83 protein-coding genes and 6 tRNA genes (1 of these 89 running past the window's edge) are annotated in these 115343 nt (G+C 53.1%); 55 read left to right on the top strand and 34 right to left on the bottom strand.

The window, feature by feature from the left end; all coding sequences use genetic code 11:
• Nucleotides 1-15: 15 nt before the first annotated feature.
• Both AB1L42_RS13545 and AB1L42_RS13540 read right to left on the bottom strand, forming a co-directional pair.
• A complete protein-coding gene (locus AB1L42_RS13545) occupies nt 16-666 on the bottom strand; it encodes a nucleoside monophosphate kinase (protein WP_367056269.1) in 651 nt (216 codons plus the stop codon).
• Between the two features lie 119 nt (nt 667-785).
• A complete protein-coding gene (locus AB1L42_RS13540) occupies nt 786-1709 on the bottom strand; it encodes a hypothetical protein (protein ID WP_367056266.1) in 924 nt (307 codons plus the stop codon).
• Nucleotides 1710-2054: 345 nt separating this feature from the next.
• Here AB1L42_RS13540 and bioD point away from each other — a divergent pair, with 345 nt between their 5' ends.
• The 3 genes from bioD (at nt 2055) to AB1L42_RS13525 (ending at nt 4244) form a co-directional block, all read left to right on the top strand.
• Complete coding sequence (gene bioD / locus AB1L42_RS13535; protein WP_367056263.1) at nt 2055-2762, top strand: dethiobiotin synthase; 708 nt, start codon at nt 2055-2057, stop codon at nt 2760-2762.
• Between the two features lie 106 nt (nt 2763-2868).
• Nucleotides 2869-4047 carry a hypothetical protein gene (locus tag AB1L42_RS13530; protein WP_367056260.1) on the top strand — a complete coding sequence of 393 codons (1179 nt, stop codon included), beginning with the start codon at nt 2869-2871 and terminating at the stop codon, nt 4045-4047.
• A 111-nt stretch (nt 4048-4158) separates the two neighbouring features.
• Nucleotides 4159-4244, top strand: a tRNA-Leu gene (locus tag AB1L42_RS13525).
• 89 nt (nt 4245-4333) lie between these two features.
• Here the strand turns inward: AB1L42_RS13525 and AB1L42_RS13520 are convergent.
• Together AB1L42_RS13520 and AB1L42_RS13515 are read right to left on the bottom strand one after the other, a co-directional pair.
• On the bottom strand, nt 4334-5299 hold the full coding sequence (locus AB1L42_RS13520) for an HD domain-containing phosphohydrolase (protein ID WP_367056257.1): 966 nt from the start codon (nt 5297-5299) through the stop codon (nt 4334-4336).
• Nucleotides 5296-6363, bottom strand: a complete 1068-nt coding sequence (locus tag AB1L42_RS13515; protein WP_367056254.1) for an HD domain-containing phosphohydrolase — start codon at nt 6361-6363, stop codon at nt 5296-5298. The genes AB1L42_RS13520 and AB1L42_RS13515 overlap by 4 nt, the downstream gene beginning before the upstream one ends.
• 238 nt (nt 6364-6601) lie before the next feature.
• On the opposite strand from AB1L42_RS13515, the gene AB1L42_RS13510 reads away from it, so the two are divergent.
• From AB1L42_RS13510 to crcB, 4 genes are all read left to right on the top strand, one after another.
• Nucleotides 6602-7582, top strand: a complete 981-nt coding sequence (locus AB1L42_RS13510; protein ID WP_367056251.1) for an L-threonylcarbamoyladenylate synthase — start codon at nt 6602-6604, stop codon at nt 7580-7582.
• A 148-nt stretch (nt 7583-7730) separates the two neighbouring features.
• Complete coding sequence (locus AB1L42_RS13505) at nt 7731-9230, top strand: sulfatase-like hydrolase/transferase (RefSeq protein WP_367056248.1); 1500 nt, start codon at nt 7731-7733, stop codon at nt 9228-9230.
• Between the two features lie 199 nt (nt 9231-9429).
• Complete coding sequence (gene aroF / locus AB1L42_RS13500) at nt 9430-10467, top strand: 3-deoxy-7-phosphoheptulonate synthase (RefSeq protein WP_367056244.1); 1038 nt, start codon at nt 9430-9432, stop codon at nt 10465-10467.
• A gap of 138 nt (nt 10468-10605) precedes the next feature.
• Complete coding sequence (crcB, locus tag AB1L42_RS13495) at nt 10606-10989, top strand: fluoride efflux transporter CrcB (RefSeq protein WP_367056241.1); 384 nt, start codon at nt 10606-10608, stop codon at nt 10987-10989.
• Between the two features lie 18 nt (nt 10990-11007).
• On the opposite strand, the gene AB1L42_RS13490 is transcribed toward crcB, so the two are convergent.
• The 6 genes from AB1L42_RS13490 to AB1L42_RS13465 form a co-directional block, all read right to left on the bottom strand.
• A complete protein-coding gene (locus AB1L42_RS13490) occupies nt 11008-12402 on the bottom strand; it encodes a DUF1598 domain-containing protein (protein ID WP_367056238.1) in 1395 nt (464 codons plus the stop codon).
• A 179-nt stretch (nt 12403-12581) separates the two neighbouring features.
• The gene (locus AB1L42_RS13485) at nt 12582-14147 is read right to left on the bottom strand and encodes a TrkH family potassium uptake protein (RefSeq protein WP_367056235.1); all 1566 of its coding nucleotides are present in this window, start codon (nt 14145-14147) and stop codon (nt 12582-12584) included.
• Between the two features lie 159 nt (nt 14148-14306).
• Entirely contained in the window at nt 14307-14708 is a 402-nt protein-coding gene (locus tag AB1L42_RS13480) for a DUF5658 family protein (protein WP_367056232.1), read from the bottom strand.
• A gap of 123 nt (nt 14709-14831) precedes the next feature.
• A complete protein-coding gene (gene queC / locus AB1L42_RS13475) occupies nt 14832-15545 on the bottom strand; it encodes a 7-cyano-7-deazaguanine synthase QueC (protein ID WP_367056656.1) in 714 nt (237 codons plus the stop codon).
• Nucleotides 15542-16561 carry an SMP-30/gluconolactonase/LRE family protein gene (locus AB1L42_RS13470; RefSeq protein WP_367056229.1) on the bottom strand — a complete coding sequence of 340 codons (1020 nt, stop codon included), beginning with the start codon at nt 16559-16561 and terminating at the stop codon, nt 15542-15544. The genes queC and AB1L42_RS13470 overlap by 4 nt, the downstream gene beginning before the upstream one ends.
• Before the next feature lie 77 nt (nt 16562-16638).
• Nucleotides 16639-17634 carry an acryloyl-CoA reductase gene (locus AB1L42_RS13465; protein WP_367056226.1) on the bottom strand — a complete coding sequence of 332 codons (996 nt, stop codon included), beginning with the start codon at nt 17632-17634 and terminating at the stop codon, nt 16639-16641.
• A gap of 114 nt (nt 17635-17748) precedes the next feature.
• On the opposite strand from AB1L42_RS13465, the gene AB1L42_RS13460 reads away from it, so the two are divergent.
• Both AB1L42_RS13460 and AB1L42_RS13455 read left to right on the top strand, forming a co-directional pair.
• On the top strand, nt 17749-17967 hold the full coding sequence (locus AB1L42_RS13460) for a hypothetical protein (RefSeq protein WP_367056223.1): 219 nt from the start codon (nt 17749-17751) through the stop codon (nt 17965-17967).
• Nucleotides 17968-18051: 84 nt separating this feature from the next.
• On the top strand, nt 18052-19884 hold the full coding sequence (locus AB1L42_RS13455) for an SLC13 family permease (protein ID WP_367056220.1): 1833 nt from the start codon (nt 18052-18054) through the stop codon (nt 19882-19884).
• A 69-nt stretch (nt 19885-19953) separates the two neighbouring features.
• Here the strand turns inward: AB1L42_RS13455 and AB1L42_RS13450 are convergent, their stop codons facing one another.
• Entirely contained in the window at nt 19954-23694 is a 3741-nt protein-coding gene (locus AB1L42_RS13450; RefSeq protein ID WP_367056217.1) for a PVC-type heme-binding CxxCH protein, read from the bottom strand.
• 608 nt (nt 23695-24302) lie between these two features.
• On the opposite strand from AB1L42_RS13450, the gene csrA reads away from it, so the two are divergent.
• From csrA to AB1L42_RS13365, 17 genes are all read left to right on the top strand, one after another.
• Complete coding sequence (gene csrA, locus AB1L42_RS13445) at nt 24303-24509, top strand: carbon storage regulator CsrA (protein WP_146508873.1); 207 nt, start codon at nt 24303-24305, stop codon at nt 24507-24509.
• 102 nt (nt 24510-24611) lie between these two features.
• Nucleotides 24612-25754, top strand: coding sequence for an MraY family glycosyltransferase (locus AB1L42_RS13440; protein ID WP_367056213.1), 1143 nt, complete (start codon nt 24612-24614; stop codon nt 25752-25754).
• 10 nt (nt 25755-25764) lie between these two features.
• Complete coding sequence (locus AB1L42_RS13435) at nt 25765-26463, top strand: hypothetical protein (RefSeq protein ID WP_367056210.1); 699 nt, start codon at nt 25765-25767, stop codon at nt 26461-26463.
• Between the two features lie 298 nt (nt 26464-26761).
• Nucleotides 26762-28462, top strand: coding sequence for a GspE/PulE family protein (locus AB1L42_RS13430; protein ID WP_367056207.1), 1701 nt, complete (start codon nt 26762-26764; stop codon nt 28460-28462).
• 357 nt (nt 28463-28819) lie between these two features.
• Nucleotides 28820-29941 (top strand): type IV pilus twitching motility protein PilT, encoded by a 1122-nt coding sequence (locus AB1L42_RS13425; protein ID WP_367056204.1) that lies wholly within the window; start codon nt 28820-28822, stop codon nt 29939-29941.
• A 148-nt stretch (nt 29942-30089) separates the two neighbouring features.
• Nucleotides 30090-31808 (top strand): ATPase, T2SS/T4P/T4SS family, encoded by a 1719-nt coding sequence (locus AB1L42_RS13420; protein ID WP_367056200.1) that lies wholly within the window; start codon nt 30090-30092, stop codon nt 31806-31808.
• Between the two features lie 124 nt (nt 31809-31932).
• On the top strand, nt 31933-33174 hold the full coding sequence (locus tag AB1L42_RS13415; RefSeq protein ID WP_367056197.1) for a type II secretion system F family protein: 1242 nt from the start codon (nt 31933-31935) through the stop codon (nt 33172-33174).
• A gap of 191 nt (nt 33175-33365) precedes the next feature.
• Nucleotides 33366-34460, top strand: a complete 1095-nt coding sequence (locus tag AB1L42_RS13410) for a prepilin-type N-terminal cleavage/methylation domain-containing protein (RefSeq protein WP_367056194.1) — start codon at nt 33366-33368, stop codon at nt 34458-34460.
• Between the two features lie 62 nt (nt 34461-34522).
• Nucleotides 34523-35536 carry a prepilin-type N-terminal cleavage/methylation domain-containing protein gene (locus AB1L42_RS13405; RefSeq protein WP_367056191.1) on the top strand — a complete coding sequence of 338 codons (1014 nt, stop codon included), beginning with the start codon at nt 34523-34525 and terminating at the stop codon, nt 35534-35536.
• A gap of 7 nt (nt 35537-35543) precedes the next feature.
• A complete protein-coding gene (locus tag AB1L42_RS13400; RefSeq protein ID WP_367056188.1) occupies nt 35544-36788 on the top strand; it encodes a type II secretion system protein in 1245 nt (414 codons plus the stop codon).
• The gene (locus AB1L42_RS13395; protein ID WP_367056185.1) at nt 36785-38272 is read left to right on the top strand and encodes a hypothetical protein; all 1488 of its coding nucleotides are present in this window, start codon (nt 36785-36787) and stop codon (nt 38270-38272) included. The genes AB1L42_RS13400 and AB1L42_RS13395 overlap by 4 nt, the downstream gene beginning before the upstream one ends.
• 101 nt (nt 38273-38373) lie before the next feature.
• Nucleotides 38374-40155, top strand: coding sequence for a prepilin-type N-terminal cleavage/methylation domain-containing protein (locus AB1L42_RS13390; RefSeq protein WP_367056182.1), 1782 nt, complete (start codon nt 38374-38376; stop codon nt 40153-40155).
• A gap of 251 nt (nt 40156-40406) precedes the next feature.
• Nucleotides 40407-45536 (top strand): hypothetical protein, encoded by a 5130-nt coding sequence (locus AB1L42_RS13385; RefSeq protein WP_367056179.1) that lies wholly within the window; start codon nt 40407-40409, stop codon nt 45534-45536.
• Between the two features lie 622 nt (nt 45537-46158).
• The gene (locus AB1L42_RS13380) at nt 46159-47394 is read left to right on the top strand and encodes a DUF1559 domain-containing protein (protein WP_367056176.1); all 1236 of its coding nucleotides are present in this window, start codon (nt 46159-46161) and stop codon (nt 47392-47394) included.
• Nucleotides 47395-47705: 311 nt separating this feature from the next.
• Complete coding sequence (locus AB1L42_RS13375) at nt 47706-48749, top strand: PIN/TRAM domain-containing protein (RefSeq protein WP_146508897.1); 1044 nt, start codon at nt 47706-47708, stop codon at nt 48747-48749.
• Nucleotides 48749-50506, top strand: coding sequence for a prenyltransferase/squalene oxidase repeat-containing protein (locus AB1L42_RS13370; RefSeq protein ID WP_367056171.1), 1758 nt, complete (start codon nt 48749-48751; stop codon nt 50504-50506). The genes AB1L42_RS13375 and AB1L42_RS13370 overlap by 1 nt, the downstream gene beginning before the upstream one ends.
• Before the next feature lie 200 nt (nt 50507-50706).
• Nucleotides 50707-52584 carry a polyprenyl synthetase family protein gene (locus tag AB1L42_RS13365; RefSeq protein ID WP_367056168.1) on the top strand — a complete coding sequence of 626 codons (1878 nt, stop codon included), beginning with the start codon at nt 50707-50709 and terminating at the stop codon, nt 52582-52584.
• Between the two features lie 37 nt (nt 52585-52621).
• Here the strand turns inward: AB1L42_RS13365 and AB1L42_RS13360 are convergent, their stop codons facing one another.
• The 7 genes from AB1L42_RS13360 to AB1L42_RS13330 all read right to left on the bottom strand — a co-directional run bounded on the left by AB1L42_RS13360 (nt 52622) and on the right by AB1L42_RS13330 (nt 63242).
• The gene (locus AB1L42_RS13360) at nt 52622-54661 is read right to left on the bottom strand and encodes a PTS sugar transporter subunit IIA (protein WP_367056165.1); all 2040 of its coding nucleotides are present in this window, start codon (nt 54659-54661) and stop codon (nt 52622-52624) included.
• Between the two features lie 396 nt (nt 54662-55057).
• Nucleotides 55058-55420, bottom strand: coding sequence for a preQ(1) synthase (gene queF / locus AB1L42_RS13355; protein ID WP_367056162.1), 363 nt, complete (start codon nt 55418-55420; stop codon nt 55058-55060).
• Between the two features lie 99 nt (nt 55421-55519).
• The gene (locus AB1L42_RS13350) at nt 55520-57259 is read right to left on the bottom strand and encodes a hypothetical protein (RefSeq protein WP_367056159.1); all 1740 of its coding nucleotides are present in this window, start codon (nt 57257-57259) and stop codon (nt 55520-55522) included.
• Between the two features lie 40 nt (nt 57260-57299).
• On the bottom strand, nt 57300-57920 hold the full coding sequence (locus AB1L42_RS13345; RefSeq protein ID WP_367056156.1) for a sigma-70 family RNA polymerase sigma factor: 621 nt from the start codon (nt 57918-57920) through the stop codon (nt 57300-57302).
• A 91-nt stretch (nt 57921-58011) separates the two neighbouring features.
• Nucleotides 58012-59181 carry a serine/threonine-protein kinase gene (locus AB1L42_RS13340; protein WP_367056153.1) on the bottom strand — a complete coding sequence of 390 codons (1170 nt, stop codon included), beginning with the start codon at nt 59179-59181 and terminating at the stop codon, nt 58012-58014.
• 483 nt (nt 59182-59664) lie between these two features.
• Nucleotides 59665-60735, bottom strand: a complete 1071-nt coding sequence (locus AB1L42_RS13335) for a hypothetical protein (RefSeq protein WP_367056150.1) — start codon at nt 60733-60735, stop codon at nt 59665-59667.
• A complete protein-coding gene (locus tag AB1L42_RS13330) occupies nt 60732-63242 on the bottom strand; it encodes a hypothetical protein (protein WP_367056147.1) in 2511 nt (836 codons plus the stop codon). The genes AB1L42_RS13335 and AB1L42_RS13330 overlap by 4 nt, the downstream gene beginning before the upstream one ends.
• A 372-nt stretch (nt 63243-63614) precedes the next feature.
• Here AB1L42_RS13330 and AB1L42_RS13325 point away from each other — a divergent pair, with 372 nt between their 5' ends.
• A complete protein-coding gene (locus AB1L42_RS13325) occupies nt 63615-64247 on the top strand; it encodes an alpha/beta fold hydrolase (RefSeq protein ID WP_367056144.1) in 633 nt (210 codons plus the stop codon).
• A 74-nt stretch (nt 64248-64321) separates the two neighbouring features.
• Nucleotides 64322-65131, top strand: coding sequence for a rhomboid family intramembrane serine protease (locus AB1L42_RS13320; RefSeq protein WP_367056141.1), 810 nt, complete (start codon nt 64322-64324; stop codon nt 65129-65131).
• A gap of 151 nt (nt 65132-65282) precedes the next feature.
• Here AB1L42_RS13320 and AB1L42_RS13315 read toward each other — a convergent pair whose 3' ends face one another.
• From AB1L42_RS13315 to AB1L42_RS13300, 4 genes are all read right to left on the bottom strand, one after another.
• A complete protein-coding gene (locus AB1L42_RS13315; protein ID WP_367056138.1) occupies nt 65283-66326 on the bottom strand; it encodes a hypothetical protein in 1044 nt (347 codons plus the stop codon).
• Between the two features lie 255 nt (nt 66327-66581).
• Nucleotides 66582-67694 carry a DUF1559 domain-containing protein gene (locus tag AB1L42_RS13310; protein ID WP_367056135.1) on the bottom strand — a complete coding sequence of 371 codons (1113 nt, stop codon included), beginning with the start codon at nt 67692-67694 and terminating at the stop codon, nt 66582-66584.
• A gap of 553 nt (nt 67695-68247) precedes the next feature.
• Nucleotides 68248-68769: a hypothetical protein gene (locus AB1L42_RS13305; protein ID WP_367056132.1), complete on the bottom strand. Its 522-nt coding sequence runs from the start codon at nt 68767-68769 to the stop codon at nt 68248-68250.
• Between the two features lie 91 nt (nt 68770-68860).
• Complete coding sequence (locus tag AB1L42_RS13300) at nt 68861-69229, bottom strand: hypothetical protein (RefSeq protein WP_367056129.1); 369 nt, start codon at nt 69227-69229, stop codon at nt 68861-68863.
• A 132-nt stretch (nt 69230-69361) separates the two neighbouring features.
• Here AB1L42_RS13300 and AB1L42_RS13295 point away from each other — a divergent pair, with 132 nt between their 5' ends.
• A complete protein-coding gene (locus AB1L42_RS13295) occupies nt 69362-72811 on the top strand; it encodes an efflux RND transporter permease subunit (RefSeq protein WP_367056123.1) in 3450 nt (1149 codons plus the stop codon).
• Nucleotides 72801-73205 carry a gamma-glutamylcyclotransferase family protein gene (locus AB1L42_RS13290; protein ID WP_367056120.1) on the top strand — a complete coding sequence of 135 codons (405 nt, stop codon included), beginning with the start codon at nt 72801-72803 and terminating at the stop codon, nt 73203-73205. The genes AB1L42_RS13295 and AB1L42_RS13290 overlap by 11 nt, the downstream gene beginning before the upstream one ends.
• A 46-nt stretch (nt 73206-73251) precedes the next feature.
• Here AB1L42_RS13290 and AB1L42_RS13285 read toward each other — a convergent pair whose 3' ends face one another.
• From AB1L42_RS13285 to msrA, 4 genes are all read right to left on the bottom strand, one after another.
• Nucleotides 73252-73506: a DUF5989 family protein gene (locus AB1L42_RS13285; RefSeq protein WP_367056117.1), complete on the bottom strand. Its 255-nt coding sequence runs from the start codon at nt 73504-73506 to the stop codon at nt 73252-73254.
• A gap of 105 nt (nt 73507-73611) precedes the next feature.
• The gene (locus AB1L42_RS13280) at nt 73612-74028 is read right to left on the bottom strand and encodes an SxtJ family membrane protein (protein ID WP_367056114.1); all 417 of its coding nucleotides are present in this window, start codon (nt 74026-74028) and stop codon (nt 73612-73614) included.
• Nucleotides 74029-74040: 12 nt separating this feature from the next.
• Nucleotides 74041-75876, bottom strand: coding sequence for a carbamoyltransferase (locus AB1L42_RS13275; RefSeq protein ID WP_367056111.1), 1836 nt, complete (start codon nt 75874-75876; stop codon nt 74041-74043).
• A gap of 128 nt (nt 75877-76004) precedes the next feature.
• Nucleotides 76005-76532 (bottom strand): peptide-methionine (S)-S-oxide reductase MsrA, encoded by a 528-nt coding sequence (msrA, locus tag AB1L42_RS13270; RefSeq protein ID WP_367056108.1) that lies wholly within the window; start codon nt 76530-76532, stop codon nt 76005-76007.
• 121 nt (nt 76533-76653) lie between these two features.
• Here msrA and AB1L42_RS13265 point away from each other — a divergent pair, with 121 nt between their 5' ends.
• Complete coding sequence (locus AB1L42_RS13265) at nt 76654-78189, top strand: GTPase domain-containing protein (protein ID WP_367056105.1); 1536 nt, start codon at nt 76654-76656, stop codon at nt 78187-78189.
• A gap of 328 nt (nt 78190-78517) precedes the next feature.
• Entirely contained in the window at nt 78518-80611 is a 2094-nt protein-coding gene (locus tag AB1L42_RS13260; protein WP_367056102.1) for a carboxy terminal-processing peptidase, read from the top strand.
• Between the two features lie 179 nt (nt 80612-80790).
• On the opposite strand, the gene AB1L42_RS13255 is transcribed toward AB1L42_RS13260, so the two are convergent.
• Both AB1L42_RS13255 and odhB read right to left on the bottom strand, forming a co-directional pair.
• A complete protein-coding gene (locus AB1L42_RS13255; protein ID WP_367056099.1) occupies nt 80791-81564 on the bottom strand; it encodes an undecaprenyl-diphosphate phosphatase in 774 nt (257 codons plus the stop codon).
• Nucleotides 81565-82135: 571 nt separating this feature from the next.
• On the bottom strand, nt 82136-83335 hold the full coding sequence (gene odhB, locus AB1L42_RS13250) for a 2-oxoglutarate dehydrogenase complex dihydrolipoyllysine-residue succinyltransferase (protein WP_367056096.1): 1200 nt from the start codon (nt 83333-83335) through the stop codon (nt 82136-82138).
• A 324-nt stretch (nt 83336-83659) separates the two neighbouring features.
• Here odhB and AB1L42_RS13245 point away from each other — a divergent pair, with 324 nt between their 5' ends.
• From AB1L42_RS13245 to metF, 21 genes are all read left to right on the top strand, one after another.
• Nucleotides 83660-84925, top strand: a complete 1266-nt coding sequence (locus AB1L42_RS13245; protein ID WP_367056093.1) for an aminotransferase class I/II-fold pyridoxal phosphate-dependent enzyme — start codon at nt 83660-83662, stop codon at nt 84923-84925.
• Between the two features lie 49 nt (nt 84926-84974).
• A complete protein-coding gene (locus tag AB1L42_RS13240; protein ID WP_367056090.1) occupies nt 84975-85439 on the top strand; it encodes a VanZ family protein in 465 nt (154 codons plus the stop codon).
• 11 nt (nt 85440-85450) lie between these two features.
• A complete protein-coding gene (locus AB1L42_RS13235; RefSeq protein WP_367056087.1) occupies nt 85451-86401 on the top strand; it encodes a prenyltransferase/squalene oxidase repeat-containing protein in 951 nt (316 codons plus the stop codon).
• Between the two features lie 333 nt (nt 86402-86734).
• Nucleotides 86735-86806 (top strand) — tRNA-Thr (locus AB1L42_RS13230).
• 46 nt (nt 86807-86852) lie between these two features.
• A tRNA-Tyr gene (locus tag AB1L42_RS13225) sits at nt 86853-86934 on the top strand.
• 230 nt (nt 86935-87164) lie between these two features.
• A tRNA-Gly gene (locus AB1L42_RS13220) sits at nt 87165-87235 on the top strand.
• 50 nt (nt 87236-87285) lie between these two features.
• A tRNA-Thr gene (locus AB1L42_RS13215) sits at nt 87286-87358 on the top strand.
• Nucleotides 87359-87488: 130 nt separating this feature from the next.
• Nucleotides 87489-88685 (top strand): elongation factor Tu, encoded by a 1197-nt coding sequence (gene tuf / locus AB1L42_RS13210; RefSeq protein WP_367056084.1) that lies wholly within the window; start codon nt 87489-87491, stop codon nt 88683-88685.
• A gap of 79 nt (nt 88686-88764) precedes the next feature.
• The gene (rpmG, locus tag AB1L42_RS13205) at nt 88765-88920 is read left to right on the top strand and encodes a 50S ribosomal protein L33 (protein ID WP_146508951.1); all 156 of its coding nucleotides are present in this window, start codon (nt 88765-88767) and stop codon (nt 88918-88920) included.
• Nucleotides 88921-88928: 8 nt separating this feature from the next.
• Nucleotides 88929-89001: transfer RNA gene (locus tag AB1L42_RS13200), tRNA-Trp, on the top strand.
• A 252-nt stretch (nt 89002-89253) separates the two neighbouring features.
• Complete coding sequence (gene secE / locus AB1L42_RS13195) at nt 89254-89697, top strand: preprotein translocase subunit SecE (RefSeq protein ID WP_367056079.1); 444 nt, start codon at nt 89254-89256, stop codon at nt 89695-89697.
• 53 nt (nt 89698-89750) lie between these two features.
• Nucleotides 89751-90407, top strand: a complete 657-nt coding sequence (nusG, locus tag AB1L42_RS13190) for a transcription termination/antitermination protein NusG (protein ID WP_367056076.1) — start codon at nt 89751-89753, stop codon at nt 90405-90407.
• Nucleotides 90408-90514: 107 nt separating this feature from the next.
• Complete coding sequence (rplK, locus tag AB1L42_RS13185) at nt 90515-90940, top strand: 50S ribosomal protein L11 (RefSeq protein WP_367056073.1); 426 nt, start codon at nt 90515-90517, stop codon at nt 90938-90940.
• A gap of 184 nt (nt 90941-91124) precedes the next feature.
• Nucleotides 91125-91844 carry a 50S ribosomal protein L1 gene (rplA, locus tag AB1L42_RS13180; protein WP_367056070.1) on the top strand — a complete coding sequence of 240 codons (720 nt, stop codon included), beginning with the start codon at nt 91125-91127 and terminating at the stop codon, nt 91842-91844.
• Between the two features lie 70 nt (nt 91845-91914).
• A complete protein-coding gene (gene rplJ / locus AB1L42_RS13175) occupies nt 91915-92457 on the top strand; it encodes a 50S ribosomal protein L10 (RefSeq protein WP_367056067.1) in 543 nt (180 codons plus the stop codon).
• 177 nt (nt 92458-92634) lie between these two features.
• Nucleotides 92635-93060: a 50S ribosomal protein L7/L12 gene (gene rplL / locus AB1L42_RS13170; protein WP_367056064.1), complete on the top strand. Its 426-nt coding sequence runs from the start codon at nt 92635-92637 to the stop codon at nt 93058-93060.
• Between the two features lie 474 nt (nt 93061-93534).
• On the top strand, nt 93535-93702 hold the full coding sequence (locus tag AB1L42_RS13165) for a hypothetical protein (protein ID WP_367056061.1): 168 nt from the start codon (nt 93535-93537) through the stop codon (nt 93700-93702).
• A 56-nt stretch (nt 93703-93758) separates the two neighbouring features.
• The gene (rpoB, locus tag AB1L42_RS13160; RefSeq protein ID WP_367056058.1) at nt 93759-97466 is read left to right on the top strand and encodes a DNA-directed RNA polymerase subunit beta; all 3708 of its coding nucleotides are present in this window, start codon (nt 93759-93761) and stop codon (nt 97464-97466) included.
• An 83-nt stretch (nt 97467-97549) separates the two neighbouring features.
• Nucleotides 97550-101893, top strand: a complete 4344-nt coding sequence (rpoC, locus tag AB1L42_RS13155) for a DNA-directed RNA polymerase subunit beta' (protein ID WP_367056055.1) — start codon at nt 97550-97552, stop codon at nt 101891-101893.
• 239 nt (nt 101894-102132) lie between these two features.
• The gene (gene mqnC, locus AB1L42_RS13150) at nt 102133-103266 is read left to right on the top strand and encodes a cyclic dehypoxanthinyl futalosine synthase (protein ID WP_367056052.1); all 1134 of its coding nucleotides are present in this window, start codon (nt 102133-102135) and stop codon (nt 103264-103266) included.
• Between the two features lie 337 nt (nt 103267-103603).
• On the top strand, nt 103604-104482 hold the full coding sequence (gene metF, locus AB1L42_RS13145; protein ID WP_367056049.1) for a methylenetetrahydrofolate reductase [NAD(P)H]: 879 nt from the start codon (nt 103604-103606) through the stop codon (nt 104480-104482).
• 131 nt (nt 104483-104613) lie between these two features.
• Here the strand turns inward: metF and AB1L42_RS13140 are convergent, their stop codons facing one another.
• Both AB1L42_RS13140 and AB1L42_RS13135 read right to left on the bottom strand, forming a co-directional pair.
• A complete protein-coding gene (locus AB1L42_RS13140) occupies nt 104614-106275 on the bottom strand; it encodes an NAD+ synthase (protein WP_367056046.1) in 1662 nt (553 codons plus the stop codon).
• A 230-nt stretch (nt 106276-106505) separates the two neighbouring features.
• Nucleotides 106506-106685: a hemin uptake protein HemP gene (locus tag AB1L42_RS13135; protein ID WP_367056043.1), complete on the bottom strand. Its 180-nt coding sequence runs from the start codon at nt 106683-106685 to the stop codon at nt 106506-106508.
• A 186-nt stretch (nt 106686-106871) separates the two neighbouring features.
• Between AB1L42_RS13135 and AB1L42_RS13130 the strand changes: the two genes are divergently transcribed.
• A complete protein-coding gene (locus tag AB1L42_RS13130; RefSeq protein WP_367056040.1) occupies nt 106872-107882 on the top strand; it encodes a DUF1559 domain-containing protein in 1011 nt (336 codons plus the stop codon).
• Between the two features lie 222 nt (nt 107883-108104).
• Here AB1L42_RS13130 and AB1L42_RS13125 read toward each other — a convergent pair whose 3' ends face one another.
• The 3 genes from AB1L42_RS13125 to AB1L42_RS13115 form a co-directional block, all read right to left on the bottom strand.
• Nucleotides 108105-110711 carry a tetratricopeptide repeat protein gene (locus AB1L42_RS13125; protein ID WP_367056037.1) on the bottom strand — a complete coding sequence of 869 codons (2607 nt, stop codon included), beginning with the start codon at nt 110709-110711 and terminating at the stop codon, nt 108105-108107.
• A gap of 186 nt (nt 110712-110897) precedes the next feature.
• A complete protein-coding gene (locus AB1L42_RS13120) occupies nt 110898-111689 on the bottom strand; it encodes a 5'-methylthioadenosine nucleosidase (protein ID WP_367056034.1) in 792 nt (263 codons plus the stop codon).
• A complete protein-coding gene (locus AB1L42_RS13115) occupies nt 111667-112050 on the bottom strand; it encodes a hypothetical protein (RefSeq protein WP_367056031.1) in 384 nt (127 codons plus the stop codon). The genes AB1L42_RS13120 and AB1L42_RS13115 overlap by 23 nt, the downstream gene beginning before the upstream one ends.
• 238 nt (nt 112051-112288) lie before the next feature.
• Between AB1L42_RS13115 and AB1L42_RS13110 the strand changes: the two genes are divergently transcribed.
• The gene (locus AB1L42_RS13110) at nt 112289-113836 is read left to right on the top strand and encodes an altronate dehydratase family protein (RefSeq protein ID WP_367056028.1); all 1548 of its coding nucleotides are present in this window, start codon (nt 112289-112291) and stop codon (nt 113834-113836) included.
• Nucleotides 113837-114025: 189 nt separating this feature from the next.
• On the opposite strand, the gene ppdK is transcribed toward AB1L42_RS13110, so the two are convergent.
• Nucleotides 114026-115343, bottom strand: the 3' end of a protein-coding gene (ppdK, locus tag AB1L42_RS13105; protein ID WP_367056025.1) for a pyruvate, phosphate dikinase. Its footprint extends 1406 nt past the window's final position; only the last 1318 of its 2724 coding nucleotides appear in the window; its start codon lies off the right edge, out of view — the gene reads right to left on this strand; the stop codon is at nt 114026-114028.

The raw sequence follows: 115343 nt of genomic DNA, 5'->3' as shown, positions 1-115343 counted from the left end.
CGCTATCAGCGACGGTCACATCTGGCGTGGGAAACTCTCCTTGAGAATTGGAACGAGATGTTTCAGGCATTCGATCAAAATCTCTGCGTGAATTCCCGCGCAATCGACGTTTTTCACAACATCCTGATAGTGGTTCAGTACGGGAGCAGTTTCCCGGTGATAGACTTCAAAACGTTTGCGAGTCACCGATTCGCTCGCATCGTCGATCCGATTCTCGAGTACCGCTCGGCGTCGAATTCGGTCGATCATCGCTTCTTCGTCTTTGCAGTCAAAGTGAAGCAGTGCTTTGACATCGACGTATTCTTTGAGCATCTCACACTGCTGAACAGTTCGTGGCAAACCATCGAGTAGCAAGAGCTGATCACGTGGTCGAAATCGCTCAGCTGCTCTTTGAGCTTCCAGCCAGTTCAGAAAAATCCGAATCGTCAAGTCGTCAGGAGCAAGCTCTCCACGAGCACTGTATTCGCGAACGATTCGTCCCTCTTCTGACTTCGGGTCGAGTTTGCGAAAGATGACTCCACTGGAGAGATGAAAAAATCCGGGGACATTCGTCAGGATCTCACCTTGAGTTCCTTTTCCGGCTCCCGGGACTCCGAAGATCAAGGCTGCCGGGTAAGGGTAACCTCGTTTGCTTTTGGAGACCGGCTTTGCTTCAACAGATGACATTACAGCTTTCTTCTTGAGTTCGGCGACAGCTGCTGCACTGGCAACTGGGCATCACAATTTGAATGCGAGCGGCACACGCGAACACGTTACTCCATCAGGTTGGAGAATGCGATGAAGAATTATCGCTGCAGTCGACTTCGTCGATCAACCCACGGGTCATTGATCGATTTCAGTCTGTTGTCGAGGAATGTCAGGATCGGCGTATAAGCGATTTCGATGCGTTGTTGAAGAAGTCCAATTCCACTGTCCTTGAGTCGAGGATCGAGGAAAACGCCTCTTTCCTCATTGGCTTTGACAACGGAGAACGTATTGAAAATGGCTTTCGCGTTGCGGTAATTCGCTGAATCGTCCTGCCCAACGATCACCATCAGGGAGATGTCCATTCGTGGATTCTTCAGGAATCCAATCGCACGATTCGAATGTACTTTGCCAGCACTGGTCTTCGGCGAAATCAGAACGAGTGCTCGTACATCCTGTCCGCGCGGTGTTCGCTCCGCTGGAATTGCGTGGTCATCGAATGGCTTTTTCTTCCAGTCGTATTCGGCGAACCCAGCTGCGATGGGAGCACCCATTCCGCTGCCGATGAAACCCATTTTGTGCATGTTCAGTTTCTGTTCCTGATGCAGGGAGAAGATGAAATCCTTCACTGCTTCGAGGTCACCCAGAACCATGCGCTCGTAGTCCGCTGGGCGAATCGGCTCTTCACGACCTTCGATCACGCTCTCTCCAGTCTTCCGGAGATCAACGGTGATGACGGCATATCCGCGTTGCTGCAATTCGGCGGGCAGCGTTTTCGGAGCATTTCGAGGGCCAGCTCCCTTATCCCAGGCAATTCGGGTTTCTTCCAGATCTGGAACGATGACAACGACAGGGGCCTCTTTGGGAGGTCCTGCGTCGGGGTTCGCTGCGAAGTAAGTGATCTGGATTGGGAAACGGTCTCCGACTGCTTCGAGAGACACAGCCGTCGATCCGTCTTGGGCGCTGCAGATCCCATTGAAAGAGAGTCCAACGATGAGTGCCAGGGCCAACTTTGATCGCATCATGAGGTTGTGCTTTGTCTTGAGTTGGAAATTGAACTGAACGATTCGGTTGCGGCATTCCCGAGATGAGAACCAGCTTACATTCGTAACGAACATGGCTGATGCGTTGAATGCCTCACTTCAAGTCTAAATCTCCAAGCAAGATCGGTCAATTCGTTGATCGATTGATCGCGATGTACGCCCCAATCTGGACGTGTTGAACCCCTATCAGGCTTCTTATCGGAAACGTTGAACACTGTTCGACGGAAGTCATTTCCTCCAGCTTTCTTCAGCGGAAGAAAGCTCCAACTTTGATTCTTCCGCAGAATCGATCAGACTGATTGACCACACTACGGAAGGGAATCGGGGATGCATGGACTTTTGATTACTGGAACGGACACCGACGCGGGAAAAACGTACGTCTCGTGTGAGATCATCCGCCAGCTTCGTGAACTCGGACATCGAATCGGGGCGTATAAACCGGTCTGTTCGGGAGCGATGATCCGGGAAAATCAGTCGCCTGTCTGGGAGGATATCGAACAACTTGCATCAGCGATCGGAACCGAGTTCCACAAGGACTTGATCTGTCCTCAACGGTTTCGCGCAGCCCTGGCTCCACCGGTCGCAGCCCGGGATGAGGGAACAGAAGTCGATTCCGAGCGTCTTTATGCTGGCCTCCAGGAATGGTCGAATCTGGCGGAAGGTGTCGTTGTTGAAGGCGTGGGCGGATGGTTTTGCCCGATTTCCGAGACGGAAACAGTCGCTGACTTTGCGAAGCGATTGAAGTTTCCGGTGGTGCTGGTAATCGGACATAAGCTTGGCGCTATTAATCATGCGATCCTCACGATCGACGCGATCCAATCGTCAGGACTTGACCTGATTGGAATTGTCCTGAACGATATGAGCGGACAAAGTACGGTCCGTCTTTCTGATAACCAGGAACAAATCCTAAGATTTGCACCTGTTCCCGTCGTCGGAAACGTAGAGTTTCAAGGTCGCTTGGAGTGGCAACGTCCCACCAACTGGACCACCGCCGATTTATGGACAAGGATGACCGCCCAGCAAACCAACACTTGATGGAACTGGGAATTCACTGGCTGTAGGCGAACGGCCCTTTTACCTTCCTCGAATTCCTTCCCACGACGACGAACCTTGATCGTTTAGAGTAAAACTGGACTCTCGCATGTCATCACGAGACGAAACCCCGAACTTCGACTGGTTGGAATCGCATCAGGATACAATTGCTGACGAACCGACGAAGCCTTTCTCCGCAACAGAGGACTCTGAGTCCGCAGAGTCACAAGAAGTGGACGAAGCAGAAGTGTCGGCGCTCGCCGATGAGCAGGAAGCTGCTGTCGAGGACGTGTCTGAAGAGGACGCTTCCGACTCTGATGACTCGATTCATAACCCGTTGCCAGATCCAGAGTTCAACGTTTCAGACGGAACAACTCTGATCATGAAAGGCAAAACCGAATCTGAAGACGACACCGATCCTTCGATTCGGGAAATGTCGACCGCCGACCAGACAGTCGTTCTCGGGAGAGAAAGAGAAACCTTCGCCGATCCAGACGAGCCCAAAGCTGACATGAAACCAACTCCCAAGAAGGAATCGGTCGAGCCCAAGCCTGCTGCTGCTTCGACGAAATCAGACGTCGATTCATCATCCCGGCTGCCGATGATTCTCCTGATCAGCTATGCGAGCTTGATCACGATCATTGCACTCTTCCTGGCTCTGAACTCCGGTCGATCGCATCAGCTTGAGAGTCTGCCGGATGTCGCTCCGGAACCGATACAAGAACTCTCCTATGTCGCTCCCAAAGAACAACTTGCGCCAGGTCACACGTTGAGAATCGGAGAGCAACAACGTTTCGGGAATCTGCTGGTCGAACCGATTCGAGTCGTCGTTGAGCCAATCGAATTCACTCACTATTCCGGCGAAGAGTCGCGTACACGAGAACCCTCAAAACCGGTCATGAAACTCTTCCTGAAGTTCACGAATGTCTCCGACGACCAAGAAATCGCACCGTTCGACCGAAATCTGACGCTTCGCTGGGTCCGGAGTTCAGATCAGGGTGAGTACTCAAATTACTATCTCTTCAATACTCAGGCAGATGCGAACGCTCAGCCGGTCTCGACCTATCATCTCACCAGTTCGAGCGACTGGGACATGAAGGATCAGCAGCTCGGAAAAGTCCTGCAGCCCGGGGAATCATTCGTCACCTATCTCGCTTCGAGTGAGGATGGAATTGAAAGCTTGTCCGGTGAGGTCGCCTGGCGATTTCAGTTTCGGAAGGGATTTTCGCCTTCTGGATCAGGCGTGACGACGCTGGCGGATGTCGTCTTTGACTCGGACAGCGTGTAACACTCGTATCGGTTTCCCAACGTGAGCAGACGGTCGATTTTCCTCCCGTCAGAATTGGGATCTTCTTTGGGTTGCCGAGACACAGCTTCGTCAGTAAATTACCTCTCCCAAGCCCAAGTGGCGGAATTGGCAGACGCGCTAGGTTGAGGGCCTAGTGGGGATAATACCCCGTGGAGGTTCGAATCCTCTCTTGGGCACTAATCAAAAAAGGACTTCTCACCATCTCGTGAGAAGTCCTTTTTTCGTTTCGGTTTCTGCGTGTAATGCAGAGAGTTCGGCAGATGGCCTACACAGCTGAGGAAGGCTCAGCTGGTTGAAACACGACCATCTCATAGAGGCTCGAATCGAGCGAGACGGTCGTCGTGATTTCTTCGAGCGTGTTAACGACGGCCACATCGTGACTCGACTGGCAATCCTGTCGAATTTCTTCGATCGCTTCTTCTGGAGTCAGCGTGACCGAACTCAAATTCTGCTGAGTCAACTCGACGAATCTTCTGGTGATCCGCAGAATTCTGGCTCCGATCGGAACGTTGCCAGAATCTGCCTTTTCCCAATTGCTGGTCTGCAGCAACACGAGCGGGAAGGCGCCGTTGAGAGCTGAGCCAAGGGACTTCACGAGTTCCGTTCCATGGAAGGTGCTTTCGCTCGCTTCTCCGAGATCCTCGAGTCCACCCACTGCCTGTTTGATGACGCGTGAAGTGATTTCGATATTTGAGAGATTCATCAAGAGTGCCGCGACGCGAACGTCGTCGACTTCACGAGGAGACAATCGCATTCGAATCGCAACCTGCTCAGCCAGCCGATCGACTCGTTCAGAACGACTGTGAAGATCAGGATTGGCGCTCTGTAAATACCGAGAGAGGACTTCGACGACACCGACGTGTGCTTCGTGCAGTTCGAAAGCTCGTGCGTTCCGATCTTCGTTCAGTGTTCCAACCATGATCGCAGTCAGGCCGAGAACAGCTCCCCAGACGAGGACGCTCAAGCCGATTGTGAGCGGAGAATAGTCAAACGAGAATCGGTAGAGATCGAGAGTGATGACCAGCGTCGCAACGACGACTGACAACAATGAAAGAACTCCGGCTCGATACCGTCCCAAGAAGAATCCCGCCAGCACTACCGGCAGGAAGAATAAGTTGAGGACAACGACCTGTGACTGCTCAATTGAGAACAGGATCGCTCCCAGCCCGAGCACAGTCATCACCAGAAATATTTCAAGAAATCGCTCGTTGCTACGGTGCCCGGAAATCATTTGCTCGCCCTTATTGTCGAAGTAGTTTGTTCGCCATTTGTCTTCAAATTTTCATCGTCGGTAATCGATTGAGATGCTTGCGTTGCCGATTCAACGACCTGAGAAAGAAACTCTGCCTCAGCCGAAGAGAGTTGATCCGGACGGCTGCGATCGGCAAACCGGTCGGCGATGTCCTGGAACTGAGTTGTGATCGTCAAGAACGCTTGAACCACTTCGGGGTCGAATTGTTTCCCTGAGTTGTTGCAGATCATGCGAACGCACTCTTCGTGTGAATAAGCACGTTTGTAGATTCGTCGCGATGCGAGCGCATCGTAAACATCCGCAACTGCCACAATCCTCGCTGCCAACGGGATGTCTGTTTTCTGAATTCGGTTCGGGTAGCCTCGACCATTCCACCACTCATGGTGATTGAGGGCGATGTCCCTCGCCATCGCGAGGAAGTCGGAGTTGCCAAGCCGCCGTTCGATCTGGTGAATACACTCGCTGCCAATCTTGGCGTGAATCTGAATCTGCACGCGTTCCTCAGTCGTCAGCGGTCCCTGTTTGAACAGTAGAGAATCGGGAACACCAACCTTTCCGATGTCATGCAGGACTGAACTGATCCCGATCATGCGGATGAATTCGCCGTTCACCGTCGACTGGAATTTGGGGTTCTTTCGAAGCGCCGTTGCGAGCCGAACGGAGTACAGGCTGATTCGTTCAAGGTGTTGTCCCGTGTCGGGATCGCGAGACTCGGCGAGTTTGGCCAGCCCGAAAATAATGGCATCGCGCGTGCGAACCAGTTCGTTCATCGCGAGAAGCGTTTCTTCGTTCTTCTGTTGAAGCTGGTCATCAACAGGAATCAGAATACGGTTGACCACCAGCCAGTTGATTCCGAAGAAGACTCCCACCATCCAAATGAGGGTGGAGATCTTGAGCAAAGGAGACAGTGATTGTTCGGTCCCGTAGCGCAAGAGGGAGTCGAGAGCGGCGTTTTCCAGATTGTGGAGCACGACGACTCCGAACATCAAACCCAATGCCTGAGCAGCGGTTAAGGTGATGACGAGTCGTTTGACAGACAACATAACAAGCCCAATTTGAACCGATCGACACGGACATACAGAATCTATGTCGAGTCATGCTGACTGAGGTGAGATTCCGCAAGTTTGCGGAAGATTCGGCGATCGATTGCAACGTTTGTACGGCTTGATCATGGCTCCGAAAGTCAATCCTGATATGATTCCCCGCTTTACGAAAAATTCATGAGTCATCGGAAAATTCAGAAACGTCCCGCGGTGAGGCGAGTTCGGAGTCGCATTGAAAATGGAGACGCAGCGTTTGAGTCTGGAAGAGGCGGCGAAGTTTCTGAGCGAAGGCAAACTCGTCTCTTTCGGAACGGAAACGGTCTATGGGCTCGGAGCGAATGCCCTCGATTCCGTCGCTGTTGCGAAGATTTTCGAAGCCAAACAGCGCCCGACATTTGATCCGCTGATCGTGCATCTGGCCAACGCAGAAGACGCAGAGAAGTACGCTGCGGAAGTCCCTGAACGCGCTCGGAAATTGATGGATGCGTTCTGGCCCGGCCCGCTCACGCTGGTTGTTCCCAAGAAGCCCGTCATCCCCGACTTAGTCACTTCGGGACTTCCGCGAGTGGCATTGCGAGTACCTGATCATGCAGAGGCGCGAGAACTGATTAGTCAGGCGGATGTTCCATTGGCTGCTCCAAGTGCAAACCCATTTGGAGGCATTAGCCCAACGACAGCACAGCATGTTCTCGATGGTTTGGGAGGAGTCATCGACGGGGTTGTCGACTTTGGCCCCTGCCGAGTGGGAGTCGAATCGACCGTCGTTGGATTTGATGACGCTGGACATCCGATCGTGCTGAGACCGGGCGGCTTGACCGTCGAAGATTTGGAATCAGTCGTGGGAACTGTGCGATCAGTACAGTCGATGCTGCAGGACGACAATCTTCCCCAACTCGCCCCGGGAATGCTCAGCCGGCATTACGCTCCCAACAAGCCGTTGAGAATTGTCGAAAGTGTTTCAGAGTTTCGGGATGAAGCACGGGTCGGTGTGATCAGTTTAGAGCCCCTGCCCGATGCAAATGAATATGCTGTGTTGGAAGTGTTGTCGAGTTCGGGGAATCTGGTCGAAGCTGCTGCTACGTTCTTCTCGGCACTTCGAAGACTGGAAGCTTCCGAGCAGTGCGATCGGATTGTTTGTGCTGCATTTCCCGATCAAGGATTGGGGAAAGCATTAAACGATCGGCTTCGTCGGGCGGCGACGCCTCTCGTCGACTCATGAGTTTTCGCTCCTGTCAATTGGAGTGGCTCTGTTAACGTTTCTTCAGTTTTGGATTGCACTATCTCGCACGAGCAGACACCGCCTTTGATTTGATGAAACAGCACAAGTGAGTGCACAGGAAAGAGCAACTTGTTCTAGAAAGAATGTCGTGAATCGTCCCAATGTTCTTTTGATCACAACCGACCACTGGCCAGCCACGTTCCTGGGTTCTGCCGGACATCGATCGATTCAGACGCCGACTCTGGACGAGCTGGCCCGACAGGGAACACGATTCACGAATGCGTACAGCGAGTGTCCCATCTGCATTCCCGCTCGGCGGACACTTCTGACCGGGATGACTCCTCGGTCTCACGGGGATCGAACTTTTCAGACGACTTTGGAAATGCCGACGGCACCAACGCTCGCGCAGTCGTTTCGTGAGGCTGGGTATCAGTCATACGCCGTTGGCAAGCTCCATGTTCATCCTCAGCGGAATCGGATTGGCTTCGATGATGTCTTGCTGGCGGAGGAAGGCCGGCCACATGACGGAGTGATCGATGATTACGATCTCTATCTCGGCGATGAAGGATTCGTCGGCCAGCAGTTCGAACACGGGATGAGTAACAATCAGTACTTCACGAGAACGTGGCATCTTCCTGAACGTTGCCACGTCACGAATTGGACAGCCCGTTCGATGTCACGGATGATTCGCCGGCGAGATCCGACCCGGCCCGGATTCTGGTATCTCTCGTTCACTCATCCCCATCCGCCACTCGTTCCGCTTCAACACTATTGGGACATTTACCAACAGGTGAATCCGTCGATGCCTGAGTATGGGGAGTGGGCTCCAGCTGATTGGAATTTCCAAAGCGGCGAAGGCACTCCTGGTACAATTCATCGAGACTCATCGGTTCCGTGGCTATTAAGAACTGTCCACGACAAGTGGCGGATCAGGACAGCAGCGGAGTACAACGCAGCCATGCGGGCTGTCTTCGCGCTCTGTACGCACATTGACCATCAGATTCGGTTTGTCCTGGGGACGCTACGGGAAGAAGGCCTGCTCGACGACACGATTATCCTCTTCACTGCCGATCACGGAGACATGTTTGGTCAGCACGGTCTTTGGGGAAAGCGATTGTTCTACGAGGGCTCCGCGAATGTTCCCATGCTTCTTGTTTCACCGGTTTCGCGAACCGATGGCGCCTGCGAGAGCGTGGACTCGCGGCTTGTCGGGCTTCAAGATGTGATGCCGACGCTGCTGGAGATGTGTGGTATTGACGTTCCCGATTCGTGTGATGGACTTTCGATGAGGTCATCACAAGAACGCAATGTTCTCTACGGGGAGTGCAACGAGGGAGTAACAGCTACGCGAATGATTCGTCGCGATCAGTTCAAGCTCATCTATTACGCTGCCGGAAACGTCTTCCAACTCTTTGACCTCGACGCTGATCCCAACGAGACCGTCGACTTGTCACGATCCGCAAGTCACGCTGATATGCTCGCCGATTTGAAGAAGCGGCTTCGAGAGCAATTCTACGGCAACGATTCGGAGTGGCTGGACGCAAGAGGTGAGTGGGTTGGTCTCTCCAATGATCAGCCTCCTCCTCCGACGGACCGAGGATTGTTCCTGCAGCGAGGGACACACTGGCCACCCCCATTTCCTGGCTGATGGATCAGTCAATGCTGTTGCGAAAAATCTTGGAAGATTTTCTTGTGAGGCGAGGATGTCGCAAAGATAAGGTCGCTGTCCCGCGTTCCAAGAGCTACAATCCGTGATTCTCGACTTCGCTCCGTGCGAGCGAATCCGTTGTCTATTCCGCAACCACCAGGAGCGGAATCATTTGTTCAGGATGTGTGAAAGGTCTGTCGTGATCATTGTTCTCAAGCCCGACTATACCGACGAGCAGCTACAGCATATCTGCGAAAAAGTCGAAGAAATGGGCTTTCGGTACGAGTTGAGCCGAGGTGTTCAACGGACCGTGTTGGGTGTGATTGGTGAAGAGGAAGAACTGCGAAATGCTCCTCTGCAGGCAATCCCCGGTGTCGAAAATGTGTTGTCGGTGTTGAAGCCGTACAAGCTCGCAAGCCGCGAATTTCATCAGGAAGATTCGGTCTTTGAACTCGGTCACGGGGTCAAAGTCGGCGGGAAGTCGATGATTCTCATCGCTGGTCCCTGTGCAATTGAAGGTGAAGATATCCTGTTCGAGATCGGTCGAGCAGTAAAAGATTCCGGAGCCAACGTTCTGAGAGGCGGAGCATTCAAGCCACGTACCAGCCCATACAGCTTTCAGGGTCTGGGAGAAGACGGGTTGAAAATTCTGCGGACTGTGGGTGACGAGCTGCAAATGCCAGTCGTGACCGAGGTCATGGATCCGCGGCAGGTCGAGTTGGTTGTCGAGTATGCCGACATTCTGCAGCTCGGTGCCCGCAACATGCAGAACTTCAATCTTCTGAAAGAGATTGGCAGCACCGACAAACCTGTGCTGTTGAAACGTGGAATGAGTGCGACCGTTCAGGATCTACTCATGTCAGCCGAATACGTTCTGGCTCATGGCAACAAAAGAGTCATCCTCTGCGAACGCGGGATTCGAAGCTTTGATTCCTCGACACGAAATCTGCTCGATCTCTCGATGGTCCCCAATTCAAAGGGATGCTCGCATTTGCCGATCGTTGTCGACCCGAGCCACGCAACCGGTCGTCCGGACTTGATTCCAAGCATGGCACTGGCGGCCGTTGCAGCTGGGGCGGATGGAATTCATATCGAAGTTCACAGCTGTCCTGAGAAAGCAATGAGCGACGGTCCACAGGCACTCTTGCCGGGACAGTTCAATGAACTTGCAGAGCAGATTCGGTCTCTGGCATCGTTCTTCAAGAAAGAAGTTGCACCAACTCCGCAAGTTGTCTGAGCAGGTTTCTCTCGCATGACCACGGAGAAAAAAAACGAAGCGACCCAGCCAAGGTGAGTGCTCATTTCACTTCCCTTGACTGGTCATCGTTTTTTGATTTGAACCGATGCCGATTCCCACGGAAATTGGAGGACCAGCATGCAATGGTTGGCAGTTGCTTTGGGAGGGAGCCTTGGGGCGATGCTGCGATTCGCGCTGAGTCAATGGGTGGTCCGGCGTTTTCCTGTCGGAACACTTGTCGTTAACGTCGTCGGCTGCTTCTTGATTGGTCTATTGATTTCACTGGCTGTGAAAACGAAATGGCCCGGACCGACGATGCAGTGTTTTCTCATCGGGGGATTTCTGGGATCACTAACGACGTTTTCGACCTTCGCTTATCAAACGTTTGAGCTGTCAGCGGAAGAGAGCTTGAGCTGGGGAATGCTCAACCTGTTCTCGAATCTTGTTCTCGGCCTAGCTCTCGTCTGGTTGGGAATCGTCACGGGCGAAGCGATCGCTGCGACGTTTGAGTCGTCGAACTGAACTCTTTGAATAGATTTCTCAACGACCTTCTTGCGGGTTCCACCACCAGCTGCCTTCGGGAGCAGGAGACTGCGTTCCTGGTAAAGCGGAAACTCCTTCGTCGCGTACATCACGCGCAACTCGTCCAGCATCGATCGTAACGCCTCCAACAAGCCCGAGGAGGACGCCGCCCGCCTTCTTGGTCGTCGATCTCGATTCAACGAAACGTGGAGGGCTGTAGACTTCGAGCGGAAGTCGATCATCCTGCATCAGTGTGGGGAAGGCATCTTCCACGTTTCCCCGATCCCAATTCTGATCAATCAACGCTCCGGCGAGAGCCAGATCGTACAAGCTTTGAAGCTCTGCGAAGGCGGGTTGCCGGGCTGCGAGTTCTTCGAAGTGTTCGGTGAATTGTTGAGCGAAGCGCTCAGTAGACTTCCGCGTGACGGACGAGGCCGAACGGTCTCCTGTCGCATCCGAGATTTCTTCCTGTGCCATCAATTGGGCTCGTTGACCTTTGATTGCGAAAACAGTTTTCTCGGCGTTCGTTCCGATCGGTTCGTAGAGCGGCATGAACCACCATCGCTGCAAGCTGTTTCCCTGAGGGCGAAGTAGTGCGAGATGGCTGGAAATGCCCCGCACTCCTGAAGGATCCAATCCGAGGGCAATGCGTTTCATTCGCAAGTCCGCTTCAACGAGTGCGAGCGCAAAGTGAGAATCGTCGGGAACACCCCAGATAGAAACTTGCTGGTTCCCCAGAATCGTGGCCATCGTTCGAATGCGACGCTGGGCAGAAGCAGTGGAGGTCACACTCGAGTTGGCACGCACGAAGTTCTGAAGCTTTGACAGGTTCTCATTCGTCGGATCAATCGAAACGCCGATTTCATTTTGTCCAGAAACCGTTGAGCGAAGCGCCACGACAAAATCGTCCAACTTCATCGGAGGACGTCCGGTGGTGTTGCCCAGAATCTGTCCGTCCGGCCCCGGTCCGAAACCTTCTGCCGGGCCGACGATTCGAATGTCTTGTTGTTCTGGATCGATGACGACGTAGTCGATGCGCTGAAGACCAGCGAGATAGGCGATGGCAGGCGGAACTTCCGATTCGCTCGCAAGGCTGGAGCGTAGTGCCTCATCGAGTTGCTTCAACGAAAGAACTCTCGCTTCGTTCTGTTCGATTAAAGTGGGATCTCCAAGTTGCTCAGCGAAAGCGGATTGAAGGTCCTTGAGTTCAGACCTTGAGATTCTTCGCGTTGGAGACGTGCTGACGATTCCGTCAGCGTCGATCAGAATTCCGCCGACGTTCTGATTTCCGTTGTTCCCGTTGCCATTTCCATTTCCGTTCCCGCCGCCCGGCTGTTGTTGGGCCGGAAGGTTAAAAGGGCTGATGATCACGAGAATTGCACAGCAAAGCAGAAACTTGAGAGAGTGACGCATGGATCGTTGATTCCTTTTTGCGAACTCATCTCCCCAAGGGGGGATGCGGACCGTTCGTCGACGATTGGTTGATCATACCCGGCTCCCTATCAGAAACGCGAACGGATTCTCTTTCGCAACAGCTGGATCAACGAGAATTCCGAACTGTTAAAGCGGAGAGTCTCAATCGTCTGGGCAGACTACTGTTGCCGCCAGAAGCGGGGCGTCAGCAACACCAGAATGGCGAACAGTTCGAGCCTGCCCAGCAACATCAACATGGTCAGAAGCCACTTCCCCTGCTGCGAAAAATTCGAGAAGTTTTCCGTCGGTCCAATGACTCCCAGGCCGGGGCCGACGTTATTCAACGTGGCTGCGACAGCCGTTCCGCAGTCGAGAAGTTTCTCTGCAATTCCGTGTTCACCGTGCGTTTTCCAGAGATCGTCAGGTTCGATGGTAATCAGCAAAAGCCAGCTTCCCAGGAAAATGACCATCACCATACAAAAGTAAACGACGACGTCGTGGCGAATGCGTTCTTCGACGACGATCCCTCCGAGTCGAAGGGGGCGAACCACATTCGGTCGAAATGATTTTTCGATCTCGAGGATGAATATCTTGCCGAGCAGAACCCAGCGAATGACCTTGATTCCCCCTGCCGTCGAGCCAGCACAACCTCCCACGAACATCAGCAGGAACAGCAGACCCTTCGCGAATTCGCTCCAGTTGGAAAAGTCTTCCGTGCCGAATCCTGTTGTCGTGATGATCGAGACCGTGGCGAACAAGCTGTGCTGCAAAGCCACGAACAGATTTCTGTAGTAACCGTTCACCATCAGGCTGATTGTGAGCAGGATGGTGACCACCAGAATGATCATCAGGTACGCACGCAGCTCGGCGTCGCTCGTCAAATGCTTCAGCCGCTTCGTCCAGCTGTCTTTGTGGTGTCGGCGAAAGACCAGGTAGTAAAGCGAGAAGTTCACTCCCGCGAGCAACATGAAGATGATGATAATGAACTCAACCGGCCCTCCATTGTAGAAGCCTACGCTGGAGTTGTGAGTGCTGAATCCTCCGGTTGCCATGGTCCCGAACGTATGGCACAGCGATTCGTATAGAGAAACTCCGCACGACATCAGCAAGACAGTTTCGATTCCGCTGAAGACGACGTATATCGTCCACATCACAATGGCAGATTCCTGAACCCGCGGACGGACAGATTCGGTGATCGGGCCGGGGACTTCGCGTTTCAGCATCGCCTTCCCCCCTGCCCCCAACTGGCCGAGAATTGCGACGAAGAGGACGATAATTCCCATGCCGCCCAGCCAGTGAGTGAAGCATCGCCAGAACATGATGCAGCGGGGAATGACTTCGGGATCTTCAAGTTCGGTGAGAAGCGAGGCACCCGTCGTCGTAAATCCGGAAACCGACTCAAAGAACGCGTCGATAGGAGTCATTTTAACGCCGGGAGATCGCTCGCTTCCCGAGAATAGAAAGGGGAGCGCACCCAGGACTCCAGCGAGAATCCAACCCATGCCGACGGTGGCGAATGCTTCCTTCCTGAGGATTGAAGACTTGCTTTGATGTCCCCAGGCGTACAAAGCCCCGCTGATTGCGAGGCTGCAAAGCATTGCGAAGACGAGACCCCAGAATCCGCGTGCTTCGAACGTTTCCACTTGTCCCATGGCCGGGAATGCCCACGGCAGACTGAAGGCCATGGATGCCCCCACGAGCAATCCGAGCAGTCCGAGCATCCGTGCAACAATGGGCCAGTTCATACAAGTTCGTCGTTATAAAGTTGTGTGTGACCTGTCACGCAGTTGGTCGACACAAATGAATGCAGCGTAAGTGTCGAGATGAAAGATTGCGAGCGTTTCACGGAATCCACCGTCAGCGAACTGTCTGCCACGCAATCAGACATGACGTACGTGAAACTCTCAGGCTCCCGCCCGAAGGAAAATCGTGAGGCTGTAGACGACCACTCCGACAACAACGACTGTTCCGAAATTCAATAGCCAGCGGGCAGTGGCTGGCTTCTTCAGTGCGATGATCTGAGCGATGACACAGACGACAACGACCAGCGAAAGCTTGAAGTAAAGCATCCCCTGCACTGGCCCCCAATGATTTAGAAAGAACTCCGCAACGGGGTTCGACTCTCGAAACTTACCTGTGGAGAGAAGCAGGTAGGTCATCAGAAAATCGAGGACGTTCACCAGAATGAACATCGCGGTTTCAGCTTCGAGTGGAAGGTGACCGACGAGCAAATCTGACCATGATCGCTCTGTTTCGTGTTCGCCTACTTCCGAAACTGCGTCAGAGTTCTCGGAATCCTGGTTCATCGCTGTCCTGCTGTGATTGATCTGACGACTGTATTCTCAGCCCGAGTGGGCGTACTGATTATAAGATGCCTTGCCGCTGATTCCGAGGCGATGCACAGGAATTCAGGCAAGCATCAATATGGACTATTGGCTCTGATAGCGAATCGGATCGGTCAGCCCGGCTTCCTGAAATCCACGTTGTCGCAACTGGCACGAATCACAATGCCCGCAACTCACACCTTCCGGAGAAGGATCGTAGCAGCTGTGGGTCAGTGAATAGTCGACACCGAGTTCGATACCACGTTTGATGATTTGAGACTTTGTGAGGTGAATCAGCGGGCTGTGAATCTGAAACGTCCCCTCCCCGTCGACACCTGCTTTGGTGGCGAGATTGGCCGTCTTCTGAAACTGTTCGATGAACTCCGGCCGACAGTCGGGATATCCGCTGTAATCCACGGCATTGACGCCGATGAAGATGTCGAACGACTTCAAGACTTCGGACCATGCGAGTGCCAGCGAGAGAAACACTGTGTTACGAGCTGGCACATATGTAGACGGAATCCCTGCCGACATGCTTTCTTCATCGCGATCCTTGGGAACATCGATGTCGGCTGTCAGCGATGATCCGCCGAACTTTCTGAGGTCGATGGGAATCGTCACATGTTCGGCGACGCCCAGACGTTCACCGACGCGATGAGCTGCTTCGAGTTCGAAACGGTGACGCTGACCGTAATCGAATGAAAGTGCGTGACAGGTAAAGCCTTCGTTCTTCGCGATGGCGAGAGCTGTGGCTGAATCGAGTCCGCCGCTGAGCAAGACCACTGCAGGTCGTGGCTGTTGAGTGTTTGAGTTCATCAGTCTTGGTCGATCGTAGTCGTGGCAGGATGGAAACCGGTGGTGCCGGTGGAGACCCTGTAGAGTCCAGTTCCGACGGTGAGATAGAGCGATTTTCCGTCGTCGTTGATACCGAAACAGCAATTCGTGGGGAGTTCAGGTGTCGGAAGAAATTCCAGTTCTTCTCCAGTCGGCGAGAAGACCGCAATTCCGAATCGGTCCTCGCTACGGACTGCTGCAATCACATTCCCGTTTGCGTCGACGGTCATGCCATCGATGCCGGTTTGATCTCCGAAATCGCGAAGGACACGCCGATTCTTCACTGATCCATCCGGCAATAAATCAAACGCATTCAACGTCATTCGCTTCGGCGATTCAGGCTCTTGGTTATCAGACTGGCCCGTCGATCCATTGTCTGTTTCGGCAACGTAGAGGGTTTTCCCGTCGGGAGAGAGAACGACTCCGTTTGGTTTTGTGATCCCCGTTTTTAATCGTGTCAGTTGTTTTGTCTTCGGATCAAATCGGAAGACGTTCATGAGGTCGAGTTCGATCTTCTCCGGACCGATATAACGCGGATCGCTGAAGAAAATGGACCCGTCTGGATGAATGACGAGGTCGTTCGGGGAATTCAATCGCTTCCCGTTGAACTTCGAAACCAGTGGTTCAACTTTCCCGCCTTCTTGAATTCTACAAAGCGCGATTTTTCCTCCGTTGGCTCCGCAGCAGGCGATGAGCGAACCGGACCGGTCAAACATCAGCCCGTTGCTTTGCCCACTGTCCGAACAGAAGACGTCCGTCTTGCCTGTTTTCGGATCGAACCGCATGATCTTTCCGGGACGTTCTGTTCTCGCGATATCACTAAAATAAATCCGCCCGTCCGGTCCGACAGCGACTCCTTCGGTGAATTCACCGTCATTCCAGAGAAGCTCGAGTTCAGTATCTGGAGCGAAGACCGATCGCGTTTGTGAGGACTCGTTCTCAGCTGCCTGAGCAATGCTATTCCCACCGATCAGCACCAGAGAGAATCCAAAGCTGATCATTGACGCATATCCACATTTCATGGGCGGTTTCCTCGGAGAATCGTCTATCAGTTTTCAGTGAAGTCAGTCTTCGATGGTTACTTCGCAATCTGAACAACTCCCCGCCCGGAAAACTTCCCAGCGAGAATTTCATCGACAGCGTTCGGAAGGTCATCGAATGTCAGCGGGACTTTGAGTTGATCAAGATCATCCAACTTCCAGTCGCTGGCGAGTTTCTTCCAGATCTCCGCTCGCTGATCATCAGGACACCATGCGGAATCAATTCCGGCCAGCGTGACCCCTCGGAGGATGAATGGATAGACCGTCAACGGGAGTTCCGCGCCGCCTGTGACTCCGCAGCATGCGACACATCCGCGATGATGAGTTTTCTTGATGAGCGTCGCGAGTGTGTCTCCGCCGACCGTATCCACACCCGCTGCGAATTCCCCTTTCAGCAGAGGTCGTTTTTCCGCACTCAAAAGCTCGCGACCGGAGATTTCCTTTGCCCCCAGCGACTTCAACCAGTCGTGCTTTTCAGTTTTGCCTGTGACTGCATGCACATGGAATCCGAGTTTTGCCAGCAATGCGACGGAGAGGCTTCCGACTCCCCCAGTTGCTCCGGTGACCACGACGGGGCCCTGCTCCGGCAGGATTTTGTGATCGAGGATCGCGCTCACGCACTGAGCAGCTGTGAATCCCGCAGTCCCCAGAATCATGCTTTCTTCTGGCGTCATTCCGTCCGGAAGTGGGACAAGCCAGTCCCCAGGACAAATCAAGTTCTCCGACCATCCCCCCCAGCGCTCGACACCAAGCTCGTGACCGGTGGCAATGACAACATCACCGGCTTTGAATCGATCGTCTTGACTCTCGACAACGGTCCCGACCGAATCGATGCCCGGAACGTGGGGGAAGTTTTTCACAATGCCCGGATGCCCGGTTGCTGCCATCGCATCTTTGTAGTTGAGCGACGACAGACTCACTTCCAGCAGCACGTCTCCCGATTGGAGAGGGCCGATCTTTGTAGAAGTGACAGCTGCCTGAACGGATTCGTCTGTTCGATTGACGAGATAACAACTCGTCGTTCGCTCCTCCATGTTGTCTCCAATGGATCAGAATTTTCGCTGAGCGTGGCTAGACCCATGATAGTCACGAAGCGAGGATTTTTCACCGACCGCGACGAGGGAGAACGGTCTCGCTTGAGAGGTTGAATGGCATCGTGGCTGAATCAGAGCCAGCAACTGGCCCAGACATTGGGATTCACTGGTGTAATCCTCAATTTCGCAGGTTTCGAAATCTTAGGCGGGGTCGTTGGGTTTGACGTCCGTCAATTGATCGACTCAACTGTGCAGGAAACATCGAACAGAATCGATGCGAGTCTGTTACGCCCGAGCAAGTCGTTCGGGGGTGTCGACTCGCTGACACGTTGACTCGGGCATTGGCCGTGTTTGCTCGCAATTATCGATGCAAACTCAAACGACAGATGCTCAAGCATCACTCATGAGGAGTTCTTCTTGGATCCCCTGATCATTCTCGCCATTGGTATTGTCACAATCCTGGGTCTCATTCTGATCCTGAAAGTCAATGCGTTTCTCGCGTTGATCGTTTCAGCGATTGTCGTGAGTCTGCTTTCTCCGGGAGCGGTCGAAGACAAGATCTCTCGCGTTGCTGATTCGTTCGGAAGCGCAGCTGGGAATATTGCGATTGTGATTGGGCTGGCCGCCATCATTGGTGAGTGTATGATGGTCTCCGGGGCTGCCGATCGAATTGTACAGGCGTTTCTCGGCTGGCTAGGCGAGAAACGAGCGTCATGGGCGTTGATGGGAAGCGGATTCGTGCTTTCCGTTCCCGTCTTCTTCGATACGGTTTTTTACTTGCTGGTCCCGCTGGCACGTTCGCTGTTTCGCAGAACCAACAAGAATTATCTGCTCTATATTCTCGCGATTGCTGCCGGAGGAGCGATTACACACACCCTCGTGCCGCCGACTCCGGGGCCGCTCGTGATGGCGACGACCTTGGGAATCGACATTGGAACGATGATTCTCGTCGGGGCGATGGTGGCTTTGCCCGCTGCGATTGCGGGGTTGGCGATCTCTGCCTGGCTCAACAAAATGATCGAGATTCCGTTTCGTGATGACCGTGTCGTCGGAACCGAAGATGATGTGCCTGAAGTTCCGAAAACGACTCCGCCGCTGTGGTTGTCGTTGTTGCCAGTCATCCTGCCGGTCGCTCTGATCTCGGCGAATACCGCACTCGATACCTTGGCAAACGCGGAACATACTCCCCGCTTGCAAGTAGCGGATATCACCGACTGGTCAGCGTTTCAGTCCGCACTGGTCGGACCGGATGCCGCTCCGGCTGCTCAAAGGATTGCGAGCGTCTTGCCGGAAGACGTTAGAGAGATCTTCGAGGAACCAAACCTCGATGAGGAACAGAAGCAAAGCGTCGTCACCGCATTCAATGACGTGCTCGTTCAGAAAAGCCCGCTGCTTTACGACAATCATGCCTTCGATGAAGTGATCGACAAGAGTTGGAAAATCGACGAACAACTCAATGCAGACAAGATCTCCAAGGAGCGTGCTCTCGAGTTGGAACGTGAGTCGCTGGTCAGTGCTCTTTCGCAATCTGATCTCGACGCAATGAAAGTCCATGAGCGAGAGCGATTCAATCGACTGCTGCTGGAAGTGACGTTCCCGAAACTGATTCGTGCCCACGATTGGAATACTCCTCTGCGACAGGCAGCGAACGTTTCCAAGCTGTTCGGAAATGCGAACCTGGCTTTGCTGCTTTCGACCATCATTGCGATGTGGATTGTTTTCCGTCAGAAGAAGCCAACGCTGAAAGCGATGTCAGAAACGGTTGAGCTGGCACTGATGAGCGGCGGAACCATCATTCTAATCACCGCTGCCGGGGGAGCATTTGGAGCGATGCTTAAGGTGGCTGGCATCGGAGATGCGATTCGAGACATGTTCACCAGTGGCGAAGTCTCTTCCTCGTCGACCGGGATGGCGTTCCTGATTCTTGGTTATTCATTGGCTGCACTGCTGAAGGTGGCTCAAGGTTCGAGCACGACTGCGATGATCATCGGTTCTGGAATGTTGGCGTCGATGATCAGCGGCGTCGAACTTGGTTTTCATCCCGTTTACCTGGCGACGGCCATTGGAGCTGGTTCGCTGATGGGAAGCTGGATGAATGATTCCGGATTCTGGATCTTCACGAAAATGGGCCGCCTGACCGAATCGGAAAGCCTTCGCTCCTGGACTCCGATGCTAGCCGTTCTCAGTCTGGTGAGTTTCGGAACGACGATCCTGCTCTCGCAATTCCTTCCACTGCTTCCAACGGCATAAAAGAAAGACCTCCTCAATGATTGATTGAGGAGGTCCGTCTGTTGTGCTGATCGGAAAACGGCTTTGTGACTACTGCCGTTTTCCGTAGACGACCACTTGATTCAAGTGGAGAATCCCCTTCCCGTCTAATCCAATTTTGACGTATTGGCCGGTCGTTCCTGCAGGCAGATCGACGACGTAGTTTTCAGCTGGAGCTGATGACTCCCAAACTTGCTTCCAGTTCTCTCCATCGTCGGAAATCCAGACAGCCAGATCGCGTGCCCGCTCGTAGAATTGGGGATTGCGTCGATTCTGGATTTCGATGTGACGAATTTCAGAAGGTGCTGCGAGTCGAATTCCAATCGCGGGGTCCTTCGTCTCGTTGTTTGGCGAATGAAATGCGAATTCGCGGTTGTTCGAATCGACGGCACTCAGCACCAGGTGGGCATATTGTGACCAATGATCGGGGAAACCTTCGCCAAGCTGCAGGAGTGCATCCCGCGAGATCTCTTCGAAATCACCGTGTCGTCTGAGATCACCGACATCGGAGAGTCCGGTTTCGATCCAGCCATCTTCGCGGATTACGAAACCGGTTTGATCTGACAGAAACTCGATCAAGTCGAGGAATTCACCGGGGGCGATCGTTCTGACGAGACCTTCGGGCATCGAACTCGCTTTCATGTCACGACGCGCATCGATGTCGTCTTTGGCGATGACTTCCTGCTTCCCTTTGCCATCGTCTGTTGCAACTCCAAGGGTGAGGCTGTCATCGGTTTCCGCGAGGATGAATCCGTTGAGAACTTTTCCCTCGACGGTAGCAACCTGGACCGTCTCGTAACCTTTGGCAATCTTTTCGTTTGGATGAAGAATGTGAGTGATCAGCTCTTCGTGAGAGTAGCGAGCGCCGATTCCGTCCAGTCGCGGTCCGAACTGTTTGCCGAGATCGCCAATTTGATGGCAAGCGGAGCAGACCCGTTCGAAGACGACTCTTCCTTCATTGGCCTTTCCGCCACCAATGGATGCCAGCGACTGAATCGCACGTTGCTGGTCTCGCCGGGAAGCTTCTGAGTCCTGAGCTATTGCGAGTGGACGAATCGCTTTGCCGCCTGGAGTCGCTGCGAGAAGGAAGTCTTCAAAGTACTTTCTGGCAGCATCACTCGATTTGGCCAGTGGAGATTGCTCACCTTGAAGCGAGTCCGCAAACGGAGCGAGTGCTTGCAGCGTGTGTTCCAAGGTGTATTCGATCCAGTAATCAAGCGGCTGATCAACGACTTGCAGTGAAACGGCGAGGGCTTCTGGGGTTTGAACGAAGCTGAGTGCTCGAACGCCTTCCAGTCGCACGCGGGGATGAGGGTCACGAACAGCTGTTTCGAAGATCGCGAATGCGTTGTCGTAGCGAGCGATTTCGTTCGCCACTGCATGCACAACCGCCGAGCGAGCGTGGAAGTCGTCCGCTTTCATCAGTCGATCGACCAGTGCTGGGTCGAGTTGTCGAAAGCTTTCCTGAATCCAGAGTGCTTCGCAGAGCTCCTCTTCTGTTCGATCGTCTTTCAACCAGTCATTCAGCGCGTTGAGGACTTCCTGTTGATCGCGCGCCCGTAGTTCGCGGCGAGCACGATAGCGAGTGCGGAGCTCGTAGGCTTTCAACTGGTCCAGCAGTTCCGGGATGCTCGCATCACTTTGCAGAACTGGTTCGATCAACGGAGTGTCGGTATGAATAAGCCGATAGATCCGGCCATGTTCGTGATCTCGATTCGGGTCACGCTGGGAGTATTGCATGTGCCCGATCAGGGCGTTGCACCAGTCTCCAAACCAGAGTGCTCCATCCGGGCCGATCTGAGGATCAACTGGGCGGAAAAAGTTGTCGGTCGAATCGAGCAAGTCTTCGACGCGTTGTCCGTCATAGCCAGCTGTCCCCGCTTGATCGTGAAGCGTAAAGCGAGGCATTCCGTGCATGTTGATCACGCAGGCGTAGATAAACTGCCCCTGCACATCATCCGGAAAATGACGACTGAACAGAAACTCGTTCCCCACAGCTGGTCGCATTCCTTCGTTGTTGAAAACGGGTTGAAGCGTTCGACGTGACGAGACGGGATAGCCCGAGAGAGGACTGGTCCAGTGTTGTTGAGCGTTGGTTCCATCGCCGATGATACCCATTCCCCAGCGATCAAAGACCATGCACCATGGGTTGCCATAACCAGGGGTTCGGAAGTGGCGGAACCGCCAGCTTTGAGGGTCGAGGACGTAAGAACCGGACGGGCCTTTATTGCGAAACGGTCCCCAAGGAGTTTCCAGAGTTGTCGACATCGACACCCCCTCCTGCATATAGAGCAGTCCCCCGTGAGACCATTCCCAGGCACCCATGGCATGATGAGTATCGTCGGTCGCGATGCCGTCGAGAACTTGAGTCGCTTCATCGGCGACATCATCCCCGTCGGTATCTCGAAGAAAGAGAATGCGAGGCTCGTCGACGACGAGAACTCCATCTTCGTAAAACTCAAACCCGGTCGGGCAAATCAATTGATCGTAGAAGGTCTTGCAGACATCAGCCCGGCCATCGTTGTCTGTATCTTCCAGAATCAGAAGTTTGTCACCCGGGCGTGCTGAGCCGGGAAGCCACTGCGGATAATTGACCATGCAGGAAACCCACAAACGTCCCTTGCTGTCAAAGGCCATCTGGTTTGGGTTTGCCAGTTCTGGAAACTCTCGTTCGGATGCAAAGAGTTCGACTTCAAAACCTTCCGGAACACTCATCTGAGAAATGGATTCTTCAGGGGAGGGGTATTCGAGAGTCTTGGGCTCCCGCATTTTTCGAAACCCGTCGTCTCGAGTTCCGAACATCGTTTCCGGAATGAAGACCTCGCCGGTTTTGGAGTCATCAGGTTGGGGAGCGACGTTCTTGCCCGCGATCAAATCCCAGATGTATTGATCCCGAACTGCGACCATGTTGCGAATCTTCGCGTACTCTCCCGGAAACGTTTCGGTGTCCCAGGTTCTTCGGCCCCCGTACACATACCAGCCATTAAGCATGCGATAGTCTTGCAGGTGCAGCCATGACTTGTCGTTGACGACTTTTCGAAGCTGCTCGTATCCGGCCGAACCGATGTTGACGGGATCAGCTTCCGGAAAGAGTTGCTGATCGAGAGTCGTTGCGAGGAGTTGGTCTCCTTCATCGTTGTGATGAATCCCGTTGATTGTAAATTGTGCCCCGGGTTCCTGCCCGAATTCCTCGACGGTAGGAGTCAACAGATCGAGGAAGGGAGCGTCGATCTCCGCAGCGAGTTCCCGAACTGCGTCGCTATAGAGTTTCAGAACACGGTTGTTCTCATTGCCATCTGGAAGTAGCGGATTGTCGGTTGCTTCGAAGGCCATCGGGCTGACTAGGACGAAGCGGGCAGGGCGGTCCGGCTTCGAGTGCGTCTGTTTGGTTTGTTCGATCCAATTCCGATACTGGTCCTGGAATGCAGCGATGGCTTCCGGTGAGTCTCCAGAGAAGTGTTCGTTGAAGCCAAAGAAGCAGAAAAACAGCTCCGGTTCAAAGACCTCAATCGGCGTGTCAATTTTCGTGTAGTTATCGGGTCGCTGCTGAAGACCAACTTCATCGGCAGGCCAACCGAAGTTGCGAATGACCAGTTGTTTTTCAGGAAAACGCGTGTGAAGCATGGTCTCGAAGTGACCGAACAAATTCATTCGCTCGGCCAGTGAACCGCCCATGAAAGCGATTCGTTCGTTGTCCCGAAACTCAAAGTTCTCGGGCGTGGCAGCATCTATTTCTGCAGGGAGCAGACACATCGTCGTCAGCAGAAGAATGAAGACTTTCAAGGTGGGCATGTGGTGATCCTTGTGGGGCGATGGATGAGTCAATCGACCCAGTTCAGGGGGTAGGGGACAGGGAGTCCGCGTGATCGAATGCGCTCAATTGTGCGGGCGTTCTCGGACGGTCGATGACTGGCGGGTTGGCTGTTGCACATCGGCAGGCAATTTCTTCCCGCTTCCGCGAGAATCCCGTCAGTGATTGATCAGAAATGATGAATCAAACGCCGTCCGTTTTCAACGGATCGGGGATGACCCACCGGTCAAACCTTGAGCAGCTGAGGCTCGGTGAAGTTGGTCGGAGGCGAACAGATTCTGCACTGTCGGAAGGAGCAGTTTTTGGTCTCCGAAGACTCACAATCGATACAGTGAGGATGTTGGAAAGAAACGGAACCGGCACAATCGCTACATTCGGCAATCCCTTCTTGTCTTTGCCAGGCTCGCGACTTTCGCTGTCCTTTCGATTTCCCCTGCTTTCTCGTTGGTCGATCATTTCTGTATCACCCAACACCATTCGCTGCCATGCAGGTCAACACATGGCGGTGACAGGTATTCACACTCACCATCCTTTTACCTTACGGACACTGGCACTCAGTCCGGAAAGGTCCCAGCGAGGAGTCAGGAAGATGCTCGTTCTTTCACGCCACCGAGATGAAAGCATTATGATCGGCGATGATGTCGTCGTCACGATTGTGGACATTCGTGGGGACAAAGTCCGCCTTGGAATTCAGGCCCCCACCGAGATCCCTGTGCATCGACAGGAAGTTTATGAAGCCATTCAACGTGAGAAGAACCCGAACAGTCAAGCGACATCGGCAAAGTCGACAGCCTGACGGTCGTCGGTTTTCCGTTCACGATAGAGGCGTTGCCGTGTCCCCTCACGCGGCAACGCCTTTTCCCATTTCCCTCACTGAGACGGGCAGAGAAGTCTTGTCATGATCTGGTTCATTGTCGGATGTATCGCCCCGGCATTTTTGATTTCGTTTGTCGTAACCCGAATCGTGAAGCGCTATGCTGAAACGTGGGGTCTCGTTGATCAGCCCGCTGCTCGGAAGGTGCATGTCACGCCAACTCCTCTGGGAGGTGGAATCGCGATCTACTTTGGGTTTCTGATTCCCATTCTCGCTGCCCAGGTTTTCGCAGCTGCCGCGATTCAAGGCTTGGTTCCCAGCGACTGGGTTCCGGAACTTCTACGAACGCATTTTGAGGGAATTCAGTACCGGGCACCGCAGTTCTGGACGCTCATGGCGGGAGGAACTGTGCTGGCCTTGATGGGTCTGTACGACGATCAGTTCGGCCTCTCCTGGAAGGTTCGCCTCGTCGTGCAGTTTCTGGTTGCGGGGATGCTGGTGCTCACTGGAACTTCCGCCACGATTTTCGTCTCCGTTCCCTGGTTCGGGATGCTGGTGAGTGTGGTGTGGATTGTCGTTCTGATTAACTCGCTCAATTTCTTGGACAACATGGACGGCTTGAGTGCGGGAATCGGGCTGATTGCATCGCTGATGTTCGCTTCTGTGATGCTGAACGGAACAAGTGAACCGCGCTGGCTTGTCGGTGGAGCACTGCTTGTCTTGAGTGGTTCACTCGCGGGATTCCTGGTGTTCAACTGGCCGCCAGCGAGCATTTTTATGGGCGATGCGGGGAGCACATTCCTCGGAATGATGCTGGCCAGCCTGACGCTGCTCGGGACGTTCTACGACAGTGGTGTCTCACAAACCCATGTGATTCTGGCTCCGTTGTGCATCCTCGCGATCCCGCTGTACGACTTCACTTCCGTCATGCTGATTCGTCTCAGTCAGGGGCGAAGTCCGTTTCAACCGGACAAGAGCCATTTTTCTCACCGATTGACCGGGATTGGGCTGAGTCGGACGAATGCGGTTCTCACCGTGCATTTCGCAACGCTGACAACCGGGTTAGGGGCATTGTTGCTGTATCACGTTGATGGCTGGAGTGGGGCGATGCTGGTGATTGCTTTGGTGCTGTGTACGCTTGTCATTGTTTCTATTCTGGAAATGGCGGCGGGAAGAGCGAACAATCAGGAGAAGTCGAACCCGCCCGCTCCTTCTGAAACCAACTGACAAGACCGAAGTGAACTATTTTACCCATGCTGTTCCGTTCCTCGGCTCGGATCTTTACGTCGTTGGAACCTGCATTCCAGACATGCTGGCGGTCGTCGATCGTCGGGCTCGTCTTCGTCTCAAAGCAGTCGATCGCCGCATTGAAGACGTCGACCAATCTGTCGAAGGTGATTCAGAGCAGGAACTTCTGAACGGGATTCGACAACATCTGCTCGATGACCGCTGGTTTCACGGGACTGAAGGCTTTTACTCGGTGACTGCCCAACTGGGGGAAGGATTTCGAAGCGTCTTGCCGGACGGAGATTCCTGGAGATGCGGATTTCTGGGACATCTCGTCATGGAACTGCTTCTTGACGATGTCTTGATTCAGCTCGATCGCTCTCGATTGGAAGAGTTTTACCAGAGCTTTCATCGCGTCGATCACGCGTACGTGCAGACGGTCGTTTCGAATGTCGCGACACGGGAAGTGCCGGATCTGGCCCGATTCCTGGGACTCTTTCTCAACGAGCGATTTCTCGATGACTATGCGAAAGACGAACGGCTTCACTTTCGACTCAATCAAGTCATGAAACGTGTGAAACTCGAGCCGCTGCCGGCTGCGGTTCTTCCCGTCCTCGAATTCGGACGGAGCGTCGTTAGAGAGAATGTAGACGCACTTCTCCCGCAGGAAATGTTTCCGAATCGCGACGTCCTCGGGAATCTCTCCTAATAGCTGTTCGAGTCTTCTCAGAAACGGTTTGCAGTCCGAAAAGCAGTGGCTTAGTGGGCCTGACGGGGAGTGCTTCAAGCATGAAGATAGGCGCATCCCGCCGAATCGACGAGAGCGATACGAGTCGGATCTTCCACAAAGCTGACTGTTCAAATCATATGAAGATTCTCCAACCCTTTCGTAAGTGGTTTTGACACCCTAAACTTCTGTCAATCTCAGCGCGTTCTGTTCAGAAAACGCGCATTGGATTCGCGGTCACATCCAACCTTCGTTTCGAAATTCATGGTAAGGCACGGACATGGCAGGGAATGATTGGCTCCAACAGTTTGTGGACGACGACACGATCAGCGCGGACCAGCTTTCCGAAGCGATCAACGTCGCTCAAGCCGGCGGAATCATGCCGGAAGATGCTCTTGTCAAACTCGGCTATGTCGACGAGTCCCGAATCGCGGAAGCCAAGGCGAATGCCTTCGGATTCAACTTCACAGACCTCGACAACCTCGAAATTCCCGGCGCCATCATCGAATTGGTGCCTGAGTCCGTCGCTCGCGAAAACACCTGCATTCCCGTCGAATTCATGGGTGAGCGACTCGTCGTGGCCGTTGTCGACCCGATGAACTTCGAGGTTATGGAGAAGCTGAGGTTCATTCTCAACAAAGATGTCGAATTGACCATGGCCTCGAAAGAGTCCATTAACGAGTCGATCAATCGTCACTACGGCGGCTCAGAAACTGAGTCCGTGGACTCAATGCTGATGGAGTTCACCGAAACGGCCATCGACTTCACCGAAACCGATTTGTCGTCCGCTGAGGCCGATGCGTCTGACGAGGAATCGTCGCCGATCGTGCGTCTGGTGAATCTGATTATCACAGAAGCAGCGAATATGCGGGCGAGCGACATTCACGTCGAACCGTTCGAAGACCGCATTCGCATTCGGTATCGAATCGACGGAGTTCTCGTTGAACGCGACAGCCCGCCACGACGTCTGCTCGCTGCTCTGACTTCACGCTTTAAAGTCATGGCACGCATGGACATCGCGGAAAAACGTCGACCTCAGGACGGTCGAATCAAAACGCGAGTCGGCGGAAAAGAGATCGATCTACGGGTGAGCGTCCTCCCGACGAACCACGGGCAGGCGATCGTTCTCCGAATTCTGGACCGTGACAATATTAAGGTCGGGATTCGAAATCTGGGCTTCAGCGAAGAAAACTATCGGCGGTTCCAGAACATCATCCGTCGCCCGAACGGAATCTTTCTGGTGACAGGTCCGACGGGAAGTGGAAAGACGACCACGCTCTACAGTGCTCTGGGAGAGCTCAACCGACCCGACCGAAAGATCATCACAGCCGAAGACCCGGTGGAGTATTACCTCCCGGGGATTAATCAGGTCGAAGTGAGACACAACATCGGGCTCGATTTCGCACGTATCATTCGCGCGATGCTTCGTCAGGCACCGAATGTGATCCTCGTCGGGGAAATCCGCGATACCGAGACCGGAGAAATGGCAATTCAAGCTTCTTTGACTGGACACTTGGTATTTAGTACTCTTCACACGAACGATGCGCCCGGTTCTATTACACGACTGATCGATATGGGTGTTCAGCCATTTCTTGTCGCTTCCAGCCTGATGGCCGTCATGGCCCAGCGTCTGATTCGCGTTGTCTGCTCCAAGTGCGGAACGTCATATCAGCCCGATCAGGAAGAACTCGACTTCTTCGAACTCTCTCAGGAACAGCTGGATTCTGCCAACTTCCGACACGGAACAGGCTGTGCCAATTGCCAGCACACCGGGTTTCGAGGTCGAAAAGCTGTGTTCGAATTGATGATGATGAATTCAACGATTCGGGATATGGCATTCCGCAGTGAGCCTGCTCAGAACATTCGTCGACAGGCCAGACTGTTCGGAATGAAATCGCTGGACATGGACGCAATTGACAAGGCGCTCGAAGGGCTGTCGACTCTCAGCGAAGCGTACAAGCTGCGTACAGGAGGTCACTAGGTCTGTGTCGAAATTGCGACGAAATCGCCTCTTTGTTGTCGCCATGCGGCGTCAATGATCCCAGTGGGTGTCGTCGCTGTGAGTTTTTGAGATTGATTTGGAGTCAATTTGACGTTGTTCGAAACGAGCGGAGGGTGATGTAAGTCGTCGTCGAGATGAAAGCTGGTTCGTTTTCGTGCTGAGCGGAACTGTTCTGTCGCTTCTGGGAATTTGGCGACGCAACAGCATTGTTCAGATCGGCCCTGAGCTGAATTCTGGCGGTCAAATTCGCATTCTCCATTCTTGATATCGATAATTCCTTCGCTGTTGGCATCATGCCCTCGGCGATCCAGTTCACATCACGAAGGTCAATATTCGGTGACAATTCAGATCGACAAACTGTTGGAGACAGTTGTCCGAGAGCGCGTGAGCGATTTGCACCTCACGACAGGACAGCCTCCAGTTGTTCGCCTTTCCGGGCGAATGCAACGTTTGGATACGAAATCACTTGAGCCCGAAGATACCGTGGCTCTGATGAAAAGTATTACCCCCGAGCGGAACCAGCAGGAACTCCAGGAAGTGGGGGGGACGGACTTTGGTTTTGCTTTCGGTGACAAAGCACGATTCCGTGTTGCTGTGTTCAAACAGCGTGGACATGTCGCACTAGTCTTGCGGCGAATTCCGAATGAGTTCCTCACGTTCGAGCAACTCGGATTGCCGCCAATCATTTCTGAGTTGATCTCACGACCTCGAGGTTTATTCCTCGTGACAGGTCCGACGGGAAGTGGGAAGACGACTTCGCTGGCGAGTATGATCAACTGGATCAATGATCACGAGCAACACCACATCATCACGCTTGAAGATCCGATTGAGTATTACCACGACCACAAGAAGTCGACGATCAACCAGCGGGAAGTCGGGGTTGATGTTCCGAACTTCCCGGAAGCACTTCGGCGTGCGTTGCGTATGGACCCCGACGTGATTCTGGTGGGGGAAATGCGAGACCTTGAAACGATTTCGTCGGCGATCACCGCGGCGGAAACGGGGCACGTGGTGTTCGGTACGCTGCACACCACCGGTGCTCAGGGAACTGTGGACCGTATCATCGACGTGTTCCCAACCAGCCAGCAGGAACAGATTCGAACGCAGTTGTCCGCTGCGATCATCGGGATCTTGAGTCAGGCACTTCTGCCTCGAATTCCGAAGGGGCTGGTCGCTGCTTACGAGATGTTGGTGGTGACACCTGCGATCGCGAACCTTATTCGCGAAGCCAAAACATTCCGTATCAACTCTTCGATTCAGACGGGCCGCAAGTACGGGATGCAGCTGCTCGATGATGCCTTGTATGACCTCTGGGCAAAAGGTCTGTGCGAAGAGCGGGATGTGGTTGTTCGATCCAACAACCCGGGAGAACTTCGAGCTCGAATCTCAAACGCCAAGCATGGGGAAATTGACGACGAAGAAGAGGAAGATGATGAAGACGAGTGGGAAGATGATTAATGCCCCACTTGCGGCTGGTCGGTAGGCCATGCTCGCTTCGATCGTTCCTTAGTCGGCGTTGCAAAGCTGTCTTCGCCGAAGGCAGCCAGTGAAGATCTCCCGAAACCGGACCCAACTTCAAGTCAGACATTGAGCCAGGAAGCCACATATGGCACAGCGCAAACTCGGACAAATTCTGGTCGACCTCGGCTACCTCAACGAAGATCAGCTTTGGGATGTGCTTGAAGAACAGAAGCAGTCTCCTGGGGAAGTGATTGGCCAGGTTGCCAAACGTATGGGGCTGGTCACTGAAGATCAGATTACCGAAGCGCTGGCTGAACAGTTTGGAATGCCGGTTGTTGCACTTGCTGAAACAACGATTCCGCCGAAAGTGCTTGAGCTCGTCCCGGAGACAATGGCGAGCGTTTACAAAATCATGCCGATCTCGCTTCAGGACAATGTCCTGACAGTGGCGATGGCCGATCCTCAGAATCTCGCAGCGCTCGACGATCTGCGAAACTTTCTGGGATACGATGTGCGTGGGGCTGTGTCGTCGTTGAATGAAGTCGAAGAGTCGATTGCTCGACACTACGCTTCGCAAGAAGACGACATGGAAAACCTGATGGACCAGCTCGAAGATCTGGAAGTCGGGAACAAATCGCTCCAGGTTCAACAAGGCGCTTACGACATCAGTGGAGAGGACGAAGTCACCAGTTCTCACCCGATTCGAAAGCTGCTCAACATGGTGATGTTGCTGGCGATCAAAGATCAGGCCAGCGATATTCACTTTGAGCCATTCGAAGATGAGTTCAAGATCCGAGTTCGCGCGGATGGTGTTCTCTACGAAATGGTTCCTCCACCTCGTCACCTCGCGGCAGCAATTGTCAGTCGTATCAAGGTGATGGCGAACCTCGACATCGCAGAACGGCGTCTGCCTCAGGATGGTCGTATCGAGTTGAATGTCGGGGGGAATCCCGTCGACCTTCGCGTCAGTGTGCTTCCGACCATGTTCGGCGAAGCGGTCGTTATGCGAGTTTTGGACCGGACGGTGGTTCAGCTCGATCTCGCCAAGATCGGAATGGACCCGCTCACGCTTTCGCGTTTCCGCGAGATGATCTTCCGTCCCAACGGAATTGTGCTCGTGACGGGGCCGACGGGTTCGGGAAAAACGACAACGCTCTACTCAGCTTTGAATGAGCTGAACGACATCGAAACAAAACTGATCACGACAGAAGACCCGATCGAATACGACATCGACGGGTTGATTCAGGTCCCGATCAATTCCGACATCGACGTGACATTCGCTGCGGCTCTGCGAGCGATTCTGCGGCACGACCCGGACAAGATTCTCGTTGGAGAAATTCGAGACTTTGAGACCGCTGAAATCGCGGTTCAAAGTGCTTTGACCGGTCACCTTGTGTTCTCCACGCTGCACACCAACGACGCCCCGTCGGCGATTACTCGTCTTCGTGATATGGGTGTTCCGCCGTTCCTGATCACAGCCACGGTCGAATCCATTCTTGCCCAGCGGCTCGTGAGAAAAATCTGCGTTGAGTGCCGGACTGAGTTTGAACCGAGTGACGAGCTCCTGATGGAGTTGCAACTGCCGATCGAACAGGCGCGGAAGTACAAGTTCTACTACGGAAAAGGTTGCCCGCGCTGTAACAACGCTGGCTATAAGGGACGAACCGGACTGTACGAGCTCATGGAAGTCAACGACGACATCCGCGACATGATCTCGTCGAACTCGTCTGTCGACGAAATGCGAAATCTTGCTCGCAGCCACGGGATGACCACGCTTCGCGAAGCTGGTCTCAAGCTGATTTTCGATGGTGTCACAACCATCGACGAAGTGGTTCGCGAAACCGTGATGGAAGACATCGAGTAACGCAGTCCTCATCAAAGCCACGACTTTGGTGATGCCGGTTCACAGAAGATTTATAGATCCAATTTAGTATTCCTCGGGGACATACAATGATGCCCCTTCCACTGTCCTGAAAAGGATCAGCGACATGCCAGTCTTTCAATATGAAGCGATGGACAACACCGGCCTCGAGGTCAAGGATACGATCGAGGCCCCAACGGAACAGGAAGCCCAGGCGCTGATCCGTGAGAAGGGGTTCTACGTCACCAAAATCTCGGAGAAGGTGGCGAAGAAGAAGAAGGATGCAACCAAAAAGCCCCAGGGTCCCAAGAAGAAACAAGCCTTCACCATCGGTGGGGTGAGTGCCAAAAAGCTGACCATGTTCACGCGTCAGCTATCGACGCTTCAGGATGCTGGTCTGCCGATCTTGCGAAGCCTTCGCATTCTGGAAGGGCAGGAAAAACCGGGCGCACTCAAGAACTCACTCATGGGGGTGATTGAGGATGTCGAGTCCGGAAACACGCTTTCCGAAGCGATGGCGAAACAGCCCAAAGCCTTCGACAACCTCTACGTCAACATGGTGAAAGCCGGAGAGGCTGGGGGTGCACTCGAAGTCATTCTCCAGCGTCTTGCTGAGTTCAAAGAGCGTTCTCAGACTTTGAAGCGAAAAGTTCAGGGAGCCATGGTTTACCCGGTTGCGGTGATCACCGTGGCGACCGGGATCGTGGGCTTCATCATGTACTGGATTATTCCGAAGTTCAAAGAGATCTTCATGGACTTCGGTGTCGAGTTGCCAGCGATCACCGAGTGGCTGATCGCAGCCAGCGACTGGGTTGTGAACTACTGGTATCTGATTCCAACGATCCCATTCGCGCTGTTCGTGCTTGTGAAGCTGATCAAGAAGAACAAGACGGGGGCGTATATCATAGATAGGATTGTGCTCAAAATACCGGTGCTGGGCCAAATCGTGAAGAAGTCAACGATTGCGCGAACGTGTCGGACGTTAGGAACATTAATCGCCTCGGGGGTGCCGATCCTGGAGGCCCTTTCCATTGCCCGGGACACGGCGGGGAACGAGGTATTCCGGCGCGCGTTCGATCACATCTATTCATCGATTCGCGAAGGGGAATCGATGGCGGTTCCGCTACGTGAAACACGCATCACCGACGACCTTGTTGTGAACATGGTCGACGTCGGTGAAGAGACTGGTGCTCTCGACAACATGCTGTACAAAGTGGCCGACGTGTACGACGAAGAAGTCTCCGTGCTCGTCGAGAGTTTGATCAACCTCCTCGAACCGCTCATGGTGGTCGTGCTTGGTCTGATTGTGGGTTTTATCGTGATTGCTCTGTTTATGCCGTTGGTGAAGTTGCTCAACGAACTCTCGTAGTTTCGGAGGGCTCACAACGTCACCAAAAACCTGTTTGTTTCCGCGTCTTGGCACAGTCCATGCGTTACCTACGACTGTCGTCGGTTCTGGCGGAAAAGCGAATCATGGCAACACACCAGTAAGAGCAAGACGATACGAGGGTGTAGCGTTTTGCGGCAGAAAGTCAGCCGACACGAAGTGGAGTGGAATTGATGAGACAAGCAACTTCAATCACAAACCGACAAAGACTGAACGGCGTGCCGGCACGGTCTGTGAGAAGTGATCGCCGAACGATGCACGGCGAGAAGCGATCTGCGTTCACGCTTGTGGAACTGGTCGTCGTCATTCTGGTCATCGGAATTCTGATGGCCTTCCTGTTCCCGGCGATCAATCAGGTCATCACCAATTCCCGTGTGGCTCAAGTCACCACCGAGATCAAGAGTCTCGACAGCGCGATTGCAGCCTTCAAAGGCAAGTACGGAATCTCGCCGCCGAGTCGATTGCGTCTTTATGAAGAAGCAGCTGGGTGGACGAGCGATACTTCACTCGAAGCTCGTGAAAGCAAGGCCTACCTTCGACAAATCTGGCCGGAGATGGATTTCACATACGCCGCAGCACCGACACCTGGTGAACTCGACATTGATGGCGATGGAGCAATTCGAGCTGCATCGGACGGACCAATTGTCTTAACCGGTGGGGAATGTCTGGTCTTCTTCCTCGGAGGGGTTTGTGCCACTGAAGACACGGCAGGCAATCCAATTCGTAACGCGGATGGTTCACTCGGAACGGCAGCCACTCCAGCGAAGTGGGCTCCTCTTGGATTTTCGACCGACCAGACATTTCCTTTTCGACGGGGAGGAAGTCGCGTCGCTCCGTTCCACGAATTCGATTCAGCACGACTGGTCAACGTAAACGATCCAACGACCCAGCCCGGTCGAAACATGCCTGAATACCTCGATTCACTACCGGGACAGGTTTCTCCTTACATCTATGCGAGCTCTTACGATGGACGCGGGTACAACAAAGACTCGATGACCAACGAGTATCTCGACATCAACTTGGGGGCTGCGACATTCGCGTCACCAACATCGATTTACCTTTCCAGCGATCCGGATGGCAATGTGAACGCAGACGTGACGAACGACGTTCCGTATCAGGCGAATTCCTATCAGATCATTTCTCCGGGGTTTGATAACAGCTACGGGGTGGGAGGACTTTACGATCCTGACACTGGCTTCGATGCCTCGCGTGGTGATGAGAAAGACAACATCACCAACTTCTCTAGCGGTGTCCTGGACACGAACTAATCCCAACGCAAAACAGAACTCAGTTTCGGAACTCCCCACGCAGCAGCCTCACAGGCAGAACAATGTTGAACAAGCAAGCTCATCGACAACAAGACTTACGACGCGGGTTCACGCTGGTCGAACTCCTCGTCGCTCTCGTTGTCATCGGGATTCTGATGGCATTGATCATCCCGAGCATTGGCGGGTTCATGGGAGGCTTTCGTAACAGCGCAGTCGTGAACACAATTTCTCAAGTCGACGCAGTCATCCAGGCAAGAGTTGACGCATTGTCTTCACTGGATGTCAGCGTTGAAGCCAAGAAGCTGGCGACATTGAACTCCGGGCTTGATGAAAAAGAAGCCGAATACCTGATTCGCAAGAACCTGTATCGTCAGGCTCTCCCACAACGGATCGAAGACCTCTTCGGATTTAATGGAGTGAACAACTCCGGCAATGCTGACGACGCCCCGGTCTTGTTTGACTGGTTGGCCGAGAACATGCCGGAAACTTCCACTGATGACAATCCACGTGCGTCCGGGAAAATCTTCCTATACGCACTTCTGAACGGATCACAGGTTCGAGCGATTCCGGGCGGCAAGTCGTATTCACTTCCAGTCTTGAACTTGGACGACTTGAACCCGAATCATCTCAGCACTGACACCACCAATGACCTACAGTTTCTTATCGATGAGTGGAATCAGCCGTTGCGTTTTTACAACTTCCCGACAGCGCTTGTGCGTCCCGGTGGGGGAACGAGTGTCATCAATACTCGAAATGCCGCGTTGTTGATCTCGAACCTTCCCGATGGAAACACGCTGACGGCCGACCCTCTCGATAAGACCAATCTGGTTCAGCCTGGAATTCCTTCAGCGAACTATTCCCTCACCTATGCACCGTCACAGACATTGACCGCGCTGGGGTTCAATGAGGCGAACTACCACACTCCCGAGACTTATTACACACCGCTACTCGTGTCGATGGGACCTGACGGGTTTCTTGGTATGGGTGAATCAACGTCGACGACTCCTGTCGAACGGTTGGGCAACGTAACGAGTCGAGATGAATTGACAGATAACATCAGTAATCGTCAGCAGTAGGAAAGTGATGCAGACTTCGCTGCGACAATTTGAAATTCCCCAAAGACCGGGATTGCGTTCCGCCTTCACGCTGGTCGAACTGCTGGTTGTTGTGACCATCTTTTCGATCCTGGCGACGCTCGTCATTTCAGGGTTCACTCTGAATGATGCAGACCGGGTTGGGAACAGCATCGCGACGTTCAAGAACGCGATTGAAGGAGCTCGCTCAAGAGCGGTCAGCTCTCAATCAGTTCGCGGGCTGCGATTACTGACAGACCCGAACAATCCGCGATTGGTCCGCAGCTTGGTTTATGTTGAGAGTCCGGGAACAGACGATGGATTGTGCGATCTGCAATATCTTCCCGGGGTGAGATCTTGGCGAGTCGTGAATCTCGATGATCCCAACACTACGAATCTCAATGCTCCCGAGAACCTGACAAATGAAACGTGGAACGACTTCCAGTCGCGAGGGTTGTTGCAACCTGGTTTGCGAATCGAAATCCCTCGAGATAGCGGCAACTGGTACACCGTTCGGCAGTTTGGAATTGATGTTTTGGATGTTCCCGATGTTCTTAGCGCAAGACCTGCTGAAAATCCGATGTCATTTGATGTCGCGTTGATCTCTGGAATGTACGAGCCATCCATCTTCGACCCCAGCGCTGGACCGTCGGGGAACTATGTCGCTGCACTCCGTACGCGTGTTCCTTATCGACTTGAACTTGCTCCGGTCGTGGCTGAGGGAGCGACTCCAATTCAACTCGATCCACAGACCTGTATCGATTTGGACGGATCGCGTTTGCCAGAATCTTGGCGACTTCGTGAAGACACGGACCGCAATGGCGTGATCGACGGCTCGGAAACTGACCTGAATGATCCGATCACGGGAACTCCGAACGGGCTCTTCGATTTCGCGAATCGCTACTCTGGTCAGATGGACATTCTCTTCGGACCAGACGGGACAGTTTCCGGTGACCTCCGTTCATCAGGAATTCTGCACTTTCGACTCTGTTATCTGAGCGACGCAATCCTGGCTGAACCGCTCCGACAGCGAGCCTTGTCGTTCGACTATACAGCTGTTGGAGGCTATCCGAATTTCATCGTTCCAGTCGATCCGGAACGTGAACATATGGCGTTGTCTCTCTTCCCTCAAACAGGTGCTGTCGTGATCAGCGAGATCTCGCGAAAGAATGACGATGGCAATGAGATCTTCAACCAACGTGTGGACGCAACGCCATTCGAATTTGCTGTCCGAGGAAGGGAAGCGAACCAATGATTCAAATTCCCCAATCGATGCACCAGAAATCGCGAAACGTCACTTCCAGTGACAACCCTCAGACCGGCCTGACAGGTCGAAGCGGGGCAACGCTGGTGGAAGTGTTGATGGCCCTGCTCATTTTCAGTGTCGCCATCACATCGGTGTTCACTCTGTTTCCGATTTCTCTTCTGACCGCCCTGCGAGCGACTCAGGCGACCAACTCCAAATTCATGGCGGAGAACGTCGTCGAAGCTGTCCGATCGCAACCCGGATTATTGCATCCGCCGATTCCAGTCACAGTGTCGCCGCCCTTTCCAGCGACTCCTGAGTCGCCGATTTATCGAGGAATCTGGCAGCCGGGATTTCGTTACAACGTGGGCGATTGCGTGAGTGCCGTCCCTGCACCGGGTGAACTTTTCCCGAAACCGAACTTTGTGTATCGGTGTCAAATCGGGACTCCCTCGATGCCGCCGGGCAATGAATCAACTGGGTTTGCGGAGCCAGCTTGGCCCCAGACGACGGGACCGACCGTCAACGATGGAAACTACACATGGGTTCGCCTGGACTATCCGGTGAACAGCATCAGTGCGACCGGAGCGCATTACGTTGTCGATCCACTTGGGCGATATTTCGACAACACGAACGATCCAAGCATCATCGGTGATGACTTCATCTGGTTCGGTTTCAATAGCAATACGCCCGTCAATGGGACAGCAATGAATCCCGGTCTTCGTCGAACGAAGGGTGGATTTCAAACTTACGCTGCCGCGCTTCAAGCGTTTTCACAGCCCGATTCCTGGACCGTCCTCGTCGAAGCAGTTCCATTGTCGATCGATTTGTCTGGAGCCAATCCGACAGTAACGTTTCCCGATTCTGTGGAACTCGACGGAATTCCGTTTCCAGCGACTCCGCCGAGTCCGAACTATCGAATGGTTCTCGTTGGAGCTGGGGGTGAGCGGACTGCAATTTCTGGATTGCTCAGCCGAACGAACCAAACGATCACGTTGTCAGAGACAACTCTACCAACCTTTATCTCCGCTGCTGCAATCCCCTCGACGGTTCGCATCGAGAACTTTACGCCTCGATACACTTACCTGATGACTGTTCGTCAGCTCGGAGCAGAAGTTCCACCGATCGTGACAGTCGTGATGCTCTTCAATCGGTCTTTCAGCCCGGATGACGAGCAGGTTTACGAAGCCAACTTCGGAAACAGTTCCTACACCGAAGACGGAGACGTGACAGGAGCGATTGGTTTCGACCAAGTGAAAATTTCCTGGGCAGGGTTAAAGAAACCATTGCTCCGGGAAGGGAATTACATTTTCGATGCCAGAAACGTCCTGTGGTACAAGATGGCTGACATCAGCGTGAATGAAGCTGGAGAGTTCGCAGTCATCACGCTGACGGAATCAGTGCAGTCATTGACAGTTGATACGGGAACACCGGCGAACAGTGTTGGCCGAGCGATCCTGATGCCTGGGATTGTCGATATTTTCGAGTTGTAACCGGCGCGGTCGTCCACACAACAAGATTGAATTGACACATAATTTGAGAGATAGAGTTTCACCGGCCGAGTGTGGCCACCACATTCTGAATTGAGTCCAACATGAGATTTCGCAGAACAAATCGAAGCCAGAACTCAGCCCAGCGGGCGGGGTTCACGTTGGTTGAGATGCTTGTCGCGACGGCTTTGGTCGTTCTGATCATGCTGATGTTCGCGCAAATCTATGGTTCTGCAGTTGGGTCAATTACGGAACAGCGCGGACTTGCGAACAACGATCAGAAGGCCCGTCAGTTCGACACAACGATTCGACGCGATCTGCAGTCGATGACGTTTCGACAACCAAGCTTCCCGTACGGAGAAGTGAGGGGAATTGTTCCACTGAGTCCTGGCGATACTCCGATCATCGATCCGGTGAATCAGCGCGGATTTCTGTATTACTCCGAAAACGATTTCAATGATCAGACTGACGATGTTCTGCATCTCACCACCATGGTGAAGATCGGACAGCGAGGAGATGCTGAGACCAAAGATCAACGACAGGGATTCGTCGGTCGGGCTGCAAGTTTGGCGGGAACAGATACCAATCAACCCGATGCGGATGACGGAGAGATCGGCAATGGCCTCGGGCTTTCGCGAGCTGCCGAAGTCGTTTACTTCATGAGAAACGGGAATCTCTATCGTCGGCAATTGCTGCTGCGAGATCCGATTCCAGTCGATCCACGATTTGATCCACAACCGACTCGAACAGACGGTCTGCGAAGATTTCGCTTTGATCCTGCTTCCGGAAGTTTCAATAACGGATGGCAGAATTACGGTGGCGATTTCCTCGACGACTTCGATTACTCAGCGACGCGGATTGGTTCCGGAACGGAAGATTCGTACCTGTGGTTCAACTCTGTTGACTCGCTTGCGAATCATCTGGATCTAGCCAACGTGCCGATGGCAATTCCGTGGAATCGTTTCGGTCACTTCAACAACTTCAGCACTGTCGCTGATGAGCTGGCTGACCATGGGTCGCCGCGTGAATATGCCGATCAAAGCGATCCGACCACGTTCATTGGTCGATTGTCCCAGGAAGAAACTTCGAACTCGACCATCACTTATCCCGGGTCAGTGACACTCTCGGGACCTCAAACAGAAACATACATCTTCCGGCGAACCAGCGTTCCCGCGACAGCTCCGATCATCGATCGAGGAGCGTTGAACGGACTCAATGGAGGTCCGCGAGTTGGGGAAGACATTGTGTTGACAAATGTTGAGTCATTTAATGTCGAGATCTACGACTCGGAAGTCGGACGGTTTGTTGACATTGGAAACAACGACACAGGCAGCAATGGGGGAACGACCCAGTTTCAAACACTGGCGACACCTGGCGGGTCCGAAGCGGATGACAGGTTGAATGTCTACTACGGTCCACGACGACCAGCGGATGGAGTCAATCGAGTCTTTGACACCTGGCACCCAAATGCCGAAGTCGTTGACATTGCGACTTCCGGATTGCCTTTGCCAGCCAACCCGACGACTGTTGCCTTTCCTCCGTTTCGACCATTGCGAACGACGAATTTCAATCCGGTGGATGCTTGGGCTCCGACGACAGCTGCCACTTTCGGAGAGGTGATTTTTGTTCCGGCTCTGAACCCGAACATTGGCGTCGATCCAATCAACCGCAGTCTGTTTTACACAGTGATTTCCGGGGGAACGACGGGGGAGCTGCAACCGGAGTTTCCACCGATTCCGGGAACGACTGTTCAAGATGGGTCAGTCACCTGGCAGTGCATTGATAATCGAATCGGAATACAGGGGCTGCGAATCACTGTTCGTTATCGAGACCAGCGCAGCACATTGCCTCGACAGTTGACGATCGTCCATTCGTTTGTCGAGTAGACCTCAAAATATTCCCTCGCTTCAAATCTGAAGTGAGGGCAGAACATCCAATTCTGATCAGACAGACTCCTCAAGTGAGGCACGTTCCAAACAATTTGGAGTGTCCTCGTCAGAGGTCAATCGTCCCGGCGGTTTTATTGAAGATCGCTGGAGACGAAACAGTGTCCTGACTGGTCAGCACCTGACAAGTTGTGTTTGTCAGGCGGAGAAGTTTGCTGCTGAGTTGACCTCATCAGCGAAGGAGAAATTCCATGCGATTGATTCCGAAACAATGGCAAAGAGTTCGACGCGATGCGTCGATCGCGAAGTCGAAGAACTTTCTCGCAGCCTCAGATGCTGGCGATTGCGTGGAAAATTCGGATCGTCGAGGCGGTGCGGTAATCATCATGGTCGTTGCGTTGACGACGACGCTCGTGATTATCGGGCTGTTCATCTTCAACTTCACGAATCAGGAAAAAGCGATCGCAGACGCGTTCGCGTCAATCAAGCCGCTGGAGATTGACCCTGATCCCATTTTTGATTTCGGTCTTGAACAGGTTCTCGTCAAGACCGATCCACAATTCGAAAACAGTGCGCTGCACTTCGGGGACAGCTTCAGCCGCTGGTCAATGTTGGCTCATGTTGTAGGACCGATTGATTCCACGACCGGTCAACCGGGGACCGCGAACTTCTACTCCGGTCAGGGAATCACAATTGTCCCGACTGGCGCGAACTCATTTGACGTCAACTATGACGGAGATCCCACCACCTCACGCAGCGAGACCGACTTCGTCCTCAATTATTCGGCGATTGCGAACAACGGAAACGCGATTGATCCTTCTACGACTCCGGAACTCGGTTTCAATCCGGCTGCGGGATACACCTATCCCGACATCAACAGCTTGTTCCTCGCGATGGACTACATCGATCCAGTTTCTGAACTGCGAGTCGTGAAACCATCGTTCGCATTGCCTGGATATTTCCCAGGATTGAATTTCCGAAACTGGTATTCGAACGCTCAGACTGAAGCACAGGTGTTGCGGCCTCACTTGCTGCATGAATACATGAACGGCGACCGCCGTTACATCTCTGCTGTGGGCGGCCGAGTGGCAGAGAGTGGCGATCGCAACCGATTGATCACACCGTTCCCGTTTCGCGTCGATGTGAATGGCGACACGGAAGATTTGAACGGCAACGGAAGCCTCGATCCGGGTGAAGATGGCTACTACGATCCGGGCCTGAACAATGGTCAAATCGACGGCGAAAACTCAATGGGAGTTTACGACGGAACCGGCTCTTACGATCTGGATGCGGACCTTGATGGTGACGGAATCACCGATTCGATCGCAATCGATCTCGACCATCCGATGATTGATCTCCCGGGTGGACGACAAGTCCTGCCGATTTACTTCTGGAAAATCATTGACCAAGACGCGCTGCTCAATACGAACGTTCACGGAAACCTGGCTGACTTCAATCTCCGTTCAACGAACAATAACCAGCCGGGCGGAGTGGCAAGTATTCGCGATCAAATTCTCAACCGCAGTGACTGGGCCCACTTTTCGAACTTGGGCATGAGCCCTTCGGAAGTGAACCCTCTGATTGCGTTGTTCGCCGAACTCAACCCGATGCCGTCATCAGGCGAATTCGTTGAACAAACTCCTGAGGCAAAAGCAGCTGCAGCGGTCGCGATTCGAGGTATGGCAGCGGATCGTTCCTCAGCCACGATCCCTTATCCAGCCCCTGCAGCGAATGCGTTGACTCGACTTCAGACGTCGAATATCGAGCATGCTTCCATTCTGCTGGGACGCCCGGAATTTGAACCGACGACGTTGGCGTTTGCATCGAATGTTGACTGGTTGGGACGTTACGGCTTCGACAGCGGTCAGCTTCGAGCAGGTTTGGCGAACGAAGGAACCGCTACTCCATCAGGTAGATATCCAGTTCCGGGAGCAGTCCTTGGCAGTGGAAGCCCACCGGATGATGACATCGACTCGAACAACAACGCTGCGACACGTGGCGGCGGAATGATTCGAACTCCCAACGCACAATCTCGATTGCAGGTTCAGATTCCTCCGTTTGTACATCCACTCGATTACATCGGAGTTGGGAATCAGCAGATTGCCAACGGTTCGGTGATTCATCAGACAGCGACGCCAACCGCATTCGAGGGAGAGCGTTTTCTCGCCTCGGGAGGAATGCCTGATACTCCTGTTCAATGGCCGGAATACCCTGGTGCTGCGCCCTGGCAAAATCAGGGACAGATCATGGCGGACGGGAACACGCTGCATCGGACGTATATTGATGCTATCGCTGATGGTTCTGGACGGCTGCAACCTACTAGGTTTACGGGGCCGATGCTTGGAACGATTAACGGGTCAATCGATGGTCTCGTCAACGAAGAGAACGAACTCAATCCGAATCTCAGCTTTTCGAATCAGTTCGACAACCGATTCACACCGGACGAAATCGCTGCACTTCATTTGAGTGACGGTGATTGGCGACAGCTGTCGCTCGTGTCTCGCTTGCGAAACCTCGCTCCGTGGAACTTTCAATATAACCGACAGGCAGCTTTGATTCGGTCGCAGTTCACGACTGATAGCTGGGACCGGAACGAACTAAGCTTCTCTCCGTTCGTTTCTAACATGTACCGACAGTGGGAATTTAACCCGACGACTGATCCGGACGTTCCGAACAGCTTCCCTCCAAGCTTTGGACCAATCGCAGCGAGAATTCCACCTTCGCAGCACGAACAGGGAATCATCTCCACAGCTGATCCTTATCGTCCAGAAGTTCGACGTCTGCTCACGATTCTTAACGACCGTTCTGCGTTTGCCGATCGTGACAATCAACGACCCCAGCAGAAACTGAATCTGAATCGAATCCTGTCGGACGACACGATTGCCAACGGAGAAGACGCATTCGATGCACAGTCGAATCCAGCCTACCGTGATCTTGTTCCGCATCCTTTGGAACTCGTCGACAGCTCCGGAAATCCACTGCCAGGTGATCCGAACTATTTGACGATTCCGCTTCCGCAAGACAACATCATCGATGCGCCAACCTGGAATACCGCTGGATATCCCACTCTCGATCTGATCGCCAGCGATCCTTACGCTCAGGAATGGTGGGCACAGTACGACCGTCAGCGATTGGCTCGCGATATTTACGTGTTGCTGTATACGGTTGCTGGTTACGATCCGAACCAACTGGCACCAAACGACAATCCGGATGGAACCGATGTTACCACCACTCCGATCGGTCCTGAAATTGCTCGAGAGATGGCACAGTTCGCTGTGAACTACGTCGATGCTCTCGATCGAGACGATGTGATTACCAAGTTCATTTACGATGAGAACTTATCAGATGGATGGGACGTGAGTCCCTCCGGAACGGTCTACGGGGTTGAGTCGCAACCGCTGGCATTCAGCGAAGTCCTGTTGATCGAAAGTGATCCTGATGCTTCCGACAATGGACGGACATTGCATGATGAATCGAGCTCAGCCGACGGGCACCGATTCCTGTATGTTGAACTACGAAACCTGAGTCCGTTTCCTGTCGAATTGAAGAATGAGTCCTGGCGAATTGCCCGTGTTCCGATGGGTGTGACGCCCGAGATCATCGACGTTGCTGTCGAATTCCGAGAGCGGGCGATCGGAGACTATCGAACGATTGATCCGGGATCGAACTTCATCATTGGGTGTCATGACAGCAATGTCGTGAACGGAGCAGGGTTGTCGATTGGCAGTGACTTCTACGTCAACATTAATACGGATACTCAAAGTGATCCGCTGCAACTGATCATTCCTAAGCCTCAACCACCTGCAGCTGAAGTGACTGATAACAATCAGGATCCGCCGTCACGATTGAGCCTCGACCTGACGCCATCTGGCGCAGCTGCTTTGCCAGAGCATGATCCGGGATATCGTCAGTTCGTGGGTGGTGATCCAACGAGCACCTTCCCAGGGAATCCAACACCGACAAGTCTGGTTGCTCAGTATGTCGTTGGAGATCCTGCCGATGATTTCTATCTGGTCCTTCAGCGACGACGTCACCTGGACGCTCAGGGAGTTGGACAAGGAGACGAGTGGATCGAAGTCGATCGCATCAAGGTGACCGCTTCAGAATTCCAGAAAGAGGTTCCTTATGCTGCGTTCCCAGGGAGTGGTAACCAAGCAGCTTTGACGGACTGGCTCGATAATCTGGTGAGCCACGAGCGATTGCATCCTTACGATTACATTGCACAGGATCATCCGGGGCAGGGAGCGGGGACGTTTCGAAACCACACGCTTCACGAGGATTTTCCGGTCCGCATGATGCCGGTTCCATCACCGCATCCGAATCCAGAATTCAACAGCCCGAACCAGTTGTGGATCGATCAGGAAGGTGCGGGAACGCCTTATCCGTTTTGGCAACCGCATTTCGACCGCGATCTGTCATCTTGGGTCGAGTTACTGTCCGTTCCGATCTATGGATATCTCGGTTGGACTGCCACACAGGCGAACGACCCTTACATTCCGACAGCTGTAGAAGATCAACAGCTCTACGGAGGGCCGATTGCGAATCTTGTGCAGGGCGGAGCGATGACAGGCTCTCGAACCGCTCAGGTGCGATTCCTCGATCCGACAACCGGATTGCCAAGCTTGTCAGTGATTGGAAACCGGTGGTACCGCTTGTTGAACTTCGTGGATGTTCCTCCACCGAGCAACTGGGATGTCGCTGGTTATGAAGTGGCGAAATATCGACGGCTGCCCGGAAAGATCAATCTCAATACGCTTCGGCATGAGCCTGTTCTGGCTGGTCTTGTCGATGACTGGTTGCATCATGACCATTTCGATCCGGCGCGAGATCCCACCGATGACATTCTCGAGCTGAATCCGGACGAACGCCGCTGGGTCGATCAATTGCTTCGCGCTCGCGACGGAGTCAACGGCGGAACACGTCAAGCTCCGGGAACTCATCTCGCCCAACCGTTTCGGCCTTTGGGGTATGTGGACCCGGTCAATCCGGCACTCAGCGTGGAGAAGACAATTCTGCGTAAGAATAATTCCAACGGAACACTGCCCAACCTGAATCAGCTGGGGCTGTTTGAAGCTCGACCGAGCGATGATTTCGGAAACGACACGGTCGACCACCATACACGTCATCGATTGCTGGCGAAGGTTGCGAACAACTCTACGACGCGAAGTCACGTCTTTGCGATCTGGGGCGGTTTCGATTTGCATGAAGCTCACAGAATTCAGGCGTCCGGGAACATTCAAGTCGGCGGTCGAGCTGCTGATTTGCCACGGTACCGGATGTTCTGCGTGGTCGATTTGTCTCGACTGGAGGAAGCCTACGATCCGGTGACTGACTCATTCGATTTCCGGAAGTTGATCATTCATCGTCAGCTCCTTCCGTAATTGTGATGTTGGGAACGACTTTGAAGCTGAATCAGGTTTGAGGAGGACGCGGGATCATCGGATTGCTCAACGGCGATGAAATGAAACAATCGTGAAATCGAGTGATCTGAGATCGTTTCCTGAAGATTTGGCTTATGAATTGCAATATTTTGACGTAAGAAACATTGCAACTCGCTGTTCGAGAACGGATGCGTTCAGTTCGCAGTGTTTTTCACTTTCGATCGAAGATGGCAGATGTCATAATTGGGGAAGCAGGCGACAAGTGTTCAATTCTGCAACAATGTGCGGCAGTCTGAATCAGGAAATTTGCGCCACTTTTCCCCGTCCAGGAATCTTCGGAAATTCAATTCCTCAAAAGATTTCCTGTTGAAATCCGCAAGTCGATTCCGTTTTCAATGAGAGACATGTCTTTGCAGAGATCAGTTCGCTGATTGACAGCATTGAGTGAGATACCAAGTCGTAAGACTTCAAGAAACAATCACGGCAGAATTTGTGGTCTGCCGTCTGTCCTGATCATCAGGACTTTGTTCGGTGAAGCGGGATTGAGTTTCGCCGGACAATGACGTTTGGGAATTTTTACTTCTCGGCGATTTCGCCGGGGCGATCAAACCTGGAGATGCAAATGAAGAGAACTCGAAATTTCTCGGCGACGAGGAAAGCACCGCGAAGCGGTTTCACACTGATTGAATTGCTGGTTGTGATTTCAATTATCGCAACCTTGGCTGCGTTCACACTGCCAGCGATTCAGCAGGCTCGTGCGACAGCCCGTAAAACCCAGTGTCTGAACAACATGAAGAACGTCGGCTTGGCCATCATCAACTTCGCACAGGTCAACAAAGGGGAATTGCCACCTCTGACCGGTGGAGTGGACGTTGTCTCTGTGACCGGATTCGGTGCAACTCCGACCGTCAACGTTATGGGACCAGCACCTTGGTCCGTGCACATTCTACCTCAGCTCGAACAACGTGCTTTGTACGATCGTTTGACTGACCCAGTTGAAGCCAACCAGAACCTTTCGACTCTGGCTGAGCTGGGAGCCACCCGTATCGAAGTTTACGCTTGTCCAGACGATCCGGATAAGAACGGTGCAGGTCACAAGTCCTACGTCGTGAACGGCGGCTACATGACTGCCGATCGTTGGGCTGCGAATGTCCAGTTCGGAAACGGAACGATTGATTACGCTTGGCCAGCTAACGGCGCGGTTGCTGCCAACCAACGCGTGAATGTGAACACAACTTCAGCGACCGGAATGTTCTTCCGAACAGAAACGAACGGAGTGATCACCAACGCGAACTTCGACAGCAGTGCACCGGACTTGTACGCACCAGCTGGCTCATCCAACACTTTGGATCGCGTGAGTAACCTGGACGGAACCACTCAGACAATCATGGTGACTGAGAACATCGATGTCCGAAACTGGAATCCAGCATTCGTGAATGGGTCATTCGGAACTGCTTCGATCGCTCTGGCTCCAGGTGCTGGTGGATTCTGTAGCGTTTATCAGGGTGACCTCGCCGTTTCTCTGCGAATGGCTGGTGCTGGAAGTGCTGTCACAGCTGATGACGGTGGAACGAACCCAAGTGGTGTTGGAATCACTGGAAACCCAGCTCGTGCTTTGACTGTGACCGATCCTTCAGGTGTGATGCAGAGCAGCCAGATCAACGCCAACCTCGGATTGGGTGTTGCTGGTGAAACTCCTCGTCCAAGTGCCTTGCATCCAAACGGTGTGAACATGATCTTCGGTGACAACAGCGGAAAGTTCATCAACAACAGCATCGATGATTCAGTCTACGTGCGATTGCTGTCATCCAACGGAAACTCGTTCGGACAGGCAATCCTCAGCTCCAGCGATTTCTAATCGATTGTTGAGATCCAGATTTGATCGCAAAATGATTCGGTGTTCACTCACCCGAATATCCAGCAGCGTCTCGCGAGAGACGCTGCTTTTTTTGTGCAGATGTTCACGGTCAGTGGAAATGCCAAACTTTCAACCGTAAGATGGTGATTGGCTCGATATTCGACCTCTCGGTCGATGTCGATGGAATTCCGCCTGCTCAACCCACCGCTGTTTTGTCTTCGGAGACGGATCCAGGGACTTGCGTTCCTCGGGCTGACGCCTCTCGAACGTCATCGGTGCGAGCTCTCATTCCTTTTGATCAGACATCCCAGATGTTGCTGCTAATTATACGCGCGATTTACATCGTGATTTGTGTTGGAGCACTGGCAACGTACACGTTCAGCCAGAACTCCAACGCTCCAGAATTCGTCGTCCAGCATCCTGTCGCCTCCTTCCTGGTGATGTTGTCGATCGCTCTGTCGATTCTGCTGGTCGATATCCTTATTCCTCGCAAACGCGTCGAGGTGATTTCGGCAATCTATTTCGGTCTGCTGATCGGAGTGCTGCTGACATATTTGATGAATCTGGCACTTCGCCCGATGTTCAACGAACCCAACCTCTTCGGCAGCGAGGGGGGAGCGTATGCAGCTGCTTCGACTCTGATCTCAATCCTGATCCTCCCGTACATCTGCATCACCTTTCTGCTTCAGACGAAGGATCAGTTTCGGTTTGTCATTCCGTATGTGGAGTTCTCACGTGAACTCAAAGGGGGACGGCCGATGATTCTCGATTCCAGTGCCCTTATCGATGGTCGAATTGCGGACGTTGTGGACACGAACATCGTCGATTCAGAGTTCATCGTTCCCAGCTTTATTCTTCAGGAAGTGCAGGACGTTGCGGACAGTCAGGATAAGATTCGCAAGTCTCGCGGACGTCGAGGTCTCGACATCCTGAAGCGGTTGCAGCAGCATCCGAAAATTGAAGTCAAGATGCACAATGCCATCGACGAGACCGATAAAACCGTCGATCAGCGACTCGTCGAGCTTTCCAAAGATCTGAACGCTCGGCTCGTGACCAACGATGTGAACCTCAACAAGCTGGCGGGTGTGCAGGGCGTGGATGTCATCAATCTCAATGACGTCGCCAACTCGCTGAAGCCTCGGTACATCCCCGGAGAGCATTTGAGGATTCGAATTATCAAAGAAGGCGAAGGGCCCGGGCAGGGGGTCGGTTATCTCGACGATGGGACAATGGTCGTCGTCGATCAGGGAACGAGGCAGATGGGGCAAGATGTGGACACAGTCGTCACCAGTGTCTTGCAGAACAGCGCGGGTCGGATGATCTTCTCAAAATTGACTGACGGTCAGGCGACTTAATGTTAAACGTCGATCGAGATCGACTGGAGCGTGCTGAACAAACGGTTCGAGATCAGCTTCTCTCTCGCCGAAATGCGTCGGGATGCTGGGCCGGTCGATTGTCGGCATCTCCGCTCTCCACTGCCACAGCAGTCATGGCTCTGCATCAGGTCCAACTGGCTCGAGGAGTTCAAGAGGGCGAGTTCACTCCGCTGATCGTTGCTGGCTTGCAGTGGTTGTCGCAGTGTCAGAACGAAGATGGCGGATGGGGAGATACTCTCAAGAGTCACAGCAACATCTCGACGTCGATGCTGGTCTTCGGTAGCTTTCGAGCGGTCGGTCTGACTGAAGAATATTCCGAGTTGTTACAGCGTGCTGATGATTACATTCAGCGCTGCGGAGGCAGCAAAGCTGTCGTCGAGCGTTATGGCCGAGATAAGACATTCTCTGTTCCGATTCTAACGCATCTTGCACTGGCCGGGCTGGTCGATTGGAAAGACGTCTCAGCATTACCGTTTGAACTGGCTTGCCTGCCGCATCAATTCTACGCGACGATTCGACTTCCCGTGGTCAGCTATGCCTTGCCGGCATTGATTGCGATCGGTCAGGTCAGACATCACTTTCGAAAGCCGTGGAATCCATTGCTGGGGTGGCTTCGCGATTCGCTCATTCCCAAAAGCTTGCGGATTCTGAAACGCATTCAACCTGAGTCGGGAGGGTTTCTGGAAGCGACTCCTCTCACCAGTTTTGTGGTAATGAGTTTGGCAGCGAAAGGCAACGTTGAGCATCCTGTCGTTGAAAGCGGTGTGAAGTTTCTCGTCGACTCAGTCTTGGATGATGGTAGCTGGCCCATCGATACGAATCTGGCGACATGGGTGACTACTCTCTCTTCGAATGCAATTTCATCAACTCTCACCGAAGAGGAACGATCAGCCATTACCGAATGGCTGCTTGGTCAGCAGTATCGCAAAGAGCACCCGTACACGCATGCTGCTCCAGGTGGCTGGGCGTGGACGGATCTGTCGGGCGGAGTTCCCGATGCGGACGATACGCCGGGGGCAATTCTCGCTCTGTTGAATCTCAACCCTAAGCCGCGAGATGAACGGATTGCTGAAGCCTGCAAGCTCGCGACGCAATGGTTAGTCGATCTGCAAAATCGAGACGGCGGCTGGCCGACGTTCTGTCGGGGCTGGGGAACACTTCCTTTCGATCGGAGTTCCACAGATATCACTGCCCACTGTTTGCGAGCTCTTCACCGTGTCAGCGAAGAGTACGGAGATCTTCCAGGGATCGAATCTGCGATTCGCGACGGATTTGATTTTCTGAATCGATCACAAAACGCAGACGGCTCTTGGCATCCGTTGTGGTTCGGCAATCAGTTTGCACCCAGCGACATTAATCCTGTTTACGGAACATCCAAAGTCATTCGAGCCTATCAAGAGACCGAACGTACGGAAGCACTTCCGCTGCAAGATGGCGTTCGATGGCTGCGATCAGCACAAAATTCCGATGGCGGCTGGGGAGGTGTTCAGGGCGCTCCCTCATCGGTTGAAGAAACCGCCCTCGCCGTTGATGCTTTGATCGATGATCGTGATTCGGCGAGTGCAATTGAGTCGGGAATTAACTGGCTGATTGATCGAGTCGAATCAAACACCGTTGATGAAGCCGCTCCAATTGGTTTCTATTTTGCCAAATTGTGGTATTTTGAAGAACTGTACCCCGTAATCTTTGCATCAGGTGCGCTCCGCCGTGCCGTCGAGGATTGCCAGCCCCCATAGAACCTGTCACCATCATATGACATCAAATCATTGCCAGACACGTTTCGTGTCATCCTCCGTAATGAGTTGATGACGGTCATTCTTCTGAATTTGTATCAGTCCCGGAATGATTGAAAGAACGTTGGTGAATCGATCCGGTCACCCACTCATCGCTCCGAGTTCCTCGCTCGATCGAGGTGATAAAAGAAAAGGAGTCGGCGTTGGATATTGCGACGAATCATTCTGAAAGCCGCGAATCAGACCAGACAGCCGCGCAAAAACGGAATCAGATTGCGTCGGACGATCCGCCTCCGAAGAAACGCCGGGGCCGCAAAAGCACCGCTCACCTAAAAGCGGTGCCAGAGACGCTCGCCCTGCGCGAACTGATCAAAGCAGACGCAGAAGCTTTCGCTAAGAAACTCGACCGCAAGAATGCTTTCAGTCGCGGCGAACTCGAGAAGTGGGGACGCGAGTTTCTGGAACAGATTCAGCAGCCCGAGAAGTTCCTCGGCTTTGCGATGGTGATGATCGGCAACTACTTCTGGAAGAAGCAGTTTCTGGCGACTCCATTCGAACGCAGAATGCTTCTCCTGCCACACTGCCTCAAACACGCAGAAGGTTGCCCGGCAGAATACGATCAGTTCGGTCTGGACTGTGAAAAGTGTGGAGCCTGCTCCATCGCGGATTACAAAGTCCGCGCGGAACAACTTGGCTATAAGGTTCTGGTCGCTGAAGGTTCGCCCATTGTTTTGAAAATCATCGTCGAAGGGTACGTCGACGGCATCCTCGGGGTGGCTTGCCTCAACGTTCTCGAAAAGGCGATCGATAAGGTCTTGATCGCAGGTGTGCCTTCGTTTGCGATTCCGCTTCACTCAGGCGATTGCAAAAACACTTCGCTGGATGAATCGTGGGTCTGGGAAGTTCTTGAGAAGTACGAACCAATCGACGAGCAAGAGACGCGAAGCTATGTCCCACTGATGCGGGCATCGGCGGATATCTTCACCAACCGATTCGAAGATCTGATCCCGCGAAAGAGAAGCAAGACAGCTGAGCAGTCAACTTCACCACTCGGGCAGACTGAGTACGTCGCTCTCGACTGGCTGGCGAATGGGGGTAAGAGATTCCGACCGTTCATTACTCTGGCAGCGTTCGATGCAGCCACGGGAGGCGATGTTGTTAACGGACGTTACGACAAGAGCTCACCCATTGAGTTCACCGCTGCGGTCTCCAAAGTCGCGATGGCCATTGAAGCGTTTCACAAAGCATCGCTGGTCCATGATGACATTCAAGACGACGACCAGTATCGGTACGGTCGCGAAACGCTTCACCGCACATACGGAACAGGTCGGGCGATCAACATTGGAGACTATCTGATCGGGCTCGGATACCGCCTCATTAATGAGTGCCGTGAGGAACTGGGAAGCGATGTGTCGTGTGACATCGTCGCGAATATGGCGGATGCCCATATCAAGCTTTGCGACGGGCAAGGTGCGGAGATGGCTTGGCAGGAATCTCCCGACTGGAACATTTCCCCACTGGATGCTCTCCAGATCTACGCTCTGAAAACGTCTCCGGCATTCGAAGCTGCGCTCTATTCTGGCCTTCGGATGGCAGGGTCGGTCGATCAGTATCAGGAATTGATTCCTCAGTTCTCGCGACACATCGGGGTCGGATTTCAGATTCTCAATGACCTGAAGGACTGGGATGGAGACGATCACAACAAACTGATCGCCGGACAGGATGCACTCGCACTGCGGCCAACATTGCTTCTCGCACTGGCACTCAAAGATGCTTCGGAGTCCAAGAAGCAAGAGATTCGAGAGATCTACGAGGGAAGCGAGCCAGACCCGATTCGTGTTCGAAAACTGCGAGAGATCTTTTCTGCATGCGGAGCATTCGAGAAAGCAGAAGGACTCGTTCAGAAGTCACGAGAACGGGCCGAAGCTTTGGCGGACGAAGTGGAATCAGACGAGTTGCGGCAGTTGCTGTACTTCTTCGTCGACTCCGTTTTGGCTGAAGAAGGTGAGCCGAGCCAGTTGGAACTCCAGCAAAACGCACCGGCTCCAATGTTGGTTTCGCTGCCGATCGTTGCTCAATAAATCAGATTCGCGGATTCGTTTGGACGTGTGACATGCACTACGTCCAATGAGTTTCCTCTGTCTCGGGAATCTCGTCTGCGTCGAGGGCATCGAGGTAGGCTGGTTTGAAGATCGCATCGAGACTGATTCGGATCGGCACCAGCATGGCGATAAACAGCGGGAACAGAATTCCCAGCGGGCTCTCTTTCACGGTCCACAGCACCAGCAAGCAGACCAACTGGATCAGCGAGAACAGGTGAACCATCGAAATGGGGACGCGGCGGGTGTAGTGCGTTGCGGGGTACAGAGATGGCTCCATGGTCCACAAGCTGAGTCTCTCGAAGAATTGATTGCCTCGCATCGAGACGATTCCCATGAACAGAAACAGGCCGTAAAGAACTGCCATCGGGATGTTCTTGAGAAGTGGCAGAAGTAGAAGCGAGGCTCCAATCATTAAATGAATGGCCAATCCTGTGATCCGGTTTTCACGCACGCGGAGAATTCGGTCTCGTCGTTCGCCGCCACTCCCCACCGATTCTTCGATCGTGGCGAGGCTGCGAACGTGATTGAGTGATCGCACGGTCGCTGCGACGGTCCACGGGAGACCGAACGTCGAGCAGACTCCGATGAGCATTCCAACCAGTGCCAAATCCCAATGGTATGCACTGCCTTTCTTCAGCTGATTGTCTGTAGCATTCACCAGTCGGGCGGTAATGTTCTGGTCGAGAAAGACGAGAATCGAACCGACCAGCGCCGGGCCCAGCGCAGCGAAACGCACCCACAGCGGGACAGCGAACGGATCGACCAGCCAGGATCTTCCGTTGGTTGTCTCCCATCGATCGGGGGCGGGGAGAACGTCGAGGTCGACTTCATGCAGGCGAAATGCGACCAGCGTCATCGCTGCCAGCGCAATCGTCGGTCCAAAGTCTGCCAGGAATTCACGCATCCAGGGGAGCATGTATCGGCTGCGTCTCATCCCTTGCAGCGTAATCGCGATGTAGAAAGTCCCCAGTGCCAGAAGTAATGAGAGAAGGGCAGTGTCGTGATGCTGATTGACGTCCAAATCATTGAAAATAGCAATCAGCGATTCCAAAGCTTTGTAGATGAAAATGAACGAAATCAGTGCCGCAAATATTTCATCGGTAAAGCGAGTGAAGTACCTCATCAGACAACCAGCATCGGTCAGTGCGAACAGAATTGTCAGCATTGACGTCCAGAGACCGACCCAGAAAAACGTCGGCAGAAACGGAACCTGAAACTGCTGACAAAGTTCGTAGAGTATCGCTGTGAAAACGAGAAGCGGACCGGTCCCGCCGAGGATGATGAGCGGTTGACCGGAAAAGATCGCGTAGACAATTCCGCAGAGCGCCGTGGTGGTGATCATTTCGACCGCCCCCATCGCGCCGCCTGTCTCCGCAGACATGACTCCACCAAATGTGACCGTTGGAGCCAGGCAGGCGAAGTACAGAAACAGAACTGACGCGATCGACTTGGCGTTCATCCCGTCGCGAAAATCGCTCCAGTAGTAGGGAAGTCGACGCTTGAGATCTCCAATCATGCCTCCACCAAAACGCCCGGTCCGAGTCAATCCGTCCGGAATTTGTTTCGGTGTGATCGTCGTTGGACGAGATCGCTCGATTGACTGCTCCATGGCAGCCTTCAGGTCGTCAGGACTCTCTGCCACACTCAAGTCATAGCGAAAATCATGATCGGACATGAGTTTCACGATGAGGGCGAGCGTATCGAGGTGATCTGAAGTTGCAGACCGAGGACCGAGAAGGATGAATAGGTAGCGAGTCGCCAGATGGTCAGGGGCTCCCAGATTGAGAGCATCGTGCAGTCGTACGAAGACGACCATCTGATCAATCATCGAATCGTCGTAGTAGTGCGGAGTCGACAACGAGTGGCCAATGGCCGTCGAGCTTGTTTTTTCTCGATGAACCAGACCTTCGACGATCTGAGCTTCTGCTGCGGGAGCGATCAATTTGCATTCGACGAGATGTCGAATGGTTTGCTCGAATGCCGATTCAATTGTCGAAGCCGACAGATCGAGGAGGCAAGTGTCTGGATTCGAGAAAGTCTTGTAGAGGCTTTTCATTCGAAATCACCTGTCCCTGGTTTTCGAGCTGCACCTTTTTGAGGATTTTCTTCACTCTCCGGAACTCGTGATGAACGCTGCGTTCGTCCGCGTGAATCGATGCACAATCGATCGAAAACGCTGAATTCAAATCTTTGTCGTTCAGCGTTTTAATTGATCGCAGCGATCTGTTTGACGAGTGTCAGGAAGAAAATCCAGTCCGATTATTTGCCGTAACCATAGTGGTGGCATCCAGATTCACCAAGACCGACTTGTCGAATCGACAGTCAGCGGCATCAGATTGGAATCGGAAGCGACGAAGAGAGTGGTCGCTGCGGGCAAGAAGTCTGTTCACTCAGAAAGAGATCGTGAGCGCACGGCGATTCGGGTTTAGAATCTGAGACTGACGATCGACGGCTACGAATGAGTTTCTGGATGTTCAACGATGACCGTTGTTCGGATGCCGCCACGCGGAGTGAAGGCTGCTTCGAGTTTCATCCATTTCGGCTCTGTCACGGAAACGAGGTCGTCCAGAATCTGGTTCGTCACTCTCTCGTAGAAAGCACCGTAGTTGCGATACTGCTGGAGATAGAGCTTCAGTGATTTGAGTTCGAAACACTTCTGGTTTGGGATGTACGAGATCGTCAGCGTTCCGAAATCCGGTTGCCCCGTTTTGGGACACATCGAGGTGAACTCGGGACAGACCGTGTCGATCGTATAAGATCGATTTGGGTAAGGATTCTCGAAGGTTTCCAGGAGAGCGGGGGATGGATCTGCCATGAGTTTTTCCGGTGTTTCAGTCGTGCAAACAAGCAGGATACAAGCCTGTTTGTGACCGTCAACTCAGCCTGACTTTCCGGCAGACTCGCGATGGAAAGACTACTCCGGAATTTCTCTCAGAAGCAAAAAGGCGCGGATCTTCTGCTCTTGCTGACGTGGGGTAAGTGCTGGTGCAGGAACAGCTCCCGGTTTCACCTGATATGAAAGCCCCGAATTCCTTCGAGTCATCGACTCATTCGGCTCAGATGAAAGGGCCGCCTTGGGGGAGGTAACTTCGACATTGTCAGCGTTCATTTCCGCAGTCTGTGTCGTATTCGTAGCGGCGTTCAGCAGAAATGAATCCGACTGGGTTGGTGAAATTCCGAAGTCGTCCACGCTGGACGGTTTTCCGGCATCAAATGACCGGTTCAAAGTGGATTCGCTTACAGAGTTGGTTCCGGATGCTTCTGGAGCGATGAAATCGCTCGGTTGAGCGTTTGCGTCAACGATCAGTCCTCTCGTCACGGTTCCCTGTGCGACAAATCCTTCCTTCAACGTTTTCTCTGGGCTCAGCTCGAATCGAAATCGTCTGGGTGCCTGAGTAAAGAATTGACTCAGATTGCGACTCTCTTGCTCGCTGGCAAGTTCCAGTGTTCCCAAGCCGGAAGAAGCCGAGTTGACGTCGGATTGCGGTGTCGATGTCGCCGAAAACATGGACTCAGCAGCTTCTCCAGAAAATCGCGATTCAGAATATGGATCACTCCGAGTTTCGAGATCGGATGCAGCTGAAGCGATCCCTGACTGACGCGACAGATCATCGTTAACAAGACTCAGGTCCGTTTCGCGAAGCAGTTCGTAAGCATCTTCCTCGACGTACATGACCGCACTGACAGCTTCGACACTATTCAAAACGGTCTCCAGTTTCGGCTCTTCGAGATCGAGCACAACAACCGTGAATTGCTCATCGTTTGCAGTCTGCGAGTTCATCTCGATGTCTTGCATATTGGCCGGCCAGGAAGCTTGCGATTTGACCAGAATCTCAACTTCGCCAAGCGTCTTTTGAATATCGACGACGGTGAAATCAACGATAATCGGCGTCCCAGCGTGAACTGTCGCCACAGAGAGATCTTCCCCTCTGTCCGGAATGTCTGTCAGAGTCTTGAGGCGTTGCGCCAAGTCTTTGGCTGAAAGAGACACAACCGTTGGCGTTGACTGCTGCGGTTCGGTCGGCATAGCACCGGCCAGCATCGACAACTCTTCGATGGATGAAATGCCGTCGGAATCGGTGAACTCAGGGCTTGGTTGTGTCGACAGCTGATCCGCCAACACGAGCGATTCATTGACCCCGTTGGACGAGAACTCCATTGTGCTCGCGACGAGATCTCGTCTTCCGCCTGAAGCATCCGTTTGAAACGAGGTCGTCGAATTGACAGGTGAATCGGAAACCGGAATCACCGCCAACTCTTTTGATTCGATCATCGTGGAGTGTATTCCGTTGGCCAGCGAGTCCGACGGATTCTGATTCTTTTGAAGCATCCAAACCGTCACGCCGATGCCAAGACAGACCGCAATCGATGACGCGAGCCATGAGAATCGTGATCTCTTCGGCGCAGCTGTGCCAGCTTTCTTCACGCCCTGTGATTGACCTTTGACTGCCTCCAGGATTTGGCTTTGCAAATCGACCGGGGCGGACAGTCTTGGGACTTCTTGAACCCTCAAGCTGACGTTTTTGATTTCATCCAGTTCAGCCTGTAACTCCGGACTTTGCTGCAGCAATTCCTCAAGGAACTGCTTTTCAGCATCCGTAAGTTCTCCGTCGAGGTAGGCGGATAGCATTTCTGGTGAATAAACGAAGGACATCCTGAAATTCAAACTCTTTCAAAAGATATTGGGATCGAAACTAAGTGGTGAAAGCTTCTGATTCGGGGGAGAGACTACGAGTCAAAATATCACGCAGGTCGTTTCGTGCGCGATGAATTCGGCTGCGAACTGTCCCCACGGGGCAATTGAGGATGCTTGCGATCTCGTCGTAACGCATCCCCTCCATTTCTTTCATGACAATGACGTCACGGTAGTCACACGACAGTTGTTCCAATGCTATTCTGACCTGTCGAACGCGTTCTTCAGACTCCATTTGGTGATCCGGATTGGCGTCGGGATGGTCATCCACAATCTCAAAGCCGAGCGAGTCCTGCTTCGCTTCCAGCGAAGTCGCTGCCCGGCGTTTGAGTTTGCGTCGATTGGTAATGGCTGCATTGTATGCGATTCGAAACAGCCAGGAATAAAAAGATGCTTCCTTGCGAAAGGTGCTGAGTTTCTCAAATGCTGAGAGAAACGCTTCCTGAGCGACATCCCGCGCATCATGAATTGATCCCAGCATGTGAACAAGTGCCGAGAACAGTCGATCTTGGTATCGATTGACCAGTTCTCCGTAGGCTTCTGTATTCCCAGCCAGTGTTGCTTCAACGAGTCGCAGATCGTCTGTTTTGACAAACACCAAGTTTTGACGATCATCCGCCATGAATCGTTCCGTCAAAAACGAAAACTCTCAGAAATGATCGCCAGACGCGATCAGCAAGCCTCTCGCTACAAGCATCTTCAAGCACAGAACATTATTGAGAATCAGGAGTTGAGGAGATTTCACTCACCTCGCGAAGCAGCACTCTCATTTCGTTTGAAACAACGGTGTCCATGTCGACTTTCACCAGTTGTCGGGCAATTTCAGATGCTCCAATCTGCGATAAATCCGCTTCCTCAAGGGAAGAGAATCGGTCCGCAGGATCGGGGGCAATCATCTTCGACAACATCTCGACGAGCGTTCCGTTTCGCGCGACATCTTTGGGAAGGAGTTCAGGAATTCGCTTCCACATGTCGTGCTTACATCGAATCAACTCGTTGACGTCATTCACCCCGACGAACGGGATGGTTCCGGTCAGCAGTTCGAGGACCACGTACCCCAAGCTCGCCAGGTCTGACAATGGCGTGTGCGGTTCTCCCTGGAGCACTTCCACCGGCGCGTAGCGCAGCGTCCACGTGGGGCGTTGTGGTCTGCGGTCCATCGAGAATGATGATCCGAGGTCGATGATTTTGCAGTTGCCAGTCTGCTTGATCATGACGTTCGCTGGCTTCAGGTCTGCATGAATCACGTTCTCACGATGAAGTGCAGAAAGACCTGCCAGACACTCGCGCAGAATGCTTACGACGACCCCGGGCATCAGTCGGCACTGAAACCCGGCGTTGGTGATAATCACATCGTTGATGTATTCCCATCGATCAGGCTCCACACGTTTCTGAAGGCTTGCCAGAAGCCCGGGTGCGAGAAGCTGTCTGAGGTCGAAACCGTCCACCCATTCGGTCGCGAGAACGAGAATTCCTTCGTACTCGACGATGTTGAAGATGTCGATGACGTGGTCTTGCTGGATTCGCGAGACGTCCATTGCCACTTCGGCCAGGCGTGCCATCTCGCTGCGATAGATGTTCAGATCCTGATACCCATCCGGGCGAAAGAACTTCAACGCCAACTGGAAGGAAACGTCGAAAGCACCCATGCGGCGCGCCAGGAAAACGGTGCCTTGTCCACCGGTTCCCAACTTCCGAACCAGATCGTACTCCTGATTCCAGGAGACTCGATCTCGAGCGATAATGTTTTCGTACTTGGCAGCGAGTTCTGCTGACATCTCACTGACGAGGTTCGCAGATTCAGGGATGTCGTCCAACAGATCCCTTTCGGGATGAAAAACTCTCGTGACATCCATGTCCTGCCCAATCAAATGGGAATCCATACGGTGTGACTCTTTCGCTTGAACAGCCCAAGGTATTTCAGGGATTATCGAATAAACGTTCGCAAAGGCAACTGAAACCTTCTGAACGGTGAGTAGCGATCCGGACAACCCCGACATTTCAATAGTTGGCCTCTACAACCTAATTGTAGGGGCGAATGAGTTCGAAGAGGAGCTTTTCTATTCGTGCCGGAGATCTTTTTCGCAAATCTCCTGTGACATGAACACAATGCCACGAAAAGTTCGTTAACGTAATGTTGAAAAAGACTTACGTCTCATGATCGAAACTCACTGATCGGTCCGTTCAATCGTAATAACAGCTCTCGTTCACGTTGAACAAACTGCTCAATATGGCCAAAAAAACGGAGCAAATGGCTCTCGGTCGGCCGTTCTCGACGCCGACTCTGAACCACTTGTTCGATCTATAGAGACAATCGAAGTGGTCATCGGTTCACTGAAAAATAGGGCGCATCCGACACGAGACGTTTAATTGGCGATTGCGGGTTTTTGCGAAGCAGGGCTGGTTGAGGATGGTTCATCGTTCGCTTCCGGTTGGGCCTGACCATCTGTCTCTGCGGGCTCGAACTGTTGGGGAAGAAGAAGTTCCCCAAGCTGTAAAAACAATGCTTCCAGACGATCGTAATACTCGTCTTCGGAAAGAGTCTCTTTGAGGCTTCGCAGCGATTCGATTTCGACTTCGATTTCATTCCTGCGGGCGAGTTGTTCCGGGGAGAGCAGACGATCTCGCTCGTTGGCAATCAAGTGCTGCTGGTGGGCCCGCAAACCATCCAGCTCCTGATCCGAGTTTTGAGGTTTGGATTTGACTCGGAATCCTTGGAAAGCTGACGCTCGAGTTCCCACGCTGTCTCCATTGTCGTCGATCAGCGAGTTCTCCGTCGGAATTCGTCCATCGGCTTCGTAGAACTCCTCGACTCGACGGGAGGCGATGAGAAACGCTTCGAGCAATGAGACCTGCTGATCCTTGTCGAGATCTGCATTCACATCCGAAATGGCAGCCGAGAGGTATTCTCCAAAGTGTGAGAAGCTGACCTGATCACCGCTCCGCGTCGCAGTGACGATGATTCGGTTTTCTCCTGAAAGCGCATCCAGAAACGGAGCACTCGCTGCCGTGCAGTGAATCGAAATCACCAGCCGGGCATTGTCTTCGAGAAACTCGCTGACCTCAGTGGCTGTGATGTCCGGACCCGGGAGGTTGAACTTGGCTGTGCGTCCGTCGAATGTTCCATGACCCAGCCAGACAATCCAAAGTGGAGTTTCACTCGCCTGCGACAACTCCTTCAGTTTTTCAGCGAAGTCTTCGCGAGGATGCTTCGAGTCTGCCAGCGTGTGAACTTCAAATTGCCCGGTGCGGGCTGCTTCTTCCCAGCGACTGGACCAGATTGCGAACTGATTTCCAAACTCATCTGTCCCAGCTTCCCCGACGACGATCAATAAGTCGCCACGCTTGGCGGACTCAGTGTTTTCGTCGGCAGGAGCGGAATTGACGATCAGGAGGCAGATGAGCATCCAACTCAACAGGCAGCAACATTTGGTCATGGAAGTCCTCTCACCCTCCGCAGTCCCCATTCCGCCGTCAAACATAGAATCGCTGTGACAAGCAACCATGGTGTGTGCCAGAGAGGTGTCGTCCGAACTTGTTTTGCCGGGAGGTCTCTTTGGGGAAGTGTTCGCACAAACTCGTCGAGCGCTCCAATCTCAATGACCTCGCCGCCGGAACTCTGAGCCAGTCGACCGAGCAGTTCTCGATTGAAACCGACGTTTCGAAACTCTTCCTCTTTTGGATCACTCGTCCATCCAGCCTGGGCTGTGACGGGAAGTTCAGACTCTTCGTTTTGAGTCACGACAGACGCGAGGTAAGCCCCGCGTTCTCTCGGCACGTACGACGTTTCGAAGAGCCCAGGTGCCTCGAGGCTGGGTTCCGCAGTCAACTCCAGAACTTCATCAGACGGAGTGGTGACTTGGATGGTGACTTGTGCGTTTTCCTGGGGTTCGTAGTCTTCTTGCCGGACGTTCACTTGAATATTCATGGCAGGAATCGTGCCCAGAGAAATTGGATTGAGGGAGACCTCGACACGCTGCGGCACATCTGCGATCAGCCAGCGTACGAGTTGCCTCCAGAATCGAGCGAGATCATCTTCATCTGTTTCAGGGCGACTCAGCGACCACTTCCAGAGGTCTCCGATCAAGACTGCAACGGAACGCCCATGGCCGTATTGTTGAGCAACGACGGCTGGATACTCATTCGACGAGTTGTCCTGAACGGTCGCAAAAATTCGTCCGCCCGGTTTAGGGTCTGTCGCTGGATTGACGAACTCGAGATCAGGAATCTGCTGCAGCCGTGTCTTTTCCTGATCTTCCGTCGAGCGAACACGCATCCAAGGTTCGAGCCACCCGTCGCGCGTCAAATCCCAGCGAAGCTCACCCGAAGCTGGTGGACCTTGCCGATCGAGATACACCGGAAAGGCATCTCGCAAAGAAGACCGGTCCCAATCACCATGGCGAAAAGCATCACGCCCGCCGAGCAGCAAGAGCCCTCCTCCCCGAACAGAAACAAACCGGTCGATGAGTACTTGTTGATCGTGGCTGAAGAAACCGGATTCAACATCATCAAGGACGATCGCTTTGTACTCGTAAAGTTCCTCTTTCGTTTTCGGAAACCCCGCAGCGAGTTCCCCGGCATCTCGCGTATTCAGTCGCACGAGTACAGCTTCGTCGAACGATTCGGTTTCTTCGTCGACCTCGTCATTGAATCCACGAAAGAGTGAGTTGCTGTTTTCTCCGACCCGGCCGCGGAAGTCGAACTTGGCTTCCTTCTTCGCAATTCGAATAAGGGTGACGAGATCAACTGCTCGGTCTTCCGAAAGGGCGCGATTCAGGAATTTGTACTCCCAGTTGGGACGGCCTCCCACATACAGAATTCGCTTCTGATTTGTGCCTCGATCGACCGTCAGCAAGCGTTCGTTGTTCTCAAGAGTCGCTTCTGAACTGGTCTCAGGGTCCGCGAAGATGTCTTCTTCGGAGGCGGGGCGGATGCGGAGTCGGTAGTAGCAAATCCCCATCTGCGGGGGGAGAACATCGAATTCCAGCGTGGTTGGAGTATTGGGAAGAAGTGAAACCGATTGAGTGATCAGCGACGAGGTTTCTCCATCGACTTCGTCCTCGACAGCTGGAATCTCTTCGACTGGGTTGCTGGTCTCGACACCGAACAAATTCGTCGACGGGTCCGTTTCATCCGGAGTCGATGCTTCCTCTACTTCTGACGACTGACTGATATTCTTCACGAGTTCGAGTGTGGCGACGACAGCTTGTTCGCTGCTGTAACTTGAGGTCACGGTTGCCACGACAGAGATCGGGGCATCTTCGAAATTCGTTTCGCGGACTGCCAGTCGTTCAATGGCCAGATCGTCTCCGAGATTTTCCCAGTCCGGACTTACTACCGGATAGATGGGGACGCCTGTTTGCAGCCCCTCGAACGCTTCCAAATCAGTGGCATTTCCATCGGAGAATAAGAGGACTCCAGCGAGCGGTTTGTTTTGAAACCGCTGTTGCAAACCTTGCAGTCCCATCGCCATCTCAGAGCGATTGTCGCTGAAATCGACTCCCTGAAAGTCATCGACCTGACGCAGTTGATCTCCGAACAGGTATCTTCGCAAATCGTAGTCCTGACTTAGTCGCGTGAACCAGTCCTTATGATCGGCGTGCAGAAGTTCCTGAACCACATCGCCGCGAGGCTGCTCGTTCTGGTCACGAACGGATAAGGACGAGCTGTTATCGACCAGCAACAGGACGATATTTTCGCCGGGGCGGACATCACTCTCGCTCCATAGCGGATTCAAAAGACAGAAGCAGATGAGGGCTAGACCCACCAGTTTGAGGAGGACGAGGGCAACCCTGGTCAGTGGAGGGAGCCGTGCTGAGCGGTAAGACAGAATGATGCCAACAGCAACGATGAGACCTCCGGCGACAATCGGCCAGAGCCATTGTGGATTTCCAAGTACGATGGTCCCAATCGTCGAGATGGCAATAATCAACAGCGACTCCACCGTGGCGAGATCATCAGTCGAAGGTGTTTCCGCAGACACTTATCAACTAGTACAGCAGGATGCTGAACGCGATATCTGAGGAGAGGATTCATGAAAGAATCCAATTCCTCGGGACGAGCCATTCAGCACATTCCTCATCAACTACCATATCGTCCGACTCAACTCTGCATCAAGCAGGAGGCCCATTCTCGGGAGTCTTCAGCGTTGGTATGGCGTGCTGCTCCGTTTAATTGAAGCCGTCAACTGCTGCATTCGACAGACTGGAATTTGCTGCTGATCACTGTCAGTTTTGCGAAATTCGGCGTGCGGCGATTGCATTTCAGAGAGTCCGATAGTAACGAGTGAGTTGCATTTCCATCCGAGAGTAAACTCATGTCTCAACCGCGGCTGACAATTTCCGGTCCACGTAAAGCAAAGAAGTGCGTCATCCTGACGCACGGAGCAGGGGAGAGTTCAGACTCTCGTTTTCTCAGCTACTTCGCCGACGGGCTTGCTGATCTTCACTATCGCGTCGTCCGATTCGATTTTCCGTACATGGAAGAACGTTCACGGACCGGTCGGAAGCGGCCTCCTGATCGCGAAAACAAACTTCGTGAGACGTGGTTGTCTGTTTTGGAAGAAGTTCCGAATGAACAGGTCGTCATCGGTGGCAAATCGATGGGAGGTCGAATTGCGAGTCTTGTTGCGGACGAGAGTCGTGCTCAAGGTTTGATCTGTCTGGGATATCCATTTCATCCGACTGGTAAACCGGAGAAGCTTCGAACAGCCCATCTCGCGGACCTCCAGACTCCAACGTTGATTCTGCAAGGTGAAAACGATCCGTTCGGGAATCGAGAAGAGGTTGAACAATACAATCTTTCAGAGTCGATCAAGGTACACTGGTCTCCGGATGGTGATCACAGCTTTCGTCCTCGACGCGGAAGCGATCGGACTGAAGAACAGAATTTCAAGAATGGGCTGCGTGCCATCGAGCGGTTTCTGTTCGAGCTTTGGGTCGACGGTTAACTTTACAACGGCATCAATGCATCACCTTCAGAAGCGATGTTTTCAGACGCTGTGTTTAATGATCAGGAACTCCCATGCTTCCACTTCGTGACGACATTCCGACCCGTCGGTTACCGATCGCCAATTACACAGTCATTGCTCTGTGTGCTCTGACGTTTCTGCTACAGCTACAGGATCAGCCCGGCGAATTGTCGATGGTTGAAAAGTACGGAATGATTCCGGCACGCGTGCAGGATCCAAGTGCGCCAGTCGAAGTGGTGGTTGGTGAGCGACACGTCCAAACTCCGCGCGGAATCGAACGGGAACTCGTCACGCAAACGCTGGAGCAACAAGCTGTCCCTGCCTGGATGACATTGCTGACGTGCATCTTCCTACACGGGGGATGGATGCACTTCCTCGGCAACATGTGGTTTCTTCACATCTTCGGAGACAATGTCGAAGACCGCTTTGGACACCTCGGATATGTTGTGTTCTACCTGGGATGCGGAGTGGCGGCGAGTTTTGTCCACTTCATCAGCGGGCCCGGATCAACGGTTCCCACGATTGGAGCCAGCGGAGCGATTGCTGGTGTGATGGGAGCGTATTTCGTCTGGTACCCGCATTCTCGAGTCGAAGCCCTCATCCCGCTGGGATACATCATGCAAATCGTCGTCGTTCCAGCTCCGCTGTTTCTGGGAGTCTGGTTCCTGTTTCAAGCGTTTCAGGGGACGATGACTATGTCTGCCGCGGAAGGTGGTGGAGTTGCGTGGTGGGCCCATACCGGCGGATTCGTAGCGGGTTGTGCTATCGCGTTCTTTTTAGGGCGAAGCCCGCTGCTGTTCCCGAAGAACCAGCAACGACGAGCTGAAGAGACTCACCGCGTGAACCTTCTCAAGAGGTCCTGACAGCGATCGAAGACGTCAGTTCGATGACCTGACGATTCCTTATTCGTTGGGACTTTGGCCGGACAGAATGACGCTCGTTGGAATATGCGATTCCCAACGAGCGCAGATGATCAACGAGAATCGTCGAAAGACCGATGAACACCGATGAGCGTTATTGCTGCGGCGGTTTCTGGTCGATTTCGATATTGAACTTGCCTTCGTTGCCGGCTTCTCGGACTTCGCGAATGTCGTTTCCGCGACCTGCGTATTCCGCCGGGATTTTCTTGACGTCTGCAGCACTGTTCGGCTGAAGCCAGATGCGTCCTTTGCCTTTCGGTGCTCCCCGCTCTCCCTGCATGTAATACAGGGTGAAATAGCCGCTTTCGTCCGTGACGCCGGTTGACGTTCGAAGTCTTTTCGGCCCGTCGTCCGTTCCGCCCTTCGTCGCGTCGAGTGGTTCGAAGATGACTGTCACGTTTGGCAGAGCTTTTCCGTTCACCGTGACGGTGCCGGACACGTCGTACAGCGGAGGAAGTTCGACTCCCTCGCCGAACATAGATTGAGCGATGAAGTAGGCCACGAAAATGGCGGCCAGTGTTCCTCCGATATGAGGAGCGTAGCGAATCAGTTCCTGGCGGGCGCCGGAGAAATCGAATGTCGGCTTCTTCTCTGTCGTTGGCATCGACGATGCTTTGACCCGACTTTCCTCCATCGTCTTGGTCATCAAGTCGCGAGCATTCGCAGACGCATTGACTGTCGCATCTTCTGCCGCGGCAGCGGCCGGGGACATGCTCGCTCTTTTGGCGGCAGACGTTGAGCTGGGAGTCATGAGCCTGCGACCTTTGCTGTCGGTCGCGGGCCCTTTTTCGGCGGGTGCTTTTTCCACAAGACCTGCGGAAGCTTTGGCACCGGGGCCATCCTCCATCAGAAATTCAGCTGGATCAAAATCATCGGGATCAGCAGCCGGTTTCGGTTTCGCTTCGCTCTTTTTGGCTTCCTTGGCAGCTTTCGCAGGCTCCTTTTGCTCGCTCTTTGGGCTGGGTGCTTTTTTCTTCGCCGGAGGACTGTCGCCACTTGCTTCAGACGAATCTTCAGAAGTCGGTTGCGGAACGACAAATTTGGCTTTGCATTTGGGGCACTTAGCTTCCGTTCCTGCTTTGTCGTCACGGATTTTCAGAACCTGATCGCACTCAGGACACTGGTAGCGAATCGTCATTCAGTCCGACCTTTCAAATCAGATCACCCATTTTTGATGAACAAAGAATATCACTCTGTGCGACTTTACAAAAGAACACAGGCACCCGACCCGGTTCTAATCTGCTCTTTGCATCACTGTTGCTTCTTCGAAAGCGATTGGAATCGCGATCGATGAGTCTCGTATACAAATGCAACAGGGTGGCGTTCAGCCACCCTGTTGTGGTGCGAATTCATCAAACCTGCAACGCTTCATCTCCTCGGTCTGTTCACACGCTTAGAACTCAACTGGAGATCCCTGAGCCATGTTTCCGAGGTTGTTCCAGGTTCGCAGATCGATATTGATGCTGACGTTTCGAGCTCCGCCGTCTCCCATCAACACGTTGACAACTTGAGCGTGAGCGCTGCCAGCTTCGTCGAAGTGACGATTGTTGTTGTCGACGTCGTTCACAACTTCAATTCGACCAGTATTTTGAGGCGTCAATCGAGTCGAGAAGAGTGTGGCAGGACCACCGAACGCCCATCCGTCGCTGCTGCGTTCCTGTGGTCGGTTTTGACGTGGATTCTGGATGATCTGGCGTTCTGCAACCATGATCGTGGTCGTGGTTCCGTCGGTGATGGTGGACATCTTCGTGTTGCTGTTCACGCCGAAGACACCAACTTTGGTCGAGTCCTGAGCAAACGGTGATCGTGCTGACAGAGGACCTGTCGCTGGGAGAATTGTCGCGTTGAGTTGAGCAGGTGTCAGGAAGTAAGTCTGCTGTTCGCCAGCCACGTCATCTTTGAAAGCAATTCCAGAACCGGTGCAACCTGCGTAATCGTTTCCTCCGCTGGTCCAACTTGGATCGATTCGAACGGTCTGAGCGAACAAGGCTGTTGCACCCATTTCACTTCGACGTGAAGGACAGTAGAAGGTTTTGATCTCTTCCCGTGGCGGAAACAGACCGATGCCGTCGTTGTCTCGGTATAGCGGTGGCTCTTCCCCGTTCTGGCGGACATTTCCGTCGAATGACCAGGCATTGTAGAGAGGAGCCTGTTCGATCATCGGCAGCAGGTGCAGCATCCAGCTTGTTCCCTGGGCACCGAACCAGAGCGGTTGGTTGTTGTTGTCGCGAAACTCGCGAGCTTCACCCGGATTGACGTAGTTGCCGATGTTGTCGCTCAGGAAGTATTGCGGGTTGGCAATCTGACCGGGAGGAAACACTGAGTGGGCATCGTGGTAGTTGTGAAGTGCCAGCCCAAGCTGTTTCAGGTTGTTCAGGCACTGCGTTTTCGAAGCAGATTCGCGCGCGCGCTGGACAGCAGGCAAGAGAAGGGCGACGAGGATCGCAACGATCGCGATCACAACCAGCAATTCAATCAGAGTAAAACCTCTACGACGTTGTCTCATGACAACCTCCTCGCGTGGGACGGAAACTTCAGTCGAAGGAATGCAATATCTATTCGATCAGACCAGCGACATCCGCCTCCACAACCCATTCCCGAGGCTAGTTTCGACTGGACTGTCGAAAAGGGACGATAGCGGTGTCAGCCTGTCTGTCCATTCAACGAACATCAACTGCAGATGGATCAAAACACGCCCAACTCCATTTCCATCGCCGGAATCTTTGGTCTCTATCTTCCGACCTAACACAAGTCATTGTCAAGCCGGAACTTCTGAGAACCACTCCGCATTTGGATGTTACCATCATGCAGGTGGCAAATGGAGAGTACAATCGGTTCCAGTTCTAATACGACAACTCGACTGACAATGCGGTTGCGATTCCGGAAATTTGACAAGAATTCCGGGTAGTGAACCGATGTGAAGTCAATCGTGACTGTCGACACGAGTTCAGCGGACAGTCAAAATGGACGGAACGATTTGAAGAATTGGCCTCAGCTCGCCGATTTGTTCCGCAAATCACGTTGGGAGAGATGACAGCGGACGTGATCGCGGTCGAAAATTATCGCGATTGAATCTGGGCCAGAGAGCGATCGGAGAGCTGCCGGGCTTGTCGTGCATCCAGAATGACGTGCTTGAGCCGTTCTGGGAACTGAATCGCTTCAATCGTCAAAAGGAGATTGCCTTGTGCCCCCACGAGATTCAAGTCTCCAACTCGGTGGAACTTGTAGCCGGCCCCTGAAGCGATTTCGATGTGATCGATGTCGGTGAGTGCGACCTGAGCTGTCATTGAGTTGCCCAGGAACGATCGCTTCTGGACGGATCGGTTTGTCACGATGTAGCAGACACCAAAGATTTTGTTGAGAGCGTAGGCCAGCAAGCCAAGTGGCAACAAAGCCGCTCCAACTGCGACGAGCACAATCACGCGAATAAATGTCACGGGAATCGCTGCAGAAACGGCTCCCATGATCATGCCGATCAACTGCCCCAGAAATCCGGAGGCAATAGACGGATAGACCGCTTCGATGTCCGTTTCACGATTCACCGAGACTCCGGCGATAGGCTGGACGACTGCAACATTCATCTGTATCAACCTGGCGATGTGTTGAGGAAGTAACTCTGCAGGCGAAATCTAGCATAGGCCGAAAGCCCATGCCACCTTGCAGGATCGGTTGCTATCTACGGGAATGTTGTTTCCGACTCAGCACTTCCGGGAGTGGATAGTCGCTGATTGCGATTCCCAACGATTGGACTTCCCGGAGGCGGTGGTATCCTCTGGTCACCAACTCTTCTCGCTGTTGCACATCCGCCTCGTCGAGTTCCGATTTTGCAAATGGTCCGTCCACCTCAACTTGGGGAAACGAGTCGTCGACAATGAACTGGGCCAGCGTCGGGTTGCAGCGAAGATGGCGTTCCGGAGATGCTAAGAGCTCGCGACTTCCGATTTCTCCGATGATGTAGCGCAGGTAGAGGTCACTGTCAGAGATCTTGTGAACGTACTCTCCACAAATTTCGCAGGCGTAGCCTTCGTCGCACTTTGCCATCTGGGCAACCTTGTTTTTCCCGGGTAGTATCTGCTGTGATTGTATCAGTTTGACGGTCGCATCACAGTTTGACGTGTGAATGCCTGCGCGTCGACCATCACTTCCTCAACCGTTCGGAACGGGTTGTTTTTCATGTCTCTCCCGAAGTTCAGCGTCGAGAACCCTGTTTTCGTGAACATGATGATGATTGTCACGCTGGTGGCAGGATTCGGATTCGCACTGACGCTCGTCCGGGAAATGTTTCCGGAAAGTCGGCCGAACAAGATTTCGATCACGGCCATTTATCCCGCGACTCAACCGGAGGAACTCGAGCGGGCGGTGACCATCAAAGTCGAGGAAGCTGTCCGCGATGTTGACGGAATCGAAAAGATCAATTCGACCGTTTCGGAAGGGATGTCGCTGACAACATTGACGCTCTACAACTCGGTCAAAGACGTCGATGTGGTGATGCAGGAAGTGAAGAACGAGGTCGACTCGCTGCAGGATCTTCCCGACGACCTTGAGAAAATCTCCATCGCTAAAATGGAACCGACGCTGCCAGTGATCATGGTTTCGGTCTTTGGAGACGGCGATGAGAGATCGCTGAAACAGGCAGCCAGAGACATCAAGGACGATTTGCTCCAACTGCCGGGGGTGAGTGACGTTCAACTGTCCGGGATTCGGGACGATGAAATCAGCGTCGAAGTCCAGCCCGATCGGCTCATTGAATACAACTTGACCCTCGACCAAATTGCTCAGGCGATCCGTCAAACCAATCTCGATGTTTCCGGCGGAAACCTCAAAGGGGAACGCGGTCAGGTCGCGGTCAAAACTCTCGGAGAAAAGCAGACCGGAATCGATCTTGAAGAGATCGAAATCCTTGCCCTACCGGACGGACGAACGCTCAAGCTGGCTGACGTGGCAGTGATTCGTGATGAATTCATCGACACAGACGTCATGAGTTACTGGGAAGGAAAACGGTCGGCCACTCTGACTGTTCAGAAAACGCCCAGCCAGGATGCGATTCAAATTTCCACGCTGGTCAAAGCGTACGTCGCAGGAAAGATGGGCGAGGACTTTGACCCGGACTATGCACCGGGTAGCAATCCCGGATTTCTGACACGCGTCTCCGCTGGGTTGTCACGATTCGCGGATAGTCTGGCTGGACGGCCTGATCCGATGACCATCTACGAAGAAAGTCGAAACAACCCGTTTCAGCACAATTTCAGCGTGGCGACTCACAATGACCTCGCACGTTTTGTGGAAGGTCGACTCGACTTGATGCTTCGCAACGGAAAGTCCGGGCTCTTGCTTGTGTTGATCAGTCTCGTACTGTTTCTGAACTGGCGCGTTGCTTTCTGGACGGCGGTCGGGCTTCCGATTTCGTTTCTTGGAACGTTCATCGTGATGGCGATGATGGGAGTCTCAATCAATCTGCTTTCTATGTTCGGCCTGATCATCGTGCTGGGAATTATCGTCGATGATGCCATTGTGATCGGGGAGAATATTTATCGTCGAGTGGAAGAAGGCATGCCTGCGTATCAGGCTGCAATCCGTGGGGCTGAAGAAGTTCAGTGGCCAGTCACCGCAGCTGTCTGTACGACGATTGCCGCATTTCTGCCGCTCATGTTCATCCGAGGGCAGATTGGCGATTTCTTCCGCGAGCTTCCGCTGGTCGTGATCGCGGCGTTGTCGGTCTCGCTCGTGGAAGCATTGATTATTCTTCCCGCCCACTTGAGTCACTTGCCCCCACATAAAGATCATCGCAAAGAGAAGCCCCGCACCGGACTGTTGCGTTATGTCTCGATGGTCGGGGCTGCTCAACAACGATTCATTGAAACTTTGATGGACGTCTATTCGTCGATTCTGCGAGTCGTCCTCAAATGGCGATATTTGTCTCTCGCGGTCGCTGTTTCGTTGTGCATGATGACGCTCGGGTTGTTCTTTGGAGCACCGCCTGCTCCGCAAGTCGCTGATCAAAGTGAGGAGCAACCGGAAACATCTGACGGAGAGATGTCGACGCTCTCTCCCGGCAACATTGTGAAGTGGGAATTCATTCAGAAGATGGATGCGGAGTCGATGATCGCGCAGATCGAATTGCCGGTCGGTTCGAATACATCTGCGGTGGAAGAACGGCTTCGTCGCCTGAGTGATGCAGCGACTAAAATGCCCGAGGTGGATGGAGTGGCAATGGATGTCGCTGTGATGATTGACGTGAATTCCACCGGAGGAATGGGTGTCGAACTGCAATCGCATGTCGGTCAATTGTGGATCGAACTGATGGCAGCTGACGAAAGAGAGCAACGCGGCTTGCGGTCGAGTCAGGAAGTTCTCGCTGAACTTCGAGCAGAGTCCGAAAAACTGACGGGGATTAACTCAATCACCTGGCAACTAATGAGCGGCGGCCCCGGAGGGAAGGACATCGAAATCCGACTCACTGGCCGAAGCATGGAAGAACTCGAGGAAATTGTTGAGGACTTCAAAGCCCAACTCTCAACGTATGCGGGAGTGGTTGATCTTGGAGACGATTTCGATGATGGACGTCGGGAAGTGCAGCTATCGCTCCGGCCTTCCGCACGTTCGACGGGCATCACGAAGGCGTCACTCGGGCAGTCCGTTCGGGCAGCGACATACGGAGTCGAAGCGAGACGGATAACGCGCAACCGCGAGGAAGTGAAGATCATGGTCCGCTATCCGAGAGATTTTCGAGAGGATGTGTTTCACATCGAATCTCTGTGGATTCCGACTCCTGCGAATCAGGATGGAGTCATCTCGTGGGTGCCGATTCAGGAAGTTGCCGAGATCGAAGAGACTCGAGGTTTCACACAGATTCATCGCTCACAACTTGATCGAGCGATGACGATCACCGGCGACGTCGACACGTTAATTGCCTCGCCGACGGACATTATCGGCAGAATCAAAAACGATTACCTTCCCAAGCTTCAGAAGGAGTATCCCGGAATTCGAGTTGAGTTTCTGGGGAGCAGCGAAGAGCAGGGGAAATCGTTCAGCAGCCTGACGCTCGCAATGCCGGTCGCACTGCTGATGATCTACATGATGTTGGCCGCTTTGTTCCGGTCATACTTTCAGCCGTTAGTGGTCATGTCGGCGATTCCGTTTGGAATTCAGGGGGCGATCATCGGTCATTGGATCACTGACAATCCGATGACGATCCTCAGCGCGATTGGTTTGATTGCTCTGACGGGAATCGTCGTCAATGACTCGCTCGTGCTCGTCGACTTCATCAACAAGAGAATTCGGGAAGGCATGAGCGAGTTCGCCGCCAGTATCGACGGAGCACGGTTGCGTTTGCGACCGATCCTTCTGACCACCGTCACGACCGCTGCCGGGCTGACTCCGATGATGTTTGAGAAGAGCTTTCAGGCGAAATTTCTGATTCCGATGGCAGTGACGCTCACCTTCGGGCTGATCTTCGCCACTGCTCTGACACTGATCATCGTCCCGGTGCTCAACATGATCTTCTTCGATGTCAGATCGCTGATCAGAAAACTCTCCGGAGAGATTGTACCCGGACTTCAACATTCGGATCTCGTCCCGACAGGATCAGCATCGGTGGTTCAGGGAACGACAGATGTCGAGTGATGAAGCGAACCTTGAGAGTGCTGAGATCATTCTGTTTGTTTACGGAACCCTTCAGCGAGGTGACTGCCGCAATTACTTACTCAAGGAACAGGAGTTCCTTGGTGGCGCAGTCACGCTCCCGAAATACCGACTGTTCGACCTCGGTGCTTATCCCGGTCTGACGCAAAGCCAAGGTGCGGGAGAACCAGTTCACGGGGAACTCTGGAGAATAACGGACCAATGTCGGGCCAGATTGGACATTGAAGAAGGCGTCGACGAAGGGCTCTACTCGCTGAAGCCGATCGAAATACAATCTTCTTTGAATCCGATCGCTGAAGCGGATGTGGTTGCCTATTTCTATCTCGGAGACACATCCCAAGCACGTCCGCTGCAAGGGCGATGGATGCCTCGCTGAGTGTCGCTGACGATTTAGTTCTTCGAAGGTCAAGACGAAGCGCTGTTCAGAAGAGCGGATAGATGAACGGGGCTGCGACCGAGCTGCTCAACCAGGCTGCTACGAAGATCAGAACCAGCGCGAGGAGAATCGGGACCAGCCACCAAGCTTTGTTCTCTTTCAGGAACAGCACGAACTCGGCAATGAGGCTCAATTGCTCTTCGTTGGCAGCGTCTTCGAATGATGAACCATTTCCCGGTGCATCGGCAGACGCAGAGTTTTCAGAGGTCGGCTTCGTTGTTGTGGACTCTGGTTCGTTCATGTGCTTTACCAGTTCAGCAGTTCACTGCACTCACTCGCACGAGCAAACTCAGCCTTTAACCTAACGAGGAAGTTCAAGCGAGTGCACAGGAATGAGCAACTTGCTCTAAAACTGACGGAAGTAGGATTCGTCAGACTTTTGACCGGGGCGTTCCACCCAGTACGAATCAGTTTCAGGTTCGAATTCACGATGTAGCGGGTCTCCGTGTCGTCGCCTTCGAATCATACCAACTGGGGTCACCACGAGGTAGTAGACCGCCGCCATGATCAAATGCGAAACCACCCAGCCAATCGGGAAGACCGCAGCCATCCAGGCGAAGTAAATCCATCTCACCAAGCGCGGTTTGCTGAGCCCCACGATCATCACGATTGCGGAGATCACCAATAAAATCGACAGCCAGCCCCATTCGACTCCGCGTCGATGGAGGAGCCAACTGATGAACAGAAAGAACGGATACTGAAGTCCGGCGAAGAACCGCAGGTCCTTCGTGGTTGGTTCTTTCAAAAGGTCTTTGAAGGTCACAGTTCGCCCTTGTCAGTCCAGCTCAAACTGGTCGATATAGTCTTGGTTGATTTGATTTGGCTGTTCTGGTTGCTCTACTTTGAGCAACAGAAACTGGCCGACGACCAGCACATCCATATTTGTTCCCATGAAGCATCGATAAGCATCCTCCGGAGTGCAGACGATCGGCTCGCCCCGAACGTTGAAGCTAGTGTTGATCAACAGCGGACACCCAGTTTGAGTGTGGAATTCGCTGATCAATTGGTGGTAAAGCGGGTGCCGGTCTTGATCGACAGTCTGAAGTCGTGCTGAGTTGTCGACGTGAGTGATGGCTGGGACTTCCGAACGGATCTGTTTCAGCAAGTCGAATCCTTGAACGGAATCGGATGTCTCGACGGGAAGGCGACGGGCTTCTGCGACATCAGCCACAAGAAGCATGTACGGGCTTTCCTGATCGGAAGGGAAGTCGAAGTACTCGCTCGCATGTTCCTTAAGCACAGATGGAGCGAATGGCCGAAATGACTCTCGGAACTTGATCTTCAAGTTCATCTTTGACTGCATGTCTCGATTGCGAGGGTCTCCGAGAATGCTTCGATTTCCCAGAGCTCGCGGACCAAATTCCATTCGGCCCTGCATCCAGCCAACCACGTTCCCCTGATCGATCAGCTGTGCGACCCGCCGGCAAAGCTCTTCGTTCGTTGCCAGTTCCGTAAATACAGCCTGTTTGGAATCGAGGTGTTGGCGAATCGTGTCGCGATCAAATTCTGGACCTAGCGTTGAAGCAGCCTGAGGCAATACCGGATTGGGGACACGTTCGTGGTTCAACATTTGGTGTGACAGAAACAAAGCGACGCCGAGTGCTCCGCCAGCATCTCCGGCAGCGGGTTGAATCCAAATACGCTCAAACGGTCCTTCGCGAAGCAATCGCCCATTCGCAACACAGTTCAGAGCAACACCACCTGCCAGACACAGATTCTTCATCTGCGTTTGGCGATGCACGTGCCGAGCCATTCGCAGCATGACTTCTTCAGTAACCAGCTGAACAGAGGCGGCGAGGTCCATTTCTCGCTGCGTCAACTTCGACTCCGGCCGACGCGGCGGACCACCGAAAAGAGCGTGGAACCGGGAACTGGTCATGGTCAGTCCCTGGCAATAATTGAAGTAAGACATGTCCATCCGGAACGAACCGTCAACCTTGAGGTCAATGAGCTTCTCAAGAATCTGTTCGAAGTAAACAGGCTTGCCGTACGGGGCGAGGCCCATCAGTTTGTATTCCCCCGAATTGACTTTGAATCCGCAGTAGTACGTCATCGCGGAATACAGCATTCCCAGCGAATGCGGAAAGCGAAGTTCGTGAGTCAGCTGAATCCGGTTTCCTCTTCCGGTTCCAAAGCTGGCTGTGGCCCACTCACCGACTCCATCGACGGTCAGAATCGCTGCTTCTTCGAAGGGAGACGGAAAGAAAGCACTGGCAGCGTGTGACTCGTGATGTTCTGCGAAGGCGATTCGTTTGCGAAACTTGCCGCCAAGCCCTTTGCGAATTTCTTTCGGTAAGTGCAATTTCTGCTTCAACCACTGAGGCATCGCTTTCGCGAACGAACGGAATCCTCGCGGGGCATAAGCTGTGTACGTTTGCAGGAGACGATCAAACTTCAGCATCGGTTTGTCATAGAAACCGACATAGTCCAAATCGGCAGGCGTCAGTCGCGCTTCGTTCAGGCAATAGTTGATCGCGTTTTCGGGGAAACTCTCGTCGTGTTTTTTGCGAGTGAAACGTTCTTCCTGAGCGGCAGCAATGATTTTCCCATCGACAACGAGGGCTGCTGCTGAATCGTGATAGAATGCCGAAATCCCGAGAATCGCCGCCACTTGTGCTCCGAAAATTAATTCCTGACAGTCATTGCAACGTCGATGTTGCTGGTCCGATTAGCTCAGTTTGAAGGTTCTGCAACACTTCCCGGAATTCAATTCCGGCGAAGAATCCTCTCTGATTGATTTTACTTCAGGACAGAGGTCTCGAGCAGTTTGTGGAGTTTGGGGCGAATCACATTGAAACAGTAGGGATGGGTTTCATTCCGAGCGTAGAAGTCCTGATGGTAATCTTCCGCGGGGTAAAACTTCTCAGCCGGTGAGATCTCTGTGACAACTGGTTTCGAAAAAACTTTGGCTTCGTTCAGTGTTGCCACGATCAGCCGTGCGGTCGCTTCCTGTTCGGAAGAGTGAAAGAAAATGACCGATCGATATTGTGTGCCGACGTCATTCCCCTGCCGGTTGAGAGTCGTAGGATCATGTGATTGGAAGAAGACTTTCAGCAAGTCTTCAAAGGAAACGAATTCGTCGTCGAATACGATTTGAATGACTTCCGCGTGTCCGGTTGTTCCGGTACAGACCGCCTCGTAGGTCGGATTTTCAACCGATCCACCCATGTACCCGGAAGTGACCTTGGAGACGCCATTGACCGACAGGTAAACGGCTTCGCTACACCAAAAGCATCCACTTCCCAAAGTCGCTGTTTGTGTCGACATGACACCTCCTTCGTTATGCTGTCAGTGCAGTAAGAATTCCGATGTTGTTTTCAGTTTAGCACCTCACCACTTCGGGGTCACACGAACCATGGTTTCTCGACGGACAATCTTCATTGGTGTCATGCTGTTATTGCCAGTGGTGGTCTACATTGGATTCGGCGCGTACGCTTTGTGGCAGACCGGTTTGTTCCGCTGGACGTGGTGGATCATCCCGATCTTTTGGCTCGCTGCTTATCTCGTGAACATCTTCTGGAAGCGAAAACTTCTCACAGAAGATTCGACACAGACGGCAAACCATTGGACTCCCAACGACGAGACCGCCAATCGCATCGTGCGGAAACACCAGGAGCAGGTTGAAAATCTCACAACCCAGCAACTGACGGACATCCAGTTCTACGTCAAATCGTCGCAGGAACTCGCGGCGGATTTGGCACGTCACTATCACCCGGATGCCGACAATCCGGTCTCGTCATTGACCGCAGTTGAAGTTCTGGCAGCGATTCGACTGGCCGTCGATGACTTGGAAGACTGGTTTCAGGATTCGGTTCCCGGAAGCCATATGGTCACGATCAAACAGTGGAGGGCATTGGGCGAAGCACCGAAGTGGGTGAAGCGGGTCAGCGATGCCGGATGGTTAGCGAGCGTCATCTGGAATCCTTTGAATGCTGCAAAATTCGTGACGTCACGGCTCACACTCGGACCGATCACCGAAGACCTCAAAGGCGAGGTTCTCGCCACTGTCTATCTGCAGTTCATGCGGCATATGGGCTTTTACCTGATCGAAATGAACAGCGGACGTTTGCGTCGGGGCGCTCTTCGCTACCGCCAGGCATTCGAACGTGACGAAGAGCCCCAAAACGAAAACGGAACGAAAGTTGACGGACTAACAGAAGTCGACACGCCTAAGTTTATCCCCGAATCGGTCGTGATCGCTGTGATCGGGCAAACGAACGCTGGCAAATCGAGCGTGATCAATTCGCTGCTTGGTCGAAGGGAAACTGTCACCGATGCGGTGCCATCGACTCACTCGGTGAGTCGACATGTCATCCCGGTGCCGGAGACGAACGAGACTGTCACACTGCTCGATACACCCGGATACGCCGACGCAGATGCCCCTACGGTTCACAAAAAGCATCTGAAAGCTGCGATCGCCGAGGCAGACATTGTTCTTCTGGTGATTGATGTTCACCAGCCCGCCCGGACTGCGGATCTGGAAGTCCTTCGATCGATTCAGGCGGCAGCCACTCAGAACTCAAAACACCGTCCACCGCCCATCATTCTTTGTTTGACGCACATTGACCTTCTGAGTCCGGTGATGGAATGGGATCCTCCGTATGATTTGACTAATCCAAAGTCAGCCAAAGGGGAAAGCATTCGCGACGCTGTGAATGCGACGCGAGAGTTGTTTCAAGACTTCATTGTCGACGTCGTTCCGGTCTGTTCTGACGAAGCCCACGATCGAGTTTACAACGTCGACCCCGGTCTGGTGAAAGCCATTTCGCAGTCGCTCAACGTCGGCAAATCGGTCGGGCTGCTCCGGGCTTACGAGGAAGATCTCGATCGGGACCGCTGGAGAGCTTTGCTGACTCAACTCAAGAACTCAGGGATGGAAGTGGTCAACCTGCTCCTTGATGAAGGGACTCAGCGCACTCGCTAGACATTCGTTTTGCTTGTCCGCTAAGTCCAAGTGAGTGCGGTGAAACTGTCAACGAGATTTCGTCGCAGATGCGATTTCAACTCTTCAAGCAGTCACAGGACAGCGAAAATGGTGCGACTCGCCATCAGAAAACTCGAAAGATTTGAGCAATTCTTCGAGTAGATGTCGTCAGATTGAGATGGTCGCGATCAGGACTCCGAACTGGCTCTTGAAAACCGCACCTTGCTGTAAGTCTGGACTTGGGATAGCATTGCTCAGATGTGTATCAAAGGATGGACACTCTGCTCGAATCTTTTTTGACTCAGTAATCTTTGTGTAGGCAAAAAGAATGGCTTGGACAGACGCTGCACGGATCAGACGCTTTACCGCACTCGCAATGGTCGTTTTGGGAATTTCTACCTATTTCGCCCAGCAACTCTCTTCGGCCGATCCGGCAGATGCTGAGACCGCGATTCTCGTCTCCAAAATGATTCCGAAATATCATCTGAATCGTCAGGAGATCAACGATGACGTTTCCAAAACGCTCATCGACCGCTTCATCAAAGATCTCGATCCGCTGAAGCTGTATTTCCTCGAATCAGACATTCAGCATTTCGAGGATCATCGCACAACACTCGACGACGAGATCAAAGCGGGTAACGTTGAGTTCGCTTACGAAGTCTTCAATACCTACAAAGAACGCCTCGCTCGTCAGATGGAAGTCGCGAATCAGTGGGTCGAAAAGGATCATGACTTCAGCATCGATGAAGAAATTGAAACCGATGAAGACAAGCTGACCTGGGCGAAGACGACCGATGAATTGGATGACCGTTGGCGTCGCCGCGTTAAGTACGAACTTCTCCAGTTCAAGCTGGCAGATGAAGAATCGAAAGAAGACGGTGACGAAGAGGAATCCGAAACTCTCGATCCGAAAGAACGCCTCCACAAGCGATATCGAAACAGCCTGTTGGCCACCACTCAATACGACATGGTCGATCAGCTGGAACGATACCTGACAGCACTGGCGACCGTCTTTGATCCACACTCTTCCTACATGTCACCACAAAGCTGGGAAGATTTCGAAATCCAGATGCGACTGTCGCTCGACGGAATTGGTGCTGCTCTTCAGGCAGACGATGGATACACCGTTGTCGCTTCGATTGTTCCCGGTGGGGCAGCTTCAGATGACGGCCGATTGAAAGTCAAAGACAAAATCATCGGCGTCGGACAGGAAGAAGGCGAGATTGTCGACATCTTCGAAATGAAGCTGAGCGACGTCGTTCGCATGATTCGAGGACCACGCGGAACTGTCGTTCGACTTCAGGTCAAGAACAACGATGACGGGAAAATTCGAGTCATCGATTTGACCCGTAAGAAGATCGAACTGAAGGAATCGGAAGTCAAAGGTGAGATCATCAACACCGAAGATCGGCTCGGACGTCCGGGTCGCGTCGGAGTGATCAGCATTCCTTCGTTCTATCGTGACTTCGCTGGAGCTTCCGGTGGAGTGGCCAACTTCAAAAGTGCTTCCGCGGACGTCAAACGAGTTCTGTCTGTCTTCGCTCGTGAACAGGTTGATGTTGTCATCATCGACTTGCGAAACAACGGGGGCGGATCGCTCACCGAAGCGATTGAAATCTCCGGTCACTTCATCGACCGTGGCCCGGTTGTTCAGGTCAAAGAGCCAAGCGGATACATCCGCGTGCTGGAAGATGAAGACTCAGGTGTCTCCTACTCTGGCCCACTTGTTGTGATGTGTAACCGCCTCTCAGCTTCGGCTTCAGAGATTTTCGCGGGAGTCATCAAAGACTATCACCGCGGATTGATCATCGGTGACACCACAACTCACGGAAAAGGAACAGTTCAGAATCTGATGGATGTCGCTCCTCAGCGTCCGTTCCGACTGACTCGGCCGGATGATCGCGGAAAATTGAAGCTGACGATTCAGCAGTTCTATCGAGTAAAAGGTGACAGCACGCAGAACCGAGGAGTCCGCTCGGACATCGTTCTGCCATCGCTGATTGATCACTGGGATCTCGGGGAAGCCTTCCTCGACAACGCTTTGCCATTCGACAAAATTCGATCAGCCAACTACGTCGAAGAACGTTCGGTGAACCCGGCGTTGATCTCCGCGCTCGCTCAGAACAGTCAGGTGCGCGTGAAAGGCGATGAAGACTTCCAACGCGTCGAACGTTCAATCGCTCGTTATATCGAGAAAAAGAATCGAACGAATTTGTCTCTGAATGAAGTCAAAGTGCGAGAAGAACGAGCGGCAGATCGAGCTGCCAGCAAAGCGGATGAAGAAGCTGAGGAAGAAGAAGAGGTCGAAGTCAACGAAGACGAAAAACCGATCTTCCCTGACAACTACTACAACAACGAAGCTCTCAACATCGCGCTTGACTATGTCGCAGCTTTGAGAGGAAATCTGACCGTGCTGAACTGATTCGAATACCAATTCGGCACTGTGTTCACATGAGCACGCTTCAAGAACTCTTGGAGCGTGCTTTTTTCGTAGTCAGTTCTTTCGGTTCTGTGCACCAACAATGTGACTGCCAGAGACTTGTGACCGGAAAACATATTCTGATCTGCAAGGTATTCGGCAACGAGAATACTGTCGACCAGTTACAGCCAGCCGGCGGAAGAGCAGCCGATGACGATCAGTCCCATGATGGCACAGTAGACTCCGAACCAGACAATTTGGCCCTTCGATACGATTTTGAGCAGCGCGTTCAGGGAAGCGATTCCGACAACGAAGGACGCAACGCAACCAGCAGCCATTGTTGAGAGCGGAGTCCCCGAGGTGCCTTCCTCCAGAATGTCTTTGAGAGTGAGAACGGTCGCTCCGAGCAGAGCAGGGATTGCGATGTAGAAGCTGAATCTTGCTGCTGCATCGCGATTCACTCCAGACAAAAGTCCGCCGACAATCGTGCTTCCCGAGCGAGAAATCCCAGGCATTGGGGCGACCGCTTGAAACAGCCCGATCACGAGCGAATCTCGATTGGTCATTTGCTCCAGCCCTTTCGTCCCTCGATCAATTTTTGGGGTGATCAACAGCAAACCAGCCGTGATCAGAAGCCCGATTCCCGCGACAAATGCGCTCGAAGACGCAGCAGTGAAAAGGTCCTTCAGAACCAGCCCAGAGAAAACAACGGGGAGCGTTGCGAGAACGATCTTCGACATCATTGGAATGTCAAAAAGCAGCGGAATGAGATCCTTCCGATAGACAACCAGAATCGACATTAACGTCCCGAAATGCAGAGCGACGTTCAATTCGAGGTTTTCGAGTTCGCCACCCAGCAGCGACTCGAGAATCACGAGATGGCCGGACGAGCTGATCGGAAGAAACTCCGCGATGCCCTGCACGATTCCGAGGATGATGACTTCCCAAAGTTCCATGGAATTCGTTCTCAGCTGCAGCGGGGGAAAAGAAAAGGCACAAGTTCTTTGTCAGAAAGGCCGCACTCAACAAGCACGGTTTCGGACTCATATTTCACGGGTCACGCTTTGACCAGCAGTTTCTGAGGAATCTGACCAGAAAATATGAACCGCAGGAGCATTCTGTGCGTCTGTCACATTGCACCGAGTTTGGTCGTCCCGAAGCCATCGTTACGGGATTGCCCATTCGTACGCGGTGCAAAAACTCTCTTAAAGAGATTTCTGAGCAGTAGTCGTTTGAAAAGCGTCTTTTCGAAGATATGGGCAAAGTGTGCTTTGAAGCTTTCAGAGCACAGGGGCGGGCCGACCCGGTGTCGAGTTTCGACACCGGGGTTTTCTATTACTCTCGGTCTCAGATCCAAGAGCGTCGGCTCACTCTGAAATGAACAATCGTCTAACGGGCGTTGTTCGAGCAGTGACGACAGAGTCCTTAGAGCATTTTTGATTTGGTGTGCACGATCTCGCACGAGCAAGCACAGCCTTTTAAGTTGTGAAACAGCGCGAGCGAGTGCACAGGAAAGAGCAACTTGCTCTAGACTTCGAGGAGCAACCGGGTTGGGTCTTCAATCGTCTGCTTGATTCTGACGAGGAACGAAACCGCTTCTCGTCCGTCTACGACGCGATGATCATACGTTAAAGCGAGATACATCATGGGGCGAATGACGACTTGACCGTCGACTGCGACTGGTCGATCCACGATGCCGTGCATTCCAAGCACGCCTGACTGAGGAGGATTCACAATCGGAGTTGAAAGCAACGATCCATAGACACCACCGTTCGTGATTGTGAATGTTCCGCCTTCGAGTTCGTCGAGGCCGATTTTGTTCTGCTTGGCCCGTTGAGCAAAGTCTGAGATCGACTGCTCGGTCTCTGCGAAGCTGAGACGTTCGGCGCTTCGGATGACGGGCACAATCAAGCCTTTTCCGGACCCGATTGCGACTCCGATGTCATGGTAATTGCGGTAGATCAATTGGTTACCGTCGACCTGAGCTGCCAGGGCTGGGAATTCATTAAGTGCGTCGATCGTGGCCTTCACGAAGAAGGACATAAACCCGAGTTTGATGTTGAACTTCTTGACGAAGTAGTCCTGGTATTCCGAGCGAAGTTCTTTGATCGCGCTCATGTCGCATTCGTTGAAGGTCGTCAGCAGGGCAGCTCCCTGTTGTGCTTCCACAAGGCGTCGAGCGATCGTCTGTCGCATCGGAGACATTGGCACTCGACGTTCGTCTCGTGCTCCAGCGACAGAGATATCTGCAGTTTGGCCGGTCGTCAGTGCGCGTTGAACATCCTCTTTGAGGATTCGTCCGCCCGGTCCGGAACCCGAAACCTGACTGACGATGATGTTGTTTTCACCAGCAAGGCGTTCCGCAGCTGGCATCGGATGACCGCCTGCTGATCCAGAAGACGCCGGTGCCGGAGCTGATTTCGAGGCTTCCTGTGCGGCGGGCGCCGACTTCTGGCCATCGCTTTCTGAGCCTGCTCCATTTGGGTTGGGACCCGGTTCGAGCATTGCGATGACTTCGTCAATCTCGGCTGTTTCGCCTGCGGTCTTCGAGATCGAAGTAATCGTTCCGCCTTCCGGGCAGGGAACGTCAAATGTTGCTTTGTCCGTTTCAAGACCGACCAGATCCTGATCGGCGGCGACCCAGTCCCCTTCCTTGACGTACCACTCACCGATGAAGACCTCGGTGATCGACTCTCCAACGGACGGGACTCGAATTTCAACAGCCATGCTGCATCGACCTTTAGACAACTGAGCAGATTCCTCGGTAGGAGGGATGCTGCAAACTACGACCACATTCTGGATGAAACTGATTTCGCCGTTCAGGCGCACCTTCTCCGAGAGCGCACCTCGGGACGATGTGTCATCGAATGATAGTGATCGGCTTCCGCCTGCTGGAGTCCAAGCGAAGAAGAATTTTGAAAACCTTGCCGGACTTATTCAAACATGCTGATCGCACAGCCACCCTCGCGCAGTTGACTCGCAGGGTGTCTGGTGCTCGAATAGGACCGTCGAAAAACAACGAGATGCTCGCCTCAGCAGGAACAAATATCGGTGACAGTTCAACTTAGCGAATTTGCCAAATCCCTCACTGTCGAGACAGCCTTCACCGTCCTGGCGGTCGCCAAGCAATTGAAGGCAACTGGGAAGGATGTTGTGGAGCTGGAGATTGGCGACAGTCCTTTCGAGAGTACTTCTTCCGCTAAGCGATTTGGTGTTTCTGCGATTGAATCGAATCAGACGCATTACTGTCCCTCGCCTGGCTTGCCTGAGTTTAGATCTGCTGCGGCTGAGTTTGTGAAGTCGGAATTTCAGATTCCCGCGACTGCCGAGAACGTCGTTGTCGGGCCGGGGGCCAAAGTCTTCGAGCAGTTTTTCTGCGAAGCATTTCTGAATCCGGGAGATGAAGTTCTCGTCTTCAGCCCGTATTTCCCGACGTATTTGCCCAACATCCTCCGTCGGGGAGCGAAGCCAGTCTTCAGCAGTCTCGAGCAGTCGAACGAATTCCGTCCGAATCTCAAGGACGTCGAACGCTTTCTATCTGACTCTCCCAGCCCGAGAGCAATCTTCTTGAATACGCCTCACAATCCGACTGGAGGGGTTGCGACGGATGAGGATCTTTCCGGCCTCGCCGATATGATTCGCGGCAAAGATATCGCGGTTTTCAGCGATGAGCCCTATTGTCACATGGTCTGGCGAGGACGACATCGGTCGATTCTTGAATATCCCGGCATGATGGACCAGTGTGTTGCAGCTTACACCTTCAGCAAGTCGTACAGCATGAGCGGCTGGAGGTTGGGATTTGCCGTGACGGCACAACCGATCGCGACCTCAATTGCCAAGATGATCAACACTACTCTGTCGTGTACACCACCGATTGTGCAGATCGCCGGGATGCACGCTTTGCAGTCTGATCACGCAGAACGCGATGCTCAAATGGCGAAATTTCAGGAGAAGGTTCAGCTGCTGGCTCGTGGGCTCAATGAAATTGATGGAATCCACACACTCGATCCGACAGCCACATTCTATGTCTTTCCGAACGTGGCTCCCATTTGTAACCGCTTAAAAATCACCAGTCATGGATTGGCGCTCTATCTTCTGGAAGCTGCGGATGATGAGTTCGGTGTCGCCTGTCTCGGCGGAGAATGTTTTGGCGAGGCTGGTCACGGGTTCTTGCGATTTAGCTGTGCGGAACCGAATGACCGCTTGGCGAAAGCCTTGGAATTCTTGCCAGTCGCGTTTTCGCGAGTCGATCGCGTGAACGAGTATCTGAAGAATCATCCGGAATTCCAGCTGGCAAACCCTTATCCTGAGCCGTAAGCTCGACCAGTAAGAAGTTTCCCTTCAGGAACTCGATTTGGAAGTGAAAATGCGTCGTGTGTCAGACAATCTGGAGAGCCCTTCCCAAGCGGTTTGGGGGATTCGCATCGTCTGGCTGTGTTATGCAGCGACGCTTTTCTTTTTCACTCACACACCTGTTCCCGAAGGGTTCGAAGGCGTGACAAGTTCCTATGACAAGTTGTTGCATTTCGGGGCTTACTTCGTCCTCGCTGTGCTCAGTGGAATGGTCTTCCTGGAGCGGCATCAGCTGCGGCTTCCGGTGGTTTCTCTGGCGTTTGGGCTGCTGCTATTCGCCGCCATTGACGAGATTCTGCAAGGACCAGTCGGGCGACAACCTGATTTTTTCGACTGGGTTTCTGACGGGTTCGGAGCGATCGCAGGTCTGCTAGTCTTGCAACGCGGTTTGCTTTGGCTTCCTCAAGGTTCGGTGCGAATTGCCAATGCACTCGGGTATCCAGCGCATTCCAGTTCGGTCGACTCCGTCGCAAAATAAGTCATTCTGAGATGTCGCGTACTCCTTATCTGATTCGTCTCGGAAATCGTTTGGCGGAAGGTCTCTCCGAAACGACTCCGGAATGGCGGTCGCGTCACGCGGGCTTCGTCCTCGGCTTTCAAAAAAGCGATGGAGGGTTTGCAGGGCGTGAAGGAGATTCTGACCTCTATTACACCAGCTTTGCTGTTCGTGCACTGGTCATGCTGGGTGAAATGTCAACGGACGTCACGAACTCCGTGGCGAGTTTTCTCTCGCAGCATGATCCCTTGCGATTGGGGGTCATCGACCTGATGAACTGGCTTTCCACCGCACTTGCAGTGCAGGTTGCCACGGGGCAGGACCTGCTCGAAGAACTGGGGGCTGACTTTCCGGATCTAGTCTCGGCTCGATTGGAAGAAGTGCGAACAAGCGACGGCGGGTATGCGAAGTCAGTCGAAGGCTCTTCTGGCAGTACTTATCACTCCTTTCTGGTTCTGCTTACCTATCAACTCTTGGGGCGCGAAGTTCCTCGGCCGAATGCTTTGATTCAGTTTTTGTATGACCGCCAGCGAGATGATGGCGGGTTCGTTGAAATTGCTCCCATGAGGAGAAGCGGAACGAATCCAACCGCAGCTGCAGTTGCAATTTTGCAGGAGCTGAATGCCGTCGACGATGAAATTTGCGACGACGTGCGGGCGTTTCTGCGGGATGTTCGCGGCGATGAAGGCGGATTTCAGGCCAATTCTCGAGTCCCGTTTACCGATAGTTTGTCGACGTTTACTGGGTTGTTGACCGTTCAGGATCTCCGGTTGGGTGAATTGCTCAATCAGGCAGAGTTACGTGAGCTTCTCGAAACGCAACTTGAATTTCCGACCGGGGGATATCGCGCAGCGACCTGGGATGAGTCTGCCGATGTTGAATACACGTTTTACGGGCTGGGAGTGAAAGCGCTTCTCGCTGAAGAAAGCCCGAACCTCTCGTGACTGCGTCGGTCTCTTCAATGATCGGCTTGCAAACTTGTTCGTTCAGTCGCTGAATGGAGGCACTTCGAAAGCGGTTTACTGCTCCCATCTCTCCTGAGCAGAGTCATCGCGGAGCTGATGGATCAGGCGATTTTTGTCGTTTTCAAAGTGAGGCTGGTTGGCGATTCTCAAATGTTCATGATTGCTTGCAATTCAAGTGGCAAGACGGCTTGAAGCATCGCAACGACCTCGCTATAAATCGCGGTTCGCCGGAACTCCGTAAGCACTGATGAGATTAGTCCTTGCACGCGGAAGAGTCACCGCTATACTTCGCGGCTTGCAACCCGGTCGTCCGCTAGCGTAGCTCAACGGCAGAGCACCGGTTTTGTAAACCGGCGGTTGTGGGTTCGAATCCCTCCGCTAGCTCTTGCAGAGAGGGGACGGAAAGTTCTCTGGTTTGCATAAAACTTTTGGGGGTGTACCCAAGCGGCCAACGGGGTCAGACTGTAAATCTGATGGCTTAGCCTTCGTAGGTTCGAATCCTGCCGCCCCCATGTTTTTGATGCGTTTGTCGTGCTGTGTGCGAGTTTGTCTTGTCGCGGTGCGGCGTTGATACGGTTGCTTTTGCTGTCGTGGATTTCGGCAGTTTGTTGTTGTGAAGTGGATTGTTCGCGGCGACGTATTGTGCAGGCTGTGGGAATTTCTTTCTGATTTACACGCGAAGTGCTGTGTGAGTTGACAGGAGTGCCCTTCGGTTTTCATGATTCCAGCAGATTGCTAGTCAGCGGGTGTAGCTCAATGGTAGAGCTCCAGCCTTCCAAGCTGGTGGTGAGGGTTCGATTCCCTTCACCCGCTCTTTTCCGTGAGTGGTGGGCTTCGGCTTGCCGTCACGGATTTTTGTTTATGCTGCTGTGGCTCAGTTGGTAGAGCGCGTCCTTGGTAAGGACGAGGTCGCGGGTTCAAGTCCCGCCAGCAGCTTACCGGCACCCACCCGGTTTTGCCGTGTCGACGTAGTCAGGCGTGCTGCAAGCGTCGAAGCTGACTTTCGCGACTGTGTTGGTCGCATGGTACCACTTATGAGAACTTACGGAGTTTTGGAGCGCTAGTCATGGCGAAGGAAACATTTCAACGGACAAAGCCGCACGTCAATGTTGGGACGATCGGTCACATCGACCACGGAAAAACTACTCTGACAGCATCGATTCTGGCTGTGCAGGCGACAAAAGGGCTGGCTCAGGCGATTGATTACTCTGAGGTTGCTAAGGGCGGAACGGTTCGCGATGAAACCAAAACCGTGACTATTGCTGTGAGTCACGTTGAATACGAATCAGACAACCGTCACTACGCACACATCGACTGTCCAGGTCACGCGGATTATGTCAAGAATATGATCACAGGTGCTGCTCAGATGGATGGTGCGATTCTCGTGGTTTCGGCTGCGGACGGCCCAATGCCACAGACTCGCGAGCACATTCTGCTGGCTCGCCAGGTGGACGTGCCTGCTCTCGTCGTGTTCCTGAACAAGTGCGACCTCGTCGACGACGAAGAGCTTCTTGAGCTCGTCGAGATGGAAGTTCGCGATTTGCTGAACACTTACGACTTCCCAGGCGACGACGTCACAATCGTGCGTGGTTCAGCGAAGCCAGCTCTCGATGATCCAGGTAACGCTGACAAGAATGCTTGTATCGGCGAGCTGATGAACGCTCTCGATGCGGACATTCCAGAACCAGCTCGTGAAGCTGATAAGCCGTTCCTGATGGCGATCGAAGACGTTTTCTCGATCGAAGGTCGTGGAACAGTTGTAACCGGTCGTATTGAACGCGGAATCGTCAAAGTTGGCGAAAAGGTTCAGATCATCGGACTGCGTGACACTCAAGAAACAACCGTCACCGGTGTTGAGATGTTCCGCAAGATTCTCGACGAAGGAAAAGCTGGCGACAACGTTGGTATCCTTCTTCGCGGAACTCGTAAGGAAGATGTTGAACGCGGACAAGTTCTGGCTGCTCCGAAGACCATCAATCCTCATACGAAGTTCGAAGCTGAGATCTACGTCTTGAGCAAAGAAGAAGGTGGTCGAAAGACTCCATTCTTCAGTGGTTACCGACCACAGTTCTACTTCCGTACAACCGACGTGACTGGAGCTGTTAAGCTTCTGGGCGACGCAGAAATGTGTATGCCTGGCGATAACGTGAAGCTCGAAGTTGAGCTGATCAAGCCAGTCGCTCTTGATGACGGAAGCCGCTTCGCGATTCGTGAAGGTGGCCGGACTGTTGGATCTGGTGTGATCACCAAGATCCTCGAGTAGAATCAGCTAGAGAGTTCTTGAGTCAGCATCCGACGCCTCGGTCGAGTCGTCGGATCGCTGCGATTTTTGGAGGTGGCAAATGGCCCGGGAATATGTGTGGCTTGAGTGCACAGAGTCGGGAATGCGTAACTATCGCGTCATCAAAGAGATGCGCGGAACAGAGCGGCTAGAACTGATGAAGTTCTGTCCAAAGTTGCGTAAGCACACTCTGCACAAAGAATCTCGCAAAAAGTAGCGTGGTTTACGGGCGTAGCTCAATTGGCAGAGCAGCGGATTCCAAATCCGCAGGTTGGGAGTTCAAGTCTCTCCGCCCGTGTTTCAGTCTCTCTGGTGATCCTTACTATTCTGCCAGAGAGTGCGTCGGCGGTCTTAAGATTGCGGAGGTTTTGTCGAACCTCTAGAGTGCGCAGTCAAGCTAAGTTTCGGCTTGTTTGATTGTGGTCGCTGGTGCCAACTGTTCTGTGTGTGTCCTGCGATCAGTAGCGTTTCAGGAGTTTGGCGCAACCGGTGAGTGATCAGGGAGATCGCTTCTGTGTTGTGGTGTTTTTGTGAATAAGGATCGCCCAGGATGGCAAAAGCGAAGACAGAAACGACATTTTTCGGCAACTTCCTGGTGCCAGGGCTGTTTAAGCCAAATCAGGGACGGGTTGTTCGTCAGGTGACGGCAGCCTTTGTCGGGATTGTCATGGTTGCAATCGCCTGGCGGTTGCGTGTGACAGTTCTGTCCGAATTTTCGCAAGCTGTTGCGTTGTTCGTCCCGTTGACGGTCGGAATTGCTGGATTGTGGTTTGCTTATCGGTTGGTGAACTGGCCACCGTTTGCCAACTTTCTGATTTCAGTTGAGGCAGAACTCGACAAAGTTTCCTGGGCGGACTGGGATTACTTGAAGCGTGCGACGGTTGTTGTGCTGGTTGTGATGTTTGCAATGGGGGCTTATTTGTACCTCGCAGACTTCCTCTGGCAACAGTTGTTCGGTCTTGTCGGGTTCCTCGATTTGGACACGCTTGATTAGTGCCGTCCGGTGTGTCGCCTGTTCCAAATCGGTCGGGTGAATCGAAAATAGAATTGTCAACTCGTTCGCTTGAATTTCACACTGCGATCGATCAAGATGCGTGGCTCGCCATGGATAAGGAAGAAACGAACTCTGACGATGCACAGCAGGCTGGTTCCGGCAATGAACGGAAATGGTTTGTGCTGAAGGTGCAGAGTAATCGGGAGCGATCCATTCGCGATTCGATTTTGCGTCGAATCAAAATGGAAGGGATGGAAGAGCACTTCGGTGAAGTCTTCATTCCGACCGAAAAGGTGGTCGAGACAAAAGGTGGCGGACGACGCGTTCGTGAGCAGAAGTTGCTGCCTGGTTATATGATGATTGAGATGGAGATGACCGACGAAAGTTGGCATCTCGTGCGGTCGACAAGCGGCGTGGGAGACTTCACCGGGGCGGCAGGCAAGCCGATTCCGATGGAAGATGAAGAGGTACGCCGTTGGTTGGGACAGGATGTTGCCGCGGAAGAGGAGAAGGAAGCAGCTCCTCGACCTGTTGTGAAGTTCGATGTGACTGTCGGTGATCAGGTGAAGGTCAAAGAAGGTGCCTTCGCTGAGTTCGAAGGTGTCATCGACAGCATGGATGATGCGACAGGCAAAGTGAAAGTGATTATTGAGATCTTCGGTCGGCCAACCGAGGTCGAATTGGAACACTGGCAGGTTGAGAAGGCCTGATTCGCCAGAAAGGCTCTCCGCTCTGGACTCGCAGAGTGACTCAGTGTGTGGTTAATTGGCGATGACGGTTTTGAATGACTTAGATGTCATGAGGGATGAGGCTGGGAATGGCCAAGCAGTTAGTAGCGGAAATTAAGGTTCAGGTGACAGGTGGGCAGGCAACTCCCGCTCCTCCTGTGGGTACGGCTCTCGGACCGCACGGTGTCAACATCGGGCAGTTCGTTCAGCAGTTCAATGATCAGACTCGTGAGATGATGGGGACAACCCTCCCTGTCGTGATCTCAGTGTTCAATGATCGCTCGTTCACCTTTATTATCAAGAGCCCGCCGGCTGCTGTTCTCCTGAAGCAAGCTGCTCAGGTCGCCAAAGGAGCTTCGAATCCTTTGAAAGACAAAGTTGGGACCGTCACACAGGCGCAGCTCAAAGAGATTGCACAGGTGAAGTTGGCCGATCTCAATGCGTCGAATATCGATAATGCAGCGAGGATCATCGCAGGGACTGCTCGAAGTATGGGGATTCAAGTCGTCGACTAGTTGCCAGTTCTTCGTGAGTAGGTCGCGAAGAGGTTGGTGATAGTTTCCCGGAGTTGCTCGTTGTCTGCGGGCTGAAGTTCCAAGTTTGTTGTGTGTCGCACTACGTTGGCGTGCTTGGTCGGTTTTAAGCTAAGTCAGCAGTTTAGAAGCAGTCTGCAGAAGGCAGCGAAAGAAGAGTACAGTCATGTCAAAAGTGTCGAAGCGTCAACGAGCGTATCGAGAAGCTCTTTCTGGGCTGGGAGCGGTTTCTGTTTCTGAAGCAGTTGACGCACTGAAGGGTTTGGAATCAAAACTTCCAAAAGGTGTTGAACCAAGCAAGTCGGATCAGTCGGTTGAGCTGGCCGTTCGACTGGGTGTCGATCCAAAACACGCCGACCAAATCGTGCGTGGGTCGATTGTTTTGCCTCACGGGATTGGTAAGTCTCAGCGAGTTCTTGTTTTCTGTAAAGATCAGAATGTTGAGAAAGCTCTCGCTGCGGGAGCGGATCACGCTGGTGGCAAAGAGTTGGCTGACAAGATCGTTGGCGGTTGGCTCGATTTCGATGTTGCGATTGCAACACCAGACATGATGGGTGTGGTTGGACCGCTCGGTCGTGTGCTCGGTCCGCGAGGTTTGATGCCGTCGCCAAAAGCGGGGACTGTGACTCAGGATGTCGCAACCGCAGTTAAAGAATACAAAGCTGGAAAAGTTGAATTCCGCGTTGATGACGCTGGGAATGTTCACTGCCTCGTCGGGAAGCTTTCCTTCGACAGCAATCAGCTTGTTGAGAACATTGATGCTCTGCTGAAGTTGATTGAGCAACTGAAGCCGCAGGCATCGAAGGGTGTTTACATGCGTTCTGTGACTGTGTCAGCGACACAGACACCGGGTGTGCAGGTGAGTCCAACGCAGATGGCTGGTTGATCCGGTTGAGAGTTTAGGGTCAATCAATTGAACTACAGCTGCATTACTGCGGCGAGAGTGGAAAAGTCTGATGAGTAAAGTAGTCAAAAAGATGATGATCGATGATCTCCAGGACCGCCTGGGTGATCGTAAAGATTTTCTGGTGTTGGACATTTCCAAGCTCGACGCGGTTGCGAACAACAATTTGCGTATGGAGCTTGAGAAAAAGGGGATCACAATTCTGGGTGTGAAGAACTCTCTGTTGAGAGTCGTGCTTCGCGGGTCCGGAATGGATACCCTCGATGAAACACTGTCCGGGCCTTCCGCGATTGCGTGGGGTGGTGAAGACATTGTCGGTCTGTCTCGAGAAATGGCCGATTGGGCCAAGAAGATGGACGATCTCGAGATCAAAGGTGGCGCAGTCGATGGTCAGGGTGTGAACTCTGAAGGTGTGACTGACATCAGCAAGGGACCGAGCCGAACAGAGTTGATCGGTCAGATTGTTGGGCTGGTTTTGAGCCCAGGTGCAACATTGAGTGGTGCACTACTTGGACCAGGGGGGACTCTGGCAGGTCAATTGAAAGCGATTGCAGACAAAGAAGACAACGAAGACGAAGGCGGCGACGCGGCGTAGCGTCCCGGTTCGGCCGAGTGAGGCCGAGATTTGTTGAGTTTGTGGGAAGCATTTGCCTTTGACAGTTCGAGCGGAAAGCTCTCCGGAATCAGGCAGATTTCCACGGACGAAATTTTCACTCTACCGAGCCGGTGCGACGTGTCTACGCACGCCGGCATTTGACACTGGAGAATTGTGATGTCAGCTGAAGCCCCAGAAGCACCAGCAAAAGAATTCGACGACGAAACAAAAAGCCTCGGCGATCAACTCGTTGGGTTGACGCTTCTTCAAGCGAAGGCTTTGTCCGACTACATCAAAGAAGTTCACGGCATTGAGCCTGCTGGTGGCGGTGTCGTCATGGCAGCTGGTCCTGCAGCTGGTGGTGGCGAAGGTGCCGCTGCTGCTGAAGAAAAGACCGACTTCGACGTGATTCTGACCGGATTCGGCGATGCAAAGATCAACGTGATCAAAGTCGTCCGAAGCATCACCGGCCTGGGTTTGAAAGAAGCCAAGGAATTGGTCGAAGGTGCTCCAAAGCCACTCAAAGAAGCTGTGCCAAAAGAAGAAGCCGAAAAGATCGTCAAAGAGATCGAAGGCGCTGGCGGTTCTGCTGAGTTGAAGTAACCGAAATATCGGACGATAACGGCATGGCAGGATGATGCTATGCCGTTATTTTTGTTTTGTGGTCAAGCATTCTGCGTGCCACACGGTTGCATTATGCGCCGGAATCGGTAACTTTACAGTTGCCGCCGATATACGGAGATCTCCAAGGACGTTTCATTTGACACACTGGCGCGTTGTTTCTAAGTCGCCTCGATTGGATCCCACGACAGCAGAAGTTAGTCCGAATTCCGGATTTCGGAAAGATGGAATTGCTGATTTTGTGCGGGTAGTCGAGGACGATCGATTGAGCCTGAGGACGCTGATTTGGTCCTTGGTACGCTTGAGGTGCGCATTACGCGACCATCTTTTCGAGGTTGGTGTGCGTGGAAAAGTGTGTTGTCGGGCTGAGAGACAACTCGTGAAGCATCTCCATCTGCGAATTTTCGAACACTGGAGCAGAGTAAGGCACAAGATGTTGCACTCACGGACGTCCCCATGCTGTTCAAGATTATTGGATCAACCTCTGGGAGCCTGCGTGGCCGGACGGTTGGGCTCTTTGAGGATGCGATTACTGAGCTCCAGGGGCTGTTTGCTTTCAGCTTCAAAACGGTTGTCTGCCTGCTGAAGGCTTTCTTGCTGAAGAAGGATCGAGAAGCCGTGTAGGTCTCGGTCTGTTGAATACGTTCATTGTTTGTCATCGCTTGCTGAGAATCCGACGAATGCCAATTCCCCATCAACGAATCATTGCGACAGACTCTGTTCGAAATTTCGGAAAGATTGAGGCTCATCATGAGCTTTCTGATCTGACACGAATTCAAACGGAATCGTACGCACGATTTCTACAACTGGACCGGAAGCCCGAAGAGCGTCGCGACGAAGGTCTGGAAGAGATTCTGCGAGAGGTCTTTCCGGTCGAGAGCTACGATGGCCAGTATCGTCTCGAGTATGTTCGATACGAACTGGGCAAACCTCGTTACACCCCGGTTGAGTGCCGACAGCTGCGAATGACTTATGGTCGGCCATTCCGCGTGACGCTGCGTCTGGTTAAAGAGCAGCCGATTGAGGAAGAAGTTTACCTCGGTGACATGCCGATCATGGTCGGTGGTGGCGAGTTCATCATCAATGGTGCAGAGCGAGTGATCGTGAGCCAGCTGCACCGGTCGCCTGGTGTCGACTTTGTGATGTCGAATGAGCCGGGTGAGCGTAAGGAATACTCGTGCCGTGTGATTCCTGAACGAGGAAGCTGGATCGAGTTCATGGTTTCCAAGAAGGAAACCTTGGGCGTTCGTATCGATCAGAGTGGCCGTTTTTCGGCAATGACTCTGCTGCGAGCGATGGACGAAAACTTTAGTGATGACACATCTCTGTTGAAGCTCTTCTACAACGTGAAGGGAGCAAAGGTCGGCAAAGATGGGTCCGATCTCGCTGGGAAGTACGCTGCGGAAGATATCGTCTATCCAACTGGCGAACGAGCTGGGGAAATCATTGTTGAATGTTGCAACGTGATTTCGGCGACACAGGCAGCTGAGATCTCTGAAGCTCAGATCAAAGAAGTTCAGGTTGTTGACGAAGTGATGGACACGCTGATTCTCGACAGCGTGGCTGAAGATCCAACATTGAGTCATGAAGAAGCGTTGCTGAAGATCTATCAGCGGCTTCGACCAGGGACTCCGCCTTCACTGGAGAAGGCTCGGGATCTCTTCGCTGAGAAATTTTACGATGTGAATCGTTACCGCCTCGGCCGCGTGGGACGTTTCCGTATCAATCGAAAATTCGATCAGGACATCCCCGATGATGAGATGACTCTGAAGTCGGAGGATATGGTCAATGCGATTCGGTATCTGGTCCGATTGCGATGCGATGATGATTCGGCATACGTCGACGACATCGACAATCTCGGGAATCGTCGTCTGCGTACGATCGATGAGTTGGGAATGGACGAAATCCGAAAAGGATTTTTGAAGCTTCGCCGAACCGTTCAGGAACGCATGAGCTTGAAAGATGTCGAGGAGATGACTCCTCGGACATTGGTGAATCCAAAGAGTGTCTCTGCTGCGATCGAGTACTTCTTCGGACGAAGTGAACTCTCTCAGGTGGTGGACCAGACGAATCCGTTGTCGATGCTGACACACGAGCGTCGATTGAGTGCGTTGGGTCCAGGTGGTTTGAACCGAAAGCGAGCCGGTTTCGAGGTTCGCGACGTTCACATTTCTCACTACGGTCGCATTTGCCCGATTGAGACTCCTGAAGGTACGAACATTGGTTTGATTTCGAGTCTGAGTATCTACTCAAAAGTGGATGACTACGGATTCTTGATCACTCCGTACCGGAAAGTGTCTGAAGGTCGTGTCACCGATGAAATCGAGTGGTTGCGGGCGGATGAAGAGTCGAACGTTCACGTTGCACCGGCGGATACGCACGTTGAGAAGGGGAAAATTCTCGATGAGCGTGTTCTTTCTCGTTACCGCAACGACGTGCACTGGATTTCGGTCAACGAAGTCGAATACATCGACGTGGCACCAGCCCAGATGGTTGGAGTTTCTGCGGGATTGATTCCGTTCCTTGAACACGATGATGCGAACCGTGCGTTGATGGGTTCGAACATGCAACGGCAGGCAGTTCCGTTGCTGATCGCTGAAGCTCCGCTCGTCGGAACGGGGATGGAAGACGAAGTTCCTCGATACTCAGGTATGGTTGTTCGATCAGATCGAAACGGCAAAGTGACCTATGTCGATGCGAACGTCATTGAAGTTGAAGGCAAGCGATTCCCTCTCCGGAAGTACACCGGATTGAATGAGCGGACATGCCTCAATCAGAAGCCAATTGTGTCAGTCGGTCAGAAAGTCAAGAAGGGCGAAATCCTTTGTGACTCTGCTGCGACACGAAACGGCGTTCTGGCTCTTGGCCGAAACGTGCTCGTCGCGTTTATGTCGTGGGAAGGTTTCAACTTTGAAGATGCGATCATTCTTTCCGAACGACTTGTGAAAGACGATGTCTACACGTCGATCCACATCGACGAATTCGATGTTGAAATTCGTGAAACCAAGCTCGGTCGTGAAGAGTTCACTCGCGATATTCCAAACGTCAGCGAGAAGGCACTTCGCCATCTGACCGAGGAAGGAATCGTGCATGTCGGAACCCGCGTTAAGCAGGGCGATATTCTCGTCGGGAAAGTTGTTCCGAAAGCGAAAGCAGAGCTCACACCGGAAGAGAAGCTGCTGCATGCGATTTTCGGTAAAGCTGGTGAAGACGTTAAGAACGAGTCTCTCGAAGTGCCGAGTGGTGTCGAGGGGATCGTCATCCAGACCGAGAAATTCTCACGTCGCATGAGCCTTTCCGAAGGTGATCGAAAGACCTTCGATCAGGAAGTCAAGAAAGTTGAGCAGGCAGGTCAGGAAGCGATCGCTGCTAAGTTCAAAGAGTTCCTCGTTGAGTTCGAAGAGTCTCTCGGGAAGCATCTCGTTGACGATGATGGCCGCGAACTGCGAACCATCGAGGATGCGAAGTTTCTCGCTCAGTATGCACGAGACTTCGAAACTCATCAGGACAAACTTGACATCCGCAGCCCGCAGAAGAAAGCGGATCTTCGCAAGTTGATGACCGAACGCTGGCCGTTCGTGGAAGACACGATTGATGAGCAGGACCAGAAGCTCAACAGTATGAAGCGGGGTGATGAGCTTCCGAACGGTGTCTTGCAGATGGTCAAAGTCTATGTCGCTTCGAAGCGACAGATTTCGGTCGGTGACAAGATGGCTGGTCGCCACGGAAACAAAGGGGTGATCTCGAAGGTGTTGCCTGTCGAGGACATGCCTTACCTCGAAGATGGAACTCCCGTCGACATCGTTCTTAACCCACTGGGGGTTCCGAGTCGTATGAACGTCGGGCAGATTCTCGAGACCCACCTGGGATGGGCTGCCGGGAAGCTTGGATTCCGAGCGATTTGTCCAGTCTTCGACGGAGCACCGGAAGAGGAGATTAATGATTGTCTTCGTGAGGCAGGACTGCCTGAAGAAGGAAAAGTCCGACTCTTCGATGGTCGAACCGGTGAGCGAATGGAGCAGAAGACGACCGTCGGTCACATCTACATGCTCAAGCTTCACCACCTCGTCGATGACAAAGTTCACGCACGTGCTACCGGTCCTTACTCTCTGATCACTCAGCAGCCACTTGGCGGAAAAGCCCGGTTCGGTGGACAGCGATTTGGAGAGATGGAAGTTTGGGCTTTGGAAGCTTACGGGGCGGCATTCATTCTTCAGGAACTGCTCACCGTGAAGAGTGATGATGTCGAAGGTCGTACGAAAATCTATGAATCGATGGTTAAGGGTGAGAACACTCTTGAAGCAGGCACACCTGCCAGCTTCGACGTGCTCAACAACGAAATCCGGGGCCTCTGCTTGAACATGCAACTTGAGAAAGCTCATTCGTGAGCCGGGCATCCAATTAGAGTGCCGGTTTCGGCTGCAGATTCAACTTAGAAGACAACTCATTCACTTCAACAGGGGAGTTCCCAGTGAGCGTTGGAGAAGGTGCTTACGATCGCGTTAACGATTACGGAGCCGTCAAGATTAGCTTGGCGAGTCCGCATGACATTCGTAGCTGGTCTTTCGGTGAAGTCAAAAAACCGGAAACGATTAACTATCGAACCTATCGTCCTGAGCGCGACGGTTTGTTCTGCGAGCGAATTTTCGGACCTGAAAAGGACTGGGAATGTGCCTGCGGAAAATATCGCGGCATGAAATACAAGGGGATGATCTGTGACCGTTGTGGAGTGAAGGTCACACATTCCCGCGTGCGTCGAAAGCGAATGGGGCATATCGAACTCGCTGCGCCAGTCGTGCACATCTGGTTCTTCAAGAGTATGCCGAGCCGCCTGGGCGCGATGCTCTCGATGAAGACTACCAGCCTCGAAAAGGTGATCTACTTCCAGGAATACGTTGTTACCGATCCTGGTGACACTCCGCTTCGTAAATGTCAGCTTCTTACTGAAGATGAAGCGAAGGACGCCAAGGAAAAATATGGCGACGGTGAATTCAAAATTGAGATGGGTGCGGAGGCGATCTTCTCCCTGCTGACCGATGTCAATCTTGTTGACGAGTCCGTCAAGCTGCGTCAAGAACTGCGTGAAACCGGAAGTCAGCAGAAAGCTCGTGACCTGATCAAACGATTGAAGGTCATCGAAGCATTGCGTGACAGTGACAACCGCCCTGAATGGATGGTCCTGCACTGTATTCCTGTGATTCCGCCGGATCTGCGTCCGCTGGTCATGCTGGAGTCCGGAAACTTCGCGACCAGTGACTTGAACGATCTGTATCGTCGAATCATCAACCGGAACAATCGACTGAAGAAGCTCGTCGATCTCAATGCTCCGGAAGTGATTGTCAAAAACGAAAAGCGGATGTTGCAGCAGTCTGTCGATGCTCTGTTCGACAACGGACGCTGTAAACGTCCCGTCTTGGGTTCGTCGAATCGACCGCTCAAGTCGTTGACCGACATGATCAAAGGTAAGCAGGGACGATTCCGAGAAAACCTGCTCGGAAAACGTGTCGACTACTCAGCACGTTCGGTCATTGTGGTCGGTCCGGAGTTGAGACTGCACCAGTGTGGTCTGCCTAAGAAGATCGCTCTGGAATTGTTCCAGCCGTTCATCATCCGTCGGCTCAAGGAACTTGGTCATGCGGATACGATCAAGTCGGCGAAGCGAATGCTGGAACGACGTGATGAAGAAGTCTGGGATATTCTCGACGAGGTGATCACGAATCATCCCGTGCTGTTGAATCGTGCTCCAACTCTGCACCGAATGGGAATTCAGGCGTTTGAGCCGGTTCTCGTCGAAGGTCACGCGATCCGCGTTCACCCACTCGTCTGTAAAGGGTTCAACGCCGACTTCGATGGCGATCAGATGGCGGTTCACTTGCCGTTGTCGATTGAAGCACAGGTTGAAGCGACGACGTTGATGATGTCGACGAACAACATCTTCAGTCCGTCGAACGGTGCTCCGATTATTTCACCTTCACAGGACATCGTGATGGGTTGCTACTACTGCACCCTGAAACGACCGGGACGTGAAGGAGAAGGGCTCGTCTTCGGTTCTCCGGACGAGTGTATTACCGCGTATCAGCTGGGAGTTGTTGAGCGTCACGCTGCCGTGAAAGTTCGACTTCCGAAAGATAAGCGCGTCAAAGGGGAAGGGGCTGAGAACTTCAAAGCTGGTGGCCTGATCGAGACATCGCCCGGTCGTGTTATCTTCAATGATACCCTCCCGACGCGGATGGCGTTCTATAACAAGACGTTGACAAGCAAAGACCTGTCGAACGTCATTTCGGACTGCTATCTCGAAGTTGGTCAACGCGAGACCATCGATCTTCTCGACAACATGAAGAAGATCGGCTTCACAGAATCAACACGCTCTGGCCTTTCGTTCGGAACAACCGACCTTGTCGTTGCACCGAACAAAGAAGAGGTGATTCTGAAGGGTGAAGGTGAAGTTCTTAAGCAGCAGAAGCTGTATGACCGCGGTGTGATTACCGGTCAGGAACGTTACAACAAGGTCATCGATATTTGGACGCACGCTCGGGAAGAGATTACCGAAGCGATGAAGACTCGGCTCGAACACGACGTTCGAGAAGACGGGGCTTATGTGAATCCGATTTATCTCATGGCAGATTCCGGTGCTCGAGGGGGGATTGAACAGATTCGCCAGCTGTCCGGAATGCGTGGTCTGATGGCCAAGCCAAGTGGTGAGATCATCGAGACCCCGATCAAATCGAACTTCCGTGAAGGTTTGACGGTACTTGAGTACTTCTCGTCAACGCACGGTGCTCGAAAAGGTCTGGCCGATACGGCGTTGAAGACTGCCGACTCCGGTTACCTGACACGAAAACTGGCAGATATCTGTCAAAACCTCGTCGTCACTGAACGCGATTGCGGAACGACCAAGGGTGTGACTCGCGGAGTTCTGTACCGCGGTGAGAAGGTCGAAGTGAGTTTGGCAGAGGCGATTCGAGGTCGCGTCAGTCGAACCAACATCGTCGACCCGATCACGGACGAAGTGATCGTTCGCGAAGGTGAGCTGATTACTGTCGATATTGCCCGTCGAATCGAAGACATGGGTCTCGAGCGAATTCAGGTTCGAAGTCCGATGGCCTGCGAAGCAGAGCTGGGGATCTGCCAGAACTGCTACGGGATGGACCTTTCGACCGGGCAACTCGTCGAAGAAGGTCTGGCGACCGGGATCATCGCTGCCCAAAGTATCGGTGAGCCTGGAACGCAGCTGACGATGCGAACGTTCCACATCGGTGGTGTGGCATCAAAAGAACTGGAAGAAAGCGATTTGAAGACCAAGAAAGCTGGTCGTGTCAAATTCGCTCGAGTTCGAAGCGTGGTCAACACTGAAGGGCAGAACATCGTTCTTGCTCGTCAGGGTGAAATCATCATCATCGACCCGAAAGATCGAGAACTGGAAAAATACAACATTCCAGCCGGTGCGTACTTAAAGGTCAAAGAAGACGAAGAAGTCAAAGAAGGCCAGGTTCTGTGTGAATGGGATCCGCACTCGGTTCCAATTCTGGCGGAAGTTGGTGGACGTGTTCGCTTTGAAGATCTGATCGAGGGGCGATCGATTCGCTCTGAGAAAGACGTGAGCGGACACATTCGTACGACCGTGATTGAACACAAGGGCGACTTGCATCCGCAGATCATCCTTGAAGACAGCACCGGGAAGATTCTGGATTACTACTACGTTCCAGAACGTGCGAATATCGAAGTGAAGGAAGGTGCTCAAGTCTCTGCTGGTGCAGTGCTGGCAAAGCAGCCTCGTGAAGCGTCCGGAACACAGGACATCACCGGGGGTCTGCCTCGTGTCACCGAACTCTTCGAAGCTCGAAAGCCGAAAGATCCTGCCGTCGTGGCGGAGATCAGCGGGGAAGTCGAACTGATTGCCGAGCGAAAACGTGGCAAGAGAGTCATCGTTGTGCACGGTGAAGATGGAACCGATGTGGAACACGTGATTCCTCACGGTAAGGCCCTTCTTGTTCACACCGGTGATTTGGTCACTGCCGGGGACGCTCTGGTTCGTGGTCCACTTGTGCCGCACGACATTCTGCGTGTCAGTGGTGAAGAAGCGGTTCATCAGTATCTGCTGCACGAAATTCAGAACGTGTACCGTGCACAGCGTGTGGGAATCGATGACAAGCACATCGAGCTTGTTGTTTCTCAGATGCTTCGAAAAGTCCGAATCGACGACGTTGGTGATACCGACTTGCTGCCGGGTGTCGTGGTCGACAAGTGGGAATTCCGCCGCGTCAACCGCGCTCTGATGAACTGTGTTCGAATCGTCAGTGCCGGTGCGACTGAGTTCGTTGTCGGAGACGTCGTTCCACTCGAAACGGTGGAAGAGGTCAACGAGCACCTCGAAGCAGCTGGAGAAGAGCTCATCGAGTTTACGACTCCGCGACCTGCGAGCGCCAGCACGCAGCTGCTCGGAATTACCAAAGCAGCTGTCCAAAGTGAGAGTTTCATCTCCGCTGCGAGTTTCCAGGAAACGACCAAGGTGTTGACCGAAGCGGCTCTCGCTGGAAAGTCAGACGGTCTGGTTGGTCTCAAAGAGAACGTCATTTTGGGACACCTGATTCCAGCAGGAACAGGTTTCAAAATGCATCAGGACTCGACCGTTCGAATTCGCCCGGAAGCTCAGCAAGAACTGCGTGACGAACACGCTCGAATTCTCGCAGCCCGTCGCGAGATGTTGAGCGAGAGCGATCAGCTGGCACAGGATCTCGGGTTGGTGGATCAGCCACCTGCTCCACCTGCGTTCGGCGATGTTCCGTCGTTCACAGATCTGTCTCCAGAAGACTAAGCGATCTGGACAAGTTGATGTGAACAAACAAGGCGTTGGTCGATTCGATCAACGCCTTGTTTGCGTTGACGTATTCGTTAAGCTGACAGGAGATTTGCGGATCAAGTTGCAGGCAGGATGACCGTCGTTGAATCCATTCCTGTCCTTGCGAGCGGAGGGAAGAAGCTCGCTAAGAATTGCGTCCGTTCAATGGGCTCAATCGCAAAAAAGTTTGTTGAAATCAGCCGGGATAGAGTGAAATGGTTGCCGCACTGGGAACAAGAATTGATGAGATCCTTGCCAAATCCGTGGCAGGGGAACGGCTGACTCCTGAAGATGGTCTTGAGCTGCTCAAAACAACTGATTTGACAGCACTGGGAGTTGCTGCGGACGAGGTGACACGTCGGCTTCATCCAGAGCCGTTTCGAACGTTCAACATCGATCGAAACATCAACTATTCCAACGTGTGTGCTGCGGTCTGTGATTTCTGTGCTTTCTATCGACCAGTCGGACATTCTGAAGCGTATGTGCTGTCCGAAGAGGTTCTCGATCAGAAGATGCAGGAAACTCTCGATCTTGGAGGAGATCAGATTCTTCTGCAGGGCGGGCTGCATCCTGAGTTGCCATTGGAATGGTATGAAGACTTACTGCGAGGAATGCGAAAGAGATTCCCGGCGATCAACGTCCACGGGTTCAGTCCTCCGGAGTTGTGGCACTTTCACAAGATGAGCAAGCTGCCGCTGAAAACCGTCCTCGAGCGGCTTAAGGAAGCCGGGCTTGGAAGTTTGCCGGGCGGGGGTGGCGAGATTCTCGTCGATCGCGTTCGCAAGCAGATCACGCGTGGCAAAGTTCTGTCAGACGGTTGGCTGGAGGTCAATCGAGTCTGGCATGAGATCGGCGGTAAGAGCACCTGCACGATGATGTTCGGACATGTCGAAACTCTGGCAGAGAGGATCGAACATCTCGAACGGCTGCGACAACTGCAGGACGAGACCGGTGGATTCACAGCCTTCATTTGCTGGACTCATCAAGCTCCGGAAACCGCCCCGTGGTTTGGTGGTCCGCGAAAAGGTGGAGTGGACATGTCTCTCGTTCCCGAAGCAGGAGCCTTCGAGTACTTGAAGACTCAAGCTGTGGCTCGGTTGTATCTCGACAACATTCCCAACATTCAATCATCCTGGGTGACTCAGGGTGAGAAAATCGGACAGTTGGCTCTGTACTTCGGAGCTAATGACATGGGAAGCTTGATGATCGAGGAGAACGTCGTTGCTCAGGCGGGGACGGTGTTTCACCTCTCGCTCGATTCAATCAAGCGGTGCATCTCAGATGCTGGATACATCCCGCGTCAACGGAATGTCTTCTACGAGTACGTGGACGAAGTGAGTCCCGTATGATCTGTCGGATCTTCTCCAAATCCTAACTTCAGCGGCCGCCGACAGCCGGTTCAGCTTGCACGGTTGTATCGATTAAGCAGTTTGGCAGTGATGAAGTCCCGGTAAGATGGCAATCACTCCCACGAATCATCGGGATTGTCAAGCAAAATCGATTTGACTCTGGAGTGGGCGAAAACGGAAACTAAGATAGCTTGCAAAGAGTTTGATAGGATCGATCGAACGATCTCCACGAACTCGTTCCAGCACATCTGAAATTTCGTGAATCGAGAGTGCTTGGAAGCGTGCATAAAAGTGAGCAGCTTGTCCTGGACGAGCAGAACAAAACTCAAGGTGTCTGATGCGGATCAAAGACGTTTACGAGAAATCTCCATTTGGAATCTCGTTCGAGATTTTCCCGCCGAAATCTGAAGCTGGTGATGTTGCGCTCATGGAGAGCTTGCAGCGACTCACTGCTCGATCACCCGACTTTATTTCCTGCACTTACGGTGCAGGCGGCAGTACCCAGGATCGAACTCTTGAGCTGTGTGAGATGATCCAGCGGGACTTTCAGATCCCGGCAACGGCGCATTTCACCTGCGTTGGATCGACCATCGACCAGCTTAATGAATGGCTCGATGCTGCTGATCGCCGTGGGGTGCAAAACTTCATGGCTTTGCGCGGTGACGCTCCTGCTGGAAGCGATTCGTTCGAGGCAGTCAGCGGTGGTCTGAAATATGCCAACGAACTTGTCGAGCTGATTCGATCACGGTTCCCCGAAGTTGGCATCGGAGTGGCCGGCTACCCGGAAAAACATCCGGAAGCATCATCGATGGAGTTAGATCTCGACAATTTGGTCCGCAAGGTCGATGCTGGGGCGGACGCAATTTTCACTCAGCTTTTCTACCACAACGAGAACTTCTTTCGGTTTCGTGATGAACTGGAACGAAGATCGGTGTCGATTCCGGTTGTGGCTGGAATTATGCCGATCACCGAGTTTGCCCGCATCAAACGCATCACCGCAATGTGTGGAGCGATCATCCCGGATGAGTTGGCTGGTCAACTCGAAGCTGTGCAAGACGACGCCGAAGCTCAGCGAGCGATCGGTGTGGAATATGCCATCAAGCAGTGTCAGCAGCTGGTTGATGAAGGAGTACGAGGAATTCACTTCTACGTACTCAACAAGTCGGAAGCGTGCGAACGGATTCTTGATGCTGTTCAGATTCCACGATCGGTCTGAGGCGGCGTGCAAGTGGCAACCGATTCACACAGTGAGTCAGCCTCGAGTGCTTTTCAGCAGCTGTCTCCGCGAATGTGATCGCGGGGCAAGTTGCTGATTGTGCTTAAGCAGAAGTCGCTCCTTGAAGTGCATTACTTCATCCCGGTGAATCCGCGGGCTGCCATTGGCATTCTGCGGCCAGTTCCGAACGCAGTTTGAGTGACTTTCACACCCGGTGGGATTTGCCAGCGTTTGAACTCGTTTCGGTCCAGTTTCTGAACGACCCACCGAACTGTTTCTTCCGGGAACTCGCCGACCATTTCGGCCGGGTTGCGGTTCTGCTCGATCAATCCGTACAGGATGGCATCGAGGACGGGGTATGGGGGAAGTGAGTCCTGGTCGAACTGGTCAGGGGCAAGTTCTGCACTGGGGGCTTTGTCGATGATGTTCGAGGGGATCAGTTCCTTCCCGGCGGCTTCGTTGATGTAGCGAGCGATGCCGTAAACGTCCTGTTTGTACACATCGCAGAGAGCTGCGAAACCTCCGCACATGTCCCCGTACAGCGTACAATAGCCGACTGCGAGTTCGCTCTTGTTGCCTGTCGCAATCGGGAGCCAGCCGTGTGTGTTGCTGCGGGTCATGACCATTGCTCCCCGAATCCGTGCCTGCAGGTTTTGATCAGCGAGACCCAGCGGCGCAGAGGAGAGGTCATCACCGACAACGACCGTTGATTCGTAGGCTTTATGAATCGCGTCAATGGGAATTTCTTGAGCGTCGAGTTTGTAATTCCGCGCGAGTTCCCAGGCATCCGAAAGGCTGTGATCGCTGCTGAATCGACTGGGCATGAGCAGAGCGTGAACGTGCTCTCCACCGAGGGCTTCAGCGGCAATCGCTGCGGCGACGGCACTGTCGATGCCTCCGGACAACCCCAGAACGCAGTCCGTGAAGCCGGACTTCTTCGCGTAGTCGCCCAGTCCCAAAGTAAGGGCTTCGAACAACTGTTTTTCGCGTGAGTCAGTGACGGGATCTGCCGTGTCGAGGTTGTTGAGATCGACGGTTACTATTTGTTCCTGAAACCCGTTCAGAATTGAAGCGAGGTTTCCGTTCGAGTCGAGAACGAAACTTCTGCCGTCGAAGACGAGATCGTCATTGCCGCCAACCTGATTTGCGAAGATGACGGGTCGTTGGTGAGTCGAAACGTGCTGACGAATAATTCGGCAGCGGCGAGAAAACTTGTCGACTTCGAACGGGCTCGCAGACAGGTTGAAAAACAGATCCACTCCCTGATCTGCCAGAAGACGAACCGGGTCTTCGCGTTCAAGAGGGGGGAGGTGATAGAAGGTATCTGGCTCGCCGTACCAGGCGTCTTCACAAATGTGGACTCCCAGCCTCTTGCCTAAGAAGGTCATTGGTGCAGGATTGGTTCCCGGCGAGAAATATCTCTCTTCGTCGAAGACGTCGTAGTTCGGAAGAAGCGACTTGTGGACCGTCTGTTTGACACCTCCATCGGCGAGCAATGTTGCGGCGTTGTAGGGCCGTCCAGAGTGGTTGGCCGGTCGAGTCGGGTGGCCTACCAGAATTCCGAACTCTCCGGACGTCTCATCGGCCAACTGCTTCACTGAGGTGTCACAGGCATCCACAAACCCGCCTCGCATCAACAGGTCTTTCGGCGGATAGCCGCAAATGGCGAGTTCCGGAGTGACCAGAAGTTGGGCGCCCTGGCGTTTTGCCAATTGCGCAGCTTGTCGAATCTTCTCAGAGTTTCCGGTGATATCCCCGACGATCGGATTGATCTGGGCGATGGTGACTTTCATGGAGCTGTCCGTTAAGCGTCTGTACTTCGAGCGATGATTGTAGAGCATTCAGCATCGCAAATCGCATCGGAACAGCATGGATGCGACGGACTTTTTGAATTCACGAGGGCGAAATCGCGTCAACGTGCGGCGGCAGAAGAGAGCACTCTTTTGTGATTCGCTCACAGTCCCCGATGATCCAGATTCGGACTGCGAAGCAATACCGTGGGAGGTCTGTGACTCGGGGACGGCTACTTGTTGAGAATGAGTTTGCCGGTTTTCGTTTGGCGGAGTCGGTAAGTTTGCCCATTGTGCTTGATCGTAATCTCTTCACGACCGGCAAAGAGTTCGCTCGATTCGTAGTCACCTCTCGGTGGGTCGTCTCGATGATCGTTTTCCGGGCGGGCCGAGTCATTCGGTGACGAATTCATGGAATCAGGACTTTTTCTATCTTTCAGAATTTCGGGAGGCTGCATTGAGCTTCCACTCAATGCTCACTACATTACCTGCAATTGAGACTCAGTGTCAATAATGTTCGTGTGTTGGCTTCTGAATTCGACGCGTGTCGGGTTCAGTTCGTCACGATCACTGAAAATTGCAGGCTTTGAAGAATGTCAATGATTTCCCGACGTCGTGGTTTCACGCTGATTGAGCTGTTGGTTGTTATCGCGATCATCGCGATTCTGATCGCCTTGTTGCTTCCGGCTGTCCAACAAGCTCGAGAGGCAGCCCGACGAACGCAGTGCAAGAACAACCTCAAGCAGATCGGACTTGCTTTGCACAACTACCTTGATGTCAACAACGGATTTCCTCCGTCGTTCGTCTCGGATATTTCGTCTGCCGGAGACAACCCCACCGCGGGTGGAGAGTGGTCTGCACAGGCGAGAATTCTTCCGTACCTCGAGCAGGCTGCGATTTACAACATCGCGAACTTGTCTCTTGCTTACGATGATCCGATCAACGCCGAGATTCCGACAATGCGAGTGGCGTCGTTCCTCTGTCCGAGTGAAGTGAACGATCGAACTCGTGCAGACTCAAACGGTGTCGCCGAGCACTACCCGCTGAGCTATGGATTCAATGGCGGGACATGGCGAGTGTGGGTGAATGGATCTCGCCGACCCGGGGACGGTGCGTTCGCTCCAAACACCAGCTTCAAGCCTCGCGACTTTGTTGATGGAACCAGCAACACACTTTGTTTCTCAGAGGTGAAAGCATTCACAGCCTACAACCGAGACGGCGGAACCGGGACAGCGACAGTTCCTGAAACATCCGATGCTGTGTCTGGATTGATCAGTAGTGGAGGCAGCAACAAGCCGAACAGCGGTCATACGGAATGGGTCGACGGACGCGTGCATCAGACCGGTTTCACCGTCACTCTTCCACCGAACGCAAACGTTATTGTTCCAGGCGGGGATCGCTCTGATGAAGGTGACTACACGTCCTGCCGCGAAGACAAGAGCTGCAGCGGACCAACATATGCAGCTGTCACATCTCGTAGTTGGCACATTTCAATCGTCAACAGCTTGTTGACAGATGGCTCAGTGCGATCGATTTCAGAAAACATCGACCGCAATACCTGGCGGAAGCTGGGACAGCGAAACGATGGTCAACCTGTCGGCGAGTTTTAGAGCAAGTTGCTCTTTTGAGTTCACTCGCTTGTACTTTTTCATACGGTAAAAAACTGAGTTCGCTCGTGCGAGTGGGGGAAACCAAAGCAGAAAATGCTCAAATCGATCGGAACAATTGGGGAGGTATCTTCAGGCGAGAGTTTGAAGTTTTCTCCTCAAGCTCTTTGTCGGTCTACCCGGAGTCGTGTGCTTATCGAGATGACTCTCGTGTGAACACAAATCTCAGAAACCGGAGTCACCAGGAGGTCTCGATTCCGGTTCTGATTCGGCCTCAGTGGCAACTTCTGATGTCTGAAGTTCGACGAACAATTTAAGAGCGTCAAGATAGCGTGGTGCTTCTTCAAGAGCCTGAAGTGAGCTGCGAATGGCTCGTGGCTTGTCTCCGAGTTTTTGGTATTGGGCGGCGGCTCTGTAGTAAATCCCGGCGGGATCTGCGGGATTCATCTGCAGAAGTGCTTCAAGGCTGCTCGCTGCTTCGTCGGGCCGATTCAATCTTTCTCCGGCCAATGCCAGCCCTGCGTGTGGTTGGGGAATGAGCGGTTTAATGGCGAGTAGTCGAGTCGAGAACTCGGCGAGCTTGTCCCAGTCTTCGTTCTCTTCGGACAGGTCCATCAACCTCAAGAGTGGACTCACGGCATCCGGATCGCGATCTACGATCTCGTTGAGGATGTTCGATTCCTTCTCGATCAAGTCTTGAGATCGGTAGATCTCTGCAAGCTGCATCGACGGACTCTCAGGACCGGTTTCATAAGGGAACAGCTCAACTGCTCTTTCCAGAATCTCCGCTGCAGCGGACCGTTCATCCGCTTCGATAAGGATCGACGCACATTGCTTGAGTCCAAGGTAGTTGGTCGGGTTTGCTTCCACCCACGCAATCACCGCCGTTGGTCCGAGAGGACTCGAGATGACTTCAGCCAGCTCGGGTTCTGACCAGTCGACTTCTCCGCCAAAGTCGTTTGCCAACTTGAGTGCGTGCTCTTCGAATGCTTCATCGATTTCAGCAATTGGGGCAGTGTGTCGTTCAATGGCTTCATTGATGTTCATACCGATGCCCAGGTCGTCCAAGATGGCAAGGATCGCATCGAAGCCGTACCGGTCGATCAAGAATTCCACGACCAGCGAGCTTTGGAAGTATGCAAACTGAACGTGGACTGGTGACTCTGGCGTGAGGAACAAGTCACTCATGTTTCGAATAGATGAGAGACTGCCTTCCAGAATCATTTTGCGATAGGTCGCGTTCATCTGCTCGCCCCAACTCGGGTCTTTCATCCGCTCTTCGTAGACGGAAAGCCCTTCGCTGAGCCAGCGAGGCATGCGGTTGTTAGTCTTGTTGAGCGTGATGACGTGAGCGAATTCGTGCCAAAGGACGGATTCTAGATTTACCGGGTTCTGTGCTTGCGATGCGGGGCTGTTCGCTGTGATCACATCGCCGAAACAGACTCCCAGAAAGCCTGGGATGCCTGGCATTCCAAAGGTGCGTACTTCGAAGTCCGCTGGCTTGGGGAAGATTTCGACGAGGATCGTTTCTGGAAGTTCGATCTGATATTTCTCGGTCAGTTCTCTTCTTGCCTGAGTCAGCAAATTGAGAACGCGTCGACCGTAGATCTCTGCTTCGACTGGTTCCATGCGGATGAAGAAATCGTTCTCGCTGATCGTCGTGAAGTTCTCGAGCTCGTCACGAAGAGTGACCAAGTTGTACATCGCGATGTCATAGGGATCGTTCTCATGAAGCTCCTCCGCGAGTCGCCAACCTTCTTCTTCCCGCCCCAGTCGCATGAAATCCTGAACGAGCTGCTTCTTAGCTGGCTGATAGGTCTCATCAAACTCGATGGCTTGTTGTTGTCGTTTAGAGCCTTCTTCGAACCGGTACTTCTGTGACAGCTCCCGTCCGATGACGTGTTCGACGAGCGGGTTTGTTTCGTAATGTCTGAGTGCTAACTCGTGGGCTTCGTTGGCCTTTTCGTCCAAGCCTTGAAGTCGGAAAATCGCCGATCGAAATGCGAGTGCTTCCGGGTGTGACGGATTGACTTTGAGGATCTCGTCAATCACCTGATCGGCTTCGTCGTATTGTTCGCGATCAATCAGGCTGTCGACTTGCATGAGATGTGCTCCGACATGTTGGGGATTGAGTTCCAACGTCTGCTGGAGCGCAGCTGAGGAGATTTCTGAGTCTGATTCACGGAAGGCTCTTGCGACTCCGAAATGAATATCTGGATCGTCAGCGTGATTTTCGAGTGCCCCCTGAAAGATTTCTGCAGCGAGTTGAAAGTCGCGTTTGTCGAGAGCCAATTCACCGAGCGCGAGAATCGGAGATCGGTGGAGAGGATTGTTGCGACGGGCACGTGCGAAGAATGTTTCCTGCACTTGTTTGGCGTCCGCACCTCGATCGAGAATGAATTGCCCGAGTGTGATCAGATTTTCGGCATCGGTGTAGCGCCAGGGAGATGACTGGACGAGCTGCCCGATTTCTTCGTACAGCAGCTCGATGCGTTCAGTCTGACCGGTGAATTGGCAAGCTTTAATTGCAGCTGTTCGGAGTCGGATACTCCAACTGTAACGCTCCAGAGCTTGATCGATTGTCGCAAGCGAATCTTGATAGCGGCCGAGATCGAACTGCGTCTCCGCTTTCAGAATATGCCAGGACTCGCCGTAGACTCCGTCTTCAATCGCTGCCTGCGTTTCCTTGAGGCATTCTTCGAGTTGTCCGGTGATGAACAACTTGCGGCACTCGTTGATGTCTGCAGAGTGTGCCGTGGTTGGGAAGATGGAGAGTAGCGCGCTGACGAACAGGAAAACGAAGACCGGTGACGGCACCCACTTACGAGTCATAACTCTCTCCAAGACCATTTTCATGGTTTCCCAGTCTTCACCTGAACACGCATGGTTCTCAGCTTGCAGCGACGTTTGTGTAGGTCTTTGCAAGTCGAACATCAACGTTCTGCCAGTGAGTTTCCGCGCGGTTACATCGTACGTCATGTCCCTCGGAGATGGAAACTCGCAAGCCCGTTGAGGTGGCTACGATGTCGTCTGATCTGGCTGTTCGGATCTGTTGAGTTGAGGGAAGACTCCCAGCAAGAATGTTGCGAGAGACTTGGCTGCAGCTGTCGCTTGTTCGCGAATTTTCCAGAGATCTTTCACACATTCAGGACGCTTGAAGAGGCTCCCGACGAGCGCGCCTGCTCGAATGGTTCCCTTGTTGCCGAAGATCGCGAGCACTTCAGAAGGAAGGTCGGCCTCGAGTGAATCGCTGATTGATCGAATCACCATGAATGGAACGTGACGTTCGCGACAGGTACTGGCGACCGCGAGCGATTCCATATCGACCGCGATTGCTTCCGTTGCACTGCGGAGCTGCTTCTTTTGTTCGATCGTGCGGACAATTCGATCCACAGTACAGACGCGCCCCACATGCAAACCTTCAGCGGGAGAATCCTGCATTTCGATCGGGATTTGAATTTCCTGCGGGCCGTTGCTGTCCACAACTTCGTTTGCGACGACGATATGCCCGGTCTTCATTGATTCCCTGAGTCCTCCGGAGAGGCCGATGGACAAGACCCAGTCTGGAGAGAAAGCGTCGATTGCCGCGTTTGCAGCTCCACGCGCACGCTCTCGACCAGCACCACCTTCGACTACGATGACTCGCGTGGAGTCGACGAAGCAGTTTCGAAACTTATAGCCATTGCCAGTCACCGACTTTCTGACATCGAGTCGACTGAGCAGCGGCGCCGTTTCGAGAGACAAGGCAGCGATGACGACGACTGTGACTCTGGGAGATTGGGAATCGTCATTCGGTGAAGGCGTTGTCATTCAATTCTCGATTTGGGGTGGGCGTTTTCTGAGTGGCTGCTTTCGCGAAGTCCGCTTCACTTTCATTGACTTTTTCAATCATCCAGTCAATCGAATCTCGGCGGCCGAGAAATTCGGCGAACTCTGAGTAGTCTTGAGGATTCAGTACAGCGGTGGCGATCGGTTGGAAAAAATGCAGTGCTTGCGAACCGAGATAGTTTAAGGGACGCGACATCTCCAGAAACGCAATCGCTGGAGTCGTCAGTTCTCGACGAGCCACTTCGCGAGCGAGTTTTTCGACGATCTGCAACTGCCGGTCGGTTGGCTTCGCTGATTCGGTCGGCATCGCAAATGCGTGTTGAAGCCACGATCGGAAGGTCATGTTGATTCGCTCCAGTTGAGCGTGCGTTTCGGAGGATTCAAGCGGGCGATGTGACCGGTGTGTGTTGGAGCAATGTGCTCAAGCACTTGCACCGTCCTTCAAATGTATCAGGTTGATTGACGATACGGACAGTCATGAGCAGCCAGCTTGTAGGTTGCTTTCAGTGGGCTCCTGTCGTTTTAGCAAAACTTCTCTACAATTCTGGCTGAAGATCTTCTGCAACTGGGAAAGATTCGAGATGAGTGACGACACAGGATTCTTGCTGCTTCATCCTTCGGACAACATTGTTGTCGCACGCCGTCACCTGAAACCTGGGGCCAGCTGGAGCGGGAATTCTGTGACCGTGAATGCTCGTGAGAGAGTTGATCTCGGGCACAAGATGGCGATCTCTGCAATCGCTCAAGGGGAAGCAATTCGCAAGTTCGGTCAACCGATTGGTTTCGCAACTCAGGCGATTGAACCTGGAGAAAATGTCCACACGCACAATGTCGGTCTCGGCCATCTAGGCCACTCGTACGAGTATTGCACGTCGCTAGTGACATTGCCGCCTCCAAAAGAACAACGGACGTTCCAGGGATTTCGCCGACCGGATGGGCGCGCAGCGACTCGAAATTACGTCGGCATCATCAGCACCGTCAACTGCTCAGCGACTTCGGCTCGCTACATCGCAGACGCGTTCGACGAACAGCTTCTCGAACAGTATCCGAATGTTGATGGAGTGGTCGCGCTCTCACACAAAGGTGGGTGCGCCTTCGAATACGGCGGATCTGACCATCGGCTCCTCGCACGAACACTTGCTGGATTTGCTGAGCACCCGAACATTGGTGCTTATCTGATTGTCGGGCTGGGATGCGAGACGGCTCAGGCTTCGTTTTTGACAGACGAGCACAATCTCGTGGAATTGAATCTTCCAGGGAATGAATCTCGCAAGCCGCTGGTGATGAACATTCAAGATCAGGGAGGAGTGGCAAAGACTGTTGAGCGGGGAGTTGCCATGCTCAAAGAACTGCTTCCTGAAGTCAATCAGGTCGAGCGAGTCCCGATTCCCGTATCGGAGTTGATCCTCGCGACCGAATGCGGGGGAAGCGATGGAAACAGCGGAGTAACAGCCAACCCCGCTGTGGGGATTGCCAGTGATCTGCTTGTGGCTGCCGGAGGAACTTCAATCTTGGCCGAAGTTCCGGAGATTTATGGTGGCGAGCACTTGTTAACGCGCCGGGCAGCCACGCGTGAGATCGCGGACAAATTGCTCGAACGGATTCAATGGTGGGAGGACTACGCCAAGAAATTCGGAGCACAAATCGACAACAACCCGTCCGTGGGAAACAAAAAGGGAGGCCTGACGACGATCTTCGAAAAGTCACTCGGAGCCATCGCAAAGGGGGGAAGCTCACCGCTTCGAGCAGTCTACGAGTATGCAGAGCGCGTGAGTGAGAAAGGGTTCGTCATCATGGATACTCCCGGATACGATCCTCCGTCGGTTACGGGCATGGTCGCAGGGGGAGCCAATCTTGTCGTCTTCACGACCGGCCGCGGCAGCTGCTTCGGGTGCAAACCGGTTCCGACGATCAAGGTGGCAACCAACTCGTTGATGTATCACCGAATGGTGGACGACATGGATTTGAACGCTGGCAGAATTCTCGATGGCGAAGCAACGGTTGAGCAGGTGGGAGAAGAGCTCTTCGAAATGCTCATCTCAGTCGCCAGTGGCGAACAGACGAAGAGTGAGCAGCAGGGGATTGGAGATGAAGAGTTCTGCCCCTGGACACCCGGACCAGTCTTCTAAAACAGCTTGATCGCATCTCATTGCTCGACGAAACGGATCTTCGTTGGCGGAATTCGAGTGGAAGAGTCTTCTTCTGACTGGGGCTGACTTCTTCTGAAATTGTGTCATGCAATGAAAAAAGCCTCGTCCGTTGCGGGACGAGGCTTTTCCTTTTGATCCGTCAAAATCAGCAGCAAGCATCCTGCTCGTTTACGAGTCGAGAGCTGCCTGGGCTGCGGCCAAACGAGCGATTGGGATTCGTCGTGGTGAGCAGCTCACGTAGTTCAATCCAATTTCGTGGCAGAAGAAGACCGATTTCGGGTCTCCGCCGTGTTCTCCACAAATTCCGATCTTCAGATCTTTGCGTGTGGAGCGTCCGCCTTCAACGCCGATCTTCATCAGTTTGCCAACGCCGGTCTGGTCCACTGTCTGGAATGGATCGGCAGGGACAATGTCGTTTTCCTGATAATAGCCGATGAAGCCTTTGTAGTCGTCGCGGCTCATTCCGAGAGTCGTCTGCGTGAGGTCGTTGGTTCCGAAGCTGAAGAACTCAGCTTGTTCTGCGATCTCATCAGCAGTCAAAGCAGCTCGTGGGATTTCGATCATGGTTCCGACCATGTAGTCGACTTCCACGCCTTGCTCTTTGAAGACTTCCGTGGCAGTGTCGCGAATGACTTTGGCCTGGTTGTCAAACTCAGTCTTGAATCCGGCGAGCGGAACCATGACTTCAGGATGGCAGTTCACGCCTTCTTTCTTCAATGCACAAGCAGCTTCGAAGATTGCTCGTGCCTGCATTGCAGTGATCTCTGGATAGACGATTCCGAGACGACATCCGCGGTGACCGAGCATTGGGTTTGATTCGGCCAACTCTTCGACGCGTCGCTTGACTTCGTCTTCGCTGACACCAAATTCCTTGGCGAGTTTCGGTCCAAGGGTTGGATCGTCGTGCATGTGGTGTTCAGAAAGGAACTCATGCAGTGGTGGATCCAGAAGACGAATGGTCACTGGACGGTCACCCATTGTTTTGAACAGGTGAGTGAAGTCGTCACGCTGGAATGGAAGAAGCTTAGCAAGTGCTTTAGCTCGGTCTTCCTGTTTGGTCGCGAAGATCATCTCACGAATTTCGTCGAGGTGATCGAAGAACATGTGCTCTGTTCGGCAGAGTCCAACGCCTTCTGCTCCGAGAGCAACAGCGGCGACAGCATCATCTGCTTCGGCGTTGGCTCGGACGTTCAGGGTACGATGTTCGTCAGCCCACTTCATGAGCTGCTCGTAGCGACCGTAAGTTGGTGCGTCTTCTGCCTTCTTGTTGCCAAGCAGGACTTCCATCACTTCCGAAGGACTCGTTTCGATTTTGCCGTTGAAGACTTCTCCGGTGAAGCCGTCGACAGAAATCCAGTCACCTTCTTTGAGGACGGTGTTTCCGACAGTTACAGTTCCGGCTTCGTAGTCGATGCTCAGAGCTGCACATCCGCAGACACAGGTTTTACCCATCTGACGACTGACGAGAGCAGCGTGTGAAGACGCT

This window comes from Thalassoglobus sp. JC818, from assembly GCF_040717535.1.
Taxonomy (GTDB): Bacteria; Planctomycetota; Planctomycetia; order Planctomycetales; family Planctomycetaceae; genus Thalassoglobus.
Note: the sequence above shows the minus strand (reverse complement) of the source record. Positions and strands in the feature narration are given on the sequence as shown.

What these genes read in the sequence shown, in the direction of transcription:
- AB1L42_RS13545 (WP_367056269.1), bottom strand. Translation starts at nt 666, where the DNA reads ATGTCATCTGTTGAAGCAAAGCCGGTCTCCAAAAGCAAACGAGGTTAC.
- AB1L42_RS13540 (WP_367056266.1), bottom strand. Translation starts at nt 1,709, where the DNA reads ATGATGCGATCAAAGTTGGCCCTGGCACTCATCGTTGGACTCTCTTTC.
- bioD (WP_367056263.1), top strand. Translation starts at nt 2,055, where the DNA reads ATGCATGGACTTTTGATTACTGGAACGGACACCGACGCGGGAAAAACG.
- AB1L42_RS13530 (WP_367056260.1), top strand. Translation starts at nt 2,869, where the DNA reads ATGTCATCACGAGACGAAACCCCGAACTTCGACTGGTTGGAATCGCAT.
- AB1L42_RS13520 (WP_367056257.1), bottom strand. Translation starts at nt 5,299, where the DNA reads ATGATTTCCGGGCACCGTAGCAACGAGCGATTTCTTGAAATATTTCTG.
- AB1L42_RS13515 (WP_367056254.1), bottom strand. Translation starts at nt 6,363, where the DNA reads ATGTTGTCTGTCAAACGACTCGTCATCACCTTAACCGCTGCTCAGGCA.
- AB1L42_RS13510 (WP_367056251.1), top strand. Translation starts at nt 6,602, where the DNA reads ATGGAGACGCAGCGTTTGAGTCTGGAAGAGGCGGCGAAGTTTCTGAGC.
- crcB (WP_367056241.1), top strand. Translation starts at nt 10,606, where the DNA reads ATGCAATGGTTGGCAGTTGCTTTGGGAGGGAGCCTTGGGGCGATGCTG.
- AB1L42_RS13490 (WP_367056238.1), bottom strand. Translation starts at nt 12,402, where the DNA reads ATGCGTCACTCTCTCAAGTTTCTGCTTTGCTGTGCAATTCTCGTGATC.
- AB1L42_RS13485 (WP_367056235.1), bottom strand. Translation starts at nt 14,147, where the DNA reads ATGAACTGGCCCATTGTTGCACGGATGCTCGGACTGCTCGGATTGCTC.
- AB1L42_RS13480 (WP_367056232.1), bottom strand. Translation starts at nt 14,708, where the DNA reads ATGAACCAGGATTCCGAGAACTCTGACGCAGTTTCGGAAGTAGGCGAA.
- AB1L42_RS13470 (WP_367056229.1), bottom strand. Translation starts at nt 16,561, where the DNA reads ATGATCAGCTTTGGATTCTCTCTGGTGCTGATCGGTGGGAATAGCATT.
- AB1L42_RS13465 (WP_367056226.1), bottom strand. Translation starts at nt 17,634, where the DNA reads ATGGAGGAGCGAACGACGAGTTGTTATCTCGTCAATCGAACAGACGAA.
- AB1L42_RS13460 (WP_367056223.1), top strand. Translation starts at nt 17,749, where the DNA reads ATGGCATCGTGGCTGAATCAGAGCCAGCAACTGGCCCAGACATTGGGA.
- AB1L42_RS13450 (WP_367056217.1), bottom strand. Translation starts at nt 23,694, where the DNA reads ATGCCCACCTTGAAAGTCTTCATTCTTCTGCTGACGACGATGTGTCTG.
- csrA (WP_146508873.1), top strand. Translation starts at nt 24,303, where the DNA reads ATGCTCGTTCTTTCACGCCACCGAGATGAAAGCATTATGATCGGCGAT.
- AB1L42_RS13440 (WP_367056213.1), top strand. Translation starts at nt 24,612, where the DNA reads ATGATCTGGTTCATTGTCGGATGTATCGCCCCGGCATTTTTGATTTCG.
- AB1L42_RS13430 (WP_367056207.1), top strand. Translation starts at nt 26,762, where the DNA reads ATGGCAGGGAATGATTGGCTCCAACAGTTTGTGGACGACGACACGATC.
- AB1L42_RS13420 (WP_367056200.1), top strand. Translation starts at nt 30,090, where the DNA reads ATGGCACAGCGCAAACTCGGACAAATTCTGGTCGACCTCGGCTACCTC.
- AB1L42_RS13415 (WP_367056197.1), top strand. Translation starts at nt 31,933, where the DNA reads ATGCCAGTCTTTCAATATGAAGCGATGGACAACACCGGCCTCGAGGTC.
- AB1L42_RS13410 (WP_367056194.1), top strand. Translation starts at nt 33,366, where the DNA reads ATGAGACAAGCAACTTCAATCACAAACCGACAAAGACTGAACGGCGTG.
- AB1L42_RS13405 (WP_367056191.1), top strand. Translation starts at nt 34,523, where the DNA reads ATGTTGAACAAGCAAGCTCATCGACAACAAGACTTACGACGCGGGTTC.
- AB1L42_RS13400 (WP_367056188.1), top strand. Translation starts at nt 35,544, where the DNA reads ATGCAGACTTCGCTGCGACAATTTGAAATTCCCCAAAGACCGGGATTG.
- AB1L42_RS13395 (WP_367056185.1), top strand. Translation starts at nt 36,785, where the DNA reads ATGATTCAAATTCCCCAATCGATGCACCAGAAATCGCGAAACGTCACT.
- AB1L42_RS13390 (WP_367056182.1), top strand. Translation starts at nt 38,374, where the DNA reads ATGAGATTTCGCAGAACAAATCGAAGCCAGAACTCAGCCCAGCGGGCG.
- AB1L42_RS13385 (WP_367056179.1), top strand. Translation starts at nt 40,407, where the DNA reads ATGCGATTGATTCCGAAACAATGGCAAAGAGTTCGACGCGATGCGTCG.
- AB1L42_RS13380 (WP_367056176.1), top strand. Translation starts at nt 46,159, where the DNA reads ATGAAGAGAACTCGAAATTTCTCGGCGACGAGGAAAGCACCGCGAAGC.
- AB1L42_RS13375 (WP_146508897.1), top strand. Translation starts at nt 47,706, where the DNA reads ATGTTGCTGCTAATTATACGCGCGATTTACATCGTGATTTGTGTTGGA.
- AB1L42_RS13370 (WP_367056171.1), top strand. Translation starts at nt 48,749, where the DNA reads ATGTTAAACGTCGATCGAGATCGACTGGAGCGTGCTGAACAAACGGTT.
- AB1L42_RS13360 (WP_367056165.1), bottom strand. Translation starts at nt 54,661, where the DNA reads ATGAAAAGCCTCTACAAGACTTTCTCGAATCCAGACACTTGCCTCCTC.
- queF (WP_367056162.1), bottom strand. Translation starts at nt 55,420, where the DNA reads ATGGCAGATCCATCCCCCGCTCTCCTGGAAACCTTCGAGAATCCTTAC.
- AB1L42_RS13350 (WP_367056159.1), bottom strand. Translation starts at nt 57,259, where the DNA reads ATGTCCTTCGTTTATTCACCAGAAATGCTATCCGCCTACCTCGACGGA.
- AB1L42_RS13345 (WP_367056156.1), bottom strand. Translation starts at nt 57,920, where the DNA reads ATGGCGGATGATCGTCAAAACTTGGTGTTTGTCAAAACAGACGATCTG.
- AB1L42_RS13340 (WP_367056153.1), bottom strand. Translation starts at nt 59,181, where the DNA reads ATGGATTCCCATTTGATTGGGCAGGACATGGATGTCACGAGAGTTTTT.
- AB1L42_RS13335 (WP_367056150.1), bottom strand. Translation starts at nt 60,735, where the DNA reads ATGACCAAATGTTGCTGCCTGTTGAGTTGGATGCTCATCTGCCTCCTG.
- AB1L42_RS13325 (WP_367056144.1), top strand. Translation starts at nt 63,615, where the DNA reads ATGTCTCAACCGCGGCTGACAATTTCCGGTCCACGTAAAGCAAAGAAG.
- AB1L42_RS13320 (WP_367056141.1), top strand. Translation starts at nt 64,322, where the DNA reads ATGCTTCCACTTCGTGACGACATTCCGACCCGTCGGTTACCGATCGCC.
- AB1L42_RS13315 (WP_367056138.1), bottom strand. Translation starts at nt 66,326, where the DNA reads ATGACGATTCGCTACCAGTGTCCTGAGTGCGATCAGGTTCTGAAAATC.
- AB1L42_RS13310 (WP_367056135.1), bottom strand. Translation starts at nt 67,694, where the DNA reads ATGAGACAACGTCGTAGAGGTTTTACTCTGATTGAATTGCTGGTTGTG.
- AB1L42_RS13305 (WP_367056132.1), bottom strand. Translation starts at nt 68,769, where the DNA reads ATGAATGTTGCAGTCGTCCAGCCTATCGCCGGAGTCTCGGTGAATCGT.
- AB1L42_RS13300 (WP_367056129.1), bottom strand. Translation starts at nt 69,229, where the DNA reads ATGGCAAAGTGCGACGAAGGCTACGCCTGCGAAATTTGTGGAGAGTAC.
- AB1L42_RS13295 (WP_367056123.1), top strand. Translation starts at nt 69,362, where the DNA reads ATGTCTCTCCCGAAGTTCAGCGTCGAGAACCCTGTTTTCGTGAACATG.
- AB1L42_RS13290 (WP_367056120.1), top strand. Translation starts at nt 72,801, where the DNA reads ATGTCGAGTGATGAAGCGAACCTTGAGAGTGCTGAGATCATTCTGTTT.
- AB1L42_RS13285 (WP_367056117.1), bottom strand. Translation starts at nt 73,506, where the DNA reads ATGAACGAACCAGAGTCCACAACAACGAAGCCGACCTCTGAAAACTCT.
- msrA (WP_367056108.1), bottom strand. Translation starts at nt 76,532, where the DNA reads ATGTCGACACAAACAGCGACTTTGGGAAGTGGATGCTTTTGGTGTAGC.
- AB1L42_RS13265 (WP_367056105.1), top strand. Translation starts at nt 76,654, where the DNA reads ATGCTGTTATTGCCAGTGGTGGTCTACATTGGATTCGGCGCGTACGCT.
- AB1L42_RS13260 (WP_367056102.1), top strand. Translation starts at nt 78,518, where the DNA reads ATGGCTTGGACAGACGCTGCACGGATCAGACGCTTTACCGCACTCGCA.
- AB1L42_RS13255 (WP_367056099.1), bottom strand. Translation starts at nt 81,564, where the DNA reads ATGGAACTTTGGGAAGTCATCATCCTCGGAATCGTGCAGGGCATCGCG.
- odhB (WP_367056096.1), bottom strand. Translation starts at nt 83,335, where the DNA reads ATGGCTGTTGAAATTCGAGTCCCGTCCGTTGGAGAGTCGATCACCGAG.
- AB1L42_RS13240 (WP_367056090.1), top strand. Translation starts at nt 84,975, where the DNA reads ATGCGTCGTGTGTCAGACAATCTGGAGAGCCCTTCCCAAGCGGTTTGG.
- AB1L42_RS13235 (WP_367056087.1), top strand. Translation starts at nt 85,451, where the DNA reads ATGTCGCGTACTCCTTATCTGATTCGTCTCGGAAATCGTTTGGCGGAA.
- tuf (WP_367056084.1), top strand. Translation starts at nt 87,489, where the DNA reads ATGGCGAAGGAAACATTTCAACGGACAAAGCCGCACGTCAATGTTGGG.
- rpmG (WP_146508951.1), top strand. Translation starts at nt 88,765, where the DNA reads ATGGCCCGGGAATATGTGTGGCTTGAGTGCACAGAGTCGGGAATGCGT.
- secE (WP_367056079.1), top strand. Translation starts at nt 89,254, where the DNA reads ATGGCAAAAGCGAAGACAGAAACGACATTTTTCGGCAACTTCCTGGTG.
- rplK (WP_367056073.1), top strand. Translation starts at nt 90,515, where the DNA reads ATGGCCAAGCAGTTAGTAGCGGAAATTAAGGTTCAGGTGACAGGTGGG.
- rplA (WP_367056070.1), top strand. Translation starts at nt 91,125, where the DNA reads ATGTCAAAAGTGTCGAAGCGTCAACGAGCGTATCGAGAAGCTCTTTCT.
- rplJ (WP_367056067.1), top strand. Translation starts at nt 91,915, where the DNA reads ATGAGTAAAGTAGTCAAAAAGATGATGATCGATGATCTCCAGGACCGC.
- rplL (WP_367056064.1), top strand. Translation starts at nt 92,635, where the DNA reads ATGTCAGCTGAAGCCCCAGAAGCACCAGCAAAAGAATTCGACGACGAA.
- AB1L42_RS13165 (WP_367056061.1), top strand. Translation starts at nt 93,535, where the DNA reads ATGCTGTTCAAGATTATTGGATCAACCTCTGGGAGCCTGCGTGGCCGG.
- rpoB (WP_367056058.1), top strand. Translation starts at nt 93,759, where the DNA reads ATGCCAATTCCCCATCAACGAATCATTGCGACAGACTCTGTTCGAAAT.
- mqnC (WP_367056052.1), top strand. Translation starts at nt 102,133, where the DNA reads ATGGTTGCCGCACTGGGAACAAGAATTGATGAGATCCTTGCCAAATCC.
- metF (WP_367056049.1), top strand. Translation starts at nt 103,604, where the DNA reads ATGCGGATCAAAGACGTTTACGAGAAATCTCCATTTGGAATCTCGTTC.
- AB1L42_RS13140 (WP_367056046.1), bottom strand. Translation starts at nt 106,275, where the DNA reads ATGAAAGTCACCATCGCCCAGATCAATCCGATCGTCGGGGATATCACC.
- AB1L42_RS13135 (WP_367056043.1), bottom strand. Translation starts at nt 106,685, where the DNA reads ATGAATTCGTCACCGAATGACTCGGCCCGCCCGGAAAACGATCATCGA.
- AB1L42_RS13130 (WP_367056040.1), top strand. Translation starts at nt 106,872, where the DNA reads ATGATTTCCCGACGTCGTGGTTTCACGCTGATTGAGCTGTTGGTTGTT.
- AB1L42_RS13125 (WP_367056037.1), bottom strand. Translation starts at nt 110,711, where the DNA reads ATGACTCGTAAGTGGGTGCCGTCACCGGTCTTCGTTTTCCTGTTCGTC.
- AB1L42_RS13120 (WP_367056034.1), bottom strand. Translation starts at nt 111,689, where the DNA reads ATGACAACGCCTTCACCGAATGACGATTCCCAATCTCCCAGAGTCACA.
- AB1L42_RS13115 (WP_367056031.1), bottom strand. Translation starts at nt 112,050, where the DNA reads ATGACCTTCCGATCGTGGCTTCAACACGCATTTGCGATGCCGACCGAA.
- AB1L42_RS13110 (WP_367056028.1), top strand. Translation starts at nt 112,289, where the DNA reads ATGAGTGACGACACAGGATTCTTGCTGCTTCATCCTTCGGACAACATT.